This is a genomic window from Janthinobacterium aestuarii (assembly GCF_051380835.1).
Lineage (GTDB): Bacteria > Pseudomonadota > Gammaproteobacteria > Burkholderiales > Burkholderiaceae_D > Janthinobacterium > Janthinobacterium aestuarii.
Genome location: NZ_JBNYXU010000011.1, coordinates 55964 through 167605, shown reverse-complemented (window position 1 = coordinate 167605; position 111642 = coordinate 55964). Strand labels below are relative to the sequence as shown.

Genomic DNA, 111642 nt, shown 5'->3' with positions numbered 1-111642 from the left:
CGCAGGCTGCTGGCGTTCACTGCCGGGTGGCGTTGGCTGCCTGGTGGCGCGCAGGTTGCCGGTTTCGCTATGCCCGCATGATAGCGCAAAATGCCGGCGATTTCCGGTGCTAAACGGCATTTTTCCGTCTTTTTAACGTAAATATCGTGCGAATAAAACCCATTCTCAAGTGGATTCCGTGATTGCGCCGTTTTTTATTTGTTAAGGAAAATGAAGGCCATTCTCATTCGCGTTTCCGGCGCCATTTTGCCGCCGCTGGCGCGCGTGCATGGCCGCGCTGAAAAGGCGGGAAATGTTCGTCCGTTCTTGCTTTTGTGTCTTCTTGGCCGCTGCCAGCGATGCGATAATCGGGCAGCGATATTTACTGAAAAAGGATAGCAAGATGATGCTGCATATACCCGGCGTGCTGAGGCCGGAACAGGTGACGCAGTTTCGCCAGCGTCTGGCGCAGACGGACTGGGTCGATGGACGCGCCAGCGTCGGGGCGCAAGGCGCGCAAGTCAAGCGTAACCGCCAGCTGGCCGAAGGTTCGCCGCTGGCGCTGGAACTGGGCGAGATCGTCAGCCGCGCGCTGATGGCCAATCCGCTGTTCTTTGCCGCCGTGCTGCCGCTGCGCATCCTGCCGCCCTTCTTCAACAGCTATGCGGGCGGCGAGCACTATGGCTTGCATATCGATGGCGCCATCCGCACGCCGAAAAACGGCATGCAGTCGATGCGCGCCGACGTCTCGTCGACCGTATTCCTGAGCGAACCGGACGAGTACGAAGGCGGCGAGCTGGTGGTGGTCGATGCGTATGGCACGCATGAAGTGAAACTGCCGGCCGGCGACGTGATCGTGTATCCGTCGAGCAGCGTGCATCAGGTGCTGCCCGTCACCAGCGGCGAACGTATCTGCTCCTTCCTGTGGACGCAAAGCATGGTGCGCGAAGACTGGAAGCGCAGCATGCTGTTCGAGCTCGATCAGAACATCCAGAGCGTGCGCGCGGAGCATGGCGACTCGCCGGCGACGGTGGGACTGACGGGGCATTATCACAACTTGCTGCGGATGTGGGCGGAGATGTAAGGCTGGGGTCAGACCCCCGGCGACGTTGGCGCTGAACTGGGCGTTGGCGGTGTTGAGGGTCTGACCCCATAGCAGGCAAAAAAAAGTCTGCCTGGCCCGGGGATGTAGGCTGGCAGACTGAAACAAGCAAATCGCTTGACTAAAACGGGCGCCAAAAAGCAAGCAGGGCACAGAGTGCGGTGCTTGCGGGCTGGCAGCGGCGCCGTGGCCGCCCGAAAGCTAGCTCAGTTGGAAGGTCAGGGGCACGAGCACGTACACGGGTACGGGCTTGCCGTTTTCGATCATCGGTTTGAACAGCGCGCGCTGGGCGGCCTGGCGGCCCGCTTCATCGAGGTTGTTGTAGCCGGTCGATTTCTGAATCAGGATTTGCTCGGGCAAGCCTTTTTCATTGATCAGGATGCGCAGCACGACGGTGCCGCTTTCGCCCAGACGGCGCGACAAATTCGGGTAGATCAGTTGCGGCGCCTTGATGTATTCGACGCTGCTGACGGTGCGCGGCGTCGCTGGTGCCGGCGGGGTCGGCGATGGTGCCGCTGGCGCCGTCGGTGCGGCGGTGGCGACAGGCGCCGCTTCGGCGCGCGTCGGCTGCGGCGGCGTGATCGTCGGTTCGCTTGGCGCCACGGCGATCAGCGGCAGCGGCGGGATCACGGCGCGCGGCACGGGCGCGCTCAATTCCACGGTTTTCGGTACGGACGGCGCCGGCGGTTTCGGCGGCGCCGGCGGGGCGATGATGCTGATGGTCGTGATGGTCGGCATGGCCGCCGTGACGACGCGGCTCAAGAGCCCGCTCTGGATGGCGTAAAAGCCGGCGATATGCAGGACGACGATGGCCATCAGCGGCGCGAATTTGTTGCGCTTCTTGTCGAAGTCGGCAAATTGCTGCACGGCCTGCACCGTTACGGGCGGGGGCATCATCGTCATGGCATTCATCGCTTTCTTTAGTTTGTCAGTACAGCTCGCATCAATACGGTTTCTTGCAGCGCCACGGTGGCGATCAGATGATCGTTCAGCACTTCCCGCGCGCAGGTGTGGCATTTGCCGCAGCAGGTGGCCACGCCCAGGTCGCGGCGCAGTTCGGCCATGCTGGACAGGCCAAGATCGACGGCTTGACGGATTTCACGATCAGATATGTTGTTGCAGACACATACAATCATTGATACACCTTCTGGCTGGAGGATGAACAGACACTAGTGCTGGAAAGCATTGTTGCTAGTGTTTTAATGAGAATCATTATCATTACGTTTCATTGTCGCGCAAAGTGCGGGACAATGCAAGCGATTTTGATCAAGTGTGTGGCAGTTGGCGGCCTGGCGCCGTGCATCGATATGCCGTTTTTTCGGATGGCGCAGCCCTTGATGGGGGCGGCTCTCCGGGCTAAATAAAAACTATTCGCATTCATGTTTATAATGCTGGTATTGTCTCGGACGGTCGCCGTCTGGACATATTGAAAGGCCGCTTGTCGGTAATGCGCAACAGTTGCGTTTTACCTCACAACACCCACGTCAAACACGATGCGCCACGCGCAGCAGTCTGTCCCCGGTGTTCTTAATTTGAACGGAATTTGCTCATGACTCTAGTTCCACCCATGATGACGCTCGACGCGCTGGCAGTCGGCCAGAGCGGCACGGTGTTGCATATCACGCCCCACACGGCAGGACAGACGGAGGACGGCGTCGACCTCGTCCGCCGCTTGATGGAGCTGGGATTCGTTCCCGGCGAACGCATCCGCATGCTCAAGCGCGGCATTCCCGGCGGCGATCCGCTGGCCATCAAGGTGGGTAATGCCACGTTCGCGCTGCGCCGCTTCGAAGCGGCGCTGGTTACGATTCAACCGCTGCTTCAACCGGAATGACCATGGGTGCTGTCGAAACGATCGTCGATGCGGGCGTGCACAAGCCGCCGCATCAGCCACAAATTGCCTTGCTGGGCAATCCGAACTGCGGCAAGACCGCCCTGTTCAACCGTTTGACGGGCGCGCGCCAGAAAGTGGCGAACTACGCTGGCGTGACCATCGAGCGCAAGGAAGGCCATTTCACGTCGCCAAACGGCAAGCCCGTGCGCGTGCTCGACCTGCCGGGTGCCTACAGCCTGTCGGCCACCACGCCCGATGAAGCCATCACGCGCGACGTGGTGGGCGGCTTGCGCCGCGGCGACCCGCGCCCGGACGCCATCATCTGCGTCGTCGACGCCACCAATTTGCGCCTGAATTTGCGCCTGGTGCTGGAAGTCAAGCGCCTGGGCCTGCCCATGCTGCTGGCGCTGAACATGACGGACGTGGCGCGCAAGCGCGGCATGGTCATCGACACGGCCAGGCTGTCGCAGGAACTGGGCATGCCCGTGGTGGAAACAATCGCGGTGCAGCACGATGGCGAAAAAGCCCTGCTCGACGCCATCGACGCCATGCTGCCGCTGCCGGCCGTGGAAGCGAAACCGCTGGCGGCCATCGATGCCGTCAGCGTCGAAGAAACCCAGCGCGAAGTGCGCCGCATCCTGGCCGCCGTCAGCAACGACACGCGCGACAGCGGCAACCTGACGGAAAAGATCGACGACGTGGTGCTGCATCCCGTCTTCGGCCCCATCATTCTGGCCGTGCTGATGTTCCTGATCTTCCAGGCCGTGTTTGCGTGGGCCGCCACGCCGATGGAAATGATCACCGATGGCGTGGGTCACCTGGGCGCCGTGCTGACGGCGAACATGCCCGACGGTCACCTGAAAAGCTTGCTGGTGGAAGGCATCATCGGCGGCGTCGGCAGCGTGCTGGTCTTCCTGCCGCAGATCCTGATCCTGTTCTTCTTCATTCTGAGCCTGGAAGACTGCGGCTACCTGCCGCGCGCGGCCTTTTTGCTGGACCGCCTGATGGGCGGCGTGGGCTTGTCCGGCCGCGCCTTCATTCCGCTGCTGTCGAGCTTTGCCTGCGCCATTCCCGGCGTGATGGCGGCGCGCACCATCCAGAATCCGCGCGACCGCCTGGTCACCATCATGATCGCGCCACTGATGACGTGCTCGGCGCGCCTGCCCGTGTATGCGCTGATCATCGCCGCCTTCATTCCGGAACGCCAGGTGTGGGGCTATTTGAGCCTGCAAGGCCTGGTGCTGTTCGTCCTGTACTTTGCCGGCATCATCTCGGCCATGGCCGTGGCCTGGGTCATGAAGCGCGGCATGGGTGTGCGCGGCAACCAGCCGCTGCTGCTGGAACTGCCGGCCTATCACTGGCCGCATTTGCGTAACCTGGCCGTCAGCCTGTGGGAGCGCGCGAAGATTTTCCTCACGCGCGTCGGCACCATCATCCTGAGCCTGATGATTATCCTGTGGTTCCTCAGCACCTTCCCCGGCCCGCCGGACAACGCGATCCATCCGCCGATCTATTACAGCCTGGCCGGCATCCTGGGACGTGGCCTGGAAGTGATCTTCGCGCCGATCGGTTTCAACTGGCAGATCTGCATCGCGCTGGTGCCGGGCATGGCGGCGCGCGAAGTGGCCGTCGGCGCCCTGGGCACCGTGTACGCGCTGTCGCAAACGGGCGACGCGCTGGCCACCACGCTCGAGCCGCTGATCGCCCATTCGTGGTCGATGGCCACGGCGCTGTCCCTGCTGGCCTGGTATGTATTCGCACCGCAGTGCCTCTCGACCCTCTCCGTGGTGAAACGCGAGACGGGCGGTTGGCGCTATCCGCTGCTGATGGCCGGCTACATGTTCGCCCTGGCGTATGCCGCCTCGTTTATCACGTATCGCATCGCCCTGATGCTGGGCGCTTAGGAGAAAAGCATGTGGCAAACCCTCATCGTCGCCCTGATCGTCGCAGCCGCGCTGCTGCATTTTTCGACCAAGTACCTGCCGGCCGGCGTGCGCCGCGCCATCGTGCGTGGCCTCGTGCGCTGCGGCCTCGATGAGGCGAAGATGTCGACCTTCTTCAAGGTGGCGCCCGGTTGCGGCAGCGGCTGCGGTTCCTGCGGCTCCTGCGACAGCCCGCCGCCACCATCAGCCACGCCACCGGCCGACGGCAGCAGCAAGCGCGTGATCCTGATGCAGGTGCAGCGCTAGGGCCAACGCGGGAGTAGCCACGGGCGCCCCCGTGGGCTACACTGAGATTTCCGCATGGCAAGGAGTGGCAATGGCGATACTGTTGATCTTCATGTTTCTGTTTGCCGTCGCCACCTGGCTGCTCGCCAGCCGGCGCGGCCGCCACGGGGGACTCTGGTTCGGCATCGGCCTGTTCCTCGGACCGTTTGCCCTGCTGGCGGTGGCGGCGCTGCCGCCCGTGCCGGCGCGCTGACCCTGTATTGTCAAAACCCGCAGATGCGGGTTTTTTTACGCCTGCGCACCTGTGTGGCGCAGCCGGTACTGGCGCGGCGAGCAGGCCATGACGCGCTTGAAGGCGTGGCTGAAGGCGCTGTCCGAATCGTAGCCGAGCGTCTGCGCGATCGCGGCGATGGACGCGCCACTGTCCTTCAGGCGCCGCGTGGCCAGGCGCATGCGCCAGCGCAGCAGGTAGTCTAGCGGCGTCACGCCCACCCTGGTCTTGAAATGCAGGGCAAAGGCGGAGCGCGACTGGCCCGCGACGGTGGCCAGCTGCGCCAAGGTCCAGCGCTGCGCCGGCTGCGCATGCATCGCTTCGATGGCGGCGCGCAGCCGGGGATCTGCCAGCGCGAACAGCCAGCCTGCCGGGTGCGAGGCCTGCGCCGCCAGATACTGGCGCAGCATTTGCAGCAGCATCATGTGGCCCAGGTGGCGCGTCATCAGCGCCGCGCCTGGCTCCGTCGCCTGCAGCTCCTGCGCCAGCCGTTGCAAGGCCCAGTGCAGCACGCTGGCCTGGTCCGTATTGCCACGCACGTGCAGCAACGGCGGCAGGCAGTCGAGCAGGATGGCCGCCTCGTCGCCAAAGTGGAAGCGTCCGCCGATGAGGAAAAAATCGTGCTGCGGGGCGCCGTGGCGGGCCACGCCGTGCTGCGCATGCCGGTACACGTCCAGCGCCGGCGCGGCCGGCAAGCCGGGTGTGCTGGCCAGGGTAAACGCGCGTCCCGGCGCCAGCAGGAAGCAGTCGCCCGTCTGCAGCTGCACGGGAGCGTCGATGCCCGCGACCGTCAGCCAGCAAGCGCCTTCGATCACGGCATTGAACTTGATGCCGTCCGGCGGCGGAAAGTCGATGGCCCAGTCGCCGCCCGCCTTCAGGCCGGCAAAGTAAGAGCTGCGCGTATCGAACAGCGAGAGTACATCGGAAAGCAAATCCATGCGGTTTCAATTCTGGACGATGGCGATAGTATTGAAGATTTTACGCCATTCACAGTCCAGGCCGCAGCGCGCACAATGGATCTTTATCCATCATGCCAAGGCAGCCATGACACATACCACGACCTTTCAAACTCCCTTGCATTCCGGTTTTTGCGCGCGCACCACGGCCACCGAGGCGCTGGCCGGGCGCGACCTGTCCGGCATGCAGGCCATCGTCACGGGCGGCGCGTCGGGGCTGGGGCTGGAAACGGTGCGCGTGCTGGCCGGCGCCGGCGCCCGCGTGCTGGTGCCGGCGCGCGATCCGCATCAGGCGCAAGCGGCCCTGGCAGGCATGGCCGGCGTGGAGGTCGCCGCGCTCGACCTGCTCAATCCGCAATCGATCGATGCATTCGCGGCCGCCTTTCTTGGCACCGGCCGCGCGCTGCATGTGCTGGTCAACGGCGCCGGCATCATGGCCACGCCCTTGTTGCGCGATGCGCGCGGCTACGAAGCGCAGTTCGCGACGAATCACCTTGGGCATTTCCAGCTGACGGCGCGTTTGTGGCCCGCCTTGCGGCATGCGCGGGGCGCGCGCGTGGTGTGCGTGTCGTCGCTGGGACACCGGCAGGCGGGCGTCGACCTGGACGACCCGCATTTCCTGCGCCAGCCGTACGATAAATGGCGCGCGTATGCGCAGTCGAAAAGCGCCAACGTGCTGTTTGCCGTGGAGCTGGACCAGCGTGGCGCGGCGCACGGCGTGCGCGCCTTCTCGCTGCATCCGGGTGCCATCCTGACGCCGCTGGTGCGCCACCTGGACCTCGACGACTTGCGCCGCGTGGGCGCGCTCGATGATGACGGCCAGGTCAATCCGCCACCGCAATCGGGTTTCAAGAATGTGGCGCAGGGCGCCGCCACGGCCGTCTGGTGCGCCACCAGCACGCAGCTTGATGGAATGGGCGGCGTGTATTGCGAGGATGGCGATATCGCCGCCCTGGTGGCGGACGACAGCACGGGGCCGGGCGTGCGGCGCTGGGCCATCGATCCCGCGCAGGCGTGCCGGCTATGGACGCTCAGCGAGCAGATGACGGGTATGCGCTTCGATGGCGAGGCAGAATAGAAAATGCCGGGCAATGCCCGGCATGTGCAGGAGGGAGGCGTGGCGTTACGCCTTGCCCGCCAGTTTGTCGACCACCGGCACCAGCGCGGCCGGGCGGCAGCCGAAGGCGGCCAGGCGGCCTTGCGCGTCGGGCGCCAGGTCCAGGTCATACGGCAAACGGCCCGCCACCAGCCACAGTCTGTCGTGCGGCAGGGCTTCGACCAGGCGGCGCTGGCCGTCGACGAACATGGCGTTATACGTTTGCAGCACGATCTGCTGCGCGCCTTGCGCAAAGGCGATGGCTTCATTGACTTCGTCGTCCAGCGCCTCGGCCGACAAGGCGTACTCGCGCACGTCCAGGCCCGCTTCGAGCAGTGCCGGCAGCATCGAGCTGCGCGCTTCCTTGTTGCGGCCCAGCGCCACTTCGTCGATTTCGCTGCGCGAGCGCACTTCCACCGTCAGCAGGGTCACGGGCAGGCTGGCGTCGAGCGGGCGGTAGTCGCCCTGCACGCGCAAGGCGGCCTTTTGCAGCAGCTGCGACAGGGCCATGGCGGCCGGCTGCATCAGCGCCGGCGGATTGACGGGGCGTTCGCGCCAGTCGCGCACGGCGCGGTTGCGCTTGAGTTCCGCAACGCGCGCGCAAGCCGCGTCGATGCGGGCGATGGAGATGTCGCCGCGCTCCACGGCGGCGATGACGGCGTCGATGGCCGCCGTCTGCTGCGCTTCGCGGTGCGAAATGAGGACGATGTCGGCGCCAGCCTGCAAGGTGGCGATGGCGCCCTGGGCGATGCCGATGCCGTCCGCAATCGCCGCCATTTCCAGGCAGTCGGTGATGACGACGCCCTGGTATTTCAACTCGCCGCGCAGCAGGTCCGTCAGCACGCCTTTCGACAGGGTGGCCGGCACACTGGTATCGGCCTCGAAAGCGGGGAAGACCACGTGCGCCGTCATGATGGCGTCCACGCCGCCGGCAATGGCCGCGCGGAACGGCGCCAGTTCCACGGCGTGCAGGCGCTCCTTGTCGTGCGGGACCAGGGCCATGGCGTAATGCGTGTCGGTGGCCGTGTCGCCGTGGCCGGGGAAGTGCTTGGCGGTGACGGCCACGCCGCTGGCGCGCTGGCCGCGCATGGCCGCCATGCCGTAGTCGATGACGGTGGCGGCATCTTCGCCGTACGCGCGCACGCCGATGACGGGGTTGTTGCGGTTGTTGTTCACGTCCAGCACGGGGGCGAGCAGCATATTGATGCCCACCTGGCGCATTTCATCGCCGCTGATCTGGTTCATGCGTTCGCAGTCGTCGATGGAGCCGGCCGCTTGGAAAGCCATCGCCGCGGGAATCGGCGTGACGCCCTGTTCGATGCGCATCACCATGCCGCCTTCCTGGTCGATGGAGATCAGCAGCGGCGTGTCGGACACTTCCGCGTTGATCTCCTGCAGTTCGCGGCACAGGGCCGACACTTGCGCGGGCGTGTGCACGTTGCGGCGGAACAGGATCACGCCGCCCACCTTCTTTTCGCGTATCAAGGTCTTGATATGTTCGTCCGCCTGCAGGGCGTCGAAGCCCACCATGAATAGCTGTCCTACTTTCTCGCGCAAACCCTGTTCCATGCTGCCACTCCTCCGGTATTCATTCTGATGACGACAAGTCCGTATTCTGGCCCCTGGTGACGCATCTGGACAATCACCGGAAAAGCTGCCTTTTTTTGGTATTGTATTGGATTCAGATATTTGCGCAAGTGGTTATTAATTGGTATTGCTCCACTTGCGCAAAGGCCGTATCAATCGAGGCGCTGAAACGAAGCCGATTGCGCCTTTGGCCAGTACAGGCCGAACACGGGCGGCAGTTGCGGCAGCTGGCTCGGGTCGAGCAACTGACCCGCTTCCAGGAACGGCAGCAGGGCCGACGCCAGTTTCACCTGGTTCGGCGAGATGCGCCGCACCAGGTGGTGCGGGCGCAGTTCCTGCGGGTGCGCGAGGCCGGCGGCGGCGATCAGTTCGGCCAGCGCCTTCATGGTGTTCTGGTGGAAGTGCGCGACGCGGGCGATCTTGTCGGGCACCACCAGCGCGCGCTGGCGCTGCGGGTCTTGCGTGGCCACGCCCGTGGGGCAGCGGTCCGTGTGGCAGCTTTGCGACTGGATGCAGCCCAGCGCGAACATGAAGCCGCGCGCCGAATTGCACCAGTCGGCACCCAGCGCCAGCAGGCGGGCGATGTCGAAGGCCGTGATGATCTTGCCCGAGCAGCCGATCTTGATCTTCGCGCGCAGATTGGCGCCCACGAGGGTGTTATGCACGAGCACCAGTGCTTCCTGCAGCGGCGTGCCCACGTGGTCCGTGAATTCCAGGGGCGCGGCGCCCGTGCCGCCTTCGCTGCCGTCGACGACGATAAAGTCGGGCGTGATGCCCGTTTCCAGCATGGCTTTCACGATGGCGAAAAACTCCCACGGATGGCCGATGGCCAGCTTGAAGCCTGTCGGCTTGCCGCCGGAGAGCGTGCGCAGGCGGTCGATAAAGTGCAGCATTTCCAGCGGCGTGGAAAAGGCGCTGTGCGCGGCCGGCGAGACGCAATCCTCTCCCACCATCACGCCGCGCGTGGTGGCGATCTCGATCGTCACTTTCGGGCCCGGCAGCACGCCGCCGTGGCCTGGTTTCGCGCCCTGCGACATCTTCAGCTCGATCATTTTCACTTGCTCCGAGCTGGCGTTGGCGATGAAGCGTTCTTCGGAAAACGTGCCGTCCTGGTTGCGGCAGCCGAAGTAGCCGGAGCCGATTTCCCACACCAGGTCGCCGCCGTTTTCGCGGTGGTAGGGACTGATGCTGCCTTCGCCCGTGTCGTGCATGAAGCCGCCGCTGCGCGCGCCGCCGTTCAGGGCCAGGATGGCGTTGGCCGACAGGGCGCCAAAGCTCATCGCCGAGATATTGAAGACGCTGGCCGAATACGGCTTGGCGCGCGGGCAGTCCGGATGGTTGCCGATCTCGATGCGGAAGTCGTGGCCCGTCACCTTGGCGGGGGCGATGGAATGGTTGATCCATTCATAGCCCGCTTCATATACGTCGAGCTGGGTGCCGAACGGACGCTTGTCCGTCTGCTCCTTGGCGCGCTGGTAGACGATGCTGCGCTGGCTGCGCGAGAACGGCGTCGCTTCGCTGTCGCTTTCCAGGAAATACTGGCGGATTTCGGGGCGGATACTTTCGAAGAAAAAGCGGAAATGCGCGAGGATGGGGTAGTTGCGGCGCAGGGCGCGCTTCGTTTGCAGCAGGTCGCTGATGCCGACCAGGGTCAGCGCACCGGCCAGCACGGGCAGCCAGTAATGATCGTAGTAAAACAGGGACAGGACAAAGATGGCTCCCGTCGCAATGAAGGTCAGGTAGCGAAATGGTACTAGGTGCATGGGCACTCCGGTGAAGTCAGACTGATACAGCTGAGTCTACCTTCGATTCACGGAACGTGCTGGAGAGAAAGAACGCGGCGCCCGGTGGACGCTGCGTGAAGACTTAGCGCTGTGTTGCGCGGATTCTGTCGATGCGCTCTGCGCTGGCCGGATGGCTCGACAGGTAGGGCGTGCCGTGATCCAGCTTGCCCAGGGCGACAAACACTTGCGCCAGGTGTTCCAGTGGAATAGCGTTCTGGCGCAGCATGGCGATCGCGTAGTCGTCCGCCTCGCGCTCGACGTCGCGCGAATACTTCAAATCCAGCAGCAGCGGCGGCAAGGTTGCCACCACGGTCGATACGTCGCCGAATAGCAGCGCCGCGCCGGCGCCCACGGCCGACGTCTGGATCAGGCGGCGCGTCAGGTGGCGCTGCTGCAAATGGCCCAGTTCATGCGCCAGCACGCCCATGATGGCATCGTCGTCCGGCATCAGTTCCACCATTTCATCGGTCAGCACGATGTCGCCGGACGGCAGGGCGAACGCGTTCGGACCGATCTTGCTCTTGCGGAAAACGATGCGGTGCTCGGGCGTGCTGTCGCCGGGCGTGGCCAGGCGTGCGAACCGGGCGCGCAAGGCTTGCTGGCGCGCGTCAGCGAGCTTGCTTGCCTCAAACACGTGTTCGTCGAGGAAATCGAGCACGCCCTGGCCCAGCTGGCGCTCGACGGACTGGGGAATCGCATACGCGACGCCCTTCGCCACCACGGGCAGCAGGTACTGATAGCTGAGCCACAGGGCCAGCACCGTGGCGACCGTGGCCAGCAGCGCACCGCGCCAGCTTTGCTGCAGCCGCACCACCCAGCCATCGCGGTGTCCCGTGTTGTGCAGCATGTCGTTGAAGGCCGCCTGGTCGGCGATCTCCAGGTAGGCGCCGTCGGGAAAGCTGACCTTGCGCACGGCGTGGCTGCTGCGTTCGGATACATGCAGCTCGCCCAGCGGGCAGCTGCGCTCGATGTCGCCGGCCAGCACGGCCATGCCATCGCGCACGCTGAGCGTGACGTGGTACAGGCGCGAGGTCTGGCCGTCGAAATAGCGCGCGGGCACGGGAGCCGCGCCCGGCGCTTGATGGTCGAGCGTCATGCTACAGCGACAGGTCGAAGTCCAGCAGGTCGACCATGCCTTCGCCCGTGGCCGATACTTGCTCGCCGGTGGCGGCGACAAAGGCGTCCAGGCTGCCATGCACCAGCATCGAGGTCGCTTCCAGGCGGTACTTCAGCCAGCGCACGTGGGCGAATGGCGAAAACAGGCCCAGGGTGACGACGATGCCCAGCAGGTTGGTCAGCATGATGAAGGTGGTGCGGCCCCAGGTCAGCTGCGACTGGAACTGGTGCTGCTGCAAGCGCGTGTGGTTCCAGATCAGGTTCTGGATCATGGTCAGGAACAGCGGCAGCACGATAAAGGCCCAGGCATACAGGGCGGCCACGGCGCCGAAGATGCTGCCGGCCTTGGTGACATCGTTGGCATCGGTGGCAAACGTGGCGAAGACGCTGGCGAAGACGACAAAGATCAGGACCAGGAAGCCGGCCAGCAGCAGGGCGAAGAACAGCAAATAGGTTTTGTAGAAGCTGCCGACCGAGGCGTCGAAGCTGAAGTTGCTGCTGCCGAAGCGGCTTTGCGTGTGCTGGAAGCGCTTCAGGCGCTGGTGCAGGAACGGCGTCATCAGGCCAGCCGTGAAGGTGTTCAGGATGGGCAGCCACAGGAAGTATTTGTAGGCTTCTTTGGCGCTGCCGTCAAAGCCGAAGCGGATGCCGCGGTAGCTGGTGTTGTACAGCTTGAATTGCAGGCTTTTCCACACCAGCCATGGCAGCACGGCCATCATCAGCACGAGCATGATCAGGCCGATGATGGGCGAGATCTGGAAGGCGATGTTGTAGCCGCCGATCAGCACGACGGCCGCGATGCGGCCCTTCAGGATGGCGACGGCATTGCCGTGGTATTCGAAGCTGCTGCCAGCCAGGTGGGTGCTGGAATAGAAATAGCGGTTGCGGCGCACCTTGGCCCAGGCGGAATAAATGCCCAGGGTGACGATGCTCAGCAGCAGGTTGACGATCCAGATTCGGAAGTATTCGCTGCCGGTGGCACTGAAGGTGATGGCTTCGCGCTTGGGCGTGGTGTTGTTGGTGTCGAAATCCACAGGGGGTTTCCTTACTTATTGGAAACAAAACAAGATAAGGGAAGATTGAAAAGTTATCAATTGAAAATACTGTTTTTCGCATTTTTTTTTGCAGAGTCCCTTGCGCCGCCCCAATCCGGCCGTCCCGGCTATACTGGAACTCAACCATCGCTTAACGGGAAAACCATGATCGTCGTCCACCATCTGAACAATTCGCGCTCGCAGCGCGTGCTCTGGCTGCTCGAGGAACTGGGCCTCGACTACGAGGTCAAGCGCTACCAGCGCGACCCGAAAACCATGCTGGCGCCCGCCTCGCTGAAGGCCGTCCACCCGCTGGGCAAGTCGCCCGTGATTACGGATGGCGCCAACACCATCGCCGAATCGGGCGCCATCATCGAGTATCTGGTCGAGCGCTACGGCAATGGCCGCTTGATCCCGGCGGCGGGCACTCCGGAGAAGCTGCGCTGGACCTATTGGCTGCATTTCGCGGAAGGCTCGGCCATGCCGCCGCTGCTGATGAAGCTGGTATTCGACAAGGTCGAATCGTCGCCGATGCCGTTTTTCGTCAAACCGATCGCGCGCGGCATCGCCAGCAAGGTCAAGAGCAGCTTCATCCTGCCCAATATCAACAGCCAGCTGGCCTACATGGAAGCGGAGCTGGAGAACAGCAAATGGTTTGCCGGCAATGAATTCACGGCGGCCGACATCCAGATGAGCTTTCCGCTGGAAGCGGCCGCCATGCGCGGCGGACTCGACGGGCGCCTGCCGAAGCTGACGGCGTTCCTGCAGCGCATCCATGCGCGGCCCGCCTACCAGCGGGCGCTCGAACGGGGCGGGCCCTACGATTTCGCCAAATGAGAACGCCTAACCAAACCTACTGCGCGTCGCGACTTGCGGCCTGCGATGCTCACCGTACTTGAGTACGGTTGCGCTTCTTAGCCACAATTCACTTCCGCTCGCTACGGTTTTGTTAGGCGTTGTTACGCCGCGTAAAACCTGCCAAGCGGAATTCGCGGGGAATAGTGCTTGCTCCATACGGTAAAATGATCAATTCAATCAGTATCCACTTACCGCATGGCCAGACTCCTCGCTATCGACGGCTTGAATATCGTACGCCGCGTCTACGAAGCCAGTCCTGAACCCGATTCCGACCTGAAGGCGGAGATCGCGCTGCGCCATGCGCTGTCGTCGTTCCGCACGCTCATCAACGACCACGAGCCGACGCATATCCTGCCGGCCTTCGATTTTGGCGGCCCGACCTGGCGCCACGCGCTGTATGCTGGTTACCGCGAGGGGCGCCAGCCCATGCCGCAGGTGCTGCGCGACGCCTTGCCCGGCTTTTACGCCACCCTGGCCAGCTTCGGCATGCACGTGGTCAGCATTCCCGAGGTCGAGGCCGACGACGTGATCGGCACGGCCGTCATGCGCTGGCTGCACGAGGGGCGCGGCGCGGCCGTCATCGCCACCACCGACAAGGATTTGCACGGCCTGATCGCCCACGGCGCCCTGGTGTGGGACCATTTCAAGGGCGTCTGGCACGACCACGCCTGGGTCGAGAAAAAGTTCGGCGTGCCGCCGGAACTGCTGCCCGACCTGCTGGCGCTGATGGGCGACGTCACCGACAGCATCCCCGGCGTGTCGAAGATCGGCCTGAAGACGGGCGCAAAACTGTTGCGCGCCTACGGCAATATCGATGCCGTGATGGCCGGCGCGGGCATTTTACCCGGTGCGCTGGGCGAAAGCCTGCGAAAAGAGCGGGAAATACTGTATCTTTCAAGAAAGTTGGTGGAACTCAAGACCGACGTGACCTTGGGTGTCACCTGGAACAAGCTGGTGTGGGAAAAGTAGAGCGCCCAAAAAAAGCTCATGGCGTTGTTGCCTTGCCTCGTCGTACATTCGTACTGCCTTCGGCAACGCGCCTAGCCCTGAGCATTTTGATGGGCGCTCTCTGAGTGGAACTCGCAATAGAAAATCAAGCAAGGGAAGTAAATCATGATGTTAAAGACAGTCCTGATCGATAGCAGTGCCGTGGCGCGCGGCCTGCTGAACACGGTCCTGACCGATGGCGGCTACGATGTCTGCGGGCAGACGCATACGAGCGCGCTGGGGCTGGCGCTGCTGGTCAAGCACCACCCGCATTTCGTCTGCATCGCGCGCGAGCAGGTGGAAGACGGGACCAATGTGGTGCAAACCATCCGCGCCCAGTATCCGAAGACGCTCATTTTCATGGTCTCGGGCGGCATCGATGCCACCTCACTGCAGGCGGCCCTCGCCATGGGCGTGTCGGGCTTCATCGTGAAACCGTTCATGGCCGACACGGTCCTGAAAACCGTGCGCAATACGGTGATTGCCATGGTGCGCAAGCAGCAGCAGGCGCTTGCCGCCGCCGCGCAAGGCAATAGTTAGACGCCAGCCAGGCCCGTCGCGCTGGCGATGATGCCGCCACCGAGGCATACGTCGCCGTCGTACAGCACGGCCGACTGGCCCGGCGTGACGGCCCATTGCGCATGGTCGAAGGCCAGGCTGAAGTGTTCATTCCCGTCCGGCAGCAGCTGGCAAGCCACGTCGGCCTGGCGGTAGCGCGTCTTGGCGCTCAAGGAGCCCGCCTGCGGCGCCGTGCCTGCGACCCAGCTGGCCTGGTCGGCCGTCAGGGATGGCGACAGCAGCCACGGGTGGTCATGGCCCTGCACCACCCACAGGGTGTTGTTGGCGATGTCCTTGCGCGCCACGTACCAGGCGTCGCTGCTGCCGTCCGCGTTCTGGTACGACTTCACGCCGCCGATGCCGATGCCCTTGCGCTGGCCCAGGGTATAAAAACTCAGTCCCACGTGTTCGCCCACCGTCTTGCCGTCGGCCGTTTTCATCGGACCCGGCTTGTACGACAGGTAGCGGTTCAAAAATTCGCGGAACGGGCGCTCGCCGATAAAGCAGATGCCCGTCGAATCCTTCTTTTGCGCGTTCGGCAAGCCCAGTTTCTCGGCGATCTGGCGTACTTCCGTTTTCGGGATTTCGCCGAGCGGAAACAGGGTTTTCGACAACTGCGCCTGGTTCAAGCGGTGCAGGAAGTAACTTTGGTCCTTGCTGGCGTCGACGGCTTTCAGCAGTTCATAACGGCCCGCGTCGGTCGGTGCCTGGCGCACGCGCGCATAGTGGCCGGTGGCGATCAGGTCGGCGCCCAGGGTCATGGCGTGGTCGAGAAAGGCCTTGAACTTGATTTCGGCGTTGCACAGCACGTCCGGGTTCGGCGTGCGGCCGGCCTGGTATTCGCGCAGGAAATCGGCGAACACGCGGTCCTTGTATTCGGAGGCAAAATTGACGGCTTCGATATCGACGCCGATGACGTCGGCCACGCTGGCCGCGTCGATCCAGTCCTGGCGCGTGGAGCAGTATTCCGAATCGTCGTCATCTTCCCAGTTTTTCATGAACAGGCCGATGACTTCATAGCCTTGTTCCTTCAGCATCCATGCCGCGACAGAGGAATCGACCCCGCCCGACATGCCGATAACGACTTTCTTCTTGCTCATCTTGCTTTCCAGTGTACTTTAATAATATGGCAATGCGTATTGCTATGCGCTATTGAAAACAGACGCATGCGTGTGCAGCAGGGCCAGCGGCGCGCGCCTGCCAGCCAGGTATTCGTCCACGCACTGCAGCACCAGCGGGCTGCGGTGGCGCTCCTGGCACGCGGCCAGCTCGTCGCGCGTCATCCACAAGGTGCGGATGATGCCTTCGTCCAGCGGGCGGTCGTGCTCGGCGCCAGCCGTGCCGCAAAAGGTGAAGCGCAAGTAGGTCACGTCCTCGCCCGTGCGCAACGACTGATAGCGCGACATGTACATGCCGACCAGTGCCGTGGGGATGAAATCGTAAGCCGCTTCTTCCAGCGTTTCGCGGATCACCGCCTGTTCCAGCGACTCGAACGGGTCGAGGTGGCCGGCCGGTTGATTGATCTTGATGCCTTCGCTGGTCTCTTCTTCAATCAGTAAAAACAGGCCGTCGCGTTCGACGATGGCGGCAACGGTGACAGAGGGTTTCCAGATTCTCGGCATGATTCCATCCTTGAAAGAGCCGACATTTTATCTTGTTCTGCGCGCGCGGTTTGAAGCCGGCCTTTTGTTGCGCGGACATATTGATAAATGACAACGTTTTAGCAAATAGCGGTGGGAGGTACTTACGTCTTTCCCGGGGAGCGCACTAGCATGGGGGCATAGTTGGCAAGATGGCAGGAAGCGCCCGCTAATATAGGCTTTCCCTGTGGTCAAAACAAGCGCGCACACGTGCTCGACTGTGGTGAGATTGACACACCTTTCCCACAATATGGTCGCCATACCGCATGGCGGAACAAGGATTGGTATTACGGGTAAATTAGTGTCGTACGACTAAAAGTTGCTGCTTCACAAACGTTTAACGCGCTGCTTTCCGTGTTAGATTCTAGTCAGTTTATCAATTAGCGGAGGCATCATGAGGATAGGCATACCGGCCGAAACACGGCCTGGTGAAACGCGGGTGGCAGCAACGCCCGAGACAGTCAAGAAGCTGGCAGCCAAGCATCAGATCGTCGTGCAGTCGGGAGCGGGCTTGCAAGCCTCGATTCCCGACGACGCGTATGCCGCCGCCGGCGCGCAGATCGGCAGCGCCCAGGAAGCCTATGGCTGCGCCATCGTGCTCAAGGTGCGCGCGCCCGATGCCGGTGAGCGTGCCCTGATGGCCAGCGGCACGGTGCTGATCGGCATGTTGAATCCGTTTGATGCGGACAATATCGCCGCCATGGCCACGGCCGGCCTGTCCGCCTTCGCCCTGGAAGCCGTGCCGCGCATCACGCGCGCGCAGTCGATGGACGTGCTGTCCTCGCAGGCGAACATCGCCGGCTACAAGGCCGTGCTGGTGGCCGCGAATACCTACCAGCGCTTCATGCCGATGCTGATGACGGCGGCCGGCACCGTCAAAGCCGCGCGCGTGCTGATCATGGGTGTGGGCGTGGCAGGGCTGCAGGCGATCGCCACGGCCAAGCGCCTGGGCGCCGTCATCGAAGCGTCCGACGTGCGCCCGCCCGTGAAGGAACAAGTGGAGTCCCTGGGGGCCAAGTTCCTCGACGTGCCTTTCCTCACCGAGGAAGAAAAAGAGATCGCCAAGGGTTCGGGCGGCTATGCGCGCGCCATGCCGGCCGACTGGATGCGCCGCCAGGCCGAACTCGTGCACGAACGGGCGAAACTGGCCGACATCATCATCACCACCGCGCTGATTCCCGGCCGCGCCGCGCCCGTGCTCATTTCCGAAGAAACGGTGAAAGCCATGAAACCCGGTTCCGTCATCGTCGACCTGGCCGTCGAGCAGGGCGGCAACTGCCCGCTGTCGGAACTGGGCAAGACGGTGGTGAAACACGGCGTCTACATCGTGGGCGAGCCGAACCTGGCGACCCTGGTGGCGGCCGACGCCTCGGCCCTGTATGCGCGCAACGTGCTGGACTTTTTAAAGCTCATCATCGACAAGGACGATCAATTGCTGATCGACCGCGAGGATGAAATCATCAAGGCCAGCCTGGTTTGCGCAGGCAATGACATCCTCAGAAAATAACGCGGCGCCGGAGAGAACAACATCATGGAAATCAGTCACACCATCACCAACCTGATCATCTTCGTGCTGGCCATTTATGTCGGCTACCACGTCGTCTGGACCGTCACGCCGGCGCTGCATACGCCGCTGATGGCCGTCACCAATGCCATTTCCGCCATCATCATCGTCGGCGCCATGCTGGCGGCCGGCCTGACCGATGGCCCGCTGGCGCAAGTGGCCGGCACCCTGGCCGTGGCGCTGGCCGCCGTCAACGTGTTCGGCGGCTTCCTCGTCACGCAGCGCATGCTCGAGATGTTCCGTAAAAAAGAACCGAAGGCCAAGCAAGGAGCAAAAGAATGAGTCACGCCATGAGCTTCGTCACCATGAACCTGGTGACGATGATGTACCTGATCGCCTCGGTGTGCTTCATCCAGGCCTTGAAAGGCCTGTCGTCGCCATCGACGGCGCGCCGCGGCAATGCCTTCGGCATGAGCGGCATGGCCATTGCCGCCGTCACCACCGTGGCGCTGATCCTGAAACTGAAGGAGCAGCAAACGGGCGGCATGGGCCTGACCCTCGTCATCATCGGCATCGTCACGGGCGGCGCCATCGGCGCCTACCTGGCGAAAACCGTGGAAATGACGAAGATGCCGGAACTGGTGGCGGCCATGCACTCGCTGATCGGCCTGGCCGCAGTGTGTATCGCCGTGGCGGCCGTGTCGGAACCGTGGGCTTTCAATATCGCCAAGCATGGCGAGGCGCTGCCCATCGGTAACCGCTTCGAACTGTTCATCGGCACCTTTGTCGGCGCCATCACGTTCTCCGGTTCCGTGATCGCCTTCGGCAAGCTGTCGGGCAAATACAAGTTCCGTCTGTTCCAGGGCGCGCCCGTCAGCTTCAAGGGCCAGCACATGCTCAACCTCGTGCTGGCGCTGGTGATGGTGGGCCTGGGCCTGGCGTTCTGCTTCGCCGATGGCGTCGAACCCGCGTGGACGCCGTTCATCGTGATGACCCTGATCGCCTTTGCGCTGGGCGTGCTGATCATCATCCCCATCGGCGGCGCCGACATGCCGGTGGTGGTGTCGATGCTCAACAGTTACTCGGGCTGGGCCGCGGCCGGCATCGGCTTTTCGCTGAATAACTCCATGCTGATCATCGCGGGCTCGCTCGTGGGATCCTCTGGCGCGATCCTGTCTTACATCATGTGCAAGGCCATGAACCGTTCGTTCTTCAACGTCATCCTTGGCGGCTTCGGCGGCGATGCGCCAGCGGCCGGTGTGGCCGGTGCACAGGAGCAGCGTCCCGTGAAATCGGGTTCGGCCGACGATGCCGCCTTCATCATGAGCAATGCGGAAACCGTCATCATCGTGCCCGGCTACGGCCTGGCCGTGGCGCGTGCGCAGCACTCGTTGAAAGAACTGGTGGAAAAGCTCACGCACAAGGGCATCACCGTCAAGTATGCGATCCACCCGGTGGCGGGGCGCATGCCGGGCCACATGAACGTGCTGCTGGCCGAGGCGGAAGTGCCGTACGACCAGGTCTTCGAGATGGAAGACATCAACGGCGAATTCGGCCAGACGGACGTGGTGCTGGTGCTGGGCGCGAACGACGTTGTCAACCCGGCGGCGAAGGACCCGACATCGCCGATCGCCGGCATGCCGATCCTGGAAGCGTATAAAGCCAAGAGCATCATCGTCAACAAGCGCTCGATGGCGTCCGGCTATGCGGGCCTGGACAACGACCTGTTCTACCAGCCGAACACGATGATGGTGTTTGGCGATGCGAAAAAGGTGATCGAGGATATGCTCAAGGCCGTCGAATAAACGCCGTTTGCTGCGACCGGACGGCCCGCCTTGCGCGGGCCGTTTTTTATGGCTCTGTCCTCGGCAAGTAGGGGAATTCCAGGAATCTTTCCGTGTCCCTGCTGTCTGACTGTGCATGCCAGACAAACGGGAGCCCTCCATGCTACTAGCCCAGTGGGAAAACTTCATCGCCCAGTTCGCCGCTTTGAGCCGCCGCCAGCGCCTGGCGGGCATCACCCTGCTGCGCGGGGCCGCATCGCAAGACGTCACCGTGGCACTGGTCGAAAGTGTTGCCAAGCAACGCTTGTACTGTCCCGCATGCAACAGCAGCCATGTTCACCGGCACGGCCATGCGCACGGCTTGCAGCGCTACCGCTGCGTGCCCTGCGGCCGCACCTTCGACGCCTTGACGGGCACGCCGCTGGCGCACCTGCGCCACAAGACCTTGTGGCTCGATTACGCCGATTGTCTGCTGGCATCGGATTCCGTGCGCAAGGCGGCGAGCCAACTGGGCGTGCACCGCAATACCACGTTTCGCTGGCGCCACCGTTTTTTGTCGTTGGCAAAGACGGATCGGCCGCATGGCCTGCACGGCATCGCCGAGGCAGACGAGTTATATCTGCTGGAATCGGAAAAGGGATCCAGAAACATGACACGTCCGGCGCGCCGCCGTGGCAGCCATGCCCACAAGCGCGGCATTTCCAATGAACAGGTCTGCATCCTGGTGGCGCGCGACCGCACGGGCCAGACCCTCGATTTCGTCACGGGCAAAGGGGCGCTAACCAAGGCGCAGTTACGCCATTGTTTGTTGTCCATGATCGACAAGGATGTGCTGCTGGTCACCGACGGCCATGCCGCCTATCGGGCTTTTGCTCGGGAAGCGGGCATCAGCCACCAGGCCGTCAACTTGCGCGCCGGCATCCGCGTGCAGGGCGCCGCCCACGTGCAGAACGTCAACGCCTATCACAGCCGTTTGCGACAATGGATGGGTCCGTTTCACGGGGTGGCAACGCGCTACCTGCCGAACTATCTGGGATGGCGCTGGATACTTGACGCCAGGCGCATCCGCTCCCCTGAAACGTTATTGAAGGCAACGCTGGGCGCCTTCCCACATCTGACGGTGACATAGCCTTTTTTATTCGGCCGCCACTACCTTGTTGCGTCCCTGGTGCTTGGCCGCATACAGGGCCTTGTCCGCATCGGACATGGCTGCATCCAGGGTGGCGCCGGCTGTCAGGGACGCCACGCCGATGCTGATGGTCACCTGCAGTTCGCCGCCATCGGGCAAAGGCGTGATGGCGGCGGCCACGGCGGCGCGGATGCGTTCGGCCACCATGTGCGCCTGGCGCAGGCTGGCGTCGGGGAACAGCAGGCCGAATTCTTCGCCGCCCAGGCGCGCCGCCACGTCGGTGATGCGTCCCGTGTCGCGCAGCGCCTGCGCCACCGTGCGCAGCACGGCGTCGCCCACGGCATGGCCGTAGCGGTCGTTGATCTTCTTGAAATGGTCGAGGTCGGCCACGCCCACGGTCAGGGCGGCGCCGCTGCGCGCTGCGCGCGCCATCGCCTGCTCGGCTTGCGCTTCATACGCGCGCCGGTTCGGCAGTGACGTCAGCGCATCGTGCAGCGCCTGCTGTTCCAGCTGCGCCAGCAGGCTGGCGTTTTTGGCAGCCAGCTCGCGCCGTTCGCGCACGTCGAGCAAGAAGGCACCGAAATAGCGGATGCCGTCGACCACGCCCAGGTCCATCGCCTTCATTTCGATGGGGATCATCTGCGTGTCGCGGTGGCGGATGGCGAATTCGCGTATCTTGCCCAGCACGCTGGACGTGCGCGAGCTGCGGATGTAATTGATCACGTGGTTGTCGTGCTGCGCGCCGACGGCGTCGGGCAGCAGGCCGTTCAAAGTCTGGCCCAGCAATTCCCCGCTCGCATAGCCGGACAGCGCCTGCATGGCGCCATTGATATAGCGGATGCGGCAATGCTCATCGATGATGATGACGGCGTCGAGGGCGTCTTCCAGCAGGCGGGAAAAGAGCACTTCGGGAAGAGTGGCAGGCGGTGCTGCGGGCAATGCATCTGTCATGGAACGGTCGCCAAAAGCCAGGTGACAGCCATTGTCGCATCCGCGGGCCGTTTACTCCATGCCGGATATGTTCCCTGTTTCTTTTTCGCCCCAGCCATTTCCTTATTCTTAAGACTCAGCGGCGGCCGTACATCATCAGCCCAGCCAATGCCTTGCGTGCAGGAGGAAATGCGTCCAGCAAGCCCAGCGACAGGCCCAGCAAGCCTTGCGTGGGGGCGCTGCCAGTGAAGATGCGCGCCATGGTGTCGGTGACGCGCACGGTCAGCCCCCGGTCGGCCTGGCGCAGGCTGGCGTAGCGTTCCAGCCCGGCGGGGCTGCTGTCCTGTGCCAGCACGCGGGCCAGCACGGCGGCGTCGCGCAAGCCCAGGTTCAAGCCCTGTCCCGCCACCGGATGCAGGGTTTGCGCCGCATTGCCGATGGCGACCGTGCGCGCCGTGCCGTTCGCCTGCGCGTTCAAGCCCAGCGGATAGGCCAGGCGTGGCGTCGTATGCGTAAAGCGTCCCAGGCGGCTGCCGAAGGCGGCGCCCAGGCGGACCAGGAAGGCAGCGTCGTCCAGCGCCAGCAATTGCTCGGCGCGCGTGGGCGGCACGCACCACACCAGCGCGTAGCCGTCGTCCTGCGGCAGCAGGGCCAGCGGACCTTCGTCGGTGAAGCGCTCATATGCGCGGTGGACGATGGGGCTACTTGTGCGCACATGGGCGATGATGGCGCTTTGGCCATAGTCGCGGCTGACGGCCCGTTCCTGCTGCTGGCCGAACAGGCCGCCCTCGGCTTGCACCAGCAGGCTGGCGCGCAAGCTCGACGCGGCACCGGCCTGGTCGATCTGCACGCTGACGCCATCGGCGTCTTCCACGCTGCCCGTCACCAAGGCCGGGCGCAGGCTGGCCACGCCCAGGCGCTCGCACACGTCGGCCAGCGCGCTGACGACGGCGCCGTAACGGGCCACATAACCGAGCGCTTCGACGCCATGCTCGCTGCGGTCCATCAGGCTGCGCCCGAACTGGCCGCGGCGCGAGACGTGAATTTGATGGATAGGCGTCGCTTCTACGGGCCAGGCGCCCGCTTCCTCGAGAATCTGGCGGCTGCCGTGCGACAGGGCGATGGTGCGCGGGTCGCGCCTCGCTTGTTCGATGGATTTGGCGTCGAGCAGGACGATGCCGGCGGCGCGGCTGCCGCGCTGCACCAGCAGGGCGGCCAGCGCCATGCCGACGGGGCCGGCGCCGCAGATGGCGAGATCGAAAGTGGACGGTGTATGCATGCGGCGGCGTTAATCCTGTGACATCAGTTGTTCGATTTCAGCGACGCTTTTGGGCGCCGTGCTGAAGACTTCATGGCCTTGCGGCGTGACCAGCACATCGTCTTCGATGCGGATGCCGGTATGCCAGAACTGCTCCGGCACACCCGCGCCGGGGCGCACGTAGATGCCCGGTTCCACCGTCAGCACCATGTCCGGTGCCAAAGCGCGCCACGGTTTGCCGGGGGTATCCGTGTCGCGGTAGGCGCCCACGTCGTGCACGTCCATGCCCAGCCAGTGGCTGGTGCCGTGCATGTAGAAGGGCATATAGGCCTTGTCGGCGATGACGTCCTGCACGCTGCCGCTTTTATGCCGGTCCAGCAAACCGAGGTCCAGCATGCCCTGCGCCAGTACCTGCACGGCCGCTTCGTGGATGGCGCTGTGCGGCAAGCCGGGGCGCACCATGTCCAGCGACGCTTGCTGCGCCGCCAGCACCAGTTCATACAGCGCCCGCTGCGGGCCGCTGAAACGGCCGTTGACGGGCCAAGTGCGCGTGATGTCCGAGGCGTAGCCATCGAGTTCGCAGCCGGCGTCGATCAGCACTAACTGGCCGTCTAGCAGGACCGCGTTATTGGCGCTGTAGTGCAGGATGCAGGCGTTGCCGCCGCCGGCCACGATGGAGGAGTACGCGGGGAACTGCGCGCCGCTGCGCCGGAATTCGTACAGCAGCTCCGCTTCGAGCGCATATTCGTGCATGCCGGGCCGCGTGGCGCGCATGGCGCGCACGTGGGCGGCGCTGGAAATGGCGGCCGCGCGGCGCATCAGCTGCTGTTCTTCCGTGTCTTTCAGCAGGCGCATGGCGTCGAGCATGCCATTGATGTCATGCGCGATGGCGGGCGCCGTGACGCCGCTGCGGGCCTTTTGCCGCACGTTGTGCCGCCAGAGCTTCACTTGTGCATCGAGGCTGCCGCCCAGTGCATAGTAGATGGCGGGGGCGTCGGCCAGCAGGCGCGTCATTTCCACGTCGAGTTCCTCGATGGGGAAGGCGCTGTCAAAACCGAAGCTGGCGCGGGCCGCCTCGGGGCCGTGGCGGAAACCGTCCCAGATTTCGCGCTCCGTGTTCTTGGCGCGGCAAAACAGGATGGCGCGCGCGGGTGCCGTGGCGCTGGCGGCCACCAGTGCCAGTGCGCTGTCGGGTTCCGTGAAACCGCTCAGGTAATAGAAATAGCTGTCGTGGCGATACGGATAATCGCAATCGCTGTTGCGCGGCACTTCGGACGCCGTGGCGAGAATGGCCACGCTGCCCGGCAGCATCTGCGTCAGCAGCGCCGCGCGCCGTGCCGCGTAGTTGGCCATCATGCCGCAGGCGCCTTCGCCGCCACGCCATTGAGCGCGTCGAGCTGTGTCGGCGTGCCCACATTGGTCCACTCGCCAGGATAGACTTCACCGCCCACGCGGCCCTGGTCCGCATACCGGCGCAGCAAATCGCCGAGTTTGGCGTGGCTGCCGGGCGTGATGCCGTCGAACATTTCGGGACGGTACACGCCGATATTGGCAAAGGTCCACTTGGTGTCGTCCGTATTGTTGATCGCGAACAAGGTCAGGCCGAAATCGCCCTTCGGGTGGAAGTCGGGATTGGGCACCAGATAGGCCCAGGCGATATCGCGCTGGTCGGCCGGGTACGGCGTGCCCAGCACGTCCTTGTCGGCCAGCACGTCGAGTACCTGCTTGAAATCGAAATACGGGCAATAGATGTCGCCGGAAATGGCGAGGAACGGTTCCTCGCCCAGAAGGTAGCGCGCCTGGGCGATGCCGCCCGCTGTTTCCAGTGGCGTGGTCTCGGGCGAATACGCGATGCGCGCGCCGTACGCGCTGCCGTCGCCCAGAGCTTCCTCGATCAAATGGCCCAGGTGCGAGTGGTTGATGACGATGTCCGTGATGCCGGCGCGCACCAGGTTCAGCACATGCCAGACGATCAGCGGACGGCCGCGCACTTTCAGCAGCGGTTTGGGACAGGTATCGGTAAGCGGACGCATCCGTTCACCGCGGCCTGCGGCAAAGATCATGGCTTTCATGGTGAGATTCGTTTTCTGTTTCGTTCGGTAAAGGTTGCGTGGCGTGAGCCGTACAATAAGTTAATTCTGCAGTAGCGACACCTGGCAAAACCGTAGCGAGCGGCAGTCGTTTGTGGCCGAGAAGCGCAACCGTACTCTAGTACGGTGAGCATCGCCGGCCGCAAAGCGCGACGCGCAGTAGGTTTTGGGCGGTGTCCTCAGAATGTGTAGCCGACTTGGGGTGTTTTATTCTCCAGTGCATCGAGCAAACGCACCAGCGGCTTGAGTTCCGTGTAGCGGTTGGCTGTCTTGCGCACGTAGTCGAGCACGGTTGGCAGGTCGCCCATGTACAGATCCTTGCCGTCGCGGTAATTCAGGCGTGCGAACAGGCCGAGGATTTTCAGGTGGCGTTGCAGGGCCGTGAATTCGAAATCGCGGTAGAAGGCGTCGATGTCGGGATTGACTGGCAAGCCCAGCTGTTTGGCGCGCTGCCAGTAGCGGATCACCCAGTCGAGCACCAGTTCTTCATCCCACTGGATATACGCGTCGCGCAGCAGCGAGGCGATGTCGTAGGTGACGGGGCCGAAAACGGCGTCCTGGAAATCGAGGATGCCGGGATTCGGGATGGAGCCATCGTTGATGTGCATCAAATTGCGCGAATGGTAGTCGCGGTGCATGAATACTTGCTGCTGCGACAAGATATTCGCCGTGATGGCTTCGAAGACCTTGTCCAGCTGGGTTTGTTGTACATCCGTCAAGGTGGCGCCCAGATGCTTGCCGATAAACCATTCCGGAAACAGATTCATTTCGCGCAGGATGAAGGCGCGGTCGAATTCGGGCAAGACGTCCGGTTGGCTGGCCAGCTGGATTTTCATCAACGATTCCAGCGCTTCGGCGTACAGCACGCTGGCGTTGTCGTGGTTCAGGGCATCGAGATACGTGGTCGTGCCCAGGTCGGAAAGCAGCAGGAAGCCCTGCTCCAGGTCTTGCGCGATGATTTCGGGCACGGACACGCCGGCGCCCTTCAGCAAGCCGGCCACCTTGACAAAGGCGGGCGCGTTTTCGCGCTCGGGCGGCGCATCCATGGCGATCAGTGTACTTCCTGGTAATGTTGCGTTGCCTGGCAGCACATCGAGACGGTAGTAGCGGCGGAAGCTGGCATCGCTGGAAGCGGGGCGGGCGGATTCGGGCGCAACGAGGTTAAGCGAGGTCAACCAGGCTTTCAACAGGGTCAGGCGAGCGTCGGCGGAGGCCGGCGCGGTGGAGGAATTGGGGGAGAATGACATTAAGCGGCCTGTGGAATCGGGTTGATGGTGCAGATTCCCATATAATAAGGGATTCAAATCAAAAAATCGCCTGTCAATGGTGCTTGCCCCTTCCAATTCATGAGCTGGTTTTCGGCCTCCCCCCCCTCGCAGCGCTGGGCTTTCGCCATCAGCGCGCTCGTTGCCGCCACGACGGTGCCTGTCCACGCCCAGAAAGCACCGCGTCCCGTGCATGTGGAAGATCCCGACGCGCCCACCGTCATGACGGCAAACAGCATGAACGGTCGCCCCGAAAGGGAGATCAATCTCGACCAGAATGTCGTGATTGAGCGCGGAAAAACCACAAAAATGACGGCCGATACAGCTTGTTACAAACAAGTTGAAGATCAGTTCGATGCCGAGGGCCACATCAAAATGTGGCGTTTCGGCGATTATTACACGGGTGACGTCCTGAAGCTGAACATGGAGACCGGCAAGGGTTTCCTGCTCAACCCGACGTATCGCTTCGCAGTGGGCGGCGGCCAGGGCAAGGCCGAGCGCGTCGACTTCATCAATCCCGACGAAGCGAATGTTATCGACGGCACGTACAGTACCTGCGAAGGGCCGAATCCGGACTGGTACCTGAAATCGAGCACCTTGAACCTCGATACGGGCCGCGACGTCGGCACCGGCAGCAAGACCATCATCTATTTCAAGGACGTGCCGATCCTGGGCACGCCGGGCATTTCGTTTTCGTTGTCGGGTGCGCGCCGCTCGGGCTGGCTGGCGCCCACGCCAGGCTTTGCTTCGAAGAACGGTTTCGAGCTGCTGATGCCGTATTACGTGAACATCGCGCCGAACCGCGACCTGACCCTGTTTCCGCGTTACATCCAGCGGCGCGGCATCCAGCTCGGTGCGACGGGCCGCTACATGGGCGAGACGGATGCCGGCTTGTACGGCGGTGAAACGTCGTTCGAGTTTTTGCCTAACGACAAGCAAACCAAGACCAACCGCTACATGATCAAGTCCAAGCATGAGCAGGAGCTGGCCAAGGGCTGGACTTACAGCTGGGATTTGCGCGAGGCGTCCGACAATAATTACCCGAACGATTTTTCGAAAACCGTCGCCACCGCCACCGAGCGCCAGTTGCTGCGCGAATTGCGCACCGATTACCGCACCGAGGACTGGAGCCTGACGGCGCGCGTGCAGAATTACCAGGTGCTGCAGGATCCCGATCCCAACGTGGTCGTGCCGCGCCCGTATGACCGCTTGCCGGCGGTAAACTTTCATGCAGGCAAATACGACGTCTGGGGCGGTTTCGACTGGACCTTCGACGCGGAGGCGACGCGCTTCGCACATCCGACACAGGTGCAAGGCTCGCGCCTTGTGGCCGTGCCGCAGGTGAGTTTCCCCATCATGCGCCCTGGCTACTTCATCACGCCCAAGCTGATGCTCAATGCCAGCGCGTACCAGCTCGACAATGACGCGCGGACCAAGGCGCTGTTTAAGGACACCTCGTTTACGCGCGCCGTGCCGACTTTCTCGGTCGACAGCGGCCTGGTGTTTGAGCGCGACTCGAATCTGTTTGGCACCAAGGGCGGCACGCAAACCCTGGAGCCGCGCTTGTTCTATGTCTACACGCCGTACCGCGACCAGTCGCAGTTTCCGAACTTCGATACGGCCGATGGCACGTTCAACCTGACGCAGATTTTCACGGAAAACCGTTTTGTCGGCAGCGACCGCATCGGCGACGCCAACCAGGTCACGGCTGCCGTCGTCTCGCGCTTCTTGCAGTCGGACGGCACGGAGCGCATGCGCCTGACTTTCGGCCAGCGTTTCTATTTTGCCGACCAGCGCGTGCAACTCAACTCGACGACGCCCGTCAACCAGTCGCGTTCGGATATCCTGCTGGCCGCGACGGGCCGCGTGTCCGAGACTTGGACCGCCGACAGCCTGGTGCAGTACAATCCCAGCGATCGCCGCCTGATGAGCTACAACTACACCTTGCAATATCAGCCAGGGCCGAAGAAGGTATTGAATTTCAGTAACCGTTTTCAGCGTGACGTCCTGCGCAATGCGGAAGTGTCGACCCAATGGCCGTTGACGGACCGCCTGTATGGCGTCGGCCGCATCAGTTACTCCATCAAGGATCGCAGCATGCTGGAAAGCCTGGTCGGCCTCGAATACAAGGGCGACTGCTGGGTGTTCCGCATGGGCGCGCAGCGTTTCGTGACGACGACCAAGACTGTCTCGACGCCGATCTTCTTCCAGCTGGAATTGACGGGCTTGTCGAATGGCCTGGGCTTGGGCGCGAATGGCCTGGAAACTTTTACAAAAACCATCCCCGGTTACCAGACATTGAGCCAGCCACTCCGTTAAGATAGGCACCGTTGCCGCCGCCGGTGTTCCCGGCGCTGGCACAAACCGGTTTTTTTATTCACCTGAACTCATGAGCGCTCTACACATTATGCGTAATGCCAGTATGCACCAACTCAAAATTGCAACGGTTTTGTTGTGCGCCATTTCCGGCGCCACGACCAGTAGTGTCTGGGCGCAACAGGCTGCGCCAGCTCCTGCGGCCAAGCCCGCTGCCGCCGCCCCGGCGCCGGTCAAGGGCTTCACGCCGCCCGCGTCGAGCAATGGCCAGACCATCGACTCCATCGCCGTCGTCGTCAATGACGATGTGATCACGCGCAATGAAGTGGCGGCCCGTATCAAGAGCGTGGAGCAGCGCATGAAGGCGCAGAACGTGCCCTTGCCCGATCCGGCCGACCTGCGTCGTCAATTGCTCGAGCGCATGATCGTCGAGCGTGCGCAAATGCAGCTGGCCAAGGAAATGGGCGTCCGCGTGGATGACCTGACCCTGGACCGTGCGATTGGCCGTATTGCTGAGCAGCAAAAAATGACGGTGCAAGAGTTGCGCAACCAGATGGAAAAGGAAGGCACGCCGTTTGCGGCCTTCCGCGAAGAAATCCGCGATGAAATCATCATGCAGCGCCTGCGCGAGCATGAAGTCGACGCCAAGATCCAGATTTCCGATTCTGAAGTGGATAACTTCCTGGCAGCGGAAAAAGCGGCAGCCAGCGAACAGGTGGAGCTGAACCTGGCGCAGATTCTCGTGCGCATTCCGGAAAACTCGAGCCCCGAACAGATCGCCGCGCGCCGCGCGCGCGCCGAAGAAGTCAGCCGCCAGCTGCGCACGGGCGCCGATTTCGCCAAGATGGCCGCCACCTATTCCGACGCCAGCGATGCGCTGAGCGGCGGCGATATCGGCTGGCGCAATAGCGACCGCTTGCCGCCCCTGTTCACGGAGCAATTGCTGAAATTGAAGCCGGGCCAGATCACGCCTATCATCAAGAGCAACACGGGTTTCCATATCCTGAAACTGGTGGACCGCCGCAGCGCTGCCGAGGCGCAAGCCGTCGCCGCCGTGCAGCAGACGCATGCCCGCCACATCCTGCTGAAAGTGACGCCAACCCTGTCGGCGGCCGAAGCCAAGCGTAAATTGCTGGAACTGAAAGAGCGTCTCGATAACAAGGCCGCCAAGTTCGAAGACCTGGCCCGTTTGTTCTCGAACGACGGTTCCGCGGCCAAGGGCGGCGACCTGGGCTGGCTGTATCCAGGCGACACCGTGCCGGAATTTGAAACGGCGATGAATGCGCTGAAACCGGGCGAAGTGAGCGAGCCGATCGAATCGAGCTTTGGCTTCCACCTGATCGAAGTGCTGGAACGCAAGAGCGATGACGTCTCGAAAGAGAAGCAGCGCGCTGCCGCACGCAACGCCTTGCGCGAACGCAAGCTGGAAGAAGCGACGGAAAACTGGGCGCGCGAAGTGCGCGACCGTGCTTACGTCGAATTCCGCGCGGACGACCAGTAATGCCGCTGACTGATTGCGCATGAGTAACTTGCCTGTTGCCCGCCGCCCGACCATCGCCATTACCTGTGGCGAACCGGCCGGTGTCGGCCCGGAAATCTCAATCCGCGCCGCCTGGGCCATGCGGCATGAGGTCAACTGCATCCTGCTGGGCGACGCCGCCTTCCTGGCGCTGACGGCCAGCCTGATCGACCCGGACATCCGTCTGGCGGCGCTGTCGCTGCAAGCCGTGCGCAACAGTGGCTTGCCCCAGTTCGGACCCGGCCGCCTGGCCGTGATCGATATTCCCACTGTGAACAATGTGATTCCTGGCGTGCTGGACAAGGAAAACGGGCGCGCCGTGCTCGCCACCTTGGACGCGGCCGTGGAAGGCATCGAAGCCGGCTGGTTTGGCGCCATGGTTACGGCGCCCTTGCAAAAGAGCACGATCAACGACGCCGGCGTGGCCTTTTCCGGCCATACGGAATACCTGGCAGAAAAAACCGGCACGCCGCAAGTGGTGATGATGCTGGCCGGCGAACCCGGCCATGGCGAACCCACCCTGCGCGTGGCGCTGGCCACCACGCACCTGCCGTTGAAGGACGTGTCCGCTGCCATCACCATGGACAGCCTTGCCGTCACCCTCGATATCCTCCAGGCGGACCTGCAACGGAAATTCGGCATCGCCGCGCCGCGCATCCTCGTCACCGGCCTGAACCCGCACGCGGGCGAGGGGGGGTATCTGGGACGCGAGGAAATCGATGTCATCGCTCCGGCGATTGCCGCGGCGCAAGCGCGCGGCATTGATGCGCGCGGACCTTACCCGGCAGACACCCTGTTCCAGCACAAATACCTGGCGGACGCCGACTGCGTACTGGCCATGTACCACGACCAGGGCTTGCCCGTGCTGAAATACGCGACCTTCGGGCGCGGCATCAATATCACTCTGGGCTTGCCGTTGATCCGCACCTCGGTCGACCATGGCACGGCGCTGGACCTGGCCGCGCAAGGGCTGGGGCTGGCCGACGGCCACAGCATGGAGCAAGCGCTGCAAACGGCGCTCGGCATGTTGCGCGCCAGCACCCCGACCAGAGCATAGAGCGTAGGTCGGGTTAGCCGGCACGGCGTAACCCGACGCTGCCTGCTCAACCGATTCCGCCGGCCTGTGCCGGCTTTACCGCATTAATAGAAAACACATTATGAAACACGTTGCCCGCAAACGCTTTGGCCAGAACTTCCTGCATGACCGCTTCGTCCTCGACGACATCACGGCCGCCATCGGGCCGCAGCCGGACGATGCCATGGTCGAGATCGGTCCCGGCCTGGGCGCCATGACGGAGCAGCTGCTGCGCCATCTGAAGCAGATGCACGTGGTGGAGCTGGACCGCGACCTGATCGTGCGCCTGGAAAAGACGTTCAATCCGGCCAAGCTGACGATTCACTCGGGCGACGCGCTGAAATTCGATTTCGCGCAAATCCCCGTGCCGGCCGGCCAGAAGCTGCGCATCGTGGGTAACTTGCCGTACAACATTTCCAGCCCGCTGCTGTTCCACCTGGCGGACTTCGCGCCGCTGGTGCAGGACCAGCATTTCATGCTGCAAAAGGAAGTGGTCGAGCGCATGGTGGCCGAGCCGGGCAGCAAGGCGTATGGCCGCCTGTCCGTGATGCTGCAATGGCGCTATGACATGTCGCTGCTGTTCATCGTGCCGCCGACGGCCTTCGACCCGCCGCCAAAAGTGGAATCGGCCATCGTGCGCATGATCCCCGTGGCCGAGCGTCTGGCCTGCGACCAGGCAACGCTGGAAGCCGTCGTCATGAAGGCCTTCTCGCAGCGCCGCAAGGTGATCCGCAACTGCCTGGCCGGCATGTTTACGGAAGAGCAGATCAAGGCGGCCGGCATCGACCCGACCCTGCGTCCGGAAACGGTGGGGCTGGAGCAATACGTGGCTTTAGCGAACTTGCTGAAGGTACCTGCTTAAGTATTAATTTAAAACCACTGGTCGACCTGCTGCAAATCCTGCCGCAGCGCTGAAAAACAGTCATCCACATGGTGGTTGCGGCTGATTTCATTGCGCCGCATCAGGGCGATCTTGCGCTTGCACGTGGGCTGGCGCAGCGGCGCCACGTGCAGGTCCTCGTCGTTGAGGAAAGTCGTGTACAGGCTGGGCATGATGCCCACGGCGATGCCGGCGCGTACCACGCCGTACAGCGATTCGCTGTGGATCATCTGGTACAGGCTCGACGGGCTCAAGCCATGCTGGCGCAGGGCGCTCGAGGCAAACTCCCAGATGCTGCCCTTGGTGAACACGACGATTTCCTGGCCCGCCAGCTGGTCCCAGCGCACTTCCTTGAGCGGCGCCAGCGCATGGCGCCCCGCCGTCACCAGCACCAGCTCATCTTCGAACAGGCCCACGCTTTCCAGCGACACGGAGCCGGGTACTTCGATGCCCACGCAAAAGTCCAGCTGGCCCGAATGCAGCGCGTGCAGCAAGCCGTCGTTGGGCATGTCGGACAGGACGATTTCCACTTCATCGCCATGCTGCTCGCAATAGCGTGCCACCACGACGGCCGTCATCGCCATGGCCGAGGGAATCGCGCCGATGCGGATGCGGTGCCGGCCGCTGCCGATGGCGCGCTGGATATCGGCAAAGGTATTGCTTGCCGTATTCAATAAATGCGTGGCGTAGTCGAGCGCCAGTTTTCCCTCGCGCGTCAATTCCAGCTGGTGGGTTGTGCGGTTAAACAACTTTTTTCCCAGTTGATTTTCCAGCAGCTTGATCGACGCGCTGAGGGCTGGCTGGGTCACGCACAATTCCTGTGCGGCCTTGCTGAAGCTGTTTACCCGGGCTAGGGTGGAAAACGCTTGCAAATGTCGTAAGGAAATCTTCTTGCTCAGTTCATGCATGGGTTTGCTTATTAGAAAAAGTAATGGATTTATAAAAATAAACAAATTTTCTTATCCTGCAATTTACCATATTCTGGACTGGTCTTTACTTGTCTTGAAGGCAACAATCTTCAGAGAAGCGCTTGCCAGGCGGCGCCGGTACTCGCGGCAGCACACCATGCAAGGGATGCATCAATAAAATAATTCCAAAAAACTCAGGGTTTATTCTTTTTAGGGTGGCGGCGATGAACAAATGGATGACTGGAACGATGGTGGTGGGGGGCTTGCTGGCGGCGCACGGCGTGGCGCAGGCACAAAGCAGCGTGCAAGTGTATGGACTGCTGTCGGCCGGTATCGGCTATGTATCGGATGAAGGCAAGGGCAGCCGCACGCATGCGCTGAGCGGTACGAATCAGAATCCCCGTATCGGTTTCCGCGGCCAGGAAGACCTGGGCAACGGCACCAAGGCACTCTTCGTGCTGGAAAACGGTTTTAACGTCATGACGGGCACAGCCTCGCAAAGCGGCCGTCTGTTCGGCCGCCAGTCGTATGTGGGGCTGTCGAGCAATGACAAGGGCACCTTGACACTGGGCCGCCAGTACGAAGCCGTCAAGGACCTGCTGGGCCCCGTGGTCATCGCCAGTAACGGCGTGCACATCGGCGACAACGACAATGGCTACAACAACCTGCGCGTGCAAAATGCCGTCAAGTATGTGAGCCCGAACATCAGCAACCTGTCGTTCACGGGTTTGTACGGCTTCAGCGAAAACCCGGAAGACTCCAACCGCAACCGCGTCTACAGCATGGGCGCCGGCTACAAGGTCGACGCCTTCAGCTGGGCCGTCGCGTATACCAAGATGGACCGTCCGAACAGCCCCGACGCGCCGAATGGCGCCATCGGCAATGACTATGGCAGCTCGTTGTTGATCTTCAACAAGAGCGCCGTCAAGGGCGCCGGCGTGGACAGCCAGGCCATCGCCGGCACGGGAGGCTTTTATAATGTGGGCAAGACCAAGTTTGGCGCGCTGTACACCAACGTGCGCTACCACTACCTGGATCAAAGCAATCTGACTTTGCAAAACGTGGACCTGAACGTGAACCACAAGCTGACGGAAGCGTTGAACCTGGGCGCCTCGTATTTCTTTACCACCGGTAAATATGACGTGATCAACAAGACGCCGAAATGGCATCAGGTCAACTTCCAGGCCGATTACTTCCTGTCCAAGCGCACCGATATCGCCATCACCTGGAGCTACCAGAAAGCGGCCGGCGATGCGACATTCGCCCGCGTGTTCGGCTTCGGCGCCTCGGGTGGCAAAACGCAAAGCGTCCTGATCGCCGGCATGCGGCATTATTTCTGACTCTGATTCATCTTTACAGGCGCTGTCCCGCAGCGCCGTCCCCTGAAAGGAAGCATCTTGAAAAAGCACCTCATGTTGGCGTTGAGCCTAGGCTTGCTGGCCAACGCCGCCCACGCGGAAAAACGCGAGCTGGTCATTTCGGCCTATCCGATTGCCCAGCCCTTGTTCATGAAGTATGTGTACGAGCCGTTCAAGGCCAAATGCGGTTGCGATATCAAGGTGGAAACGGGGAATAATGCGGACCGCATCGCCAAGCTGGTGGTGCACAGCAAGAATCCGGTGATCGACCTGGTGCTGCTGTCCGATTCCGGCATGCTGGAAGCGGCGCAAAAGGGCGTCATCCAGCCCATGGATTACTCCAAGCTGAGCAATTACAAAGCCCTGTACGACGTGGCGAAAAACCCCATCGGCGGCAACTACGCCGTCGGCTACACCCTGTATTCCGTGGGCCTGGTGTACCGCAGCGACAAGATTGCCCCGCTGACGTCGTGGAAGGACCTGTGGCGCCCCGAACTGAAAGGCCGCGTGGCCTTCCCCGACGTGAGCACCACGCAGGGCCCTCTGATGCTGCGCATGGCCGATGCGGCCTGGGGCGGCAAGACGGACGATTACGCGACCGGCTTTGCGAAGATCGTCGGCATGAAGGGCAACGTCGTCACGTTCTCGAAAAACAGCGCGCAGCTGGCGGCATTGTTCGCACAGGATGAAATCTGGGCCGCGCCCGTGGCGCGTTTTACGTGGTCGCAAATGCTCAAGACGGGCCTGCCCCTGAAGTGGAGCATCCCGGCTGAAGGCCAGGCGGCCGGCATGAACGTGATGGGCATCGTCGCCGGTTCGAAGAACGCGGACCTGGCCTACCAGCTGATGGATTTCTGGCTGTCCAAGGAAGTGCAGACGCAGCTGGCGACCAACCTGGTCGATTCGCCCGTCAACAAGGACGTGCGCCTGTCCGTGGCGGCCGCGCAATTCAATACCTATGGCGCCGACCAGATCAGTTCGCTGAAATTCGTCAAGCCGGAAACCATCATCAAACAGCGCAGCAACTGGATGACGCAGTGGAACAAGGCCATGAGCAAATAGTGGTGGCGAGGAGAGAACACCATGTTTGCTGATCCAAAAAAGCGCCTGGGACTGCTGCTGGTCCTGCCGGCGCTGATCTTTATCGTCGTCTGCTTCCTGCTGCCCGTGCTGGCCTTGCTGGTCGATGCCTTCCGCGTCGGCGACGGCATGCAGTGGGGCGTCGACCGTTTCGTCGACTTCTTCTCGCAGGAGTTCAACCGCACCATCTTCTGGCGCACCCTGCGCATCGCCGCGCTGGTGACCCTGGCGGCCATCATCCTCGGCTACCCGGCCGCGCAAGCCGTGGCGCGCGTGTCGCCGAAGTGGCGCGGGCTGGTGGTGGGCATGATGATCCTGCCGCTGATGGTCTCGCCGATCGCGCGCACCTACGCCTGGATCGTGTTGCTGGGCCGTAACGGCGCCCTCAACGCGGCGCTCGTCAACATGGGTTTCACGGAAGAGCCGCTGCGTCTGCTGTTCAGCGAATTTGCCGTCTTTGTCGGCCTGCTGCAACTGCTGCTGCCGCTGATGCTGATGTCCTTGGCGGGCGCGCTGGAAAACCTGCCGCGCGACGTGGAACCGGCTGCCGCCACCCTGGGCGCCAATCCATGGCAAGTCTTCTGCAAGGTCACCCTGCCGTTGACGCAGGAAGGCCTGGTTGTCGGCGGCACCCTCGTATTTACGGGCTGCGTGACGGCCTATGTGACGCCGGCCCTGCTGGGCGGCACCAAGGTGCTGATGCTGGAAACGCTGCTGTACCAGAAGGTCAGCGTGGAGAGCGATTTTGGCGCGGCGAATGTGATCGCCGTCATCCTCGTCTGCATGACCCTGCTGGTCAACGCCGGCCTTAAACGTATTTCCTCGAGCCGGAGTTCCGTATGAAAGAAAGCTTATTCTCGCGCGCCGTCCTGTGGCTGGTGTTCCTGTTCCTGCTCGGGCCTTTCGCCATCGTCGTACTGGCGGGCTTTTCCGGCGGTGAGACGCTGGCCTTCCCGCCCGAGTCGTATTCGCTGCGCTGGATCATCGAAGTATGGTCGGCGCCCGAATTCCGCCGCGCCTTCCAGACCAGCCTGGAAATCGGCCTGATCGCGACAGTCATCGCGCTGCTGCTGGGCATACCCGTCGCGTATGCGTTTTCGCGCATGCCGCCACCGGGCATCGGCGCCATCCGCCAGGTGCTGACGTCGCCGCTGATCATTCCCGCCATCCTCGTGGGCCTGGGCTTGCTGCACCACCTGGTGCTGACGATTAACGCGCCCGTCTACGTGGGCCTGCTGATCGGCCATATCGCGCTGTTGATTCCGTATTCGGTGCGCGTCGTGTACGCCAGCCTGGTCAACCTGCGCGTGGATATCGAGGATGCCGCCATCACCCTGGGCGCGTCGCGCCTGCGTGCGTTTTTCATGATCGTGCTGCCGAATATCCGCAACGCCGTGATCGCCGCCTTCTTCCTCGCCTTCGTCACCTCGTTCAACCAGGTGCCCGTCTCGCTGTTCCTCACGGGACCCGGCATCAGCACCTTGCCGATCGAGATGCTGGGCCATATGGAAAACAGCTTCGATCCGTCGATCGCTGCCCTGTCGACCTTGCTGGTCTTGTTCACCATGGCCTTCGTGATGGTGACCGAGAAGGTGCTGGGCATTTCTAAATACATGTAAGAGGCAATACACGATGAGTTATCTGGAACTGCACAAGCTGAACCTCGGCTACGCCAAGAACACGACGTCCGTGAAAGACCTGGACCTGCACGTCGAGCAGGGCGAACTGATTTCCCTGCTGGGCCCCAGCGGCTGCGGCAAGACCACCACCATGCGCGCGATTGCCGGCCTGATGCCGCTGCAGTCGGGCCGCATTGTTCTGGACGGCCGCGAGATCGGCAAGCTGGCGCCGAATAAACGCAATATCGGCATGGTGTTCCAGTCGTATGCGCTGTTCCCGCACCTGAACGTGTACGACAACATCGCCTTTGGGCTGCGCCTGCGCAAGGTCGCGCCAGCCCTGCTGAAAACGAAAGTGGAAGCCGTGATCGCCGCTGTGGGCCTGACCGGTTTCGAAACCCGCTTGCCGGCGCAGATGTCCGGCGGCCAGCAGCAGCGCGTGGCGCTGGCGCGCGCCATCGTCGTCGAACCGGCCCTGCTGCTGCTCGATGAACCGCTGTCGAACCTGGACGCCAAGCTGCGCGTGCAGATGCGCGCCGAGCTGCGCCGCATCCAGCGCGAACTGGGCATCACCATGCTGTACGTGACGCATGACCAGGAAGAAGCGCTGGCCCTGTCCGACCGCATCGTCGTCATGAACGGCGGGCGCATCGAGCAATTGGCCGCGCCGGAAGCCGTGTTCAATACGCCATCGACGCGCTTCGTCGCCAATTTCATGGGTTTTGAAAACCTGTTCGACTACCGCGACGGCGCGCTGCACCACGCGGGCGCCAGCCTGCCGTACACGTCTCCCGTCGCCGCCGGCACCACGGTGCTGGGCTGGCGTCCGGACAAGGTGCGCGTCTGCACCGCCGACGACGTTGCAGGCCAATACCCGGGCACCGTGCTGGCGCGGGGCTTCCTGGGCGACACCGTCGAATACCTGCTGCAAACGCCGCTGGGCCAGGTCAAGGGCATTTGCGCGGCCGGCGGCGCCGCCTGGCGCGAAGGCACGGCAGTGTCCTTCGTGCTGCCGGCCGATAGCGCCCTGTGGCTGGCTGCCTAACTTCGACTGGAAACCATCATGGACAAACCCTTGAAAAAGATCTGGCTCGATACCGATCCCGGTTTCGACGACTGGCTGACGATGCTGCTGTTGGGCAGCAATCCCGACATCGAGTGGCTGGGCGTGAGCGTGGTGGCGGGCAATGCGCCCGTCGACATCACCTACGACAACGCCTTGCGCATCAAGACCCATGACGGTTTGACGGTGCCGATTTACCGCGGCTGCGAAGAGCCGCTGGCCGGCGTCATCGAGACGGCGCAGCGCATCCTCGGCGACAGCGGCATGCCCACGACAGGAGATATTCTGCCGCCCGGCGCCGCCGTTGATGCCGCCGGCCACGCCGTCGACGCGCTGATCGCCGCCGTGCGCGCCCACCCCGGCCAGATCACCATCATGGCGATTGCGCCGATGACGAACCTGGCGACCGCCTTGACGCGCGCACCCGACATCGCCGAAAAAATCGTCGAGATCATTTTGATGGGCGGCTCCACCGACCAGGGCAACCACACGGCGGCGGCCGAGTTCAATATCTATGCGGACCCGGAAGCGGCCGCCCAGGTCTTCCAGGCCGGCATCCCGCTGCGCATGTTCGGCTTGAACCTGTGCCGCCAGCTGCTGGTGACGAATGGGGAAGTGCGGCAGTTGCGCGCCATCGGCACGCCGCGCGCGCAGCGTCTGGCCGGCTACCTGGAAGCGTACGTGCGCATCCGCAGCAGCGACGGTTCCGTGCCCATGCCCATGTACGACCCCGTGGTGGCGCTGTATCTGGAAGCGCCGCAGCTGTTCCAGTTCCAGAGCGCCCACGTGGCCATCGAATTGACGGGCGAACTGACGCGCGGCATGACGGTGTGCGAGTTCCGCGTGCCGCGCCGCGCGCCCATCAACACGCAAGTGGCGATGCTGGCCGACGGCCCGGCCGCCATCGCACTGCTGATGCGGCGCCTCGCCGGCGTTCTCGCCTGATCCACTCCATTACGAAACGAGCTTCATGTCTAATTCCCCCCTGAGCATCGAACAGTTTTTACGCGCCATGCCGAAAGTGGAGCTGCATTGCCATTTGTTCGGTACGGTGCGCCAGGCTACTTTCCGCGCGCTGGCCGCCAAGACGCGCAATGTCGTCACGCCCGAGGAAATCGACGCGTTCTACACGCGCGGCGACAAGCCCGTCGGCGTGCTGCGCGTGCTGCGCGCGCTTGACGCGCATCTGATCGTCTCGCCGACGGACCTGTATTGCCTCGCCTACGAATACCTGGAAGACGCGCATGGCCACGGCGTGCGCTATGCGGAGTTCTTCTGGAACCCCACCGGCACCGTGCGCGTGTCGGGCATCCGTTACGAGTCGGCGCAAGACGCCATCGTGGCCGCCATCCGCGACGCGCAGCGTGACTTCGGCGTGATCGGCCGTTTGATCCCCAGCATCGACCGCGAAGCGGCTCCTGCGGAAGCCGTCCAGATGGTGGAATGGATGAAGGCTTACCGCGCGCCGGAAGTCATCGGCATCGGTATCGACTACCGCGAAAACGACCGCCCGCCGGAACTCTTCATCGAAGCCTACCGTGCCGCGCGCGCAGCCGGTTTCAAATGCACGGCGCATGCGGGCGAATTCGGCATGCCGTGGATGAACGTGGAGACGGCCATCGAACAGTTGCAGGTGGACCGGGTCGACCATGGCTACACGATCGTCGACAATCCGCAACTGGCGCAGCGTTGCGTGGAGCGCGGCCTCGTGTTTACCGTGGTGCCGACCAATTCGTATTATTTGCGCACCCTGGCGCCCGAGCGCTGGGCGCTCGATCACCCGATCCGCGCCATGGCCAAGCTGGGATTGAAACTGCATCCGAACACGGACGATCCGACCCTGCACCACGTGACGCCGACGGGCGCCTGGATGATGATGCGCGAATTCGGCTTCGGCCTCGACGACATGCGCGGTTTCATGCTCAATGGTCTCGACGCGGCCTGGATCGACGAGAGCACGCGGCGCGACTGGCGCGCGCAATTTACGCGCGAATTCGACGCGCTGCGCGCCCGGGTCGCCGAATAAATCAGGCTGATGCTGGCGGCGGTGCCAGCAGCGACGGAAACGCCCGCTGCGGGCAGCTTTGGCGCTCGCACACCTTGCAGCCCGTGCCGATCGGCGTGGCGCTGGAAGGGTCGTGCAAATCGAGTCCCTTCGAATAGATCAAGCGGTGCGCCTGCGAGATGTCGCAGCCCAGCGCCACGGCAAAGGTCTTGCCGGGCGCGCGAAAGCCCGGCGACGCCGTGCTGACCTGGCGCGCGATCCACAGATACGTGCAGCCGTCTGGCATGCTGGCTACTTGCGTGAGCACCTGTCCCGGATGGCTGAAGGCGTCGTAGACGATCCACAGCGGGCACGTGCCGCCCACCCTTGAAAAGTGAAAATCCGTGGCCGACTGGCGCTTTGAGACATTGCCGGCGCGGTCGACGCGCACGAAGAAAAACGGCAGCCCGGCCGAATCGGGGCGCTGCATGGTGCTCAGGCGGTGGCACACGGCTTCGAAACCTACGCCGAACTGGTGCGCCAGACGCTCGATATCGTAGGCGCGCGTTTCCGCCGCCTGCAGGAAGCGCTGGTAGGGCATCAGCAGGGCGCCCGCGAAATAATTGGAAAACGCCAGGCGCGCGCCCGTTTGCGCGGCCGCACCGGACAATCCCGCCGCCAGCACGAGAGCGTCGATCAAGTCGCTGTGTTCGAGCAAGCTGATTTGCGCCGCCATCTGGAAGGCGCGCTGGCCGCCCGTCAGGGTGTCGGGCAGCCACAGGATCTGTTGCTGGGCGTCGTAGCGGTGCTTGCGCACCATGCCCGCGTCGCCATCGGACAAGCGCACTCCGATGCCGTGACGTTCCAGCAGCCGGCCTTGCAGCGCGTCGAGCGTGCGCAGGGCGGGATCGAATTCGCCGGCCACCAGTTCCGCCGCCCGGTCCAGTTCATCGATGTAGTTTTGCCGCCGGTTCAGGTATTCGCGCACTTCCTCGTCCGTGGACGGGGCCGCCGAACTGGCGCCGCGGCTGCCGTCGTCGAGGCGCGCGGCCAAAGTGTCAGCCCGCTCCGCCATCACGCGGTAGCGCCGCTGCAGCAGCAAGATCGAGCGGGCCAGCTCCGGCATGTTTTCCACCAGCATCTTGAGTTCCGCCATCGACGTGGGCGGCGCGTCGGGCAATTCGCCGAACACGTCTCGCACGTCGGCCACGAGGCTGGCGCTGTCGTGCTCGGAAAAGATTTGCGGATCGACACCCAGCACCGTGCCGATGCGCAGCAAAATCGGCACCGTCAGCGGACGCTGGTTGCGTTCCATCTGGTTCAGGTAGCTGGGCGAAATACCCAGGGACTTGGCCAGCGCCACCTGCGTCATGCGCCTTTCCTCGCGCAGCCGCTGCAGGCGCACGCCCATGAAAACCTTCGCCATCGCGTTTCCTCTTCCCCGGTTTGTGGAATCTGCAAATTTACAATCTTTGCAGATTAACAGATTCAGCTTTGCATTATCTCGCATTTTCACGCCTTGTTCGCGGCGGCGATTGTGCGAATAATGCAAACAGACTGATACCCACACAAGGAGACACCGAGTGACCACGCAAAACGCTATTCCGACCGTTCCCCTCTTGATCAACGGCGAGTGGGTTGAATCCCGAACCACCGTCTGGCGCGACGTCGTCAACCCGGCCACGCAGGAAGTCCTGGCCAAGGTGCCGTTCGCGACCCCGGACGAAGTCAACGCGGCCATCGCCTCGGCCCAGCGCGCCTTCAAAATCTGGCGCAAGACGCCGATCGGCGCGCGCGCACGTATCTTTTTGAAGCTGCAACAGCTGATCCGTGAAAACATGGCCGACCTGGCCGCCACCTTGACGATGGAACAGGGCAAGACTTTGCTGGACGCGGAAGGCGACGTCTTCCGTGGCCTGGAAGTGGTGGAACACGCGGCCAATATCGGCACCCTGCAAATGGGTGAATACGCGCAAAACGTGGCCGGCGGCGTCGATACCTACAGCGTGATGCAGCCGCTGGGCGTGTGCGCCGGCATTACCCCGTTCAATTTCCCAGCCATGATCCCCTTGTGGATGTTCCCGATGGCAATTGCCTGCGGCAATACTTTCGTGCTGAAACCATCGGAACAGGATCCGCTCGTGACGGAAAAACTCGTGCGCCTGGCCTTGCAGGCGGGTATTCCTGCTGGCGTGCTGAACGTGATCCACGGTGGCGAAGACGTGGTCAATGCCCTGTGCGACCACCGGGACATCAAGGCGATTTCGTTCGTTGGCTCCAGCAAGGTGGGCACGCATGTGTACCAGCGCGCCAGCCTGAACGGCAAGCGCGCGCAATGCATGATGGGCGCCAAGAATCACGCCGTCGTCTTGCCGGATGCTAATAAAGAACAAACCTTGAACCAGTTGCTGGGTGCGGGTTTCGGCGCGGCCGGCCAGCGCTGCATGGCCGCCTCCGTTGCCGTGCTGGTGGGCGAGGCGCGCGAGTGGCTGCCGGAACTGGCCGCCAAGGCGCAAGGCTTGAGCGTGGGCGCGGGCAAGGACAATCCGGACCTGGGTCCCGTCATTTCCTGCGCAGCCAAGGAACGCGTGCACAGTCTGGTCGCCAAGGGCATCGAGCAGGGCGCCGTGCTGACCCTCGATGGCCGTGACGTCAAGGTCGATGGCTATCCGAACGGCAACTTCGTGGGACCGACGATTCTGTCGGGCGTGAAACCCGGCATGGTCGTGTATGACCAGGAAATCTTTGGCCCCGTCCTGATCGTCGTCGAAGTCGACACGCTCGACGAAGCGATCGCCCTGGTGAACGCGAATCCGAACGGCAACGGCACGGCGCTGTTTACGCAAAGCGGCGCGGCCGCGCGTTACTTCCAGGAAGAAATCGACGTGGGCCAGGTCGGCATCAACGTGCCGATTCCCGTGCCCGTTCCCCTGTTCAGCTTTACGGGATCGCGCGGCTCCAAGCTGGGCGACCTGGGCCCGTTCGGCAAGCAGGTTGTGCTGTTCTACACGCAGACCCAAACGATTACCCAGCGCTGGTTTACGGACGCGGCCTCGGTGGGCAAGGTCAACACGACCATCAGCCTCAAGTAAGGAGCTGGACCATGGACTTTGAACTGAGCGACGAGCAGCGCGAGTTCCAGCAGGCGGCGCGCGCGTTTGCCGAAGGGGAACTGGCACCGCATGCGGCCCATTGGGATGCGGAATCGATCTTTCCCGTGGAAACCATCGCCAAGGCGGGCGAGATGGGCTTTTGCGGCCTGTACACGCCGCAGCGCTGGGGCGGCCTGGGTCTGAGCCGCCAGGACGCGGCCATCGTCTTCGAGGAGCTGGCCGGTGGCTGCACCTCGACCACGGCCTACATCACGATTCACAATATGGCGACGTGGATGCTGTCGCGCTGGGGGCAGGAAGCCCTGTGCGACGAGTGGGTGCCGGCCCTGGCCGCCGGCCAGAAGCTGGCCAGCTATTGCCTGACGGAACCGCAGTCGGGTTCCGACGCGGCATCCTTGCGCACGAAAGCCGTCAGGGATGGCGACTTTTATGTGCTCGACGGCACGAAAGCCTTCATTTCCGGCGCGGGCCAGACGGACATGCTGATCGTCATGGCGAGAACCGGCGGCGAGGGCGCGGCTGGTATTTCCGCGTTTGCCGTGCCGGCGAATTTGCCCGGCATCGTGTATGGCAAGAAGGAAGAAAAGATGGGTTGGAACAGCCAGCCCACGCGCATCATCAGCTTTGACCAGGTGAAAGTTCCTGTCGGTAATTTGCTGGGCGCGGAAGGCGAAGGCTTTGCCATCGCCATGAAGGGCATCGACGGCGGGCGCATCAATATCGCCGTGTGCTCGGTGGGCACGGCGCAGGCGGCCTTGACGCGCGCGCAAGCGTACATGAAGGAGCGCACGCAGTTTGGCCGCGAGCTGGCGCAATTCCAGGCTTTGCAATTCAAGCTGGCCGACATGCTGACGGAACTGGTGGCGGCGCGCCAGATGGTGCGCCTGGCTGCCTGGAAACTGGACCAGGAAAGCCCGGACGCCACGGCGTATTGCGCCATGGCAAAGCGTTTTGCCACGGACGCGGGTTTCAATGTGGCCAACGACGCGCTGCAATTGCATGGCGGCTACGGCTACATCCGCGAGTATCCGCTCGAGCGCCACGTGCGCGACACGCGGGTGCACCAGATACTGGAAGGAACGAATGAAATCATGCGCCTGATCGTCGCGCGAGCGATTTTGAAAGACGGCGCCACGGAGACCTTACGATGAGCAAAGTGTATACGAATTTACTGCTGGAACGCCGTGGCCACACGGCCCTGGTAACCCTCGACAATCCGCCCGCCCACACGTGGACCTTGGCCAGCCTGAACGGGCTGACGCAGCTGGTGGCCGACCTGAATGCCGACCCGGACGTGTACGCGCTCGTGATCACGGGCGGGGGCGCCAAGTTCTTCTCGGCTGGCGCCGACCTGAACGTGTTTGCCGACGGTAACAAGGACACGGCGTTTGCCATGGCCGCCGCGTTTGGCGAGGCGTTCGAGGCGCTGTCCGCGTTTCGCGGCGTCAGCATCGCCGCCATCAATGGCTATGCCATGGGCGGCGGGCTCGAATGCGCGCTGGCGTGCGACATCCGCATTGCGGAAGAACACGCGCAGATGGCCTTGCCGGAAGCGTCCGTCGGCTTGCTGCCGTGCGCGGGTGGCACGCAGCACTTGCCATGGCTGGTGGGCGAAGGCTGGGCCAAGCGCATGATTTTATGCGGCGAGCGCGTCGATGCGGCCAAGGCACTGGCCATCGGCCTCGTCGAGGAAGTCGTGCCAACCGGCAAGGCTGCCGCCACGGCGCTGGCCCTGGCCGCCAAGGTGGCGCGCCAAAGCCCCAGCAGCGTGACGGCGTGCAAGACCCTGATCCAGGGCGCGCGCAGCCATCCGCTCGTCAATTCTCTGCCCGATGAACGCACCCTGTTCCTGGGCCTGTTCGATACGCAAGACCAGAAAGAGGGCGTGCAAGCGTTCCTGGAAAAACGTCCGGCGGAGTGGAAGAATGGCTGAAAGTACCCTGATTGATACGGTGAAGATCGAAGAGCGCGACTGTCCCGGCGGCATGAAGCTGGGCATCATCACCCTCGATGCGCCGAAGTCGCTGCATGCCTTGAACCTGGAGATGATACGCGCCATCGACGGCGCTCTCGTGCGCTGGGCCAGTGATGCGGCCATCGCCTGCGTGGTGCTGCACTCGTCGACCGACAAGGCCTTTTGCGCGGGCGGCGACGTGCGCAGCCTGCGCTCGGCAGTTGCCGAGCAGCCAGGTGTCGTGCCGAACCCGCAGGCGCTGGCTTTCTTTGCCGAGGAATACCGGCTCGACCACCGCATCCATACGTATGTGAAACCGCTGCTGGTGTGGGGCGGCGGCATCGTCATGGGCGGCGGCCTGGGTCTGATGGCGGGCGCCAGCCACCGCGTCGTGACGGAAAGCACGCGCATCGCCATGCCGGAAATCACCATCGGCCTGTTCCCCGACGTGGGGGGCAGCTGGTTCCTGGGCCGCATGCCGGGGCGCAGCGGCCTGTTCCTGGGCTTGACGGGTGCGCCGATGAACGCGGCCGACGCCCTGTTCACAGGTCTCGGCGACTATTTCCTGCGCCAGGAAGAGCGCGCCATGGTGCTCGACTCTCTGGCGCTGGCGCAATGGCAAGCCAGCCCGCAGGCGAACGGCGAGCAGCTGGACCGCTTGCTGCGCGGCTTTTCGGCGCCCGCATCCATGCTGCCCGTCTCCGAAGTCCGCGCCAACTTCGACGCCATCGGCACGCTGACGCAAGCGCCCACCTTGCCCGAAGTGGTGGCCGCCATTGCCGCGTATGACGGCGATTCGGCCTGGCTGCAAAAGGCGGCCCAATCGCTGGCCAAGGGTGCGCCCAGCTCGGCCGCTTTGGTCTGGGCCATGCGTGAACGCACGCGCCACATGAGTTTGGCGCAAGTGTTCCAGCTGGAACTGATCGTTGCCGTGCAATGCTGCGCCCATGCGGACTTCAGCGAAGGCGTGCGCGCCTTGCTGATCGACAAGGACAACGCGCCGCAGTGGCAGCCGGCCAGCCTGGCCGACGTCAGCGCAACGCATCTGGAAGAATATTTTGCCGCACCGTGGACACAGCATCCATTGGCCGATTTACATTAAAAGAATTGGGAGACAAGAACATGCAACATATTGCATTTATCGGCCTGGGCAACATGGGCGCGCCGATGGCCCGCAACCTGGTGGCCGCCGGCTTCCACGTGTCCGTCTTCGACCTGGCGCCGGCAGCCGTCGCATCCCTCGTTGAAGCGGGCGCCACGGCGGCTGCTTCCGCCAGCGCGGCCGTGCAGACGGCCGACGCCGTCATCACCATGCTGCCAGCCAACAAGCATGTGCAGGAGCTGTACCTGGCGGCCGGCGGCGTGCTCGATTCGGCCAAGCCCGGTGCGCTGTTCATCGATTGCAGCACCATCGCCGCCGATGTGGCGCGCCAAGTGGCGCAGGCGGCCAGCGAACGCGGCTTTGCCATGATCGATGCGCCCGTTTCGGGCGGCACGGCGGGCGCGGCGGCAGGCACCCTGACCTTCATCGTCGGCGGCAGCGAAGCGGCCTTGCAGCAGGCGCGTCCATTACTGGAAAAGATGGGCAAGAACATCTTTCATGCGGGCGAGGCGGGTGCGGGCCAGGTAGCGAAGATTTGCAACAACATGCTGCTGGGTATCTTGATGGCCGGTACGGCCGAGGCGCTGAACCTCGGTGTGGCGCATGGCCTGGACCCGAAAGTGTTGTCCGACATCATGGCAAAGAGTTCGGGCCGCAACTGGACCCTGGAAGTGTACAACCCGTGGCCCGGCGTCATGGATGGCACGCCCGCGTCGCGCAATTACACGGGCGGCTTCGGCACGGCGCTGATGCTGAAAGACCTGGGCCTGGCGCAGCAGTCGGCCCTGTCGGCAAACGCACCCACGCCTTTAGGCGGGCTGGTGCGCCAGTTGTACCAGATGCATGCGCAAGCCGGTTATGCGCAGCAGGATTTTTCCAGCATCGTGCAAATGCTGCAGCCGGGCTTGAATAAACCCGTTTGAGGAATTTTGGGCAAAAAAAAGCCCGCTGGTAAAAGCGGGCTAAATCCAATTCTTGGAAGAGTTGGAGGAGACAGATGCATTATGCTGCATCGCCACATATAACTCCAATTTATATTTTGAATATCAACTATATATTTCAGTGATATCTCTTCCTGGCAGCCGCGTGGCGGCTGCCAGCGTCACACCGTTAGCCCGGATTGCAGGCGATCTGCACGGTGGTCACGTTCGCTTCGCCCATGGTGCCCACGCCGGTGCCCGGTGCTACGGCGCATACCAGGCCAGTCGGCTGGGTGAATACGCTGATGCCGTACTTGTCGCCATCGGCGACAGGCGCCGCCAGGGTAAAGGTCGTGCTGCCTTTGGCCACCGTGGTTTGCGCATTGCCGTTGATCAAGACCAATCCATCCGCCGTCAGGCCGCTAACCGTGCCGCCCACCGTATACATGTTTTGCGAACAGGAAACCGATGCCTGGATACTGACGTAGTGGCCAGCCGAACCGGTGCCGCCACTGATGGTGCAATTCATGTGGGCAGGGTTTTGCTTGACCGTGATGTTGTAGTCGGTGCCATAGTCGATGCGTTTGCCAAAGGTGAACGTGGTGGTGCCGGCGGCAGGTGAGACGCTGTCGCCGCCGTTGACCAGGATCAGGCCGTTGGTGTTCAAATTGCTGATGGTGCCGCTGACATCATACGAGGCCTTGCCGCCGCAAGCGGCCAGTCCCAGGGTCAGCAGCAGAGCGGCGAGTGGGCGCAGGCAGGATAACTTCATGTATTTCTCCAATCCAATATAGTGGTGACGAATCGCGTGGCTTACAGCGCCGTGCAGTTCAGTGTGGCGCCGGTCGTGGCGGCGGAACCCATGGTGCCGACGACATCGCGGCCGTCGGCACTGGCCGAACCCACGAACTTGCAGGTCTGGCCCGCTGGGTAGGTCGTTATCACCATGCCGTACTTAATACCGTCATCGACCGTCGCAAACGTATAGGTGGTGCTGCCTGCCAGCGGGCTGGTGCTGTTGTTGCCAATGGACAGGGTCAGGCCGTTCGCGGTCAGGCCCGTGATCGTGCCGCTCAGCGGGTAGCTGTTGGTCAGGCAGCTAACCACGGCCGGCGATGCGGAGTAGCTCGACGCCTTGCCGCTGCCGTTGACCACTTTGCAGACGGCGCCCTTCGGCTGCTGCTTGATGGTAATGTCATAGCGGTCATCATTGTTGAGCAGCTTGGTGAACGTAAAGAAGGTCGCGCCGGCTGCAACAGGCAAGCTTTCGTCGCCATTCTGGAGGATCAGGCCATCTTTTGCCAGGTTGGACACTTGGCCTTGCAGATACAGATTGCCGCCGCTGCCGCCGCAGGCCGCCAATGTGACGGCGCAAGCCGCCGCCAGCATCGAGCGCAGGTACAAATTTTTCATACATTCTCCAAAACGAATTAGGTTGGGTAGCGCAACGCGGACGCTGGCGCCGCATTGGAATGGCGCCTATTTTAGTCTATCTGGCAAGCTGAATGATCTTGCCTTGTATCACCCTGTAACAATTTTTCGCCGGGAAGCGCTGGCCCGGCCCCATTTCATGGGGGCGCAGCCATGCCGGAGGCGGCGATCGGTGCGACAATAGATGCAGGCTGCGCACTGTGGCGCGGCATCCACCGTGAATCCCATGTCCCTTGCTACTGTAAAACCTGCCGTGCCGCCCAAGGCGATCCTGTTCGACCTTGACGATACCTTGTGGCCCATCGCGCCCGTGATTGCCGCCGCCGAAACCCTGCTGCACGACTGGCTGGCCACGCATGCGCCCAAGGTGGCGCAGCAGTTTTCCATCGAGGTGCTGCGCCAGCACCGCCTGGCCATGCTCAATGAACAACCGCATTTTCACGGCAACCTGATCGAGTTGCGCCGCGCGGGCCTGCTGGCCGCCTTCGAAGCTGCCGGCGAGGATCCCGCCCTGATCGATGGTGCCATCGCGCAGTTCCTGGCGGCGCGCCATCGCGTCCGGCCGTATGACGATGTCTTGCCTGGCCTGGCCTGGATGGGCCAGCGCATGCTGGTCGGCTCCATCTCGAATGGCAATGCGGACCTTGACATTATCGGCTTGGCGCAACATTTTAAAGTGTCGATTGCCGCCAGCGACTTTGGCGTGGCCAAGCCCGACGCCAGCATCTTCCTGGCCGCTTGCGCCGCGCTGGGCGTGGCGCCGCATGAAGCCGTGTATGTCGGCGACGATCTGTATTTCGATGTGACGGGAGCGCAAGGGGCGGGCATGCGTGCCGTGTGGATGAACCGCAAGGGTAGCGACGCCCACCTGGCCGCCGGCGTGCACCCCGACGCCATCTGCGCCAACTTTGATGAATTGCTGCTGTGGCTGCAGGGGCAACTGGAAGATTGATCGCCGCCGGACGGGCGAACGTGCATAATAGGCGCTGTTGATGCATGTTCGGCCGCTTTCGTTGCCGCTTGCTTAACAAAACACTTGCTTAAATAAAACACCATGCAACTCGATACACGTGCCCAAACACTGCTGAAAGCCCTGGTCGAGCGATATATCGCCGACGGCTTGCCGGTCGGTTCGCGCGCCTTGTCGAAAATTTCCGGCCTCGACCTGTCGCCGGCCACGATCCGCAACATCATGGCCGATCTGGAAGAGCTCGGTTATGTGTCCAGTCCGCATACCTCGGCCGGACGCATCCCCACGCCGCGCGGCTACCGCATCTTTGTCGACACCTTGCTGACCGTCCGGCATCTGGACGAGCATCTGGTGGAGTCGCGCATGCGCCTGCAGACGCCGCAGCCGCAAAAAACCATCGCCAACGCTGCGCAGATGCTGTCGTCGCTGTCGCAGTTTGCCGGCGTCGTGCTCAGCCCGCGCCGCGAATCCGTGTTCCAGCAAATCGAATTCCTGCGCCTGTCCGAAAAACGCATCCTGCTCGTCATCGTCGCCCCAGGCGGCGACGTGCAGAACCGTTTATTGCTGACGGAGGCCGACTATACGCCGGCGCAACTGGTGCAATCGGCCAATTACATCAACCAGAATTATGGCGGCCTGTCATTCGACGCCGTGCGCGTGCGCCTGCAGGGCGAGCTGCGCCAGTTGCGCGACGATATGGGCAGCCTGATGCAGGCGGCCGTGGAAGCGGGCAGCGAAGCGATGGCCGACCATAGCGACGACATGGTGATTTCCGGCGAGCGCAACTTGCTCAGCGTGAGCGATCTGTCATCGAATATGCATTCGCTGCGCCAGATGTTCGACATGTTCGAGCAAAAAACGGGCTTGATGCAGCTGCTCGACGTGTCGAGCAAGGCGACGGGCGTGCAGATTTTCATCGGCGGCGAATCGAACCTGGTGCCGATGGATGAAATGAGTGTGGTGACGGCGCCGTATGAAGTCAACGGCAAGATCGTGGGAACGTTGGGAGTGATCGGACCGACGCGCATGGCTTACGAGCGCGTCATCCCGATTGTCGATATCACGGCCAAGTTGCTGTCCAGCGCGCTCAGCCATCATTGATCGTACTGCCTGACGCGCCAGCCGCTCCCGTGGGAGCGGCAAGGCTGGATCAGGCGGTTTTGTGCGGGCAAGCCGTCTTGGTGCAGTTGCCGTAGATGGCCAGCGCGTGTTCGGCGATCTTGAAGCCGCGCTCTTCAGCCACTTTTTGCTGGCGGATTTCGATTTCTTCGTCGAAGAATTCTTCGACCCGGCCACAGTCGAGGCACACCAAGTGGTCGTGGTGGGAGCCTTCGTTGAGTTCGAAAATCGCCTTGCCGGTTTCAAAATGGTTGCGGTTGAGCAAGCCTGCCTGTTCGAATTGGGTCAGGACGCGGTAGACAGTTGCCAAACCGACATCCATATTGTCGGCCAGCAGAATCTTGTAGACGTCTTCCGCAGTCAGGTGGCGTACCGGGCTACTCTGGAAGATATCGAGTATCTTCAGCCGTGGCAGGGTGGCTTTCAGGCCGCTTGCCTTGAGATCACTAGGATTGTTACTCATGTTTGTTGCTCGTATGTGGGTCAGGTGCTTTATCATATAGCGTTTTAGCGGGGAGTGCCAAAATATGCATTTTTTGGCAGGCCGGCCACTCCTGGCGTTTTGTTCATCAAATTGAGGTCATTTATGCGCGTAACACCGGCTGTATTGCCATCTCTCTGGCACCGTATTTCATTCCGAGCACCAGTCGTGGCAGGCATGGTCTGTGTCGCGCTGGCCATGTCCGGCTGCGCCAGCCGTGGCATCCTTGGCGAAAAGCCGGCAGCTGCTCAAAAAGAAGGCAAGGAACTGGTCCCAGAACAGGGTGCACAAACGACCACCATTACGCCGCTGCAAAAATTCATGTGGTTTTTCTCGCCCTACCGTCCTGACATTCAACAAGGCAACTTTGTCTCCGAAGAGATGCTGGCCCAGTTGAAAGTGGGCATGACGCGCGACCAGGTGCGCTTCGTCCTCGGCACCTCGCTGCTGACCGATATCTTCCATGCCGACCGCTGGGATTACCCATTCCGCCTCGCCCGGGGCAGTGGCGAAACCACCAGCAGCCGCGTGGTCGTGTACTTCGGCAAGGATGGCAAAGTGGAACGTTTCGAAGGCGGCAACTTGCCGACGGAGAAAGAATACATCGACCGCATCGCCGGTCCGTCGCCATTCGCCAAGGTCGCCAAGGCCGACGTGCCTGCCGCCGTCGTGCCATCGCCCGTGGCGCCAAGCGCCGTGCCGGTGCCGGCCGATGCCGCTCCCGCCATTCCTGTGAGCAAGCCTGAAGTTGCACCTGCAACGGCGCCTGCCGCCGAGCCTGCACCTGCTGCCGAACCCACCAAATAAGCTGTTGCAAGAGAATAAATAAAATGACCGAACTGAAAATCGCCATCGCTGGCGCCAGCGGCCGCATGGGCCATATCCTGATCGAAGCGGTCAGCAGCGCACCCGACGCCGTGCTGGCCGGCGCGCTCGACCGTGCCGGCTCGCCGTCCGTCGGCCAGGATGCCGCCGCTTTCCTCGGCAAGCCTGCCGGCGTGCTGATCGAGTCCGACCTGGCCACAGGCCTGGCCGGCGCCGATTACCTGATCGACTTCACGCGCCCCGAAGGCACTTTGCAGCATCTGGCGTATTGCGCCGAGCACGGCATCAAGATGATCATCGGCACCACCGGATTCGATGACGCTGGCAAGGCTGCCATTGCCGCCGCCGCCGAAAAGACGGCCATCATGTTCGCACCGAACATGAGTGTGGGCGTAAACGTCACCATGAAGCTGCTGGAACTGGCCGCGAAAAGCCTGTCCGAAGGCTACGATATCGAGATCATCGAAGCGCATCACCGCCACAAGGTCGATGCGCCGTCGGGCACCGCCCTGCAAATGGGTGAAGTGGTGGCCGGCGCCCTGGGCCGCGACTTGAAGGAATGCGCCGTGTACGGCCGCGAAGGCGTGACGGGCGAACGCGACCCGTCGACCATCGGCTTTGCCACCATCCGCGGCGGCGATATCGTCGGCGACCATACGGTGCTGTTTGCCGGCATCGGCGAGCGCATCGAGATCAGCCACAAGTCGAGCAGCCGCGTCACCTACGCCCACGGCGCCCTGCGCGCCGCGCGTTTCCTGGCCGACAAGCCGACCGGCCTGTTCGACATGCAGGATGTGCTGTCGCTGAAGAACTGAGGAAGACCATGGCCACTGCCATCCTGAATGGAAAAGACATCATCGACGAAGCGAGCTTTCACGCGCAATGCGTGCAAGCCTTCGGTTTCCCCGAGTTCTACGGCAACAGCATGGATGCCTGGGTCGATTGCCTCAGCTATTTGCGCGACGACGAAAACATGACGCAGTTCCGTTTGAAACCGAACGAAGTGCTCGAGATCGTCGTGCAGGATGCGGCAAGCATGAAGGCGCAAGTGCCGGACTTGCTGGAAGAAATCACCTTCTGTATCGCCGGCATCAATGAGCGCTATGACGATTATGGCGAAAAGCCGGCGTTGAAGCTGGTACTCAAGTAAATAGCATCGTAGGTCGGATTAGCGGCAGCGCCGCGTAATCCGACACATTGTTGGCTGTGCAAGTCGGATTACGCGCAAGCGCTAATCCGACCTGCCCAACATTTATACCACCTTGCGCTCGCGCAAGCCGTCAATCGCCGCACTGTCCAACCCCAGCCACTGCTGCAGCACTTCCTGCGTATGCTGCCCCAGCAACGGCGGCGGCAAGCGATATTGCACCGGAGACTGAGACAGGCGCACCGGATTGGCCACCAGCGCCACCGTGCCCGCCGTCGGATGCGGCATCTCCACTTTCAAGCCACGCGCCACCACTTGCGGGTCGGCAAAGACCTGGTCGATGCGGTTGACGGGGCCGCAGGGCACGGCTTGCGCCTCGAACGCGCTGATCCACTCGGCCGTCGTGCGCATGACCGTGGTCTGGCGCATCAAGGGGATCAGGATCGCCCGGTGCGCCACGCGCTGCGGATTGGTGGCGAAGCGTTCATCCTGCGCCCATTCCGGGTGGCCGGCGACGGCGCAAAAGCGCGAAAACTGTCCATCGTTGCCGATCGCCAGAATCATGTCGCCATCGGCCGTGGGAAAGTCCTGGTAAGGCACGATGTTCGGATGGGCATTGCCCATGCGCTGCGGCACCTTGCCGCCGCACAGGTAGTTGGCTGCCTGGTTGCCCAGCGCCGCCACTTGCACGTCCAGCAAGGCCAGGTCGATATGCTGGCCCAGACCCGAGCGTTCCCGTTCGGCCAGCGCCGCTTGCACGGCGATGGTGGCGTACAGGCCCGTCAGGATGTCCGTCTGCGCCACGCCCACTTTTTGCGGCCCGGCGCCCGGCTGGCCATCGGGCACGCCCGTGATGCTCATCAAGCCGCCCATGCCCTGGATCAGGAAGTCATAGCCGGCGCGCGCCGCGTACGGCCCATCCTGGCCAAAGCCCGTGATGGAGCAGTAGACGAGGCGCGGGTTGAGTGCCAGCAAGCTGGCCGCATCGAGGCCGTATTGCTTCAAGCCGTCCAGCTTGAAGTTTTCCAGCAGCACGTCCGATTCGGCAGCCAGCTTGCGCACCAGCGCTTGCCCTTCGGGTGCGGCCAGGTCGATGCACAAGGAACGCTTGTTGCGGTTGGCACACTGGAAATAGGCGGCCTCGGCGGTGTCACTGCCATCCTCGTCTTTCAGATACGGCGGGCCCCACGAGCGCGTGTCGTCGCCGCGGCCCGGCTGTTCAACCTTGACGACGTCGGCGCCCAGGTCGGCCAGCATTTGCCCCGCCCACGGGCCGGCCAGCACACGCGACAGGTCGAGCACGCGCAAGCCGGTCAGCGGCGCGGGCCGCAGGGTGGAAGCCAAGGCGTCCATTAGTTGAACGCGGCGATGCCGGTGATGGCGCGGCCGATGATCAGCGCGTGCACATCGTGCGTGCCTTCGTAGGTGTTGACCACTTCCAGGTTGACCAGGTGGCGGATAACGCCGAACTCGTCGGAAATGCCGTTGCCGCCCATCATGTCGCGCGCCATGCGGGCAATATCGAGCGCCTTGCCGCAGCTGTTGCGTTTCATGATGGACGTGATTTCCACGGCGGGCGAGCCTTCATCCTTCATGCGTCCCAGGCGCAAGCAGCCTTGCAAGCCCATGGTGATTTCCGTCAGCATGTCGGCCAGTTTCTTTTGCACCAGCTGGTTCGCAGCCAATGGGCGGCCGAATTGCTGGCGGTCCATCGTGTATTGGCGTGCCTTCAGGTAGCAGTCTTCGGCCGCGCCCAGCGCGCCCCAGGCGATGCCGTAGCGGGCGCTGTTCAGGCAAGTGAACGGGCCTTTCAAGCCGCGCACGTCGGGGAAGGCGTTTTCTTCCGGGCAAAATACTTCATCCATGACGATTTCACCGGTGATGCTGGTGCGCAAGCCGACCTTGCCGTGGATTTCCGGCGCCGACAGGCCTTTCCAGCCTTTTTCCAGCACGAAGCCGCGGATCGCGCCTTCATCGTCCTTGGCCCAGACGACGAATACGTCGGCAATCGGGCTGTTGGTGATCCACATCTTCGCGCCAGACAGGCTGTAGCCGCCCGGCACTTTACGCGCGCGCGTGACCATGCTGCCAGGGTCGGAGCCGTGGTTTGGTTCCGTCAGGCCGAAGCAACCGATGTATTCGCCCGTCGCCAGTTTCGGCAGGTATTTCTGTTTGGTTTCTTCGTTGCCGAAGGCATTGATCGGCACCATCACCAGCGACGATTGCACGCTCATCATCGAGCGGTAGCCCGAATCGACGCGCTCGACTTCGCGCGCGGCCAGGCCGTAGCACACGTAGTTCAGGCCGGCGCCGCCGTATTCTTCGGGAATGGTGGTGCCCAGCAAGCCCAGTTCGCCCATTTCGCGGAAGATGGCCGCGTCCGTGCGTCCATGGCGGAACGATTCCAGGACCCTGGGCACCAGGCTGCCCTGGCAATAGTCGCGGGCCGCTTCCAGCACGGCGCGTTCGTCGCCCGTCAGTTGTTCTTCCAGCAGCAGGGGGGAATTCCAGTCGAATACGGTTTTGCTCATCACAGGCCTCGCAGGTGAGCGCCGGTGATCGGCGCAAGATTGAATATGGCTCATGGTAGGTTTTTGCCTGGCCTTGCGCAAACGATTTTTTCGCACCCAGACATGCGTGTGGCGCATATCTTGCGGCATACTAGGAGCCTTTCACCGGCCGGATAATCCCCATGTCACGCAAAATTCCCATGCTGCAAGCCCTGAACTGCTTCGAGGCGGCGGCGCGGCACCAGAGCTACACGCATGCGGCGCGCGAACTGTCGCTGACGCAAAGTGCCGTCTCGCGCCAGATTTCATCGTTGGAAAGCTTTCTTGGCGTGCAACTGTTCCAGCGCACGCGCCATGGCGTGCTGCTGACCAGCGCCGGCGCCGCGTATGCGCGGCAGATCGCGGCCCGACTCGATGGCCTCGAGCGCGACACGCTCGACACCATGGCGCGCCAGGGCGGTGGCGGCGCCTTGCAGCTGGCCTCGGTCCCCACGTTTGCCACGCGCTGGCTGATGCCGCGGCTGTCGTCACTGGCGGGCTTGCACCAGGACATCGTCGTGCATATCGACGCGTATACAAAACCGTTCATGTTTGCCGATACGGAATACGACGGCGCCCTGTATGCGGGCACGCCCGAGCAGCTGGCGCGCTGGCCCGGCACGCGCGCCACCTTGCTCATGCATGAAGAAATCGTGCCCGTCGCCAGCCCGCGCCTGCTGGCGGCACGCAGCGACTGGCAGGCGCAGGATTTATTGGAACTGACCTTGTTGCAGCAAAGTACGCGCCCGGGCGCCTGGCGCCAGTGGTTTGACGCCATGCAGGTCGATGGGGAACTGGCGCGCTACGGCGCCCGCTATGAACTGTTTTCCATGCTGGCCATGGCGGCCGTGCAGGGGCAGGGCGTGGTCTTGCTGCCACGCATGCTGGTCGAAGCGGAACTGGCGCGCGGCGAGCTGCGCATCGCATGCGAGCGCCCACTGCGCGGCCAGCGCGCGTATTACCTGATCACGCCCGAGGCGGCGCATGAAAAACTGGCCTTGCAGCAGTTCCGGCAATGGCTGCAGGACGAGGCGGCCTAGACGACCTTGGCCGTATCGAAGTGGGGATTGTCGATCAGGCCGATCTGGTTGCCGAACGGGTCGAGCAATTCCACCGTGCGGATGCCGTCGCCCACATCCGTGATCGGATGGTGCAGGCTGCCGCCCAGCGCAACGATGCGCTCGACTTCCTGCTCGATGCCGTCCACGCCCCAGTACGTCACACTGCCCTGCGTGCCCGGCTGGCCGTCCGGCAGCAAGCCCAGCTCGAAGCCGCCGATGGCAAAGCCGACGTAGAACGGCTGGTCGAAATACGGCGCCGTGCCGAATACCTGGCTGTACCAGGCCTTGGCCTTGTCCAGGTCGGGGACGGGATAGGTGACGGTGCGTAAACCCTTGATCATGTTCTGCTCCTGATGAATGAAGAATAAGGTCATCATGCCACCGGCGCGCGGCGCGTGATTGTAAAAATGGAAGGTGCTTACAAGCGCCGGCCCGCCAGCCACGCCTCGGGCGAACTGCGGGCGAAATCCTGGAAGTCGTGGATCAGGTGCGACTGGTCGAAATAACCATATTGCAAGGCCACTTGCGCCCAGTCCAGCTGTCCCGCCAGGCTTTGCATGCCCTGGCTGGCCGCGCGAAAGCGGCAGATGCGGGCAAACAGCTTCGGGCTGATGCCCACTTGCTGGCGAAATTGCAGCGCCAGGTGCTGGCGCGACACGCCCAGTTGCTGCGCCAGCCCATCCACGCGCACCTGGCCGGCTGCCGCCTCGATGGCCGCGATCGCATGTTCGGCCGCGCCAGCCTGGCGCCGTGGCGGCGCGGTGCGCAGGCGCAGCAGCAGATATTCTTGCAAAATGGAAACTCGTTGCGCATTCGTCAAGGGTTCGCTCCACAGGGCGTCACCGAGGCGCGCCGCCAGCTCGCGGCCCCACAGCTGCTGCAATCCCGTGCGGCCATCGTTGAGTTCGCACAAGGGCAGCTGGAAGAAGCGTGCCGCCGCGCCAGGCTTGAAGCGGGCCGCCACCGTTTGCACGAGGCCCTGGCTGACGACGGCAATCGGCGCCGTCATCATGCCGACGGCAAAGCTGGCGTCCTGCTGGTCCTGGCACAGGATGTCGATGCAATTGTCGGGCAAGACCTGGTGCGTGAAGGGCGTGGCGCCCGTCTGCACGCGGCACGTCCAGACGCACTCCAGCCAGGGCCGCAGGGCGGGGATGGGCGGATATTCCTGGTAGACGATCATGGCCGGCTTTGATGCAAAGAATAAGATTGCGTATATCTTACACAGCATAATTGTGCGCCGGCCAAAATATGCGCGCCCGGGCCGCCAGCGCGCCGCGCTATCGGGCGGCGACAACCAGTATAATGCTCGGTTCATATCCACTATTGGCCGGGCCACGCTGGTCGCACATCCATTATGCAAGACAAATATAGTCCCGCCGACGTCGAACAAGCCGCCCAATCGCACTGGAAGGCGATCGACGCCTATAAAGCCGTCGAACACGACCCGCGTTTCCCAAAAGGCAAGTATTTTGCCTGCTCGATGTTGCCTTACCCTTCGGGCAAGCTGCACATGGGTCACGTGCGCAACTATACGATCAATGACGTGATGTACCGCTACCTGCGCATGAACGGCTACAACGTGCTCATGCCGATGGGTTGGGATGCGTTCGGCATGCCGGCGGAAAACGCGGCCATGGCCAACAACGTGCCGCCCGCGCAATGGACGTATTCGAACATCGCCCACATGAAGCAGCAGATGGAATCGATGGGTCTTGCCATCGACTGGTCGCGCGAAATGACCGCCTGCAAGCCCGAATACTACAAATGGAACCAGTGGATGTTCCTCAAGATGCTGGAAAAAGGCATTATCTACAAAAAGACCGGTACCGTGAACTGGGACCCGATCGACCAGACCGTGCTGGCCAACGAGCAAGTGGTCGATGGCAAGGGCTGGCGTTCGGGCGCGCTGATCGAAAAGCGCGAAATCCCGATGTATTACGCGCGCATCACCGATTACGCGGAAGAATTGCTGGCCTATGTGGACGACAAGCTGCCGGGCTGGCCCGAGCGCGTGCGCACCATGCAGACCAACTGGATCGGCAAGTCGACGGGCGTGCGCTTCGCCTTCCCGCACACAATCGCGGATGCCGAAGGTAGCCTGATCGGCGACGGCAAGCTGTATGTGTTTACCACGCGTCCGGACACCGTCATGGGCGTGACCTTCTGCGCCGTGGCCGCCGAGCACCCGCTGGCCATCCACGCCGCGCAAAGCAATCCTGCGCTGGCCGCGTTCAACGCCGAATGCAAGCTCGGTTCCGTGATCGAAGCGGACATGGCAACGATGGAGAAGAAGGGCATGCCGACCGGCCTGTTCGTCACCCATCCGTTGACGGGCGCGCAAGTGGAAGTCTGGGTCGGCAACTACGTGCTGATCACCTATGGCGATGGCGCCGTGATGGGCGTGCCGGCGCACGACGAACGCGATTTCGGCTTTGCCAAGAAATACAATCTGCCGATCAAGCAAGTGATCGAAGTCAAGGGACAGGAATTTTCGACGGACGCCTGGCAGGAATCGTATGGCAGCAAGGATGGCGTCTGCGTTGCCTCCGGCAAATACGACGGCCTGCATTTCGCGTCCGCCGTCGATGCGGTGGCCGCCGACCTGGCGGAACTGGGCCTGGGCGAGAAGAAAACCACGTTCCGCTTGCGCGACTGGGGCATTTCGCGCCAGCGCTACTGGGGCACGCCGATCCCGATGATCCATTGCGCCGATTGCGGCGTGGTGCCGGTGCCGGAAAAAGATCTGCCGGTGGTGCTGCCGGAAGACTGCGTGCCGGACGGCACGGGCAACCCGCTGAACAAATATGAAGCCTTTTTGCAGTGCGACTGCCCGCAGTGCGGCAAGCCGGCGCGCCGCGAGACGGACACCATGGATACCTTCGTCGATTCGTCGTGGTACTACATGCGCTATACCTCGCCAGGCTCGAACGACGCCATGGTCGACGCGCGCAACGATTACTGGATGCCGATGGACCAGTACATCGGCGGTATCGAACACGCCGTCATGCACTTGCTGTACGCGCGCTTCTGGACCAAGATCATGCGCGACTTCGGCCTGGTCAAGTTCGACGAGCCGTTCGTCAACCTGCTGACGCAAGGCATGGTGCTCAACGAAACCTACTTCCGCAAGGACGCGGCGGGCAAGACCACCTGGTTCAACCCGGACGACGTGCGCCTGTCCCTGGATGACAAGGGCCGTCCGCAAAGCGCCGTCCTGGTGGCCGACGGCCAGCCGGTGGAAATCGGCGGCACGGAAAAAATGTCGAAGTCGAAGAACAACGGCATCGACCCGCAAGCGCAGATCGAGCAGTATGGCGCCGATACGGCCCGCCTGTTCACCATGTTCGCCTCGCCGCCGGAACAGACGCTGGAATGGTCGGGCAGCGGCGTCGAAGGCGCGAACCGTTTCCTGCGCCGCGTGTGGAACTTCGGTTACGCGCAGTCGGCCACGATTCAATCCGCACTGGCTGGCGGCGCGGCTCCCGCCACGGGCGACGCGCAGAAAAACCTGCGCCGCGAATTGCACAAGCTGCTGCAGCAAGCCGATTACGACTTGAAGCGCATCCAGTACAACACCGTCGTGTCGGCCTGCATGAAGATGCTCAATACCCTGGAGTCGGCCAAGCTCGATGACAGCGCGCAGTCGAAGGCGCTGATCGCCGAAGGCTTCTCCATCTTCCTGCGCCTGCTCAACCCTGTCGCGCCGCACATCACCCACGTGCTGTGGCAGGAACTGGGCTACGCTGGCGTGCACGGCGATCTGTTGAACGTGGCATGGCCGCAGGTCGACCCGGCCGCATTGGAACAGTCCGAGATCGAGATGATGATCCAGGTGAACGGCAAGCTGCGCGGCTCGATCACGGTGGCCAAGGATGCGGACAAGGCCAGTATCGAAGCGGCTGCGCTGGCGTGCGAAAGTGTGCAGAAGTACGTCGAGACCACGCCGAAGAAGATCATCGTCGTGCCAGGCAAGTTAATCAGCATCGTGGTGTAATCATGACGACTTCCTCTCAAGTATCGCTGTTGGGCCGCCGCGCCGTGCTGGCGTTGGGCCTGACCGTCCTGCTGTCGGCCTGCGGCTTTCATTTGCGCGGTTCGAACGGCAGTTTCATGCTGCCGTTCGCCACGATGTACATCGGCTTGCCCGACTCGTCGCCGCTGGCGATCGGTCTGAAACGCTATATCCGCGCCATTGGCAGCACGGAGGTGGTCAATACCAAGGATGGCGCCGACGCCGTCCTTGAGGTGCTCACCGATCCGGAGAGGAATCGTACCAAGACCATTTTGTCCCTGAACACCAGCGGCCGTGTACAAGAGTACCAACTTGGCTATGCGATCAATTTCCGCGTATTGGACAAGGCCGGCAACCAGTTGCTGGCGCCGACGACCATCAGTCTGGTGCGTCCTATCACCTTCGACGACAGGCAGGTGCTGGCCAAGGAAACCGAGGAAGCGGCGCTGTACCGCGACATGCGCAACGATCTGGTGCAGCAGATCATGCGCCGCCTGGCCGCCATCAAGCCGGTGCTGCCGGCCATGTCGGTGGCGCCAGTAGCGCCCGTGACGCCGGTCGCGCCGGCAGCCCCGCAGCAGTAACGGGGACGCCATGCAATTGCGGATAGACGCGCTCGATGGACATGTGGCCAAGCCGCTGGCGCAGCTGTATGTGATCACCAGCGACGAACACTTGCTGGCGCTGGAAGCGGCCGACAAGATCCGCCGCGCGGCGCGCGCGCAAGGGTATTCCGAGCGCGACGTGCTGACGGTGGAGCGCAGCTTCAAGTGGGGCGAACTGCTGGCGGCGAACCAGGAGCTGTCGCTGTTCGGCGATAAAAAACTGATCGAGCTGCGCATCCCCACCGGCAAGCCGGGCAAGGATGGCGGCGCGGCGCTGCAAAGCTACGCCAAAAACCTCAGTCCCGACAATCTGACCCTGATCACCTTGCCCAAGCTGGACTGGGCCACGCAGAAGGCGGCCTGGGTCGCCAGCCTGCAGCAGGCGGCCGTGTATATCGACATTCCGAATGTGGAACGGGCGCAGTTGCCGGCCTGGATATCCCAGCGCCTGGCTGCGCAGGGACAAAGCGCCGAACGGGCCAGCATCGACTTCATCGCCGAACGGGTGGAAGGCAATTTGCTGGCGGCGCACCAGGAAATCCAGAAACTGGGCTTGTTGCATGCCGCGGGCAAGCTGACGTACGAACAAGTGCAGGACGCGGTGCTGAACGTGGCCCGCTACGATGTCTTCAAGCTGTCCGAAGCCATGCTGGCCGGCGACCCGGCGCGCCTGGTGCGCATGCTCGAAGGCTTGAAAGGCGAGGGCGAGGCGCTGCCGCTGGTCTTGTGGGCCGTCTCCGAAGAAATCCGTACGCTGTTAAAATTGAAGGCCGGCATGGCGCAAGGGCGTCCATTGGGCGCGTTGCTGAAGGAATACCGTATCTGGGGTCCGCGCGAGCGGATGATGGAACCGGCCCTGCGGCGCATTTCGCTGCCCGTGCTGGAAGCGGCGCTGCAGCAGGCGGCGCAGGTGGACAAGATGATCAAGGGCTTGCGCGCCAAGGGCTACGCGGGCGATGCCTGGGACGCCATGCTGCAGCTGGGTCTGAAGATCGCCCGAGGTTAACTTTTATGGATACGAGCATGGACATCACAGAATATATGCAGGACGTGGGCACGCGCGCGCGCGCCGCTTCGCGCGCCATGGCGCGTGCCGACAGCGCCACGCGCAACCGCGCCTTGAGCCTGATCGCCGCCGCCATCGTGCGCGATGCCGATCTGCTGCGCGCGGCCAACCAGCGCGACCTCGATGCGGCCGCTGCCGCCGGCCTGGCGCCGGCCATGCTCGACCGCCTGACCCTGTCCGACGCCGCCATCGCCACCATGGTCGAAGGCTTGACGCAGATAGTCTCGCTGGCCGACCCGATCGGCGAAATCTCGAACATGAAATTCCGCCCGACGGGCATCCAGGTGGGCCAGATGCGCGTGCCGCTGGGCGTCATCGGCATCATCTATGAAGCGCGTCCGAACGTGACGGTGGACGCGGCCGGCTTGTGCATCAAGAGCGGCAACGCAACGATCTTGCGCGGCGGCTCGGAAGCGATCCACTGCAACCGCGCGCTGGCCAAGCTGGTGGCCGAAGGCTTGCAAGGAGCCGGTCTGCCGGCCGATGCCGTGCAAGTCATCGACACCACCGACCGCGCCGCCGTCGGCGCCTTGATCACCATGCCGCAGTACGTGGACGTCATCGTGCCGCGCGGCGGCAAGGGCCTGATCGCGCGCCTGATGGAAGAGGCCACCGTGCCGATGATCAAGCACCTCGACGGCATCTGCCACGTCTACATCGACGCCAAGGCCGACATCAGGAAGGCGATCGATATCGGCTTCAACGCGAAGTGCCACCGCTACGGCACCTGCAACACCATGGAAACCCTGCTGGTGTCGCGCGCCATCGCCGCCACCGTGCTGCCGCAGCTGGCCGAGCTGTACCTGACCAAGCAGGTGGAACTGCGCGCCGATCCGGAAAGCCATGCGATCCTGGCCGCTGCTGCGTATCCGCACCTGGTACACGCCACCGAGGAAGACTGGTCCACCGAGTACCTGGCGGCCATCCTGTCGGTGAAGGTCGTCGACGGCATCGATGAGGCGATGGACCACATCAACCAGTATTCATCGAAGCACACGGAATCGATCATCACGGAAGACTACAGCGATGCGCTGCGCTTCCTGCGCGAAGTCGATTCCGCCTCGGTGATGGTGAACGCGTCGACGCGTTTCGCCGACGGTTTTGAGTATGGCCTGGGCGCCGAAATCGGCATCTCGAACGACAAGCTGCACGCGCGCGGTCCGGTGGGCCTGGAAGGCCTGACCTCGCTCAAGTACGTGGTATTCGGCCACGGCGAAATCCGCAAATAGTCTCCTCGCGGGCGGCCCACAAGGCGGCCCGCGCTCTGTTTTTCTCCACCTCCGACACTGGGAACCCCATGCTCTTTCTCTGGACCAAAGCCTTCCACATCATCTTCGTCATGTCCTGGTTCGCCGGCCTGTTTTACCTGCCGCGCATCTTCGTGAACCTGGCGATGGAGACGGAAACGGTGGCCACCGAGCGCTTGCTGCTGATGGCGCGCAAGCTGTACCGCTTCATGTCGTTGCTGGCGCTGCCGGCGATGGTGCTGGGGCTGGCCCTGATGTGGATGCTGTACGGCGGGGGCGAAGGCCGCATGAAGATGCCGGGCTGGATGCACGCCAAGCTGACGTTCGTGGTGCTGCTGCTCGGCTATCACCACGCCTGCGGTTCCATCCTGCGCAAGTTTGAAAAAGGTCTCAACAAGCGCAGCCACACCTGGTTCCGCTGGTTTAATGAAGTGCCGGTGGTGATGCTGCTGGCCGTCGTCGTGCTGGTCGTGGTCAAGCCTTTCTAAGGGAGTCGAGATGAGTGCAAGTCAGAACAAAGTCGTGCAGTATTTCTTCGCCCCCCACTCGCCATGGACCTACCTGGGCCACGCGCGCCTGATGGCCATCGCCGCGAAGACGGGCGCACAGATCGACGTGCGTCCCTTCGACCTGGGCAAGGTCTTCAGCGTCTCGGGCGGCCTGCCGCTGGCCAAGCGCGCGCCGCAGCGCCAGGCCTACCGCCTGGCTGAACTGGCGCGCTGGTCGGCCTTTTTGCAAGTGCCATTGACCTTGCAGCCGAAGTTCTTCCCCGTGTCGCCGGAAGCGTCGGCCAAGCTGATCATCGCCACGCGCCTGGCGCACGGCGTGGAAGCATCGCTGAACCTGGCGCACGCCATCATGCGCGGCCTGTGGGCCGAAGAGCGCAACATCGGCGACGAGGAAACCCTGGTGCAGATCGCCGTTGATGCCGGTTTCGATGGCCGCCAGTTGCTGAAAACGTCGGGGACGGCCAGCGTGCAGGCCGAATACGACGCCAACACGGAGGCAGCTACCGCCGCTTCCGTCTTCGGCTCGCCGTGGTACATCGTCGATGGCGAAGGGTACTGGGGCCAGGACCGCCTCGATTTCGTCGAGCGCGCGCTGGACGCAAAATAAATAAAGGATGTAGGTCGGATTAGCGCCCCGCGCGTAATCCGACAGGCTCAGTCGGCAGCGCACGTCGGCTTACGCCCTGGCGGGCTAAGCCGACCTACGGGACAGGCGCGGTTTTGCCGCGTGGTATGAGAATGTAGGTCGGATTAGCGGGGCAAGGCCGCGCGTAATCCGACAAGCACAGTCAGCGCCACATGTCGGCTGGCGAGGTAGCAAGTTAAAAGCAGTGTTAACAAAGTGGTTTTTTTAATGCAGTAAAAGTAACAATACCCGCAGGCACCGTCGCGAGCGGATCGCCGCTTGTCCGAGAAGCGCAGCCGTACGAAGGTACGGCGAGCATCGCCGGGCGAGCGCCGTACCGCGCAGCAGGTGCCTGCGGGTGTTCACTACAACGGATAAAAGGTACACCATGGCTTCATATTTTTGCCCATGCCCGCGCGGCATGGAAGCGGCGCTGGCCGAGGAACTGGGCGAGATCGCCCAGGATAGTGCGACCATGAAGGTCCACAACCAGGTGCCGGGCGGCGTACACTGCTCGGGCGACCTGCTCGACTCCTACCGCATCAACCTGCATTCGCGCATCGCTTCGCGCGTGCTGATGCGCATGGCCCATTCCGGCTACAAGACGGAAAACGACATCTATGACCTGACTCTGGCGCAATCCTGGGAAGACTGGTTCGGCGTGCACCACACGATCCGCGTCGACGTCACGGCCGTCAAATCGCCGCTGCGCAGCCTGGAATTCACGACACTGAAAATCAAGGATGCGATCTGCGACCGCTTCCGCGACCAGTTCAACGAGCGTCCATCGGTCAACACCAAGACGCCGGACATGCGCATCGTCGGCTTCCTCGACGCACACACGTTTACTGTCTACCTCGACACCTCGGGCGAAGCCCTGTTCAAGCGCGGCTGGCGCGAAGAGACGGGCGACGCGCCGCTGCGCGAAAACCTGGCCGCCGGCCTGCTGCGCGTGTCGGGCTGGAAGCCTGGCATGGTGCTGTTCGACCCGATGTGCGGTTCCGGCACCATCCTGGCCGAAGCGGCGCAGGTGCTGCAGGGGATTCCGCCGGGCGCGTCGCGCCAGTTCGCGTTTGAAAACTTCCACGACTTCGATCCGGCGCCGTGGAATGCCATGAAAAACGCCATCAAGGTCAATCCGCTGCCGGCCGAACCGACGATTTTCGGCAGCGACATCTCGGGCGACATGGTCGCCATGACGCGCCATAACCTGCGTTGCGCCGGTGTGCGCTTCGACGTACCCTTGAAACAGATCGAGGCGCAGGAAGTCAAGCCGCCAAGCGACGTTCCGGGCATCATGCTGACCAACCCGCCATACGGCGAGCGTATCGGCGTGCGCGGCGACAGCACCATTCCGGAAGATGAATTGTCGACGTCCTTCTACTCGGCCATGGGCACGACCCTGAAGCAGCGTTTCGCCGGCTGGACCGTGTTCCTGTTTACGGCCGACCTGGGCTTGCCCAAGCTGCTGCGTTTGAAAGAAGCGCGCAAGACGCCATTCTTCAACGGCGCGCTGGAATGCCGTCTGTTCCGCTTTGACATGGTCGCCGGTTACAACCGCCGCGAAGAAGCCAAACCCAAAAATATCTGATTAAACCTACTGCGCGTCGTGACTTGCGGCCTGCGGTGCTCACCGTACTAAAGTACGGTTGCGCTCTCGGCCACAATTCACTTCCGCTCGCTACGGTTTTCTCAGATATTTTGGCAGCTGAGAAAGCCGAACGTGTCACCCTGGATCCGCCATGTTTCCCACCCCACCGGCCGATGTGCCGCCCGACCCGGTTACCCCCGTTCCGCCCCCCACGCCGAGCCACATGGCGCCGCTGAGCCGCGGTGCGCTGGCGATGATGCTGGCCGGGCTGTCGATGTTGGGTCCCCTCTCGATCGATACGTATCTGCCCGCGTTTGGCGCGATCCAGGGTTCGCTGCAGGCGTCGCCGCTGGAAGTGCAGCAGTCGCTGACGTTCTACATGCTGGCCTTTGCCGGCATGGTGCTGTGGCATGGCGCGATTTCGGATACCTTCGGCCGGCGCAACGTCATTCTCGTGTCCCTGCTGATGTTTGCCATTGGCTCGCTCGGTTGCGCTTCGGCGCACACGGTGCACTATCTGTGGTTCTTCCGCATCATGCAGGGCGTCTCGGCCGGCGCCGGCGTGGTGATCAGTCGCGCCATCATCCGCGACCTGTATGCCGATGCGGCGGCGGCGCGGCTGCTGTCGCTGGTGACGATGATCTTTTCCATCGCTCCGGCCGTGGCGCCGATTCTCGGCGGCTGGATCGTCATCTGGTTCGACTGGCGCTCGATCTTCCTGTTCCTCGCCTTTTACACGGTGGTGCTGCTGGCGTTCTGCTACTGGCGCCTGCCCGAAACCCTGCCGATGGAAAAGCGCCAGCCGTTCAATCCCCGTTTTCTCGCGTCGAGCTATGGCCAGATCCTGCGCTCGCCCCTGTTCCACATCAAGGCGGGCATCGTCGCCCTCAATTTCGCGGGCCTGTTCCTGTTCATCACGGCCGCGCCGGAAATGCTGCCCAAGCAGCTGGGCCTGGGGCCATCGCAATTCGCCTGGCTGTTCATTCCCTGCGTGAGCGGCATCTTCATGGGCGCCGCGGCAGCCAACCGCATCGCCGGCAAGGTCACGTTCGCGCGCCAGATCGGCATCGGCTTTGCCTTCCTGCTGTGCGCCGCCAGCGTCAATGTCGTGTATCACCTGTTCCTGCCGCCATCGTTGCCCTGGTCGGTGCTGCCCCTGTTCTTCTACACCTTCGGCATGTCGCTGGTGGGGCCGGGCGCGACCCTGCTGGCGCTCGATTTGTTCCCGCATATCCGCGGCACGGTGGCTTCGTGCCAGTCGTTTGCCAGTACCTTGCTGGGCGCCGTGGTGGCTGGCGTGATCTCGCCGCTGCTGTCCGGTTCCGTGCTGTGGCTGGCCTCGGGCCAGCTGGCGTTTACTGGCCTGGGGCTGGCGCTGTGGCTGATATCGCGGCGCTTCCGCCACCGTTTGCTGGGTTCCTCCAGGGCATAAGTTTCCATGGCAGAACGCTGGATTTATTTCAACTTAATTTTCTATATTGCAAGTAATATCCGGCGCTTATGATAAGATGACTGCTTTCCCGGCATCCTCTCAGGCAACACATTTTTTGCTTACAGGAGTGGAGGATTCCTCTGAACGTGGCCGCGCTTCGCTGCTGAGCGCTCATCCTTTTCGAACCGGCAATGCCTGATACGATGCATCAATCTGATCAAGATATACGCAATCGCCTGCTGATTGCCCGCTTGCCGGCCATGCCGCAGATCCTCCTCAAGCTGATCGCCCACCTGCAGGCCGACGATGCCGGCATGCCGGAGCTGGCCGCCCTGATCGCCAAGGATGCGGGCATGACCAGCAAGATCCTCGGTGTAGCCAACAGCTCGGCCTACCACCGCCAGAGCAAGGTCGTCAGCCTGGAGCAATCGCTCGTGTCGCTCGGCACGGACATGATCAAGACCCTGGTCATCAGCGAATCCGTGTTCCAGACCTTCAACAGCTTTCCCCATTCCGGCAGCACGGATTTGCGCGCCTTCTGGAAGAGCTCGCTGTCGGCCGCCGTCATGGCGCGCGCGCTGGCCAAGGCCATGGCCTATCCGCATGCCGAGGAAGCGTATCTGGCGGGATTGCTGCACAACGTGGGCCGCCTGGCCCTGCTGGCCACGGCGCCGAAGGAATACGCGTTCAATTTCACGGCGCGCGACGATGCCGCCCTGTGCGCGGTGGAGCAGCGCACCTTGCAGATCACGCATGCGGAAGCGGGCGCCTGGCTGATCGAGCGCTGGCATCTCGATTCCTTCCTGGCCGACAGCGTGCTGTATCACCATGAACCGCTGGCGCGCCTGGAAGCGAGCCATCCCCTGATCCGCATCGTGCGCCTGGCGCACCTGCTGTGCTGCCATGCCGACGATGCCGACGAGGCCGAGTCCATCACGCAGGCGGCAAGCCTGTGCGGGCTGGACGTCGAGACACTGGAAGACCTGGCCGGCAGCGTCGCGCGCCAGGTGGAGCAGGCCGCGCAGCACCTGGGCATCGACCTGGCCGGCGCGGACGATATTGCCACGCCGCCCGCGTATGCGCCGCCATCCGTCGATCCGGTGCAGCGGCGCCTGTCCGACGAAGTGCGCAATATGGTGCTGGTGTCCGAAGTGGGACAGACCTTCGCCCGGCAGCAGGGCGAGAGCAGCCTGCTCGAAGCCATCACGCGCTCGGCGCGCATCCTGTTCGATTTCGACACCGCCGTCATCCTGCTGCAAAACGCCACCGGCCATGCGCTCGTCGGCGTGGCAGCGGGTGAACATCAGCAGCGCCTGGCTGGCTTCTCGATCCCGCTGGCCAAGGGTGGACCTTTGGCTGCTTCGGCGCTCGAGTGCCAGCCGGCGTTCCTGAAACGCGACATGCCGGCGCTGGGCATCGTCGAGGAGCAGCTGTTCCGCATTCTCGGTACCGACAGCCTGGTCTGCGTGCCTTTGGCGTCGGGCCAGCGCAGCCTGGGCGTGCTTATTGGCGGCGTGGCGGCGTGGCAGATTCCCGCTTGCCAGAAGCGCGAAGGTTTCCTGCGCGCGTATACCAACCAGGCCGCCACGGCGCTGGAAACGGCCATCAGCGCGCGCGGCCTGGCGCGGCGCCAGCTCGATCACGTGGCCGAGGAATACCGCGCCGCGTCGCGCCGCGTCGTACATGAAGTGAACAACCCGCTATCCATCATCAAGAATTACCTGAGCGTGCTCGATCACAAGCTGGAGAAGCAGGAGCCGGTGTCGGGCGAAATGGCGATCCTCAATGAGGAAATCGACCGGGTCGGCCAGTTGATCGGCGGCCTGGCCGATCTGCAGCCGGCAGCGGCCAGCGGCGTGACCGATTGCGCGCGCGTCGTCGACGATGTGCTGCGCCTGTTCCGCGCCACCGACTTCCTGCCGCCGAAGATCGAGGTGGTCACGCGCATGCAGGACGCGCCATGCGAGGTAGAGGCCGATGCCGACATGCTCAAGCAAATCCTGCTCAACCTGCTGAAAAACGCCGTCGAAGCCTTGCCCGATGGCGGGCGCATCGAAGTGGCGAACCGTGGCCACGTCAACCGCGACCGCCGCCTGTATCTGGAACTGTGCGTCAGCGACAATGGCGCCGGCCTGGCGCCGGAAGTGCTGGCCAATCTGTTTTCCCCTGTGCGCAGCAGCAAGGAAGGGGCGCATCATGGCCTGGGCTTATCCATCGTGCATGACCTGGTCACGCGCCTGCATGGCGTGATCGGCTGCCGCAGCAGCAAGTCCGGCACCTCGTTTGAAATTTTACTGCCCATTCCCTTGCCGGCGAGCGCTGCAGCCGCGCTGCCCGCGCCCGGCAATACCGCCTTGTCTTCGTAACGTCCATGAACTCCTCCGCCATTCCCTTTGACCTGGAAAACAGCCCGCGCATCCTGCTGGTCGACGACGAGCCCCGTTTGCTCGCCTCCCTCCACGAATTGCTGAAAGACCGCGGCTACCAGCTGCACACGGCCACCTGCGGCAGCGAAGCGCTGGCGCAGTTGTCGAAACTGCGCTTCGACCTGATCCTGCTCGACTTGCGCCTGCCCGACATGAGCGGCCATGAAATCATGGACCACATCAACCGGCGCGGCATCGAGGGCGACGTGATCGTCATGAGCGGAGACGTCGGTATCGAGGCGGCCATCGGCGCCCTGAAGCGCGGCGCCTACGATTATCTGCGCAAGCCCTACAGCCGCGAGGAGCTGCTCAAGACGGTGGAGAACGCGCTGCAAAAGCGCAAGCTGGCGCTGGAAAACGAGCGCATCGCGCTGCAGCTGGAAAACTCGGAAAAGATGTACCGCTACCTGGTCGACAGTTCGCCCGACATCATCTATACGCTGAACCACGAAGGCCGCATCACCTTCATCAATGACAGGGTGCACCAGTTGCTGGGCTTTAGTCGCGAAGAGCTGATCGGCAGCCATTATTCCATCCTCGTGCACGATGAAGACCAGGAGCGGGCGCGCTATGCCTTCAATGAGCGCCGCCTCGACGAGCGCGCCTCGCGCAATGTGGAACTGCGCCTGAAGTGCCATAGCGGCACTGGCAGCGACCGCACCTTCAACAACACCTTGATGACGATTCCGCTCAATTCGATCGGCATGCACAGCCACGATCAGGAAGCGAAAAAGCAGGAATACTTCGGCACCTACGGCGTGGCGCGCGACATCACCGACCGCAAGCGCGCCGAGGAAGTCATTTCCTACCAGGCTTACCACGACATCCTGACGGACCTGCCGAACCGCATGCTGTTCAAGGACCGCCTGGGGCTGGCCGTGATCCAGGCGCGGCGCAAGCTGACGGAACTGGCCGTGATGTTCATCGACCTCGATCGTTTCAAGCTGGTCAACGATACCCTGGGCCACGTGAAGGGCGACGAATTGCTGCAGCAGGTGGCGCTGCGCCTGAAGGATTGTCTGCGCCGCGGCGATACCCTGGCGCGCCAGGGCGGCGATGAATTTACCATCGTGCTGCCGGAACTGCGCGACCGCCAGGATGCGCGCCTGATCGCCGACAAATTCCTCGAATGCCTGCACCAGCCGTTCGACCTCGATGGTAACCAGGTGCATATCTCGGCATCGATCGGCATCGCCATCTATCCGGGCGACGGCGAAACCATCGACGAGCTGCTGCGCCATGCGGACATCGCCATGTACCAGGTCAAGGCGCTGGGCAAGAACGGCCACAGTTTTTATCACGAGTCCATGCTCGATGTGTCGCATCAGAAGATCGCGCTCGAGCAAAGCTTGCGCAAGGCGCTGGAGCTGAACCAGCTGGAGATGTATTACCAGCCGCAGGTGGACGTGATGACGGGCCGCATCGTCGGCGCCGAAGGCCTGATGCGCTGGAATCACCCGCAGCGGGGCTTGCTGACGGCCGGCGAATTCTTGCCGTTTGCCGAGGAAAACGGCTTGATGCTGCCGATCTCGGACTGGATGCTGGGCGCGCTGTGCCGCGACCTGCTGCAATGGGATGCGGCTGGCGGCGAAGCTGTGCGCCTGTCGCTCAATTTGTCGCCGCAATATCTGGACCGGGGCGACTTTTTCGAGAAGATGCGCGGCGCGCTGACGCGCTACGGCATCGCGCCGGAAAAGATCGAAGTGGAGATCACGGAAAACATCTGCATCCGCAATCCGCAGTATGCGATCGAGCAGTTGAACACGCTGTGTCAGCTGGGCGTCTCGGTGGCTATCGACGATTTCGGCACCGGCTATTCCTCGCTGTCGTACCTGCACCGCTTTCCCATCCACACCATCAAGATCGACCAGTCGTTTGTGAAGGAAATCCACGACGAGCACGGACACTATCCCGTCATCCTGGCCATCATCTCGATCGCGCGCGGCCTGGGCCTGCATCTGATCGCCGAAGGCGTGGAGACGGAAGGGCAGGCGCGCTACCTGCAGGACAAGGGCTGCACCACGATGCAGGGCTATCTGTACCACCGGCCCATTTCGCTGGGCAGTTTCATCGGCGTGCTGCAGGAGCAGAACCGCCTGATCGCCGAAGCCGCGCCCGCGCCGTCCCGGACGCTGACCATCGAGGCTTGACCGTGTCGCTTGCCGATCCCCGCAACACGGCCGCTCATTGCACGGCTGCTCATTACACTGCTGATTACCTGCGCCTGAAAGGACTGGCCGAGAAGGGCAATGCGAACGCCCAGCACAGCCTGGGCTTCATGTATTTCAATGGCCAGGGCATCGAGCAAAGCTATGCGCAGGCGCTGCACTGGTATGGCCTGGCTGCCGCGCAGGGAATCGAGCACGCGCAATACAACCTGGGCGTGATGTGCCAGAAGGGCCAAGGCGTGCCGCAGGATTTTGCGCAGGCGGCGCACTGGTACCAGCAGGCGGCCGAGCAGGGCTACGCGGCGGCGCAGTACAACCTGGGCTGGCTGTATGCCAAGGGCCAGGGACTCGCGCAAGACAGCGGGCAAGCCATGCTGTGGTTCAGCCGCGCGGCCGAGCAGGGCGACGCGGGCGCGCAAAACAACCTGGGCATGATGTATGACAATGGCAAGGGCGTGCCGCAGGACTTCGTGCAAGCGATCGCCTGGTACCGCAAGGCGGCCGAACAGGGCTATGCGCGCGCGCAGTTCAACCTGGGCCTGCGCTACGACAATGGACAGGGCGTGCGCCAGGACCGCCAGCAGGCGACGGCCTGGATGCGCAAGGCGGCCGAGCAAGGCTATGCGCCGGCCCAGTTCAACCTGGCGCTGCGCTATGAAAATGGCGACGTGCTGCCGCAGGACAGCCGGCAGGCGATCGCCTGGTACCGGCGCGCGGCCGAGCAGGACCACGCCAGTTCGCAGTTCAACCTGGGCCTGATCTACGACAATGGACAGGGCGTACCCTGCGATAAACAGACGGCGCTGGAATGGTATGTCAAGGCGGCGGGACTGGGCCATGCGGCGGCCCAGCACAACCTGGGCCTGCACCATGAACATGGCGCCCACGATTACGCGCAGGCGCAAGCGTTCTACCGCCAGGCCGCCGAGCAGGGCTTCCCCGCCGCCCAGTATCAGCTGGGGCTGTTGCATGAGCATGGTCAGGGCATGCCCGCCGATGCGCAGGAAGCCATCTTCTGGTACCGCAAGGCGGCCGACCAGGGACATGTGCGGGCGCAGTTCGACCTGGGCCTGCGTTACGAACATGGCCAGGGCGTGCCGCAGGATCTGTCGCTGGCGCTGGAGTGGTACCGCCGCGCGGCCGAGCAGGATTACGCGCCCGCGCAATACATGCAGGGCGTCTTGCACGACCGCGACGATGGCCCGGCGCCCGACAGCCAGCAGGCCTGCGCCTGTTACTGCCGCGCCGCCGCCCAGGGCCACAGCCTGGCCCAGTTTGCGCTGGGCCTGCGCCATGACAATGGCCAGGACGTGCCGCAGGATTATGCCGCCGCCTGGGACTGGTATGCGCTGGCCGCGCGCCAGGGCCATGCGCGGGCGCAGATGAATCTGGGCTTGATGGCGGCCAGCGGCCAAGGCAGCCCGCTCGATTTGCAGCAGGCGTATATCTGGCTGTCGATGGCCGTGGCGGCCGGCGTGGCGGGCGCGGAAAAATCCTTGCGCCAGACGGCGGCGCGCATGCGCGAGACGGATCTGAACCAGGTGCGCCAGCGTCTGGCGGCGCTGGCCGACTGATTGAGGGGCACTTTCAACTGCATCGCGGCGACAGTGTCTGCCGTGCCGCGCTGCCCGCGCCGGCATGCACGGGTGTTCCTGTTGCGCATAAAAAATGCGGGCATCGCTGCGATTTTGCTATGCTGAGGCTTCAAGAACCATTGGCTTTCAAACAAAGGATGAATATGCGCCTGACCTCTTTCCCCATCCGCCCCGCCGCCATGTTGTGTGCGCTGGCGCTGTGCTCGTCCACGGCAGGCGCCGCCAGTCCGCTGGCCGCTCTCAGCAATCAGGACGCCAGCAATGGCTTGAAAGCGGCGCTGGAAGCCGGCTCCGCTGCCGCCGTATCGAAACTGGGTGTCGAGAATGGCTTCCTGAACAACGACAAGGTCAAAATCAAGCTGCCCGGCATCCTCGAGCAGGCCAAGCCCCTGTTGAAAATGACGGGCCGGGGCCAGCAGCTGGACGACCTGGTGGTGTCGATGAACCGTGCCGCCGAGTCGGCCGTGCCCATGGCCAAGCCCTTGCTGCTCGATGCGGTCAAGTCGATGAGCGTGACGGACGCGAAAAACATCCTGTCCGGTGGCGACACGTCGGTGACGGATTTCTTTCGCCAGAAGACCTCGGCCCCGCTGGCCGTCAAATTCCTGCCCATCGTGAAATCCGTCACCGACCGTTCCGGCCTGGCCAGCAAATACAACAGCACTATGAGCCAGATCGGCAAGACTGGCCTGGTGCCGCAGCAGCAATCGACGGTGGAAGGCTACGTCACGGATCGCGCCCTCGACGGCCTGTACCTGATGATCGGCGAAGAAGAAAAAGCCATCCGCAGCAACCCGCTCGAATATGGCAGCAAGATCATCGGCAAGGTCTTCGGCAGCCTGAAGTAAGCACCACCACCGCGAAGATTTGCTTGCCGCATTCCATTCGGCGTAAAATGCAGGCTTCGCGGGTGTAGCTCAATGGTAGAGCAGAAGCTTCCCAAGCCCCTCCACCTCGTCAAGAGTCACTGTTCATGCGGCTCTGAAGCGCATGAATATGCGATCACACCAAAACTCCACCGTAATCAACAAGTTACTTGCCATCACATTTTCGACCCCACGTTTAGTCGAAAAAGCTGCTGATACGCTGTGATGGCAGACCGAAAAATTTGACTGTGGGCCGTGCTGTCGCTCAGTGCGAACGGGGATTCCTGCCGAACCCACACTTGCAGGGAAAATTCTGGCCGCCCCGAGGCCTCAGTCTTAGAAATTCTTGCGTCAACGGCTGGATTCGTCATGAGTGTATGTGAGACTCATGACCGCATCTTCGGTTCCTCCCAGAGGTACAACGAGCGTTTAAAGTGTGCTTCTCTGTGTCACTGAAACGACTACGCCATTCTGGAACGTCACTTGCGTGTAAGGGCAGTTGGGAACTGGTGATGTGTCGCACGCATAAACTAGCGTCCTACTGATCCGCTTGCCTGATGCATCTACAGCGCCTTCCACCTTCGCCACGCTGACAAAGTACGCAGCGTTGACTGCACATTCTGACATGCCCGGAATAACAGTGTGAGCATCGATATTTGCCCAATCTTTAGCGGTGAAAACTCCGCGCTTCATCAATTCCCCTCGGGCCTCGCCTGAACGGTTGGCACGGTACCCATATACAGAACAAAGATTCTCGTTTGAGGCGGTGGAAAAGTCCGCGCTGTTGACGTTGAACGTAGTGGGTTGTGTAGGGGGCGAGGAACAGGCAGCCAACGCGACGGCGATAGCTGCAACAAGATAGGTTTTCATATGCATATTTAGGAGAACGAGGGATTTCGTACCCCTACTAACGACAAAATTACTTTATTCTTTAGCAATTACTTCAAGTGTAGGGAACAGCTGCCGCTGAGCTGTGTGCTGGCTGCTCAAAATTTCTGTTTTTGAGACGATCCGGCATCTGATGTTAATAGCGATTCTGTCCCTTAAGCATGTTCATCAAAGCGCAGGGTCGCTCGAGTATGGCGGGGTGTGGGGGCGGCTAGGCTAAGTTGATAGTTATTGGATTTATTCGGCGATCCGCAACGTTCTGGAACTGCCAGCCATGGTTTTTTTCATGCAATCATGTCATCTATCAATTCTGCATGGAGAACTTCATGGGGAAGAAGCGCTGCGTTGCATGTGGCGCGCTTTTTCAGGCGCGTCCTCAGGTTCCAAATCAATCGTATTGTTCAGCATCTACATGCCAACGCGAGCGTAAGCGCGAATGGCAGCGCCGTAAGCTGCATACCGATCCAGATCATCGTGAAAATAAGGCAAGGGCGCAGCAGGCATGGCGTGAAAGAAACCCGGACTATTGGCAGGAATATCGTGATTCTCACCCGGACTATACAGCTCGTAATCGGACAATGCAGCATGCACGAAATGCCGTCAGCAAGTCACGGATGATTGCAAAGATGAACGTGTCAACCTTGAAAAATCCACTGCAATCAGGGTTGTATCAAATGAAATTGCTTCAGCCGGGAGCGATTGTAAAGAAGGACGTGTGGACTGTCGAAATCACAGAGCATGTGTGCTCAGACAACGTGAATCCACAAAATTGTAAAGATAGGACGTGAGCAGTACGTATAGCAGCAATGTTACCGTACTGTAAAGACTCAGGCTAGTTGTAGCTTAGTGCTCTGCGTCCGATGGCGCCATCTTGTTCATCTTTACGCGAATTGATCGCGTGGGTGAAGCGATGCGGAATTCATTGAAGAATCCATTGCTACTTAGGGCCGGTGGAAAATCATGCATGACGGAGAGCGACTCGATTTTGCCGAGGGTAAGACCATGTCGCTAAGGGCGGTGCAATACGTTCGCATGTCTACTGAGCACCAGCAATACTCCACTGAAAATCAGGCTGAAAAAATTAGGGAGTATGCCAAGCGACGGAACATCGAAATTGTGCATACATACACGGATGCCGGAAAAAGTGGTCTGAGCATCGAAGGGCGTGCATCACTTCAGCGTCTCATCCATGACGTTGAAAGCGGAACCCCAGATTTTCAAATAATTCTAGTGTATGACGTCAGTCGTTGGGGGCGATTTCAGGATGCAGACGAAAGTGCCTACTACGAGTATCGTTGCCGTCGCGCCGGAATTCAGGTCGTTTATTGCGCAGAACAGTTTGAGAATGACGGCTCACCAGTTTCGACAATTGTGAAGGGCGTGAAGCGTGCCATGGCCGGTGAGTACAGTCGTGAGCTATCTGCAAAGGTCTTCGCCGGGCAGTGTCGCTTGATTGAACTTGGCTTTCGACAGGGTGGCCCTGCTGGGTATGGTTTGCGTCGTGTTCTCGTCGATCAAACCGGTGCATTCAAATCGCAGCTGACTCGAGGTGAACACAAATGCTTGCAAACTGATCGAGTCATTCTTGTTCCTGGTCCTGACGATGAGGTTCGTACGGTTCAGCTGATGTATCAGTTGTTCATTGATGAAGGGCTGATGGAGTCCGAGATCGCTGCACGTTTGAATAGCATGTCGATTCGAACCGATCTGGATCGCGCGTGGACACGCGCCACAGTGCATGAGGTATTGACGAACGAGAAGTACATCGGCAACAACGTGTACAACAGGATGTCCTTCAAACTGAAGAAGTTGAGGGTGGAAAATAGCCCTGACATGTGGATCAAAAAAGTTGGTGCCTTCGAACCAATTGTAGCGTCAGATATTTTCTACACAGCACAGGGCATCGCTCGCGCACGTGCTTATAGGTACACGAATAGCGAATTAATCGAGCGCCTGAGATCCTTGTACCTGCAGCGTGGACTGCTGTCTGGTTTGATCATTGATGAGGCAGAGGGCATGCCGTCTTCATCGATCTACACCCATCGTTTTGGGAGCCTGCTTAGAGCCTATGAAATTGTCGGATTCACCCCAGATCGTGACTACAGGTACTTGGAAACGAACAAGTTTCTAAGACGTTTGCACCCTGAAGTTATAAGTAGCACGGAGAAAAAAATCGTCAGCCTTGGCGGCGAAGTGCTTCGTGATCCAGCTACGGACCTTCTGAGGATCAATGATGAATTTAGCATTTCATTGGTACTTGCACGTTGTCAGGCTCCAGCCGAAGGAAGGCTCCACTGGAAGGTCCGATTTGATACTGGTCTGGCACCTGACATAACGGTTGCCGTGCGCCTTGATTCCACTAACCAAGCAGCCCTCGATTACTACTTGTTGCCGCGTTTAGATTTCGGGCAAACGCGCATTAGTCTTGGGGAGCGGAATCCGGCAGAATTTGAAAGCTATCGATTTGACAGCCTTGACTATCTCTATGGCATGGCTGAGCGTACGCGAATAAGGAGGGCTGCATGAGTGCAAAATTAGACCCGGGTGAGCTGATGATGATCCCCATCGACAAGATCGATGTACTTAATCCACGGGAGCGAAACAAAGCCGCATTTGAAGAAATCGTTGGCAACATTCAGGCCATTGGTCTAAAAAAACCAATCACGGTTGCGCGACGTGCGGGCGAGAGTGGCAGCGAGCGCTATCTACTGATTTGTGGTGAGGGCCGCATGAAGGCATTCTGTTCGCTCGGTGAAAAAACCATTCCGGCGCTTGTCGTAGATGTCAGCGACGAGGATGCTTTTATTATGAGTTTGGTCGAAAATATTGCACGCCGCAAGTATCGAGCGCTTGAACTACTGGCCGGCATTGAGCAGCTTCGGGATCGCGGCTACGACAAGAAAGCCATTGCCAAAAAAATTGGGCTCACCGTTGAATACGTCCAGGGGATTTTAATATTGCTAAACAGCGGTGAGGAGCGATTGCTTGTCGCAGTAGAGAAAGGAAAGATTCCATTGAATGCAGCGTTGACAATCGTTGGTGCAGGTGACGATGACAAAGCGGTGCAGGCCGCGCTTCAAGATGCATATGAATCTGGCAAGCTCCGTGGAAAGCAGTTGCTTCAAGCTCGTCGCGTCATCGAGCGTCGGCTAAGTTTGGGACGGTCCGTGGCACGGGGTACTCCCCGAAAAATTCAGGATGTCACAAGTTCTAGTCTAGTCAGGACTTATCAAAAAGAGGTTGAGCGACAGAAACAAATGGTAAGGAAGGCTGAGATCGCTCAGCAGCGACTCTTGCTTGTCGTTGGGGCCTTGCGACAACTTCTAGCGGATGAGAATTTTACGACTTTGTTGCGTGCGGAAGGACTGGACTCATTGCCCAAGTACCTAGCCGAGCGCGTCTGGCCAGTGGGGCGTGCAGCATGAGTAAAATATCTATAGGATTTGATCTTGTTCCGCTGAAGGTGCCGATTGAAAGAATCTTGCCGTCACGAAAACCGCCGGTCGGCGTCGTAACTTCGCGCAAATACTCACAGATTCGATCGTCAATCAATGAGATCGGCCTAATTGAGCCATTGTCCGTGGCAGCGTCGTCGCCAAAGACAGATCAACATGTCCTGCTTGATGGCCATATTCGTTTGTTGATCCTTGCTGAATTAGGCTACACAGAAGTTCCCTGCTTGGTTGCTTCGGATGATGAGAGCTATACCTACAACAACCGTCTCAACCGCGTAACATCAATTCAGGCGTCTCACATGCTACGGCGGGCCATTGAAAATGGCGTTACTCCTGAGAGATTAGCTAGAGCATTTGATGTAGACCCGCGTACGATAACGACGAAAGCTACATTGCTAGATGGGATCTGTGCGGAGGCCGCCGATTTGCTGAAAGACCACCAATTCGCTACAGACTTAGCTCGTGTTTTGCGCAAGATGAAGCCAACTCGACAGGTAGAGTGCGTAGAGCTGATGATTTCCGCCAACACCGTTACGATAGCCTACGCTAAAGCCATGTTGCTCGCGACGCCACCGGAGATGTTAGTGAAGGGGAAAAAAACGGCAAAACTTACGGGGATAACTCAAGAGCAAATGGGGCGGATGGAGCGCGAGATGAGCAACCTGCAGGGACAGTACAAAGCTGTCGAGCAGACCTATGGTGAGGACATTTTAAACTTAGTGATTGCTAAAAGCTATCTTGCAAAGCTGCTGGCAAATAAAGCTGTTGCTCGCTTCCTTAAGCAGAGGCAATCTGAAATGCTTGCCGAATTCGAGATGATCATAAAGACGGTATCACTCGATGCATAAATTACCCTAACTCCGTTGTCCCTTAGCCGTTTCTCATGGATGGTTCCCGTATCGTAAATAACGTGGAATCGGCATGGATCTCTACCATCAAAACTACATCAAGCTGTTACAACTTCTCCCAGCTCTGCAGGATATGACCGGGCCTGCAAAGCTCACAGCAGTGGGCCATACCGATGTGCATGTAGACGTGATCGAGCGCCACAAGCATCGTCTGGTACTTCGCATGAGCCACTACTTCCAGCGACTGCATGGCGCAGCGATACCGGACCCTGATATGACCATAGAGGTGTTTCCGCTGGCAGAGACCGTTGGCGCGCTGACGTACATTGATTGCTTCGGCTCCCGCAAAGTGTTTTGCGCAGAATTGATGGCCTTTAGCCCAATGGCAAAAGCAGAGCTGAACAATTTCCTTGATCAGTGGCTGACGAAGATGATTGCTGAAGGGCGAAGCCCGTCGAAGGCTAAGCTTGCACAATGATGGAGCATCGCTCGCTGCGCGAGCGATGTTCGTAGGTAGTCGGAAATGAGCAATATGTAGCAACCTCGTTCGTTGGATGCTTGAATTACAATAGGTTTAGCGCTTTCGCCGTAATCAACAAGGAAAGAAACATGAATGCCACAGAGCCGCAGGTCGTAATTTTCCTGCGCCAAGTTCGCAACCGCTCCCATGAGCATCGACAGGCTATGAATTTGCTTACAAGCGCTCGACTGGCGGGCCAGATGACCGCGATTCTCCGGCAGGAATTGGACTCGATGGTACGTGTCATTTATCTACTCACCCAGACGGTTGAGCGTCGCACGCTACTGATCAATACGTCAGTCCAGGGGAAAAAATGGCCTAAGGTCACTGATAAAGAAATGGTGGATATTGCTCAAAAATTGCAAGGCTGGACCCAGTCCGTCTATAAATTCGGCTGCGCTTTCATCCACTTATCTGGGCTGCACGACTACAAACACCGCGATCCGCTACACCTTCTTTCACCAGAGGAGCGATCTGCCATTCTTCAACATTGCCGCCACTATCATGGTGGGCCGATGCAAGATGATGCTACCTTTGACGACCTCATCTCATTTTTTCCTCGCGTTTTTGAGAAGATTTCCAGCAACCTTGGTTGTTATCTTGAGGCACTCGAGCGCGGTGAGGCACTTGACGATCATGAGACCTAAACCAACGTGAGCTTGTTGATCAATTGCAGTTATCGCTAGTACTACTGACGGAATGCCGGGCACCTCCGTAAGATGGCGGCCCACCAGCAATTAGCGTTGGTGGGAGAGGGGTGTCAGCTGCAATACTCCCTGTCGACAAAGCCGCTGTATGCAGGCTGGCGTCCCGTCCAACATCCCTCTAACCTAACTTCGCCTTGATCAGTTGGTAGTACGTGCTGGCACCCGCTGCGCTCAACTTCGCTTCGGCCACGAACTGTTCAACGATCTGCTTGCGAGTCATATCTTTTTGCTTAGACATGCGCGCGTAGATTGCGGAAGCAATTTCCATCTTCGTCGGCACCTTCGGTTTCTTTTCGGCCTTCGCCGAAGTTGACGCGCCTGTATCGGGTTTTCCTTCGCTCCCCGTCGTATCCGCAGTCGGCGTCGATGAAATCGGCGTAGCGGCGTTTTTAATCGGTCCAGTCACGCTGGGCGACGCACTAGCCATTGTTGTTTGCACCGTAGTGGCAGCGTTCGATGGCATTGCCGGTTGCTGGCTGTTCGTTGTCTTCGGCAGCTCGGTTGAAGTAATCTTTGCATTCATGATGTAGGTTCTCACATGTTTAAGGAGCCTTTACCATCAACAATTTTCACCGGCTAGGCAACGACCAGCTTCCAGGCCAAAACCTGTTCACCTCGTCACGATCCACTGATGTCAACATCCGCTGTGACAGCAATTTTCGGTGGGCAGCCACCTCATTTCCCATCACACCCGCTGGGTTATCCGCTTAAGACCCGCATGAATACAGGGCTGCGAGAGCTACGTCAGAAGCTTTGCTGGCTCTTAACGTATGGGAGTATCCTGATCCGCGACAACCTGCCTACACGTAGACGCGCATAAAGCTGGCTTACAGCGGATGGGCTATTCGTCACGCCATATTGGCGACTTGTTGTGGAGGTTGGGGGCGTGGCCGCCGCAACGATGTTAACGATTATTCGTGGTGGTGGGTAAATATCATCTAATCAATCATTGCCGATTTTTCACTAGTTTTTAAAAATAGGATAAATCGTTTATATCATTTATGATTTTTTGATTGATGTTCGATCTGGATTGTGGCTGCTGGGTATGACTCGCCATCAAGGGGGCTTGACATCATGGGGAGATATGTAGATAATTCCTACCGTACGACAAGGGAAGAATGTGATGAGGTCGACGGCAAGGTCGGTCATTCGTATGTGTGCATATCTCCATGGTTGGCTGATGCTAATCATGAGGACTGAACAACTACGATCATTTATGCCGGGTAGCGTCTTTGATCACTGAGGCGCGGGACGAAAGTCAGATCTGAAAATACAGATCACCACGGCAGGTATAACCCTGAACGTAAGTGAGCTACATCCGTAGCCCAATTACGTCCAGGTTATACCTTGCTAAAAATCTCTTGTGGATACTTGGTAGGTATAACGGCTTGACAATAAATTTGCTACATCTGTAGCTTTTTATTACTAACAACCGCGTTATACCTGCCAACAATTCTTGCCAATGGTTAGGTTGAGCGCGTCTTTTTTCTTTAACAGGACGCTAACATGACCAATTGCATTAAAAAATCTGCAGTAAATCCCCTCGATACCGTCGGCACTCCAACAGACGTTGTACAACGCTCTGTATCTGCGCCCGTAATTTTCCCGCCATTACGCTTAACCACGGCCGCTGTAGATAGCTTGGCTGTAGTTGTGCCGAGCTTAGCCTTGACCTCCTCCAAAGCCATGTCTGCCAGCAGCCAGCAGGCTCGTTTGTCAGCAATGAGTTCGCGCGTGCGTAAAAAATCCAAAAAAATCATTGAAGATGCATTGTTACGTGTATTTAACTTTCCTTCCGGCATTTTAAGCTTTGACTTTCCTAGCGATGCGACCTCCGGAGAAAGCATCGGAGCATGGCTGACTGAGGGAGATCTTGTCAGTTTTGCCTCCCCAGCTGAGGAATTTTTTATTTCAGTCGATGAGCCCGGCAATATTCCAGTTATCGAATCTACGGTGTTAGCGAAGTTTCGTGTAAATGCAACACGAAAAATTCATAATGTTTTTGCAATTGAAGATCCTATTTTTGCTAAAAAAGTATCCACAGCTGAAGCTGTATTGACACTTATTTTGCAAAATATTGATTTTTCTGTACATCGCGAAGTTGAACCGATGAAAAAAACCTTGACCGTTGATGAGGCTTACGCTGCCTTTAAAACGGCGAGCGTTGAGTTGTCGAATCCAATCACACACCAAGTGATCGCCGATATTATCAAACGCGATGCGGTTTCTTAAATAAGAAAACAGAGCAATTTCCGGAGTAGCAAGGAGGATTCCTCCTTGTTCTAATAATACTATTTCCTCAATGCTGTCTATATGACGGCAGGGGAACTTATCGCCAAAAATATTTATGAATACACCGAAAAGTAATACCGTAGAGCACCACGCTTCCAATGAATTTGATGTTAAAAATGACATGTATGCAGTCGCTGTTAGCTATACCATTACCTATAAATGGCCGGTATTTCCCTTGATCGCAGGTGCTAAAAAACCAGCAACCCGTAACGGATTCAAAGATGCGTCGCTTGACGAGACACAGGTGCGTGATTGGTTTCCATCCGGCAGTGCCTACAACATCGGTATCCCCACCGGTAGCAAATCTGGCATCGTGGTGCTCGATTCGGACGAAAAACCTACAGTGTCTGGAGCCGCTTCGCTCGCGTTGCTGGAAGCGCAACACGGGCCGTTACCTTCGACACTTCGCAGTAACACCGGCGGCGGCGGGGAGCATATTTTCTTTCGTTTTCCCGAAGGAGCTAATGTTCGCAATCGCACTGCGGTACTTCCCGGCCTCGATGTTCGTGGTGAAGGTGGTTATATTGTAGCGCCTGGGTCCCGGGTGAATGGAGGGATGTATATTTGGCAAGATGAAACAATGCCAATTGCTGAGTTGCCAGACTGGCTGTACACATTGATAACTGAGAATAAAGTCAGTGAGAAAACCACTACTGCAACGCCGGGTATTATCAAATCTGGAAGCCGCAACGACTCACTCCTTCGTTTCGCTGCGGCACAAATGCACTCTGGCCATCCTCGCGAGAAAGTAACGGATGTAACGCTTAATGCCAATCTGTTGATGTGTGAAACGCCCTTGCCTGAGGACGAGGTTTTGCAAATTGTCGAGAACGTGTATCGGCTCTATCAGTCTACGCCGGCACGGGATCTCACAGATATCGGTAATGGTAAAAAGATGGCCGAACTCCATGGTGCGCGTTTGCGTTACCTCCTGGAGACGAAAGATAGCTGGCTGCAGTGGACCGGTGTGTTCTGGAACCGGGTGTCTCAAACAGTCATCAAAGGCTTGTCGAAAGATGTTCCTGCATCGTTTTTGCAAGAAGCCACCTTGTTGCCCCTGGGGCCTGAAAAGTCATTCCTCAAGCGGCATGCCGCCAAATCCTCGTCGAACGGCAAGCTGGACGCTGCTATTGAACTGTTCAAGTCTGAGCCGGGGATCGGGATCTCCATTTCTGACCTCGATAATCAAGACTACTTGTTCGCGGTGCAGAACGGCATTGTCGATTTGAAGACAGGCAATTTCTTGCCCCCAGACCCAGCCCTGCTCATCACTCAGGTGGCTGGTACAGTCTTCGATAAAAATGCTAATTGTCCGCGTTGGGAAAAATTCCTTGATCAAGTAATGGGGGGAGATCCTTCGCTCTCGATCTACTTGCAGCGCGCTATTGGCTATGCAATGACTGGCTCTATCAAAGAACAATGTTTGTTTTTTGCCTACGGCTTTGGCGCTAATGGCAAGTCGACATTTCTGAACGTCGTCCGCGCCTTGTTCGGTGACTTGGGCATGCAATCTTCTTCCGAAACATTGATGGAAACCAAGCGTTCAAGTAGCGGTACCTCCCCCGATATTGCACGGCTGCGCGGAAAACGCTTTGTTTCGATGAGCGAGACTGACGATGGGCGTCACCTTAACGAAGGCATGCTGAAGTCCCTCACCGGTGGGGATCCTATCATTGCACGCGATCTGTATGAAAGCATCTTCGAGTTCAACCCTACGCACAAGTTTTTTCTTGCATCGAACCATAAGCCAACGATCAAGGGTACGGATCATGGCGTATGGCGCCGTATCCGTCTGATCCCGTTCAACGTCACTATCAGCCCAGAACAACGCAATCCGAATCTGGAAGCTGAGTTGCGTGAAGAGTTGCCAGGTATTTTGAACTGGGCCATTAAGGGCTGCTTGGCGTGGCAACAGGACGGCATGACGACACCTAAGGCCATCGAACAGGCCACTAAGGAGTATCGCGACGACATGGATATCGTTGGTTCGTGGATCAGTGAATTCTGCGAAGTTGGTGTCTTTGAGGAGATGAAATTTGACGCTGCATATAAGTCATTTGATCCTTGGTGCAAGGAAAATTACAACTTTTCTTTCTCCAAGAAGCGTCTGGGACAAATGTTGACCGAACGTGGCTTCGAGGCAATTAATCGTGGAGGGCGCATCTATAAAGGTATTTCTATCTCTAAAAAGCTGAACGATGCATTCCGGTCCGATCTGGGTGATGAAGGGCAGACTACTTGGTGACGGAGAGAGGTGCTGAAAATTATAGCATGCTGTGGCTGTTGAACTAGGCACCTTCCTTCAATTGGTTCTGTTGCACCTTCCACCACATATGGCGGAAGGTGCTTGTCATTCAAGCAAAAAATTGAGATCACGATGGCCCTTCACAAACGGCAAAATAGTAGTAACTGGTACTACGCGTTCCAGGTTAAAAACAAAAAATATGTAGGCAGCACCGGCACGGCAAATAAAACCAAGGCCTTGCAGGTGGAGCGTGAAATGCGCAATAAAATCCATAGCGAAACCTACCTCGGCGAATCAGAGGAAATCTCGCTGCGTGATGCAGTGTTGAAATATCTGGAACCACGCAAGCAGTATTCGTACTATCGCGGCATGGAATCGATCTCGCGCAAGATGTTCGGAAGCAAGCGCGATCCGAAAACCAAGAAAGAAAATCCCTGCTACGGCCTGCCAGCGACCCTCTTCTTGCATGAGATCCAGACCAAGCACATCGAGCGCTTGGTGGCCAAGCGGAAGGCCGAGGGTGATAAGCCTGCGACGATCAAGCATGAGATCGGGTTGATCAGTTCCACGCTGCGGGAGATGCAACGGCTGGGCTACAAAACAAATCGTGACGTCGTTTTTCCACAGCTAAAAACGTCGTATCGCCTGCGCTATCTGGATTCCAACGATGAGGCAGCATTGTTGCGTGAACTCGATCCGAACACGGTGAGAAGCGGCGTTAAAACGCTGGAAGCGCGCACACCAGAGATGCAGCGCAACATTCAAGATAACTACGATCTTGTGATCATGCTTCTTGATACCGGCTGCCGATACTCCGAAGCTGCGAACCTGCCGTGGACGGCTGTTAATTTAGAGGCCGGAACGTTGAATATCTACCGTAGCAAGGTCAATAATGAAGACGTGCTGTACATGACAGACCGGCTGCGCGAAGTGGTGCTGCGTCGTCATGCAGATCGCCGGTTAGATGCACGCTACCTCTTTGAAAACAAGTTAGGCACAGCACGCGGCTATGCTGCGCAGGCGATCAAGAAGGCAATGGACCGCGCAGGAATGAACGATCCTGATGTAGTGAAGGAGAAGGGCGGGAAGGTCACGATGCATACACTGCGGCACTCCTACGCCAGCAAGCTGGTCAAAAACGGCGTCAGTCTGTTTGAGGTCTCAGTCCTGCTTGGTCACAGCGATCCGAAAATGACACAACGCTATGCCCACCTTGCGCCGAACGACGCCAGCAGGAAGGCCGTGGGCATCATCAATGCGCTGCAAGGCTAGATGACGCTGCGCGGGCGGAATCATCAATTTCTGCCGCGTTGCCTTTTCGCATATGCACCGCATATTTGCAGGCGTACACGCCGAAAACACGACCGTCGATTTTTCACAATTTATCAGCGAATCTGCAGGCAGTGACTGCACGGGGGTAAAACGTTCGTTGCCCCGTGACGATGCCTTGCCCGTCAGTTTTTTCCCTGATAAATACCTCACCAACTTACGCAGGAGCGGCCTATGCCACAATTTTTACAGAACATCGACCAGATCGGTCGTGCCAAGCAACGTGATGTGCTTGGCTTAGAATTTTCCGGATTTCAAGGTCACTACGCAGCAAACCCCATGCGTGAAAAGATCCTTGCATGGCTTGAGCACAAAGGCATCGCATACATGGAATGCGGAGGTTACACCAGTGAGATGCGGATGGAGTCGTATCGAGGGCAGCTATACATCGACTTGCCATACGAGGTTGCGAACCCGGCTTACCTTGAACTAGAGGCGTACCTGGAAGATGCGGATGGCACGATGCGTTGGGAAGGGGTGAGGTTCACACTTTACACACTGGGCTATTGCATGAAAAATGCTCATCATGATGAGCCTGGCTTTTGGGAACGTTGGGCAGAAGGGTTTTAATGCAGTATGACGTTATCATTTCTTGGTAATGACAACGTCTCTGCCGGTCATACATAGTGCTACCTATTTTTGTAGAGGAGCTAACTAAAATTTATGGAACCGGCAGCTTGTTGCGATAAATTAAGGCGATAACTGCGGAGGTAATAAAACCTAGCCATCCTACAAGATCGGACAGATCCCTAAAAACAACTCCAACGAAGATCAAGAATGGAATGTATAGCATGAATGTTTGGAAAACCCACTGAACCATAAAATTCATAATTGGCTTCATTTCCGATATGTCTGCACCATGATCGGAATAATATTCGCTAAGATCTGATCGGCAATTTGGGCATATTTCAGCGATCATTGAAATTTCGCTGCGGCAGTGCGGACACTTCATAGTATTTATTCCTTAAACTATTAATACGAAAATTTTAAGAAAAGGTACTATCGAGCTATAACGGGTTTTCGGTCTTTCGTGACGACCACGTTTGAGCAATCGAGTACTTGTATACGTGCGCCAGCATGCAAAGGTCCTGCTGTCCAGTTTTCGTATAGATCACCATCGCAGCGATACTTGAACTTGGTCCCGGTAAATCGCAGGTCAGGCAGTGGGCCGCAGCGGTCACAGGGAACCTCCACGTATTGAGGATTGACTTCGATCACTTCTACGAACCGAAGACGCGGCTGCTGGGCCGCGCTGGTGGACATCGTCAGTGACAACGCGAGTAACGCAAATCTGACGCGCATGTGCAGGTATCCTTTTTGGTCAAGATGGCAGGTCCTCACCTGTCTGCACAATGCTCGTCGTGACGAGCTGGCAAACAATGCGGTGATGAGTAGGATTTACTTTCCGCCTAGCGCTGCATTGCAGTTCGGGCACTCGTATGTCTTCACTGAGCCAGTCGTGAAGATGGCGACGCCTAGGCCGACGATTGCGTGGAGCCACAATGGCAGAATTGATGAACCCTTCATCGACAGAACGATGTCGATAAATACTAAGATGGCGAGAGCAATAACGAGGTAGGTCAGCGACTTCTTTGACGAGACACGATTTGTTTTCTGCGCCACGCCCATCATGCCTACATAGCCGCATTCCAAGCACGTCAATTGCTCATGCTCACTGTACTTGGCTAAGTTCGCCCGGACATGCTCCGGCAGCACTGTCATTCCCTGATTATTCTGATTCATGTGGTCTCACTTCCGCCGTGAAGATAGGCATTGAATTGCTGGAATTGGACGGCAGCGATGCCGATGAGATCATTTTATAGTAACTATACGTTATTGCACAACGTCAATATTTCTACATAGTTACTATGGTAGTCGGTAGCGTGCTATCACATGCAAAACACCAACGAAAACCTTCGCTTAGAGTTCAGCGAACGGCTGCAAAAAGAGTTCACACGTGCTGGCTTACCTATCTCCAGCCCTACAGAAATTGCCAGGCAATTTAGTGAGCTTTATCCCGAGAACAAGATTGCCGCGCAAACGGTGCGCAAGTGGCTGCTGGCCGATGCGATACCTACACAGGCGAAGTTGATGAGTCTTGCCGAATGGCTTGAGGTGTCAGCTGAGTGGCTGCGTTTTGGCACAGGCAAGCGCCGAGCTGCGAAGGCCAGCGGCAAACCTGCGGAAAGTGAAGTGGGCGTTGTGGTGGTCGGCAAAAATCAAGCGGCCATCGTGCCTGTGGTCGAGCTTCTTGCGAAACTGTCGCCGAAGAACATCCGCATGGTAGAGAGCATTGTTCGTTGCGTTCTTGCCAGCCAAGAAAATGGCTCGTAGTTGGCGATGATGGAGCTGGCCTTTACATGTCGTCGCACAATTAGCAACGGGTTGCGTTGAGGTTCTCGGCGTTCGCATTGACGGTATCAGCACCATCAATGACCGAAAGCCCAGCATGACCAACAAAAAGCCCATCATTCGCAAAACTGCTTCAGCGCATCAATCCACGAAACTGGACGTGGCCACGCTCCGCAATATGGCTCATCAGCCTGAACCCTCAGGCGTACATAGTGATGCTTCCCTTCAAGCGATCATCGAACTGCTCACGAAGCTATCCCCCTCCAACGTGGATCTGGTCACAAACATAATTCGCGCCATTGTTGATCAACAGAGGCCTGAAAACTAAGGTCTTATAGGTGAATTTACGAGGCTAGCAGTGCTAGCCCAATATGCCTTGTTTAATTGAGCATAGGGGAATTCTGCCGCAGCCTTAGCCGCGGCAGCGAGTGGCCCTAGGTGAGATTACGGCGAAATGTTATGTTCGGCAGCGGCGATCATATTTTTGATATACACCGGAATTTCTGGCACGCACTCTAGCAAAAGACCTTCCAGTGCGGAGTAGAGTTGATCGGTGGTCACCTCTTGCGTGACATCGTCAGTGCACAACTCCGAGCGATACAACTCTTCATACATATCCCCGAGAGATTTTGTTGTGTTGTAGATAATATTTGCGATATCTGATAGTGTTTCCTCAAAGCATTCAGCAGACCGGGCTACGCCAAATTTGCTGCCGGAAGAAACATCCTCTGCCATGTCAATGACGAGCCACCCCTTCATGTTGCGCAAATAGGTTCCATCGTCAACGATATAGTCGACACACCACTCCGGGAACCATGCCACTTGAATCTCGCTTAAGAAGACCCGAATGCTCATTGTCGAGTTTAAGACCGGATAATAATAGACGCGGCATGTGCCTCCGAGTTTTTTGAATTTTTCCTGGAGGCTATCTTCGAGTGCTGTCTTAATAGCGTAACGCAAAGCCGTACAGATTTTCAGCAAATCATGGTGGTCGTATGTCGCCCCATCGAAATAATTGGCAGCGGGTGCCGCTAAGACCTCCTGTTGAATATTGAGATATTCCTGTGGCCAATGAGTGATTTCGCCAGAGGAATTGGAAGAAACCGATGAAGTTGGTTGCGTCTGCTCTGCGTACATATTTTAGTACCTTCAATGTAAATTTATATGGTGCTCAGTGCATAGGCGTACAGAGGCCGCTCCGTGTTGCCACAGTTGTATAACTGAAGAGCCGTAACTGTACCGCCTAAGACAAGGGCAAATAGTGAAATTATTACGTGGTAAGTCGAATGGACGTGGTCCATATGTCGATCATCACGGATTGCCATCATTGAGGTTGGATCGTGCGAGATTAACTCGGCCTAGCAGGCATTGCGCCGTGCTTCGATGCCCTTGGGAGGGTTTAGAAATTTGCTAGGGATCTACCTCACCATATAGACACAGTGGAAGTTCGATAGGTCTACTATAGCAATTGTGAGTTTACATTTGCAAGGGGGAATTGAATTTTTTTGAAAATTTGTCTGTCAAGGTTTTCTCAAAAAAAACACATGGGGTGTCGTAATTTCACAACGCCTTGCCATGCCTTTGTGTAGTGCACGACTTCTGCCATACGCCTTATCTGATTTGCAGTATGGTATTCGTGAACGTTTCGTTCCACGTCTTAAAAACGACTAGAAACGGTTCTACGGCGTGGAGCGATATAGATATGCATCGATGCGCCGAATCGAATTGAAATCGATTCTAGGTGTCATAAAATCGTTTTTAAACGTGTTCGAAATTCTTCGGATGCATCAAACAGGTTCGCGCAGCACAAGCTGCGCGCTCTCTGAATTACTTGATCAAATACTGATCTTTATCCTTACCTTCCAGCCACCTTGGCGGACGGCCACGACCTGTCCAGGTCTCGCCAGTGGCATCATCGCGATACTTCACTGCGACTGTACTTGGAGCCTTGACCGCCTTCGTTTTGGTCTCCTTGAGGTCGTCAATGCTGAGGCCATATTGCTTCATGATGCTAGCGATTTGTGCTTTCGCACCTGCGAGTTCGTTCTTACGTGCTGCTTCCGCGAGTTCTTGCAGTTCTGCGATCTTGGCAGTGTATTCTTGATACGTGGTCATGTATTTTCCTTGTAGTTGGGTTGCAAATGACACTTTACGCGATTTCGCCAATACTATTCAAATGTAACGAAAAATATCTTAGAGCTGAAGTGAGTATGGATCAATCCCACAGCAAACCACAGCCTAAAATCGATTAGAAACGCTGCTATCGCGAAATCGGTGATATCCATGCATCGCCTGCTGGATTGAAACGAAAATGATTCTATGAATCTTAAAATCAATTTCAAAAATGACTGAAGACTTTCAGCTTCTTTAATTGAGAAAAATCAAGAAATGTCGATGCTTGGTCTAGCCTCCTGGCAGGCAACCCTCCATTCCTCCTTAATTTTTAAGGAGGAATTTTTGTCAATTAATCCGATGCAAATTGCAATGCAAGTCTTTATCGCGGTACGACCAGAACCTGATGCATTTACAAAAATCTGTGAAGAAAAATCCAAATTTTCCGCTTTAGATAATATATCAGCGAAATACCGCTCGCTGAAATCCTTCTTCTTTAATGCGGATCCGGCTAAGTCTCTGAAAATGTCAAATAGCGCTTGAATTCCAACGGTCTTGGTGATATATGATCCTTCCTTCGCATTTTTCCAAAAGATAGTATTCGCTGCTCGGAAAAAGTTCATTGTAGATAAATAAATAACTTTGTCATTCCCGTCTAGATAGAGATCACGCAAAGGAGAAGAATCTTTTAAATTTCTCAAAATTTCTCTGGTTCTTCTACTTTCTGTTAGTTCATCCGCTAATTGATTGCGATCGCGTTTTGCATTACTCGAAAATAACTTCACAATACCCTCAACCACGGTAGCCATAGATATCATCCAATAGCCCTGGGATTTTGCTTCAGCTTTCGATATCGAAAATCCATTTTTTGCTGCAATCAAAATTCTATTTTTAAATGGCGAATCTTCCTCGACATTCAGCTTTCGCGCTAAAGAAACAGCCAATTTATCCGGACTCCACGCCTCTGGCAGTTCATTTTCAATATTGTAGCCAAAATGCTCATAGGTCAAACTTTTTGTTACCGGTTTTTGATTTGAATTTATTGTTGCAAACAAATAGGCTTGAAAGGGTTTTGGAAGATCCATAAAAACAGAGCATAATAATGGCATTCTCAGTTTTTCGGATCGAGAAAAATTAAAAGAGAACAATCTATGTTGGCCGTCTATAATAGGGGCTAACTTTTTCGCCGAAGGAATAACTAAACTGTATTGCAAATTTCCATCTGAATCAGTCAATGTTTCTATACGCCATCTTAGGTCGTCGTCTTCTTCAAGTGCCCCATCAATTTCAGCATAATTAGCCGCCAGAATAATGGAATTCGGAAAGGCTGCTTCTTCTGAATCTACGTAGTTTGCAATTTGTTTTAACCGAGGAATCAATAATTCTCTCTGCACCCCTTTCAAGGAGTACGTTATACCATCGTCATCTAACGATGCGCTCAGACGCTCGCTATAACACACTTGAAGAAGAACTTCAGCTGATAGAGCTACAGCAAAGAACGTTCCAATCGGTTGTTCGATAGCGATTGCGGGTACACGAATTGGGTAGTTTATCATTTTTTAAGCCTTATACGGCAAAGCCATTAGAACTTCCTGCTGGAGGCTTGTGGGGGTTATCGCCCAGTGAGTCAGCAGGGTTTATATTATCATGCAAATTTTCATCGCCGCCGTTAGCCACCCACCACAGGAACGTTGCAATCAGAATGCCAATAACGCCCCAGACATAGGGATATTCACCTGTGAGTTCTAATCCTTGCAATACTGCAATAAGAATTAGAGCACTACCTATTAATGAAGCGAACGAGCGAACGTGACGTTTTTCGTCTTCTTTGATTATTAATTGCATTGATGAGCCAACGGCAACTGCGGGAAAGTACGTATAGATAGCGGTTAAGATCCCCTCCGAATTACCGGCTCCGCGAGCATGCTTTATTAGCTCCACCCAGATTCCTAGACCGCCAATTCCCCAAACTGCAATCAACAAATACGTCCAAAAACTAAACTGACCAAGAGGAGTCGCTAACTGTGTCCTAAGATAGGTTGCCAAAGGGCGGAAGGAATTGTTTTTCATATGTGGGATTTGCCTACGTAGTCTTCATGGCGCGAAGTGATCAGGCATTCTAAGGGGATTTTGCGACTTTGCCCAAACGAAATGTTGCTCGAGAGCAGATAGTAAAATTGTTGATTTGTGTTGCTTATTTTGCATGCCTCGGTGGGCCTGGGGACGTAGGCGCAGTTATTTTGGTGTGCAGAAACGTCAGATACCTCTCCATAGTTAACTCTGAGCTATCGTCTGCATCAAATAATCCCGATACGTTCCTCTCCCGTAAGTGGAAAATTGCCTTTATTGCACTTTTTCATGTGAGCGCCAGTGCGGGTCTTACAGAGGACGTAAATTCATGTCAAAATACGCGGTTAAGAAAATTAAGGCGAAACACCTATCCGTAGGTGCTGGTAATCCATGAAAGATGACGTTGCAAGCGAGCCCAATAGTGCCGATGAGTTGTCGGCTGAGCAATTATTGTCCGATCACTTGACGGAGTCGACAGAGGACCGATGGGCTCTTGTGGTTAAGAACATTCGGGAAGACTACCTTGATGAAAGCCAACGCTTTCCCTGGATAATAGGTTTTTCCGGTGGGAAAGATAGTACACTAGTGGTTCATGCAACAATCGATGCGTTGATGTCAATTCCACCGTCGCGTCGAACTAGACCGATACATGTAGTATCCAATGATACTTTAGTTGAAAGCCCGGTGGTAATTGCGCATCTAGACAAGGTAACGAAAGCAATTCGAAAAACAGCGGAGAATCTTGAACTACCAATTATTGTTGCTCGAACTACGCCCAACATTGAAAAATCTTTTTGGGTTTTGCTAATTGGTAAGGGCTATCCAAGTCCCAATCAGACTATGAGATGGTGTACAGATAGATTGAAGATTCAACCAACTAGCGATTATATAAAAAAATATATTTCGGAGTCGGGAGCAGCAATTGTCGTTCTAGGCGTTCGAAGAGATGAAAGTATTTCGCGTCAACGATCAGTTGACAAACACCGCAATGCTAGGGATAGCCGGCTGTCCCCTCATAGTGAACTTTTGGGCGCGCTCATCTATCGTCCAATTGTTGACTTGTCCACTGATGACGTTTGGGAACTTCTTGGTACACATCCCGCGCCTTGGGGGGGAGCCCACACAGACTTGTTTCAGTTATATCGTGATGCTGATGGTGGTGAATGCCCTGTGGTACTCAGTAAGGAGGAAGCTCCCGGGTGTGGAACCCCCAATAGCCGCTTTGGCTGCTGGACTTGTACGGTGGTCGAAAAAGATAAGAGTTTGCAAGGCTTTATAGATATTGGCAATCACCAGTATAGGCCTTTAGTGGAATTTAGGGATTGGTTGAAACAAATACGAAACAAATCGGAGCATCGACAGGCCTACCGCAGGAATGGTCGTTTAACCTTTGATGGGGCAGGAAAGCACATTCCAGGGCCATTTACTATTCAAACTAGGAAGCTAATTCTTGAACGTTTGATTGCAGTTCAGGATGAATTTGGTGATGTTTTGATAAGTGATAAAGAGTTGGATCTTATTTATCAAAATTGGACAACTGAGCTTCAACAGCAAAAAGGATCAGCAGATGGATGATTTTGTAGAAAATAATTATTTGAATGATCTTCCGCTTTGGGCTGACGACGATGCGAAAGAAATTCTTTTGGCTGTATGTAAAAAAAATAATATTTCACTCGATGTTGTAACAGAGCTTGTTATTGTTCAGCGCGAACGCCAACACCAAGAGCGCGCTCGCGGAATAAATAAAAGATTCGAAGAAATTCTTGGATTAATAGAATAAGATTGGATAAGGAAGTTATAGAATGTGGATCTCAAAGCTCGAACTAACTTGCTTTAAAAGTTATCAACACCAGGTATTTGAATTTCCTGAGCCAGAAAATGGGAAAAACATTGTACTGATTGGTGGTATGAATGGATTTGGGAAAACCACAATTCTGGAAGCTCTTTATTTATGTCTGTATGGAAAAGATGCAATTATTCACCTAGCCCGTGCCGGATTGAAGAGTGACGATAAAAAAGGCTATCCTACTTTTTTGGAAGGGGCACTTAACGGCCAGGCCAAGCGAGACGGTTCAGATGTCATGATGGTTCGGGTTACCATAAATCGGACGAAAACTAAAGCAATTGACATTTGTAGAAAATGGTTTTTTAAGTCAAATGGTAGTGGAACTTGGACTGGTGATGAAGAAGCTGTCGTTCGTGACGTGATTCGAGGGATTCCAGAAAGTCCCCGGGTCGACGGTCGAAATGGTTTTCATTTCTCAGAAATGCTGGATGAGATATTCGTCCCGGCCCATATCGCACCGTTCTTCTTTTTTGATGGTGAAGAAGTTAAAAAGCTTGCTGATCAGTCACGTATTGAACAAGTAAAACAAGGCCTCGAAGGTCTCTTAGGTGTCGAATTATTACGCCATCTCGCAGATCGTTTGAAAAGCTTTGAAGGTGTAAAACGGAGTGAAGTTATATCTGTTGATGAAGACAGACTGGCAGGGCTTAGCGAGCAGCTGGATCAGTGCGAAGGGCAACTGAAGAAATTACTGCAAGGCGCTGAAGCCGCTGAGTCTCAAAAGAACCGTTTACGTGCTGAACAGCAGTCGTTGGTGGAGCGCATAACTTCCGCCGGCGGTGGTGGTGGGGACATCGCGATGGTGAAAGAGCTCGTAGAAGAGCGAGAACAAATAAGAAATAAGTTACGTGAATCACATCGTGAGCTCGAAGATATTCTGTCAGGAAGATTGCCTTTTCACTTGATACCTAATGAACTAACTGAAGAGTATAAAGGTCAAGTTGGAGCCGAAATTAACTGGTTTGCTTGGGAGTCAGAAAAACGGTCGCTCGAGCCTAGAAAAGTTGAATTCCAATCCGCATTTGGTTCACAATTAGTCCCCGTCATATATCCTGCACTTTCTGAAGATCAAAATTCTGCAATAGAAAAGCGTCTAGATGCTGCCTGGGAAGCTTTATTCTATCCACCGCCGGATGATTGTGCAGACGAAATAATTCACTCTTATTTGCACGATGGACAACGTGAAAAATCTTTAGATTTTTTGAACTCTATGGCTTTGGGGCGTAAAGAAATTCAAGAAGTTTTGAGTAGTCAATATGCTTTCCAACAAAGAGCTGATGAGTTGGGAAGAAAAATTGCGCGTTTAGAGGGTATCGATCGAGATGGCACTCTGACGGCCCTAAAGGCGGAACTAGAAAAGATTCAATTTGATATAGATGCCTTATCGGAAAAAACAAGAAGTGATGATCGACTAATTTCCTCTCTTGAATATCAAGTTAATACTATCCGTGCAGATTTTATGCGTGAGCAGGGCAGGCTTGATGACTCTAGTCCCGTTCGTTCCTTGATTGAAAAGTCTGAAAGAGTTCGAAAAGTATTAGATGAAGTAATACCAGCTTTGTTTCCCCTCAAGGTTAAAGCACTGGGTAGGGCAATGACAGAAGTTTATAAAAAATTGGCTCATAAACAGCAGGTCGAGAAAATAGAAATTACGCAGGATGGGAATGCAAAAATATTGAGCAAAACTGGGCGAGAAATTATATTTGATCGTTCTGCCGGTGAAAATCAAATATTTGCTACTGCGTTGATTGCGGGGTTAGCTAAGGTTTCCGGTGTGAAGGCACCAATGGTTGTGGATACTCCGTTGGGGCGGCTAGATAGTGAACACCGCAATAATATCGTTAATTTTTGGGTAAGCGATAAAAGCCGTCAAGTTATATTACTTTCTCAGGATGAGGAAATCGACTATCGATTCCATAAGGAAATCGCAGAATATGTGTCCGTTACATATTTACTCGAACACGTTGACGTTGGTGATGGTATTGGACGGACCACGGCTAAACAAGGAAAATATTTCACGAAGGGGCGGCGATGAGCACTTTAGTTCTACAGCAAATAATGGGCTCGAGATTCCGTACTAGTTCTGATGCCGATCGTGCGACTAATGTCTTGCGTGAAAATTTAGGATTGTCGACCAAAGCAAATGTCGCTCGGTTGGCCATAGGAAGGTCTCTAGCATTGGGGGCTCTGTCTCCGGATGCTATTGATTCCAAAGGAATGGAAATACCAGCTACGGTGTTGTTTACCAGCGAGGATATCACTGTTTGGGTAGGTCTGCTTGTTACCCATGCTAAGGCTTTTAATAGTGAGCCGGTAAATTCGATGGAAGCATTTCGTGTAGTAGTCAGGAAACATTGGCATCGCGGCGTTCACCTATTAATGGAAGATTGGGATGATGCGGGTGGTAATTTTGATCGATTCTTAGAAACGTTGATTGTACGACGTGCTGAACTTCCGGATTCTGCTGTAGGTACGTCTTCTACGGCGAAATCTTTGATGAGCAACGAAACCGCACAAGATTTGTCCAAAATTTTAATTAAAGGACTTTCTGATATTGGTATTTCTGCTGAAATTAAAGGGCTGATTCACGGGCCGCGAGTTACTCGATATAAGGTTTTTCTTGCGGATATAAATCAGCTCGATAAGTTACGTCGTGGCTTAGAGCGACTTGGACTGGCCTTAAATCTTCAAAAGGCTCAACCAACTTTAACTCATGGGGACGAAGCAAAAACGGTGAGCCTTGATGTACCACGAACTGCCGCTACATGGACAAAAATTGGAATTCTTGAGTTTAAGTCTTGGATTTCTAATGTGGCTCCTAGCAAGGATAAGCTGATGGTTTATCCCGGAGTGGACGTATTAGGTAAGCCTTATACGTTCGATCTGGCTGCAGCGCCGCATCTTCTGGTGGGGGGGACTACAGGAAGTGGGAAAAGCGTTTGTCTTCATGCATTGATACTTTCTTTGGTTACTGGACATTCTGCGCATGAACTTAAATTGGCATTGATTGATCCCAAGCAGGTTGAATTTTCAGTTTATGCTGGTAGCCCCTATTTGTATAACGCAGAGCTTGCAGTGAATTCTAGTCAAGCGCGAGCAATGCTTGTAGAGATTGTCGCTGAAATGGAAGCTCGATACGCTATTTTTGCGAACTCGAGCGTTAACAATATTGCAGAGGCCCGTAGAAAGAAAATCGATTTACCTTTTATTGTCGTGTTTATCGAGGAATTAGCTGATTTGTTATTTGTTGATAAGTCAATTGAGGATTTAATAGTACGTATTGCTCAAAAAGCTAGAGCTGCGGGTATTCACTTAGTTTTGGCAACGCAGCGACCAGATGCAAAAACTTTCTCGGGCCTTATCAGAAGCAACATTCCAGCTCGCATTGCTCTTATGGTTCAAAAAAGTACTGAGTCGAAGATCATACTTGATGATTCCGGTGCGGAACTCTTACTCGGTTCTGGCGACATGCTTATTAAAGCTAAACCTGGTGGATCAGGAGAAAGAGCGCACGGAGTTTACTTTGAACGTAAAGATGTGGAAGTGCTCTTAAAAGAGGCACAGCAGCGTTAGTAGATACTTATCATGTTGAATAGGCAGTCAAAAATACTTATTGAAGATGATATATATTTCTCAAACTGTTATTTTCCTGCGCTGGGGTAATTGATATATGGTGAGATGGTCTATGGCTTTGGGCCATCACACCTCGGTGAAATCGGCCATCGCATTTTCGATCACAGCAACCATGCCGCAACGTTGCCAACAGCGGTGAAAGCCGCGTAAAATGCAGGCTTCGCGGGTGTAGCTCAATGGTAGAGCAGAAGCTTCCCAAGCTTACGACGAGGGTTCGATTCCCTTCACCCGCTCCAATGAGAAACGGCGTAAAACCGTTTTCGCCGCTCCACAAAGCAAAAATTGCTCCACAAAAGGCGCTCAGGCGAGCTTTTCAGGGCCATGGTTAGATTGCCATTTGCGCAATAAATTTCACCCATTTCAATTGTTCTATCAGCAAATTTTTCCGGAAAAAGCACCCCCGCTTTCGTCTGTCCGCTCATGAAAAACTTGCACGAAAAGCTACTATCCTCCCCTAAAAATTTAGATGTCTTGACTTGTGATTTTGGATTATTACACATGTAATAATTTGAGAATGTGCGTAAGTATATGATTTTTAGGTGTATTATCTTGAAAATTCAACTTAATTCTTGTCGCCATTTAAGAAAAGCAGGATCGCTATGCCAGACTTCCACCACTTTGACCTGAAACTTTTAAATCCTTCGTTCGACTCGCCGCTTGTCGATGTTCTAACGGAACTGGAACACTTGCGGCGATTGCAACTTGGGGGCACAACGCCCGCGTCAACCTTCTTCCAGCTCAAGCATATTTTCCACATGCTGGAAAGCCTCGGATCTGCGCGAATCGAGGGCAACCATACGACTCTTGCAGACTACGTCGAGACTTCGGTGGAAGGGGGCACGAACGATAGCGACCAGGTGCGCGAGATCTCCAACATCGAAAAGGCGATGCAATATATCGAGGATGTGGTGACGCCGAATTCCGCGGTCTCGGAACACTTCATCCGGGAGCTGCACGCGCTGGCAGTGCATGACCTGGAGAGAGAGGGCGACCGCACGCCTGGCGCATATCGAACGGGAGCGGTTCGCATTGCGAAGTCAGACCACCTTCCGCCAGATCCTGTCCTTGTACCTGGTTACATGGAAGAGCTGATGGGGTTCATCAATCGAGATGATCCTCCCAAGTATGCCTTGATCAAGGTTGCGTTGGCACATCATCGTTTTGGCTGGATTCACCCCTTTAGTAACGGCAATGGGCGCGTCGTGCGTTTGATGACCTATGCCCTTTTGATCAAGTATGGTTTCAATGTCAAAACAGGCGGACGGGTGTTGAATCCGACCGCTGTTTTTTGCAATGACCGCGAGCGCTACTATGCGATGCTTTCATGCGCGGACAAGGGGACGGATGAAAGCCTGGATCGCTGGTGTACCTACGTTTTGCAAGGCATCCTGGATGAACTGCAAAAAGTGGACCGGCTGACCGACTACACTTTCTTGAAGGAAAAAATCCTGATCCCCGCGCTTGCTTACTCGGTCCAGCGGCAATTGATCACGCATGAGGAACAGGCGATTTTGCTTGAGGTGGTAAAGCTGGGCACCGCGAAATCCGGGGATCTGGCCAAGGTGATGCCTGGGCTAAATCCAGCTCAGCGCACCTACCAGATCAAGCGCCTGGTGGAAGGCAAGATGCTGCAGCCCATTAAGCCTGGCGCACGCCAGTACACGATGTGCTTTACCAACAACTACCTGCTTCGCGGGGCCATCAACGCGCTATCGAACGAGGGCTTCATCTCGGCGTCCTTGCTTGGCCCTGTGTAAGCAGGCATGCAACGCGGCTTACCGCGTCGGCTCGACGATCTTCCCGCGTCGTAGGTAATGCCGTTGCGTGGTCCTCACGCTATCGTGCCCTAAAAGATCGCTGGCCGCCTGGTCTCCGTGTTGGTCCGAGGTGTCGTCGGCGGCTTTTGCGCGGAGATCATAGAACCAGAATTTTTTGATCTCCGGTAGCAATTCGGGATTCTTTTCGGCAGCCAGCTTTTTCGCCGCATCGAATTGAGAGCGCAGCGCCGGACCCGTCAGGCGCTTGCCGTGGGCATTCACCAGCAACGCGGCAGTGACGATGCTGCGTGTCGCCTTGCGTGCCTTGATGCGCTCAATCAAGGCGGCGAGTTCGCCGACAACCTTGATGCGCAAGGGCTGTTTGGTTTTTTCTTGTGTTACGACCAGGTAGCCACCGATGATGTCGTTTTCGGTCATCTTCAACGCGTCGGCAGGCCGCTGGCCAGTCAAGTAGGCAAGATCCATTGCATCGCGCAAGGGAGCACTGGCATGCGCCCACACCGCGTCGAATACAGCATCCGTGATGTAGACCGTGCGCTTGGGCAAGGAATGGCCCTGTATACCCTCGCATGGGTTTGGCAAGTCGGTATAGCCCCAGCCGCGCGCATGGTTCCACATGGTCGAAAACACGCGCTTGCAGCGATTCGCCGTGGTTGGTTTGTCCGCACGATCGTCCAGGAACTGGCGTATGTGCATCGGCTTGATCTGCGCAAGCGGCGCCTCGGAAAATGCCGCCAGCAAGTGCTTGATGTCGGAGCGGTACATGCGGGCTGAGCTGGCGGCAAGCTTGGGCACCGCCTCGACCAGATAGCGCTTCTCGACATCGGAGAACGTCGCGTTGGCGATGACCTCCACCACGATGTTCAGTTCAGCATATTTTTTCAGCGCCAGGATGAAGTCGGGCCCAAGCGGAATTTCCTTGCGCGGCTTGTCCTTCGTGTACATGTAGTAGTACACCTTGCCGCTGCGCTGCGTGCGCGGGTGCATGCATGGCGGCATGTTCAAATTACGTGTGTTTCGTCGGCCCATTTTTATTAATCCTTGGCATTACCCATGTTTTTTCCCGTGGCGCTTCCTTGCGCCCCTCAACTGCAGCGACCGCGACAACCGGCCGCCCGATGGCATTGACCCAAAAGGGGAGACCCATCTTCCGCAGCGCCTCAATTTGCTTCGTTTTCATCTTGCGGCCGGTCAGGGCGCAGATTTCGTCCATGGACAGGAACGTGCTCATATGGATTTCCTCATGCATGCACCGCACAGCGTCGAGCCAGGGCTACCAGCCAGTGCGCCAGTTCGGCCGGCGTGTGCTCGCGTTCTGCCTTGCCGCATTCCGGCCGCCAGCCCGGATCGCCTTTTCGGCGCCGCTCGCCGGCGCGGTTGCGGCCGGATGGCGCGATCACATGCGATGCGTCGCCCAGGACGATGGGCATGGCCGGTATTTGCACCGGCGAACAGCCGACGATGTACAGCAAGGTGGCCTTTTCGGCGCGGTGGCCAAAGGAGCTTTGGAAAATCGGCAGCGTCCAGCCACCAAATTTGTCCCGCTCGCCGATCGCTGGCAGCTCGCAGTGTGGCCAAAGGGTCGAGCGCTTCGGGTGCTCGAGCACGCCGCCGAACTTGCGCACCTGGGCGACGGCCCACACTGCAAGTTCCTTTTCACCTGGGCGGGGTTTGGCCAGGGCGCGCAATGTGCCCCAGGAGCGGCACGGCGGATGCGCTACCACGGGCATGCCGCCTGGCCAGGCGAGTGCATCACGCTGCGCATCCCAGGCATCGACCTCCGGCATGGTTTTGTAGATGGAATTGGCGCGCACGAACAGGACCGCCACATTGGGCTGCGGCAGTTTCCCTGTCGAAGCGTTTATTTGAATTTTCATGATCTTCTAATCCGTGCATCCACAATCGGTTAAGGCATCGTCGAAGGGGAACAGCTCCCCGTGATTCATCGCCATGTCATACATCGCCTGGTAACTGGGCCTGTCCTTGCGGAACCAGCCGCCAGCACCCGATCCGGCCGTTTGGGCATTCTTTTCCTGCTGTATCCACCACAGGGCACGGCTGGGCTTTTCCCGGATCAGGGATAACACCTGGTTGCCGCCTTTCAGGAAGCACAGATCGCAGTTGCCGTGCATCGTCTTGCCGCTCATATTCGGCAAGCCCAGGTCAAAATCTTGTGCTGCCCAAAACGCGCTGACGTCAGCCACGCTCAGGCCGGCCGCCGCCAGGGGCGCTTCTTTCACTTCGTGCTTGCCGTAGTCCTGCGTCGACAGCCGCGCCACGCGCACGGGCTCGTCTGCGCGCATGCCGATAAACGTGGTCCATTCGACCAGGCCTATCGACTTCAAATAGCGCTGCATTGGGCGTACCTTGAGTTCCGCCGTGCAAAAGCGCGCGACAGGGTTCGGGAGGAATTTCTTTTCGTCGTGCAGATCGGCGAACGGCTCGCCGCGGCGGCTGGCCGTAGCAAAGTCCACGATGGCAAATTCCTTGCCGCGCGCTTCATTGCGAGGGCGGTTTTCTATCCAGACGATGGGAACGCCCCAGCGGTCGCCGCAGTCGCGCACGAATTCAAGGGTCGCTTCCTCTTCCTTGCCGGTGTTGGCGAAGCACACCACCACGTCAGCCGGCAACGTGCCGCCATAGGCTTGAATCGTCATCCACAGCATCATGCCGCTGGTGCGGCCGCCGCTGAACGAAATGACGCCCGGGCCGTCGAATAGGAATGTCCTGTCCAAGCGGGAGGCTGTCATGCTTGGCACCCGACAGGAGCGACAGCCTTCTTGACCGCCTCGATGGCGCGCAGCGGCACCGCATGGAACATGCCCGGCCACTGGTGATCCAGCTCGACCCACGCATGCAGCTCGCCATTGCCCACGTCGCGGCGCAAGTCGTTGACGGTACCGGCCTGGTAGCCTTCGTCGGTATCGAATGTCACGCGGTCGCCCAGGGCTATTTGCCGCGGTGAATCGGTCAGGGTGGTCAGCATTGCGGTGCTCCTTTCAGTTTGGCGGTAACGCCGCACACGCCGTAGCGGTCGATGGCGGCGTCGATCACGTCACCGCTGGACGCGGCAACTTCAAAAAATTCAAAGCGTTCGGTTTGCGTGCGAACGGTCACGGCAAAGGTGCTCATGTGCCATCTCCTTCATGGGGTGGGTTGTCGGGGACGATCAGCCGGGGATACGGGCAGGCGTTGACGGCCGCCCAGGCGGCAATCAGCGAAGTTTTTGCCTCGTCGGGCAGATCGGGCACGGGCGCCGCCGGCGGCGTGGCCGGGGCAGGGCGGTCGGGGTGCGTACAGTTATTTACACGAGTCCGAGGAACGGCAACCCCAACAGCCACCGCGCGAGCGCCTGTGGCCTGTACCGGCGTCCACGTGTGGCGCACGGACTTGAAGACCACGCCAATCAGATCGCTGCAGCGCACGCCGTAGGGCGTGATACGTTGCGTTTCGCCGTAGCGGCCGATGACGGTTTTTTCGTCCTTGGCCAGCGTGACGACCAGCTCCTTGCGCGGCACCAGGGCGCCGCCTTGGGCGCGCAGGTATTCGGCCCAGCAGGCGCGTTTTTCGCCGTCGATCTTTTGCACGGCGTCCCAGGCGCGGCGCATGGCGGCCGGCGCTTCATTGAGCATGCTTTCCTCGATGCGGCGAAGTTCGCGCCACACGGTGACGGGCGCGCCGCCCCATTGCTGGAATTGGCGGATGCCCCAGCACGCGGCCCAGGACTCGACGCGCGCCGATGGCGTCAGCTCGACATCGCCTTCGGTGTCGGCCGTGACGACGTAGCCTTCTTTGGTCTTGTGGTCAGCCACGCCATCGATGTTCTTGGCCACGTACTTGGCGATGTAGCCGGCAGCGCTGCCCTTGGCCCAGTCGATGCGTTTGACGTCCACGCGGCGCGCGAAGGCGCCCGGTTCGCCACGGTCCACGCGCCAGGCGTAGCGCTTCATGATGCGGATGGCACGGCCTGCCACGTCCTGCAGGTGGGCCGTCTTGTATTTCGCGGTGGGGCGGACGAACAGCAGCAAATGCCAATGCGGACAGCCATCATGATGCGGTTCGGCGATGCGAAAGCCGTACAGGCCGATGCCACGGCGCGCCAGAGCGGAGCGGCACAGCGACGTCATCTTGCCCAGGTAGGCATTCGCTTCGCGCGGCGTGGACCCGTCGAACTTGTCATTTGGCTTGCCGCTGTACTGCATGGCGTGGAAGCGCGATGGGCACGTCCAGGTGACAAAAATACCCTGGTCGCCGCACTCGCGGGCGATCTGCTCGAAGCCGTTGATGCGCAACATCAATTCGCCGCGCCGTATGGCCTTGTTGGCGGTCGTTTTCTCGGCCAGCTCGGCGATACTGAATTGCTGGCCGTTCTCGTTCTGCACCAGGGTGGCGGCCAGCGCTGCCGCGTTGCGGCGGTTTTGAGCCAGGCGCGACAGCACGGCATCGTTGCTGGCGTAGGGTTCGCCGCGATAGTTCACATAGCCCAGGCGGATATTGCCGGCTTCAAAGGCGCGCTTGACGCGCTTGCGCAGTTGGCGGCGCCACCAGCGGGCGTCCACCAGGCGGGCGATGGTGTCCGTCAGCGCATCGAACTCAGGCAGTTCTATGCCATACGAGGCGCATTCGTCTTCCATGATCTGCAGGGCGTGCGTGTCGGACACGGCCATCCACAGCATCTTAGTGACGCCATCGGCCGCGCGCTCGGCGGTGGCCACGATATCGGCGTCGCTTTGCGACAGGTCAACGCCGGCCGGCACGTACAGGTCGGCGAACTCGCGCACGAAGCTGGTGGCGATGGATTCATAGACTCTGTACCAGGACGACCAGGCCATCTTGGCCATGGCGGCCGTGATGACGCGGTTGCGCCATTTGTAGGGGATGCGGGCCAGTTCGGGCGCGAAGTACGGGGAGCGCAAAAACGCCTCGTGGCGTTGGGCTGGCTTGAGAATTTCTTTAGATGGCATTCAACAGTCTTTCGTACACACGGATAGCGGCAGAGGTGGCGGCGCGCAGCTCGATGCGCTCTTCCTCGGTAAATGAGTGGATGGGCGACTCCCAGCGGTCGGCGTCCATGCCAGCGGCAATCAACACGGAACGTCGCGCGCCACGCGGCGACAATCCCCAGGCCTGGGCGATAAAGCGCGCCTCGCTGGCACGCCGCTGCTCGATGGCGCGCAAGCTGGCCCGCTCGGCCAGACTGGCTTTCGCCGCTGCGATGGCGGCCAGCGCCTCCGGCGCCCCTGGGGGCGTCGGTACGTCCCTGTCACGGGCGGCGAGGATGGTCGACGCTGGCAGGAACGACAGGTGATTGTCGATAAGAGACGCCGGCATCGCTCAGCCCTTGACGGCGCCGATGGCCTGCAGTACGGCAGGGGCGATGACGATCAGGAGCGACAGCAGCCAGATGCCGCAGGTTTTGGCCAGGCGCAGCATCAGCGTGCCCCTTCCTTGGTCAAATACCTGGCCCAGTACGTCAGCGTGCGCGACGAGCTGGTGCATTGCACGACGCCTGATTCGCTGGCTAACAGGTAGTGCAGCTCGATGGGCAGGCCATCGACCAGGCCGCGCTGGCTATCTGGCAGGAAGAAGCCGCCAAGCTGCAGCGCATGCAGGTCGCTGATGATAAAAGTGATATTGGCCGCGCCGTAGGCGTGGTAGGTCTTGGCAATCTCGCGGATGTACGCGGACAGCGCCCCGATGTCGGCGCCAGCGCTGGCATGCAGCAGGAAGCAGGTCGGGGCCACCGGCACGACGCATTTTTGCAGGGCCGGGAGGGCGGCGCCCGGCGCCGGGGAGTTGTCGGCATGACTGGTGGCGTACAGCGTGGTTTTCATCGGTTTCCTTATTTTTGGTTGAACGAATCCCGCACGCTCAAAAGGGAGCGCTGCAGGGCACAGCAAAAGAGGGGAGTTACGGCGGCCGGGCTACGGCGGTGCGAGGATCGGGATAGTCATCAGCAGCCTGCCGTCAGGTCCAGGGCCAGCTGGCTGGTGGCTGCCGTGCGCGCATGCTGGGACATCGGGATGCGGATATCCGGCTTGGGCATGGCGGACAACGAGAGGGTGCGTAGCACTTCCAGGCCTGCCACGAAGGAGTGCCCGCATTCGGGGTTCTGGCACATGTAGGTGATTTCCTTGAACATGGCGGACATCGTGCGGCTTTTGACGGCGCGGACGGTGTATTCGCAATGCGGGCAGGGCAGGCCGATGACTCTCATTTCAGCTTTCTTTCCACTTGGTACAGGGCGCGACCGCGACCCGTCATGTTTTTTGACTGCTTGCGTAAGCGCGACTTGACGAGCCATTCAGCCGCCTGCTCGATACTTTCCAGTCCCTGGCGTTGGCGCACGATTTCTAGCAACGCGCGCTCGTCGTCATTGAGATTAATTTGGTGATCTGGCATGTGGGTAGCTTTGCAGTTGCTTAAAAGTTACTATTCAGTGTCTCGGATTAAGCACTGCGAAGCTGTACGCTGTCGATGTTGGCTTCGTCACCGGCAATAACTGCCAAGGCTTCACGCATGACGATCTGGCGCACTAGTACCGCAAGTGCTTCGCCTTGGTAGTCGGCGAGCGAGGAAACAAGCTGGTGTTCGTAATCGTCCAGGCGCAGCATGACGCGGTGGTTGCGGATACGTTTTGCGTCGGGATACATGACGTTGTCCTTAGTGGGTGAATTGGGAAGCGATTTCGCGCTTGTAGTCAGCCAGACCGCGCAAAATCAGGAAGCGCAAGAACCAGGCCCTGGATCGTTGTTGCGCAGCGGCAAGGGCTTCAACTTCCAGCACCTCATCAGGTGCCAGACGGACGCCCAAAGGCTGCGAAGTGGCGCCTTTGGGAGTACGCCCGATTTTGGATACGTTTTTCATAATGTTATGATGTGTAATCGCTACAGGATGGCGTAACTATAGTGTACGAACGTACACCTGTCAATGAGATTTAGTGAAAATATGAGCACCATCGGCGAAGCATTGAAGGCGGAGCGCCTCCGCTTGGGTATGAATCAAGAAGATTTTGGCGCTGCAGGTGGCGTGAAAAAACGTACTCAAATATCGTATGAACAGGACGAGCGATCCCCAGACGCAGTTTATTTACGGGCCATATCCGCTATTGGTGTGGATGTTCAATTCATCCTTACTGGCGATCAGGCGGCGGCCTCGTTGACAGACGACGAGAAGGAATTGTTATCGGGATATCGTGGTTTGGATATTCGCGGCAAGGCGGGAGTATTAGGGATGATTGACGGTATGACCGCAGCTCCTGCGACCAAGCCCGCGCCACAAAAGTCGGATACTGCTACCCCCACTGTAATTTTCCATGGCAAAGTCGGCCAGCAGGTAACTGGCGATGTAACGGGGAAGCAGACATTCAACGTTGGTACAAAGAAAAAATGAAGGCCATTTTAATATCGCTGCTCTTTGCCGCATTGCCAATTTCATCTTCTTACGCAAACGGGTCTATCTCCGACGCAAAAAAAATCAAAATGGCCTTAGCCCGCATTCCGGTGACGGATAAAGACCTTGGCTATAAAGACCTTAACGCGCGCCTCCCGAAAGTTGGCATGTCCGTGGAGTTCGTTAAGATAACGAAGGTCGCTAAAGGCGAGGACGAACCACCGTACATCTTTGCTGGGGATGAGATTATAGATATTTTTCTAAGTGAGCCGAACCAGACTGTGAAAGCCATTTGCCCAATCAGCGGCGGCCAGGCCTCGTATGTCATACGCGGCAAGAAAATCATTCCGCAGACGCGCACTGCCCACTGGCTGATGACCAACAAGTGCGATTACAAAGGCTAGACCGACTGAGGATCCTTTAGTCGATGACTGCAGATTAGTTTTGGTTGTGGAAAGTAAAGTTATCAAATGTCTGAAAAAATTGAATTCAAGCGTGAAGTAGGGCAAGCGGTTATTGGAAACGTGAATGAGGCGCCGCGCTTGAGCAACGTAGTCACGCTACATGTTGGCGACAAGGAAAAGGAGGTTGAGCTGATTACCTCCTATCAGCGTTCAAACATCAAATTGCTGGTGGACAAGCTTGCCAGCCTAATTGGCGATGAGGATGTAAAAATATATCGAGGACTTATTACCGATTATGGCCTTCAAAGATTCAAGGAGTTACCTAGAAGTAAGTATCAAGAGGTAAAAACTACCCTAGAGGAAAGGATTGACGAGGCAGGAAAGTCCCTTGATACCCCAACCTGTGCCGTTAAATCCCCTCAAGTTACAGCTCACCATGTGCACACTGCGCTACCCTGCATCGCGTGTGCTGAAAAAACGATCAGCTTTATACGTCTGCAACGCACCGCTCGCTTGCAACTCGCCGCCTTGATTTCATGCCTGATTGCTTGTGGCTGGCTACTTTACAAAGTTCAAGCACCTGCTGATCATGATGTTAATCCGGCAAAAGACGGGAAATGCTTCATTGCCGGAAAGGCTTATACTGCCGGGCATATTGAGCGATCACGCGGCAAAGCGATGGAATGTGTCGGCGCGGTAGGTGATATGCCAGCTATGTGGCTGGATGCAAATCGAGGGCAATAAGCCAGCGCGGAACCAGCTACTATTGAGTGCTGGCCACGTCCTCCTTGTTTTCACGAATTATTTCTCGTACTTCCTCGATATGCCTCCACGCATGCAGGGCCGCCCGCTTCGCGGCCTGCTTGCTCTTATAAATATGCTCCAGCGTCTTGAGCTTGCCCGTGGTGCCGGTCTGCTCCTGCCCCGCCTTTTTCTTCTTCGCCGCCACATCCTTCCACTTGGCCAGCACGCCCGTGATGCCTTCGTCCGGGTCTTTCTCATCCTCGCGCTCGGCCTCGACCGCTTCCGTCTTCGTTTCAAACTCCACCCGCGTGGTAAAGCCGCTGCCGCCCAGGCTGTGCGTGACCTTGACCGATAGCCATTCGATGGCGTCGATCTCGGGCTTGAAGCCTGTCACGGTGACGGGCGATTGCGGGAACACAGCCGGGTTACCCAGGGCTAGGCTCATTTCAAAGGTGGCCAGGCCGCGCAGGATGCGCTGCCATTCGGCCACGGCCGCCGCGCGCGCGTCCGTTTCGTTGGCAAAGGTGGTGCGCAGGCGCTTGCTGTTGCCGGGCACGCCAGCCACGACGCTGCGGCGGCGCGCGTAGCGCTCGTCGTGCCAGAAGGCGCGCACGCCCGTGTAGGCGTCGCTTTCGGCGCTGTGGTAGCGGTGGCCATCGCCCAAGGCGCGCGTGATGGGGATGACGGGCAGCGCCTTGCCGCTGGCCGTGCGGCTCTGGTTGATGGGGATGAAGAGCAGGGTGTCGTTCTTGACGGTGGCCACCGCGTCGTATTTCCTGCCCAGCCGGCGCAGGAAGGCCGCGTCGCTTTCGTGGGTCTGGTCGATGTGCTCGACGGCGGTATCGCGCAGGCGCGCCGACACGCCCGACGCCAGCTCATTGCGGAAGGCAATCGCCTCGATGATGGCGCCCAAGGTGGTCTTGTGAAAGCTGTGTTCCTGCTGCTGCTTGAAGGTGTCTATCAGGTTGGCTGACCTGGCGCGCAGGGTGATGGTGTCGGGCGCACCGCTGTGCTCCACCTCGTCGACGGTGAATTTGCCCATGTCCACCAGGCCGGACGATTGCCAGCCCAGCGCCAGGGCGATCTGCGCGCCGCGCGGTGGCAGGGCCAGCTTGCCGTCGCTGTCATCCAGGGAAATGTCGAGCTGGTCGCTCTCGTCGCCACGGCACAGGGTCAGGCTCAGATTGATTAGCCGCGGTGAAACGATGGCCGTCAAATCCTTGTCCTCGATGCTGACCTTGAAGGCGGGGATATGCTCGCTCATTTGAACTTGTCCGCCGCGCTGCCGATGGCGCCGCTGATGCTGCCGCCGATCTTGTCTTTCATGTCGCTGACAACGCCGCCGTATTTCGAGGTGATGCCGCCGACCACATTGCCCACCACGCTGCCCACGGCATTCCTGGCCGCGCCGGCTATGCTGCTGGTCATGCCGTCGATGCTGAGCATGTTTTTCAGGTCGCCGATGTCGCCCAGGCCGA

The 111642-nt window shown here is 59.1% G+C and carries 113 protein-coding genes and 1 tRNA gene (1 of these 114 running past the window's edge); 68 read left to right on the top strand and 46 right to left on the bottom strand.

Features of this window, described 5'->3' with window-relative positions:
• The first annotated feature begins 382 nt into the window (after positions 1-382).
• Positions 383-1063: a Fe2+-dependent dioxygenase gene (locus ACQ4WO_RS24795; RefSeq protein ID WP_436483654.1), complete on the top strand. Its 681-nt coding sequence runs from the start codon at positions 383-385 to the stop codon at positions 1061-1063.
• A gap of 219 nt (positions 1064-1282) precedes the next feature.
• Here ACQ4WO_RS24795 and ACQ4WO_RS24790 read toward each other — a convergent pair whose 3' ends face one another.
• Complete coding sequence (locus ACQ4WO_RS24790; RefSeq protein ID WP_128141676.1) at positions 1283-1984, bottom strand: energy transducer TonB; 702 nt, start codon at positions 1982-1984, stop codon at positions 1283-1285.
• A 17-nt stretch (positions 1985-2001) separates the two neighbouring features.
• Complete coding sequence (locus tag ACQ4WO_RS24785; protein WP_436483653.1) at positions 2002-2217, bottom strand: (2Fe-2S)-binding protein; 216 nt, start codon at positions 2215-2217, stop codon at positions 2002-2004.
• A 413-nt stretch (positions 2218-2630) separates the two neighbouring features.
• On the opposite strand from ACQ4WO_RS24785, the gene ACQ4WO_RS24780 reads away from it, so the two are divergent.
• The 4 genes from ACQ4WO_RS24780 to ACQ4WO_RS24765 all read left to right on the top strand — a co-directional run bounded on the left by ACQ4WO_RS24780 (position 2631) and on the right by ACQ4WO_RS24765 (position 5336).
• Complete coding sequence (locus ACQ4WO_RS24780) at positions 2631-2915, top strand: FeoA family protein (protein ID WP_181877997.1); 285 nt, start codon at positions 2631-2633, stop codon at positions 2913-2915.
• Between the two features lie 2 nt (positions 2916-2917).
• On the top strand, positions 2918-4819 hold the full coding sequence (feoB, locus tag ACQ4WO_RS24775; RefSeq protein WP_436483652.1) for a ferrous iron transporter B: 1902 nt from the start codon (positions 2918-2920) through the stop codon (positions 4817-4819).
• Between the two features lie 9 nt (positions 4820-4828).
• On the top strand, positions 4829-5104 hold the full coding sequence (locus ACQ4WO_RS24770; protein ID WP_070302856.1) for a hypothetical protein: 276 nt from the start codon (positions 4829-4831) through the stop codon (positions 5102-5104).
• A 70-nt stretch (positions 5105-5174) separates the two neighbouring features.
• On the top strand, positions 5175-5336 hold the full coding sequence (locus ACQ4WO_RS24765; protein WP_161784184.1) for a hypothetical protein: 162 nt from the start codon (positions 5175-5177) through the stop codon (positions 5334-5336).
• 35 nt (positions 5337-5371) lie between these two features.
• On the opposite strand, the gene ACQ4WO_RS24760 is transcribed toward ACQ4WO_RS24765, so the two are convergent.
• Positions 5372-6292: an AraC family transcriptional regulator gene (locus ACQ4WO_RS24760; protein WP_436483651.1), complete on the bottom strand. Its 921-nt coding sequence runs from the start codon at positions 6290-6292 to the stop codon at positions 5372-5374.
• Positions 6293-6398: 106 nt separating this feature from the next.
• Here ACQ4WO_RS24760 and ACQ4WO_RS24755 point away from each other — a divergent pair, with 106 nt between their 5' ends.
• On the top strand, positions 6399-7388 hold the full coding sequence (locus ACQ4WO_RS24755; RefSeq protein WP_436483650.1) for an oxidoreductase: 990 nt from the start codon (positions 6399-6401) through the stop codon (positions 7386-7388).
• 45 nt (positions 7389-7433) lie between these two features.
• On the opposite strand, the gene nagZ is transcribed toward ACQ4WO_RS24755, so the two are convergent.
• From nagZ to ACQ4WO_RS24735, 4 genes are all read right to left on the bottom strand, one after another.
• On the bottom strand, positions 7434-8975 hold the full coding sequence (nagZ, locus tag ACQ4WO_RS24750; protein WP_436483648.1) for a beta-N-acetylhexosaminidase: 1542 nt from the start codon (positions 8973-8975) through the stop codon (positions 7434-7436).
• 170 nt (positions 8976-9145) lie between these two features.
• On the bottom strand, positions 9146-10756 hold the full coding sequence (locus tag ACQ4WO_RS24745) for an FMN-binding glutamate synthase family protein (RefSeq protein ID WP_436483647.1): 1611 nt from the start codon (positions 10754-10756) through the stop codon (positions 9146-9148).
• 103 nt (positions 10757-10859) lie between these two features.
• Positions 10860-11873, bottom strand: coding sequence for a M48 family metallopeptidase (locus ACQ4WO_RS24740; RefSeq protein WP_436483645.1), 1014 nt, complete (start codon positions 11871-11873; stop codon positions 10860-10862).
• Position 11874: 1 nt separating this feature from the next.
• A complete protein-coding gene (locus tag ACQ4WO_RS24735; protein WP_319990492.1) occupies positions 11875-12927 on the bottom strand; it encodes a YjgN family protein in 1053 nt (350 codons plus the stop codon).
• Between the two features lie 165 nt (positions 12928-13092).
• Here ACQ4WO_RS24735 and ACQ4WO_RS24730 point away from each other — a divergent pair, with 165 nt between their 5' ends.
• From ACQ4WO_RS24730 to ACQ4WO_RS24720, 3 genes are all read left to right on the top strand, one after another.
• Positions 13093-13764, top strand: coding sequence for a glutathione S-transferase (locus ACQ4WO_RS24730; protein ID WP_436483644.1), 672 nt, complete (start codon positions 13093-13095; stop codon positions 13762-13764).
• Positions 13765-13980: 216 nt separating this feature from the next.
• Entirely contained in the window at positions 13981-14754 is a 774-nt protein-coding gene (locus tag ACQ4WO_RS24725) for a 5'-3' exonuclease (RefSeq protein WP_034745632.1), read from the top strand.
• 147 nt (positions 14755-14901) lie between these two features.
• On the top strand, positions 14902-15312 hold the full coding sequence (locus ACQ4WO_RS24720) for a response regulator (protein ID WP_128143204.1): 411 nt from the start codon (positions 14902-14904) through the stop codon (positions 15310-15312).
• Here the strand turns inward: ACQ4WO_RS24720 and mnmA are convergent.
• Positions 15309-16430, bottom strand: coding sequence for a tRNA 2-thiouridine(34) synthase MnmA (gene mnmA / locus ACQ4WO_RS24715; RefSeq protein WP_436483643.1), 1122 nt, complete (start codon positions 16428-16430; stop codon positions 15309-15311). The two genes, ACQ4WO_RS24720 and mnmA, sit on opposite strands and share 4 nt — an antisense overlap.
• Before the next feature lie 42 nt (positions 16431-16472).
• A complete protein-coding gene (locus ACQ4WO_RS24710) occupies positions 16473-16952 on the bottom strand; it encodes an NUDIX hydrolase (protein ID WP_034745637.1) in 480 nt (159 codons plus the stop codon).
• A gap of 412 nt (positions 16953-17364) precedes the next feature.
• On the opposite strand from ACQ4WO_RS24710, the gene ACQ4WO_RS24705 reads away from it, so the two are divergent.
• From ACQ4WO_RS24705 to ACQ4WO_RS24690, 4 genes are all read left to right on the top strand, one after another.
• Complete coding sequence (locus ACQ4WO_RS24705; RefSeq protein ID WP_436483642.1) at positions 17365-18477, top strand: Re/Si-specific NAD(P)(+) transhydrogenase subunit alpha; 1113 nt, start codon at positions 17365-17367, stop codon at positions 18475-18477.
• 24 nt (positions 18478-18501) lie between these two features.
• Positions 18502-18816, top strand: coding sequence for an NAD(P) transhydrogenase subunit alpha part 2 (locus ACQ4WO_RS24700; protein WP_034745644.1), 315 nt, complete (start codon positions 18502-18504; stop codon positions 18814-18816).
• A gap of 8 nt (positions 18817-18824) precedes the next feature.
• Entirely contained in the window at positions 18825-20279 is a 1455-nt protein-coding gene (locus ACQ4WO_RS24695; RefSeq protein ID WP_436483724.1) for an NAD(P)(+) transhydrogenase (Re/Si-specific) subunit beta, read from the top strand.
• 139 nt (positions 20280-20418) lie between these two features.
• On the top strand, positions 20419-21387 hold the full coding sequence (locus ACQ4WO_RS24690) for an IS1595 family transposase (RefSeq protein ID WP_436483641.1): 969 nt from the start codon (positions 20419-20421) through the stop codon (positions 21385-21387).
• Positions 21388-21393: 6 nt separating this feature from the next.
• On the opposite strand, the gene ACQ4WO_RS24685 is transcribed toward ACQ4WO_RS24690, so the two are convergent.
• The 5 genes from ACQ4WO_RS24685 to ACQ4WO_RS24665 form a co-directional block, all read right to left on the bottom strand.
• The gene (locus ACQ4WO_RS24685; RefSeq protein WP_436483640.1) at positions 21394-22338 is read right to left on the bottom strand and encodes a GGDEF domain-containing protein; all 945 of its coding nucleotides are present in this window, start codon (positions 22336-22338) and stop codon (positions 21394-21396) included.
• Between the two features lie 115 nt (positions 22339-22453).
• Positions 22454-23596: a UbiH/UbiF/VisC/COQ6 family ubiquinone biosynthesis hydroxylase gene (locus tag ACQ4WO_RS24680; RefSeq protein WP_436483638.1), complete on the bottom strand. Its 1143-nt coding sequence runs from the start codon at positions 23594-23596 to the stop codon at positions 22454-22456.
• 9 nt (positions 23597-23605) lie between these two features.
• The gene (locus ACQ4WO_RS24675) at positions 23606-24928 is read right to left on the bottom strand and encodes an aminopeptidase P N-terminal domain-containing protein (RefSeq protein ID WP_436483723.1); all 1323 of its coding nucleotides are present in this window, start codon (positions 24926-24928) and stop codon (positions 23606-23608) included.
• Positions 24928-25647, bottom strand: a complete 720-nt coding sequence (gene murU, locus ACQ4WO_RS24670) for an N-acetylmuramate alpha-1-phosphate uridylyltransferase MurU (RefSeq protein WP_436483637.1) — start codon at positions 25645-25647, stop codon at positions 24928-24930. The genes ACQ4WO_RS24675 and murU overlap by 1 nt, the downstream gene beginning before the upstream one ends.
• 197 nt (positions 25648-25844) lie before the next feature.
• The gene (locus ACQ4WO_RS24665) at positions 25845-26912 is read right to left on the bottom strand and encodes an aminoglycoside phosphotransferase family protein (protein WP_436483636.1); all 1068 of its coding nucleotides are present in this window, start codon (positions 26910-26912) and stop codon (positions 25845-25847) included.
• Positions 26913-27011: 99 nt separating this feature from the next.
• On the opposite strand from ACQ4WO_RS24665, the gene ACQ4WO_RS24660 reads away from it, so the two are divergent.
• From ACQ4WO_RS24660 to rsmA, 4 genes are all read left to right on the top strand, one after another.
• A complete protein-coding gene (locus tag ACQ4WO_RS24660) occupies positions 27012-29249 on the top strand; it encodes an LPS-assembly protein LptD (protein ID WP_436483634.1) in 2238 nt (745 codons plus the stop codon).
• 103 nt (positions 29250-29352) lie between these two features.
• Entirely contained in the window at positions 29353-30747 is a 1395-nt protein-coding gene (locus ACQ4WO_RS24655; protein WP_436483633.1) for a peptidylprolyl isomerase, read from the top strand.
• A gap of 19 nt (positions 30748-30766) precedes the next feature.
• Positions 30767-31822 carry a 4-hydroxythreonine-4-phosphate dehydrogenase PdxA gene (gene pdxA, locus ACQ4WO_RS24650; RefSeq protein WP_436483631.1) on the top strand — a complete coding sequence of 352 codons (1056 nt, stop codon included), beginning with the start codon at positions 30767-30769 and terminating at the stop codon, positions 31820-31822.
• Between the two features lie 100 nt (positions 31823-31922).
• Entirely contained in the window at positions 31923-32702 is a 780-nt protein-coding gene (gene rsmA / locus ACQ4WO_RS24645) for a 16S rRNA (adenine(1518)-N(6)/adenine(1519)-N(6))-dimethyltransferase RsmA (protein WP_436483629.1), read from the top strand.
• An 8-nt stretch (positions 32703-32710) separates the two neighbouring features.
• Here the strand turns inward: rsmA and ACQ4WO_RS24640 are convergent, their stop codons facing one another.
• Entirely contained in the window at positions 32711-33628 is a 918-nt protein-coding gene (locus tag ACQ4WO_RS24640; protein ID WP_436483627.1) for a LysR family transcriptional regulator, read from the bottom strand.
• A 236-nt stretch (positions 33629-33864) separates the two neighbouring features.
• Between ACQ4WO_RS24640 and ACQ4WO_RS24635 the strand changes: the two genes are divergently transcribed.
• The 7 genes from ACQ4WO_RS24635 to ACQ4WO_RS24605 are packed head-to-tail and all read left to right on the top strand — an operon-like array spanning position 33865 to position 40774.
• The gene (locus ACQ4WO_RS24635) at positions 33865-34968 is read left to right on the top strand and encodes a porin (RefSeq protein ID WP_128141693.1); all 1104 of its coding nucleotides are present in this window, start codon (positions 33865-33867) and stop codon (positions 34966-34968) included.
• Between the two features lie 57 nt (positions 34969-35025).
• Complete coding sequence (locus tag ACQ4WO_RS24630) at positions 35026-36048, top strand: ABC transporter substrate-binding protein (protein WP_436483626.1); 1023 nt, start codon at positions 35026-35028, stop codon at positions 36046-36048.
• 21 nt (positions 36049-36069) lie between these two features.
• Positions 36070-36909, top strand: a complete 840-nt coding sequence (locus tag ACQ4WO_RS24625; RefSeq protein WP_436483624.1) for an ABC transporter permease — start codon at positions 36070-36072, stop codon at positions 36907-36909.
• On the top strand, positions 36906-37685 hold the full coding sequence (locus tag ACQ4WO_RS24620) for an ABC transporter permease (protein WP_034745682.1): 780 nt from the start codon (positions 36906-36908) through the stop codon (positions 37683-37685). The genes ACQ4WO_RS24625 and ACQ4WO_RS24620 overlap by 4 nt, the downstream gene beginning before the upstream one ends.
• Positions 37686-37698: 13 nt before the next feature.
• On the top strand, positions 37699-38730 hold the full coding sequence (locus ACQ4WO_RS24615) for an ABC transporter ATP-binding protein (protein WP_436483623.1): 1032 nt from the start codon (positions 37699-37701) through the stop codon (positions 38728-38730).
• An 18-nt stretch (positions 38731-38748) separates the two neighbouring features.
• Entirely contained in the window at positions 38749-39693 is a 945-nt protein-coding gene (locus ACQ4WO_RS24610) for a nucleoside hydrolase (RefSeq protein WP_436483622.1), read from the top strand.
• Positions 39694-39718: 25 nt separating this feature from the next.
• Positions 39719-40774, top strand: a complete 1056-nt coding sequence (locus ACQ4WO_RS24605; RefSeq protein ID WP_436483621.1) for an adenosine deaminase family protein — start codon at positions 39719-39721, stop codon at positions 40772-40774.
• A gap of 1 nt (position 40775) precedes the next feature.
• On the opposite strand, the gene ACQ4WO_RS24600 is transcribed toward ACQ4WO_RS24605, so the two are convergent.
• The gene (locus tag ACQ4WO_RS24600) at positions 40776-42158 is read right to left on the bottom strand and encodes a short-chain fatty acyl-CoA regulator family protein (protein ID WP_436483620.1); all 1383 of its coding nucleotides are present in this window, start codon (positions 42156-42158) and stop codon (positions 40776-40778) included.
• Positions 42159-42315: 157 nt separating this feature from the next.
• Here ACQ4WO_RS24600 and ACQ4WO_RS24595 point away from each other — a divergent pair, with 157 nt between their 5' ends.
• From ACQ4WO_RS24595 to mmsB, 5 genes are read left to right on the top strand one after another with little or no spacing between them, the layout of a single operon-like run.
• Positions 42316-43824: a CoA-acylating methylmalonate-semialdehyde dehydrogenase gene (locus ACQ4WO_RS24595; RefSeq protein ID WP_436483618.1), complete on the top strand. Its 1509-nt coding sequence runs from the start codon at positions 42316-42318 to the stop codon at positions 43822-43824.
• A gap of 11 nt (positions 43825-43835) precedes the next feature.
• Positions 43836-44996, top strand: coding sequence for an acyl-CoA dehydrogenase family protein (locus ACQ4WO_RS24590; RefSeq protein ID WP_282408249.1), 1161 nt, complete (start codon positions 43836-43838; stop codon positions 44994-44996).
• Positions 44993-45778: an enoyl-CoA hydratase gene (locus ACQ4WO_RS24585; protein ID WP_046684480.1), complete on the top strand. Its 786-nt coding sequence runs from the start codon at positions 44993-44995 to the stop codon at positions 45776-45778. The genes ACQ4WO_RS24590 and ACQ4WO_RS24585 overlap by 4 nt, the downstream gene beginning before the upstream one ends.
• Positions 45771-46901: an enoyl-CoA hydratase/isomerase family protein gene (locus ACQ4WO_RS24580; RefSeq protein ID WP_436483617.1), complete on the top strand. Its 1131-nt coding sequence runs from the start codon at positions 45771-45773 to the stop codon at positions 46899-46901. The genes ACQ4WO_RS24585 and ACQ4WO_RS24580 overlap by 8 nt, the downstream gene beginning before the upstream one ends.
• Positions 46902-46921: 20 nt before the next feature.
• Positions 46922-47824, top strand: coding sequence for a 3-hydroxyisobutyrate dehydrogenase (gene mmsB / locus ACQ4WO_RS24575; RefSeq protein WP_230539170.1), 903 nt, complete (start codon positions 46922-46924; stop codon positions 47822-47824).
• 187 nt (positions 47825-48011) lie between these two features.
• Here mmsB and ACQ4WO_RS24570 read toward each other — a convergent pair whose 3' ends face one another.
• Both ACQ4WO_RS24570 and ACQ4WO_RS24565 read right to left on the bottom strand, forming a co-directional pair.
• Positions 48012-48593, bottom strand: a complete 582-nt coding sequence (locus ACQ4WO_RS24570; protein ID WP_436483616.1) for a hypothetical protein — start codon at positions 48591-48593, stop codon at positions 48012-48014.
• A 41-nt stretch (positions 48594-48634) separates the two neighbouring features.
• On the bottom strand, positions 48635-49234 hold the full coding sequence (locus ACQ4WO_RS24565; protein WP_128141703.1) for a hypothetical protein: 600 nt from the start codon (positions 49232-49234) through the stop codon (positions 48635-48637).
• A 244-nt stretch (positions 49235-49478) separates the two neighbouring features.
• Here ACQ4WO_RS24565 and ACQ4WO_RS24560 point away from each other — a divergent pair, with 244 nt between their 5' ends.
• On the top strand, positions 49479-50204 hold the full coding sequence (locus tag ACQ4WO_RS24560) for an HAD family hydrolase (protein WP_436483615.1): 726 nt from the start codon (positions 49479-49481) through the stop codon (positions 50202-50204).
• Between the two features lie 102 nt (positions 50205-50306).
• Entirely contained in the window at positions 50307-51323 is a 1017-nt protein-coding gene (gene hrcA / locus ACQ4WO_RS24555; protein WP_034745713.1) for a heat-inducible transcriptional repressor HrcA, read from the top strand.
• A 49-nt stretch (positions 51324-51372) separates the two neighbouring features.
• On the opposite strand, the gene fur is transcribed toward hrcA, so the two are convergent.
• The gene (gene fur / locus ACQ4WO_RS24550; RefSeq protein WP_034745717.1) at positions 51373-51804 is read right to left on the bottom strand and encodes a ferric iron uptake transcriptional regulator; all 432 of its coding nucleotides are present in this window, start codon (positions 51802-51804) and stop codon (positions 51373-51375) included.
• Between the two features lie 195 nt (positions 51805-51999).
• Here fur and ACQ4WO_RS24545 point away from each other — a divergent pair, with 195 nt between their 5' ends.
• The 3 genes from ACQ4WO_RS24545 to ACQ4WO_RS24535 are packed head-to-tail and all read left to right on the top strand — an operon-like array spanning position 52000 to position 53797.
• Complete coding sequence (locus ACQ4WO_RS24545) at positions 52000-52629, top strand: outer membrane protein assembly factor BamE (RefSeq protein ID WP_436483722.1); 630 nt, start codon at positions 52000-52002, stop codon at positions 52627-52629.
• 23 nt (positions 52630-52652) lie between these two features.
• Positions 52653-53462: a 4-hydroxy-tetrahydrodipicolinate reductase gene (dapB, locus tag ACQ4WO_RS24540; RefSeq protein WP_436483614.1), complete on the top strand. Its 810-nt coding sequence runs from the start codon at positions 52653-52655 to the stop codon at positions 53460-53462.
• 8 nt (positions 53463-53470) lie between these two features.
• Positions 53471-53797, top strand: a complete 327-nt coding sequence (locus ACQ4WO_RS24535) for a barstar family protein (RefSeq protein ID WP_436483613.1) — start codon at positions 53471-53473, stop codon at positions 53795-53797.
• A gap of 102 nt (positions 53798-53899) precedes the next feature.
• Here ACQ4WO_RS24535 and ACQ4WO_RS24530 read toward each other — a convergent pair whose 3' ends face one another.
• Both ACQ4WO_RS24530 and ACQ4WO_RS24525 read right to left on the bottom strand, forming a co-directional pair.
• Positions 53900-55147 (bottom strand): CaiB/BaiF CoA transferase family protein, encoded by a 1248-nt coding sequence (locus tag ACQ4WO_RS24530; RefSeq protein WP_436483612.1) that lies wholly within the window; start codon positions 55145-55147, stop codon positions 53900-53902.
• Positions 55147-56325 (bottom strand): acyl-CoA dehydrogenase, encoded by a 1179-nt coding sequence (locus tag ACQ4WO_RS24525; protein WP_152250700.1) that lies wholly within the window; start codon positions 56323-56325, stop codon positions 55147-55149. The genes ACQ4WO_RS24530 and ACQ4WO_RS24525 overlap by 1 nt, the downstream gene beginning before the upstream one ends.
• Positions 56326-56486: 161 nt before the next feature.
• Between ACQ4WO_RS24525 and ACQ4WO_RS24520 the strand changes: the two genes are divergently transcribed.
• Complete coding sequence (locus ACQ4WO_RS24520) at positions 56487-57383, top strand: LysR substrate-binding domain-containing protein (protein WP_436483611.1); 897 nt, start codon at positions 56487-56489, stop codon at positions 57381-57383.
• On the opposite strand, the gene ACQ4WO_RS24515 is transcribed toward ACQ4WO_RS24520, so the two are convergent.
• Entirely contained in the window at positions 57380-57745 is a 366-nt protein-coding gene (locus tag ACQ4WO_RS24515; RefSeq protein ID WP_070220761.1) for a VOC family protein, read from the bottom strand. The genes ACQ4WO_RS24520 and ACQ4WO_RS24515 overlap by 4 nt on opposite strands.
• 77 nt (positions 57746-57822) lie before the next feature.
• Positions 57823-58587, bottom strand: a complete 765-nt coding sequence (locus ACQ4WO_RS24510; RefSeq protein WP_436483610.1) for a DUF6597 domain-containing transcriptional factor — start codon at positions 58585-58587, stop codon at positions 57823-57825.
• A gap of 174 nt (positions 58588-58761) precedes the next feature.
• Between ACQ4WO_RS24510 and leuS the strand changes: the two genes are divergently transcribed.
• The 12 genes from leuS (at position 58762) to ACQ4WO_RS24450 (ending at position 75531) form a co-directional block, all read left to right on the top strand.
• Positions 58762-61401: a leucine--tRNA ligase gene (leuS, locus tag ACQ4WO_RS24505; RefSeq protein ID WP_436483609.1), complete on the top strand. Its 2640-nt coding sequence runs from the start codon at positions 58762-58764 to the stop codon at positions 61399-61401.
• Between the two features lie 2 nt (positions 61402-61403).
• Positions 61404-62003 (top strand): LPS-assembly lipoprotein LptE, encoded by a 600-nt coding sequence (locus ACQ4WO_RS24500; RefSeq protein WP_046684470.1) that lies wholly within the window; start codon positions 61404-61406, stop codon positions 62001-62003.
• A gap of 10 nt (positions 62004-62013) precedes the next feature.
• The gene (gene holA / locus ACQ4WO_RS24495; RefSeq protein ID WP_058048018.1) at positions 62014-63030 is read left to right on the top strand and encodes a DNA polymerase III subunit delta; all 1017 of its coding nucleotides are present in this window, start codon (positions 62014-62016) and stop codon (positions 63028-63030) included.
• 17 nt (positions 63031-63047) lie between these two features.
• On the top strand, positions 63048-64319 hold the full coding sequence (locus ACQ4WO_RS24490) for a glutamate-5-semialdehyde dehydrogenase (protein ID WP_139090574.1): 1272 nt from the start codon (positions 63048-63050) through the stop codon (positions 64317-64319).
• 68 nt (positions 64320-64387) lie between these two features.
• Positions 64388-64825, top strand: a complete 438-nt coding sequence (locus tag ACQ4WO_RS24485) for a CopD family protein (protein ID WP_034745744.1) — start codon at positions 64388-64390, stop codon at positions 64823-64825.
• A gap of 10 nt (positions 64826-64835) precedes the next feature.
• On the top strand, positions 64836-65453 hold the full coding sequence (locus tag ACQ4WO_RS24480) for a 2-hydroxychromene-2-carboxylate isomerase (RefSeq protein ID WP_436483608.1): 618 nt from the start codon (positions 64836-64838) through the stop codon (positions 65451-65453).
• Positions 65454-65859: 406 nt separating this feature from the next.
• The gene (locus tag ACQ4WO_RS24475) at positions 65860-67062 is read left to right on the top strand and encodes a THUMP domain-containing class I SAM-dependent RNA methyltransferase (protein ID WP_436483607.1); all 1203 of its coding nucleotides are present in this window, start codon (positions 65860-65862) and stop codon (positions 67060-67062) included.
• A gap of 151 nt (positions 67063-67213) precedes the next feature.
• Positions 67214-68494, top strand: a complete 1281-nt coding sequence (locus ACQ4WO_RS24470; RefSeq protein ID WP_436483606.1) for a multidrug effflux MFS transporter — start codon at positions 67214-67216, stop codon at positions 68492-68494.
• Positions 68495-68697: 203 nt separating this feature from the next.
• Entirely contained in the window at positions 68698-70860 is a 2163-nt protein-coding gene (locus ACQ4WO_RS24465; protein ID WP_436483605.1) for an HDOD domain-containing protein, read from the top strand.
• A 5-nt stretch (positions 70861-70865) separates the two neighbouring features.
• Positions 70866-73070, top strand: coding sequence for an EAL domain-containing response regulator (locus tag ACQ4WO_RS24460; protein WP_139090577.1), 2205 nt, complete (start codon positions 70866-70868; stop codon positions 73068-73070).
• Positions 73071-73072: 2 nt separating this feature from the next.
• Entirely contained in the window at positions 73073-74662 is a 1590-nt protein-coding gene (locus tag ACQ4WO_RS24455; protein ID WP_436483604.1) for an SEL1-like repeat protein, read from the top strand.
• Positions 74663-74826: 164 nt separating this feature from the next.
• A complete protein-coding gene (locus tag ACQ4WO_RS24450; RefSeq protein WP_436483603.1) occupies positions 74827-75531 on the top strand; it encodes a DUF4197 domain-containing protein in 705 nt (234 codons plus the stop codon).
• A gap of 447 nt (positions 75532-75978) precedes the next feature.
• On the opposite strand, the gene ACQ4WO_RS24445 is transcribed toward ACQ4WO_RS24450, so the two are convergent.
• A complete protein-coding gene (locus ACQ4WO_RS24445; RefSeq protein ID WP_436483602.1) occupies positions 75979-76419 on the bottom strand; it encodes a hypothetical protein in 441 nt (146 codons plus the stop codon).
• A 344-nt stretch (positions 76420-76763) separates the two neighbouring features.
• Here ACQ4WO_RS24445 and ACQ4WO_RS24440 point away from each other — a divergent pair, with 344 nt between their 5' ends.
• The 6 genes from ACQ4WO_RS24440 (at position 76764) to ACQ4WO_RS24415 (ending at position 81907) form a co-directional block, all read left to right on the top strand.
• Positions 76764-77225: a hypothetical protein gene (locus ACQ4WO_RS24440; RefSeq protein ID WP_436483601.1), complete on the top strand. Its 462-nt coding sequence runs from the start codon at positions 76764-76766 to the stop codon at positions 77223-77225.
• 172 nt (positions 77226-77397) lie between these two features.
• Positions 77398-78963, top strand: a complete 1566-nt coding sequence (locus ACQ4WO_RS24435) for a recombinase family protein (RefSeq protein WP_436483600.1) — start codon at positions 77398-77400, stop codon at positions 78961-78963.
• On the top strand, positions 78960-79862 hold the full coding sequence (locus ACQ4WO_RS24430) for a ParB/RepB/Spo0J family partition protein (protein ID WP_436483599.1): 903 nt from the start codon (positions 78960-78962) through the stop codon (positions 79860-79862). Before ACQ4WO_RS24435 ends, ACQ4WO_RS24430 begins: the two co-directional genes overlap by 4 nt.
• Positions 79859-80740, top strand: a complete 882-nt coding sequence (locus ACQ4WO_RS24425) for a plasmid partitioning protein RepB C-terminal domain-containing protein (protein ID WP_436483598.1) — start codon at positions 79859-79861, stop codon at positions 80738-80740. The genes ACQ4WO_RS24430 and ACQ4WO_RS24425 overlap by 4 nt, the downstream gene beginning before the upstream one ends.
• 73 nt (positions 80741-80813) lie before the next feature.
• The gene (locus tag ACQ4WO_RS24420; RefSeq protein WP_436483597.1) at positions 80814-81218 is read left to right on the top strand and encodes a DUF1249 domain-containing protein; all 405 of its coding nucleotides are present in this window, start codon (positions 80814-80816) and stop codon (positions 81216-81218) included.
• A 131-nt stretch (positions 81219-81349) separates the two neighbouring features.
• Entirely contained in the window at positions 81350-81907 is a 558-nt protein-coding gene (locus tag ACQ4WO_RS24415) for a hypothetical protein (protein ID WP_436483596.1), read from the top strand.
• Between the two features lie 178 nt (positions 81908-82085).
• Here the strand turns inward: ACQ4WO_RS24415 and ACQ4WO_RS24410 are convergent, their stop codons facing one another.
• Positions 82086-82490, bottom strand: coding sequence for a hypothetical protein (locus ACQ4WO_RS24410; protein WP_436483595.1), 405 nt, complete (start codon positions 82488-82490; stop codon positions 82086-82088).
• A gap of 983 nt (positions 82491-83473) precedes the next feature.
• Here ACQ4WO_RS24410 and ACQ4WO_RS24405 point away from each other — a divergent pair.
• The 4 genes from ACQ4WO_RS24405 (at position 83474) to ACQ4WO_RS24390 (ending at position 88403) form a co-directional block, all read left to right on the top strand.
• Positions 83474-84199 carry a hypothetical protein gene (locus ACQ4WO_RS24405; protein ID WP_436483594.1) on the top strand — a complete coding sequence of 242 codons (726 nt, stop codon included), beginning with the start codon at positions 83474-83476 and terminating at the stop codon, positions 84197-84199.
• Between the two features lie 115 nt (positions 84200-84314).
• Complete coding sequence (locus ACQ4WO_RS24400) at positions 84315-86504, top strand: phage/plasmid primase, P4 family (RefSeq protein ID WP_436483593.1); 2190 nt, start codon at positions 84315-84317, stop codon at positions 86502-86504.
• A gap of 102 nt (positions 86505-86606) precedes the next feature.
• Positions 86607-87776: a tyrosine-type recombinase/integrase gene (locus ACQ4WO_RS24395; RefSeq protein ID WP_436483592.1), complete on the top strand. Its 1170-nt coding sequence runs from the start codon at positions 86607-86609 to the stop codon at positions 87774-87776.
• Positions 87777-88007: 231 nt separating this feature from the next.
• Positions 88008-88403: a hypothetical protein gene (locus tag ACQ4WO_RS24390; protein WP_436483591.1), complete on the top strand. Its 396-nt coding sequence runs from the start codon at positions 88008-88010 to the stop codon at positions 88401-88403.
• A gap of 828 nt (positions 88404-89231) precedes the next feature.
• Here ACQ4WO_RS24390 and ACQ4WO_RS24385 read toward each other — a convergent pair.
• Positions 89232-89576, bottom strand: a complete 345-nt coding sequence (locus tag ACQ4WO_RS24385; RefSeq protein WP_436483590.1) for a hypothetical protein — start codon at positions 89574-89576, stop codon at positions 89232-89234.
• Positions 89577-89726: 150 nt separating this feature from the next.
• Here ACQ4WO_RS24385 and ACQ4WO_RS24380 point away from each other — a divergent pair, with 150 nt between their 5' ends.
• Both ACQ4WO_RS24380 and ACQ4WO_RS24375 read left to right on the top strand, forming a co-directional pair.
• Positions 89727-90167 (top strand): hypothetical protein, encoded by a 441-nt coding sequence (locus ACQ4WO_RS24380; RefSeq protein WP_436483589.1) that lies wholly within the window; start codon positions 89727-89729, stop codon positions 90165-90167.
• Positions 90168-90282: 115 nt separating this feature from the next.
• Entirely contained in the window at positions 90283-90513 is a 231-nt protein-coding gene (locus ACQ4WO_RS24375) for a hypothetical protein (protein ID WP_436483588.1), read from the top strand.
• A gap of 116 nt (positions 90514-90629) precedes the next feature.
• Here the strand turns inward: ACQ4WO_RS24375 and ACQ4WO_RS24370 are convergent, their stop codons facing one another.
• From ACQ4WO_RS24370 to ACQ4WO_RS24355, 4 genes are all read right to left on the bottom strand, one after another.
• Positions 90630-91322: a hypothetical protein gene (locus ACQ4WO_RS24370; RefSeq protein WP_436483587.1), complete on the bottom strand. Its 693-nt coding sequence runs from the start codon at positions 91320-91322 to the stop codon at positions 90630-90632.
• Positions 91323-92012: 690 nt separating this feature from the next.
• Entirely contained in the window at positions 92013-92300 is a 288-nt protein-coding gene (locus ACQ4WO_RS24365) for an H-NS histone family protein (protein ID WP_436483586.1), read from the bottom strand.
• A 266-nt stretch (positions 92301-92566) separates the two neighbouring features.
• On the bottom strand, positions 92567-93853 hold the full coding sequence (locus tag ACQ4WO_RS24360) for a DNA phosphorothioation-associated DGQHR protein 1 (RefSeq protein ID WP_436483585.1): 1287 nt from the start codon (positions 93851-93853) through the stop codon (positions 92567-92569).
• A gap of 10 nt (positions 93854-93863) precedes the next feature.
• Positions 93864-94367: a hypothetical protein gene (locus tag ACQ4WO_RS24355; RefSeq protein WP_436483584.1), complete on the bottom strand. Its 504-nt coding sequence runs from the start codon at positions 94365-94367 to the stop codon at positions 93864-93866.
• A 390-nt stretch (positions 94368-94757) separates the two neighbouring features.
• On the opposite strand from ACQ4WO_RS24355, the gene dndC reads away from it, so the two are divergent.
• From dndC to ACQ4WO_RS24330, 5 genes are all read left to right on the top strand, one after another.
• Positions 94758-95942, top strand: coding sequence for a DNA phosphorothioation system sulfurtransferase DndC (gene dndC, locus ACQ4WO_RS24350; RefSeq protein ID WP_436483583.1), 1185 nt, complete (start codon positions 94758-94760; stop codon positions 95940-95942).
• Positions 95935-96147 carry a DNA modification system-associated small protein gene (locus ACQ4WO_RS24345; RefSeq protein WP_436483582.1) on the top strand — a complete coding sequence of 71 codons (213 nt, stop codon included), beginning with the start codon at positions 95935-95937 and terminating at the stop codon, positions 96145-96147. The genes dndC and ACQ4WO_RS24345 overlap by 8 nt, the downstream gene beginning before the upstream one ends.
• Before the next feature lie 22 nt (positions 96148-96169).
• The gene (gene dndD / locus ACQ4WO_RS24340; protein ID WP_436483581.1) at positions 96170-98248 is read left to right on the top strand and encodes a DNA sulfur modification protein DndD; all 2079 of its coding nucleotides are present in this window, start codon (positions 96170-96172) and stop codon (positions 98246-98248) included.
• A complete protein-coding gene (locus ACQ4WO_RS24335; protein ID WP_436483580.1) occupies positions 98245-99786 on the top strand; it encodes a DNA translocase FtsK in 1542 nt (513 codons plus the stop codon). Before dndD ends, ACQ4WO_RS24335 begins: the two co-directional genes overlap by 4 nt.
• A 222-nt stretch (positions 99787-100008) precedes the next feature.
• A tRNA-Gly gene (locus tag ACQ4WO_RS24330) sits at positions 100009-100082 on the top strand.
• On the opposite strand, the gene ACQ4WO_RS24325 is transcribed toward ACQ4WO_RS24330, so the two are convergent.
• Entirely contained in the window at positions 100071-100268 is a 198-nt protein-coding gene (locus ACQ4WO_RS24325) for a hypothetical protein (protein WP_436483579.1), read from the bottom strand. The genes ACQ4WO_RS24330 and ACQ4WO_RS24325 overlap by 12 nt on opposite strands.
• 177 nt (positions 100269-100445) lie before the next feature.
• On the opposite strand from ACQ4WO_RS24325, the gene ACQ4WO_RS24320 reads away from it, so the two are divergent.
• Positions 100446-101603 (top strand): Fic family protein, encoded by a 1158-nt coding sequence (locus ACQ4WO_RS24320; RefSeq protein ID WP_436483578.1) that lies wholly within the window; start codon positions 100446-100448, stop codon positions 101601-101603.
• An 18-nt stretch (positions 101604-101621) separates the two neighbouring features.
• Here the strand turns inward: ACQ4WO_RS24320 and ACQ4WO_RS24315 are convergent, their stop codons facing one another.
• The 13 genes from ACQ4WO_RS24315 to ACQ4WO_RS24255 form a co-directional block, all read right to left on the bottom strand.
• A complete protein-coding gene (locus tag ACQ4WO_RS24315; RefSeq protein WP_436483577.1) occupies positions 101622-102611 on the bottom strand; it encodes a tyrosine-type recombinase/integrase in 990 nt (329 codons plus the stop codon).
• Between the two features lie 19 nt (positions 102612-102630).
• Positions 102631-102855 (bottom strand): DUF4224 domain-containing protein, encoded by a 225-nt coding sequence (locus ACQ4WO_RS24310; RefSeq protein ID WP_298402779.1) that lies wholly within the window; start codon positions 102853-102855, stop codon positions 102631-102633.
• A gap of 10 nt (positions 102856-102865) precedes the next feature.
• On the bottom strand, positions 102866-103501 hold the full coding sequence (locus tag ACQ4WO_RS24305; protein ID WP_436483576.1) for a hypothetical protein: 636 nt from the start codon (positions 103499-103501) through the stop codon (positions 102866-102868).
• A 6-nt stretch (positions 103502-103507) separates the two neighbouring features.
• Positions 103508-104374, bottom strand: coding sequence for a phosphoadenosine phosphosulfate reductase domain-containing protein (locus ACQ4WO_RS24300; RefSeq protein ID WP_436483575.1), 867 nt, complete (start codon positions 104372-104374; stop codon positions 103508-103510).
• The gene (locus ACQ4WO_RS24295) at positions 104371-104610 is read right to left on the bottom strand and encodes a hypothetical protein (RefSeq protein ID WP_436483574.1); all 240 of its coding nucleotides are present in this window, start codon (positions 104608-104610) and stop codon (positions 104371-104373) included. Before ACQ4WO_RS24295 ends, ACQ4WO_RS24300 begins: the two co-directional genes overlap by 4 nt.
• Positions 104604-104756, bottom strand: coding sequence for a hypothetical protein (locus tag ACQ4WO_RS24290; RefSeq protein ID WP_230538535.1), 153 nt, complete (start codon positions 104754-104756; stop codon positions 104604-104606). The genes ACQ4WO_RS24295 and ACQ4WO_RS24290 overlap by 7 nt, the downstream gene beginning before the upstream one ends.
• On the bottom strand, positions 104753-106588 hold the full coding sequence (locus ACQ4WO_RS24285) for a replication endonuclease (protein WP_436483573.1): 1836 nt from the start codon (positions 106586-106588) through the stop codon (positions 104753-104755). Before ACQ4WO_RS24285 ends, ACQ4WO_RS24290 begins: the two co-directional genes overlap by 4 nt.
• Positions 106578-106955 carry a hypothetical protein gene (locus tag ACQ4WO_RS24280; protein WP_436483572.1) on the bottom strand — a complete coding sequence of 126 codons (378 nt, stop codon included), beginning with the start codon at positions 106953-106955 and terminating at the stop codon, positions 106578-106580. The genes ACQ4WO_RS24285 and ACQ4WO_RS24280 overlap by 11 nt, the downstream gene beginning before the upstream one ends.
• Positions 106956-107056: 101 nt before the next feature.
• The gene (locus ACQ4WO_RS24275) at positions 107057-107458 is read right to left on the bottom strand and encodes a hypothetical protein (RefSeq protein ID WP_436483571.1); all 402 of its coding nucleotides are present in this window, start codon (positions 107456-107458) and stop codon (positions 107057-107059) included.
• Positions 107459-107577: 119 nt separating this feature from the next.
• Positions 107578-107841: an Ogr/Delta-like zinc finger protein gene (locus ACQ4WO_RS24270; RefSeq protein WP_070300963.1), complete on the bottom strand. Its 264-nt coding sequence runs from the start codon at positions 107839-107841 to the stop codon at positions 107578-107580.
• Positions 107838-108026, bottom strand: a complete 189-nt coding sequence (locus tag ACQ4WO_RS24265) for a hypothetical protein (RefSeq protein ID WP_436483570.1) — start codon at positions 108024-108026, stop codon at positions 107838-107840. Before ACQ4WO_RS24265 ends, ACQ4WO_RS24270 begins: the two co-directional genes overlap by 4 nt.
• Before the next feature lie 47 nt (positions 108027-108073).
• Entirely contained in the window at positions 108074-108277 is a 204-nt protein-coding gene (locus ACQ4WO_RS24260) for a hypothetical protein (protein ID WP_070292043.1), read from the bottom strand.
• A gap of 10 nt (positions 108278-108287) precedes the next feature.
• Positions 108288-108491: a YlcI/YnfO family protein gene (locus ACQ4WO_RS24255; RefSeq protein ID WP_436483569.1), complete on the bottom strand. Its 204-nt coding sequence runs from the start codon at positions 108489-108491 to the stop codon at positions 108288-108290.
• An 81-nt stretch (positions 108492-108572) separates the two neighbouring features.
• On the opposite strand from ACQ4WO_RS24255, the gene ACQ4WO_RS24250 reads away from it, so the two are divergent.
• The 3 genes from ACQ4WO_RS24250 to ACQ4WO_RS24240 all read left to right on the top strand — a co-directional run bounded on the left by ACQ4WO_RS24250 (position 108573) and on the right by ACQ4WO_RS24240 (position 110164).
• Positions 108573-109016: a helix-turn-helix domain-containing protein gene (locus ACQ4WO_RS24250; RefSeq protein ID WP_436483568.1), complete on the top strand. Its 444-nt coding sequence runs from the start codon at positions 108573-108575 to the stop codon at positions 109014-109016.
• Positions 109013-109420, top strand: coding sequence for a hypothetical protein (locus tag ACQ4WO_RS24245; protein WP_436483567.1), 408 nt, complete (start codon positions 109013-109015; stop codon positions 109418-109420). Before ACQ4WO_RS24250 ends, ACQ4WO_RS24245 begins: the two co-directional genes overlap by 4 nt.
• A 66-nt stretch (positions 109421-109486) precedes the next feature.
• Complete coding sequence (locus ACQ4WO_RS24240) at positions 109487-110164, top strand: hypothetical protein (protein ID WP_436483566.1); 678 nt, start codon at positions 109487-109489, stop codon at positions 110162-110164.
• Positions 110165-110183: 19 nt separating this feature from the next.
• Here ACQ4WO_RS24240 and ACQ4WO_RS24235 read toward each other — a convergent pair whose 3' ends face one another.
• Positions 110184-111428 carry a phage late control D family tail protein gene (locus tag ACQ4WO_RS24235; protein ID WP_436483565.1) on the bottom strand — a complete coding sequence of 415 codons (1245 nt, stop codon included), beginning with the start codon at positions 111426-111428 and terminating at the stop codon, positions 110184-110186.
• Positions 111425-111642: the 3' portion of a phage tail protein gene (locus tag ACQ4WO_RS24230; protein ID WP_436483564.1), read on the bottom strand. The gene runs 391 nt beyond the window's last position; 218 of the gene's 609 nt are visible here — the last part of the coding sequence; its start codon lies beyond the right edge, outside the window; the stop codon is at positions 111425-111427. Before ACQ4WO_RS24230 ends, ACQ4WO_RS24235 begins: the two co-directional genes overlap by 4 nt.

Bases quoted from the DNA above. Each gene is read 5' to 3' on its own strand.
- ACQ4WO_RS24335 (WP_436483580.1), top strand. From the start codon at position 98,245: ATGAGCACTTTAGTTCTACAGCAAATAATGGGCTCGAGATTCCGTACT.
- ACQ4WO_RS24620 (WP_034745682.1), top strand. From the start codon at position 36,906: ATGAAAGAAAGCTTATTCTCGCGCGCCGTCCTGTGGCTGGTGTTCCTG.
- ACQ4WO_RS24640 (WP_436483627.1), bottom strand. From the start codon at position 33,628: ATGCATGAACTGAGCAAGAAGATTTCCTTACGACATTTGCAAGCGTTT.
- ACQ4WO_RS24790 (WP_128141676.1), bottom strand. From the start codon at position 1,984: ATGACGATGATGCCCCCGCCCGTAACGGTGCAGGCCGTGCAGCAATTT.
- rsmA (WP_436483629.1), top strand. From the start codon at position 31,923: ATGAAACACGTTGCCCGCAAACGCTTTGGCCAGAACTTCCTGCATGAC.
- ACQ4WO_RS24545 (WP_436483722.1), top strand. From the start codon at position 52,000: ATGGTCTGTGTCGCGCTGGCCATGTCCGGCTGCGCCAGCCGTGGCATC.
- holA (WP_058048018.1), top strand. From the start codon at position 62,014: ATGCAATTGCGGATAGACGCGCTCGATGGACATGTGGCCAAGCCGCTG.
- ACQ4WO_RS24310 (WP_298402779.1), bottom strand. From the start codon at position 102,855: ATGAGCACGTTCCTGTCCATGGACGAAATCTGCGCCCTGACCGGCCGC.
- ACQ4WO_RS24590 (WP_282408249.1), top strand. From the start codon at position 43,836: ATGGACTTTGAACTGAGCGACGAGCAGCGCGAGTTCCAGCAGGCGGCG.
- ACQ4WO_RS24520 (WP_436483611.1), top strand. From the start codon at position 56,487: ATGTCACGCAAAATTCCCATGCTGCAAGCCCTGAACTGCTTCGAGGCG.
- ACQ4WO_RS24770 (WP_070302856.1), top strand. From the start codon at position 4,829: ATGTGGCAAACCCTCATCGTCGCCCTGATCGTCGCAGCCGCGCTGCTG.
- ACQ4WO_RS24435 (WP_436483600.1), top strand. From the start codon at position 77,398: ATGCATGACGGAGAGCGACTCGATTTTGCCGAGGGTAAGACCATGTCG.
- ACQ4WO_RS24445 (WP_436483602.1), bottom strand. From the start codon at position 76,419: ATGAAAACCTATCTTGTTGCAGCTATCGCCGTCGCGTTGGCTGCCTGT.
- ACQ4WO_RS24515 (WP_070220761.1), bottom strand. From the start codon at position 57,745: ATGATCAAGGGTTTACGCACCGTCACCTATCCCGTCCCCGACCTGGAC.
- dapB (WP_436483614.1), top strand. From the start codon at position 52,653: ATGACCGAACTGAAAATCGCCATCGCTGGCGCCAGCGGCCGCATGGGC.
- ACQ4WO_RS24400 (WP_436483593.1), top strand. From the start codon at position 84,315: ATGAATACACCGAAAAGTAATACCGTAGAGCACCACGCTTCCAATGAA.
- ACQ4WO_RS24355 (WP_436483584.1), bottom strand. From the start codon at position 94,367: ATGAAAAACAATTCCTTCCGCCCTTTGGCAACCTATCTTAGGACACAG.
- ACQ4WO_RS24290 (WP_230538535.1), bottom strand. From the start codon at position 104,756: ATGAGCACCTTTGCCGTGACCGTTCGCACGCAAACCGAACGCTTTGAA.
- ACQ4WO_RS24300 (WP_436483575.1), bottom strand. From the start codon at position 104,374: ATGACAGCCTCCCGCTTGGACAGGACATTCCTATTCGACGGCCCGGGC.
- ACQ4WO_RS24525 (WP_152250700.1), bottom strand. From the start codon at position 56,325: ATGAGCAAAACCGTATTCGACTGGAATTCCCCCCTGCTGCTGGAAGAA.
- ACQ4WO_RS24705 (WP_436483642.1), top strand. From the start codon at position 17,365: ATGAGGATAGGCATACCGGCCGAAACACGGCCTGGTGAAACGCGGGTG.
- ACQ4WO_RS24585 (WP_046684480.1), top strand. From the start codon at position 44,993: ATGAGCAAAGTGTATACGAATTTACTGCTGGAACGCCGTGGCCACACG.
- ACQ4WO_RS24760 (WP_436483651.1), bottom strand. From the start codon at position 6,292: ATGGATTTGCTTTCCGATGTACTCTCGCTGTTCGATACGCGCAGCTCT.
- ACQ4WO_RS24465 (WP_436483605.1), top strand. From the start codon at position 68,698: ATGCATCAATCTGATCAAGATATACGCAATCGCCTGCTGATTGCCCGC.
- ACQ4WO_RS24270 (WP_070300963.1), bottom strand. From the start codon at position 107,841: ATGAGAGTCATCGGCCTGCCCTGCCCGCATTGCGAATACACCGTCCGC.
- ACQ4WO_RS24430 (WP_436483599.1), top strand. From the start codon at position 78,960: ATGAGTGCAAAATTAGACCCGGGTGAGCTGATGATGATCCCCATCGAC.
- ACQ4WO_RS24660 (WP_436483634.1), top strand. From the start codon at position 27,012: ATGAGCTGGTTTTCGGCCTCCCCCCCCTCGCAGCGCTGGGCTTTCGCC.
- ACQ4WO_RS24740 (WP_436483645.1), bottom strand. From the start codon at position 11,873: ATGACGCTCGACCATCAAGCGCCGGGCGCGGCTCCCGTGCCCGCGCGC.
- ACQ4WO_RS24420 (WP_436483597.1), top strand. From the start codon at position 80,814: ATGGATCTCTACCATCAAAACTACATCAAGCTGTTACAACTTCTCCCA.
- ACQ4WO_RS24615 (WP_436483623.1), top strand. From the start codon at position 37,699: ATGAGTTATCTGGAACTGCACAAGCTGAACCTCGGCTACGCCAAGAAC.
- ACQ4WO_RS24685 (WP_436483640.1), bottom strand. From the start codon at position 22,338: ATGACAGATGCATTGCCCGCAGCACCGCCTGCCACTCTTCCCGAAGTG.
- ACQ4WO_RS24305 (WP_436483576.1), bottom strand. From the start codon at position 103,501: ATGAAAATTCAAATAAACGCTTCGACAGGGAAACTGCCGCAGCCCAAT.
- ACQ4WO_RS24530 (WP_436483612.1), bottom strand. From the start codon at position 55,147: ATGGACGCCTTGGCTTCCACCCTGCGGCCCGCGCCGCTGACCGGCTTG.
- ACQ4WO_RS24410 (WP_436483595.1), bottom strand. From the start codon at position 82,490: ATGAATGCAAAGATTACTTCAACCGAGCTGCCGAAGACAACGAACAGC.
- ACQ4WO_RS24500 (WP_046684470.1), top strand. From the start codon at position 61,404: ATGACGACTTCCTCTCAAGTATCGCTGTTGGGCCGCCGCGCCGTGCTG.
- ACQ4WO_RS24240 (WP_436483566.1), top strand. From the start codon at position 109,487: ATGTCTGAAAAAATTGAATTCAAGCGTGAAGTAGGGCAAGCGGTTATT.
- ACQ4WO_RS24450 (WP_436483603.1), top strand. From the start codon at position 74,827: ATGCGCCTGACCTCTTTCCCCATCCGCCCCGCCGCCATGTTGTGTGCG.
- fur (WP_034745717.1), bottom strand. From the start codon at position 51,804: ATGAGTAACAATCCTAGTGATCTCAAGGCAAGCGGCCTGAAAGCCACC.
- ACQ4WO_RS24285 (WP_436483573.1), bottom strand. From the start codon at position 106,588: ATGCCATCTAAAGAAATTCTCAAGCCAGCCCAACGCCACGAGGCGTTT.
- ACQ4WO_RS24385 (WP_436483590.1), bottom strand. From the start codon at position 89,576: ATGAATCAGAATAATCAGGGAATGACAGTGCTGCCGGAGCATGTCCGG.
- ACQ4WO_RS24510 (WP_436483610.1), bottom strand. From the start codon at position 58,587: ATGATCGTCTACCAGGAATATCCGCCCATCCCCGCCCTGCGGCCCTGG.
- ACQ4WO_RS24700 (WP_034745644.1), top strand. From the start codon at position 18,502: ATGGAAATCAGTCACACCATCACCAACCTGATCATCTTCGTGCTGGCC.
- ACQ4WO_RS24605 (WP_436483621.1), top strand. From the start codon at position 39,719: ATGTCTAATTCCCCCCTGAGCATCGAACAGTTTTTACGCGCCATGCCG.
- ACQ4WO_RS24405 (WP_436483594.1), top strand. From the start codon at position 83,474: ATGACCAATTGCATTAAAAAATCTGCAGTAAATCCCCTCGATACCGTC.
- ACQ4WO_RS24535 (WP_436483613.1), top strand. From the start codon at position 53,471: ATGGCCACTGCCATCCTGAATGGAAAAGACATCATCGACGAAGCGAGC.
- mnmA (WP_436483643.1), bottom strand. From the start codon at position 16,430: ATGAGCAAGAAGAAAGTCGTTATCGGCATGTCGGGCGGGGTCGATTCC.
- ACQ4WO_RS24570 (WP_436483616.1), bottom strand. From the start codon at position 48,593: ATGAAGTTATCCTGCCTGCGCCCACTCGCCGCTCTGCTGCTGACCCTG.
- ACQ4WO_RS24490 (WP_139090574.1), top strand. From the start codon at position 63,048: ATGGACATCACAGAATATATGCAGGACGTGGGCACGCGCGCGCGCGCC.
- ACQ4WO_RS24380 (WP_436483589.1), top strand. From the start codon at position 89,727: ATGCAAAACACCAACGAAAACCTTCGCTTAGAGTTCAGCGAACGGCTG.
- murU (WP_436483637.1), bottom strand. From the start codon at position 25,647: ATGAAAGCCATGATCTTTGCCGCAGGCCGCGGTGAACGGATGCGTCCG.
- dndD (WP_436483581.1), top strand. From the start codon at position 96,170: ATGTGGATCTCAAAGCTCGAACTAACTTGCTTTAAAAGTTATCAACAC.
- ACQ4WO_RS24360 (WP_436483585.1), bottom strand. From the start codon at position 93,853: ATGATAAACTACCCAATTCGTGTACCCGCAATCGCTATCGAACAACCG.
- ACQ4WO_RS24265 (WP_436483570.1), bottom strand. From the start codon at position 108,026: ATGCCAGATCACCAAATTAATCTCAATGACGACGAGCGCGCGTTGCTA.
- feoB (WP_436483652.1), top strand. From the start codon at position 2,918: ATGGGTGCTGTCGAAACGATCGTCGATGCGGGCGTGCACAAGCCGCCG.
- dndC (WP_436483583.1), top strand. From the start codon at position 94,758: ATGAAAGATGACGTTGCAAGCGAGCCCAATAGTGCCGATGAGTTGTCG.
- leuS (WP_436483609.1), top strand. From the start codon at position 58,762: ATGCAAGACAAATATAGTCCCGCCGACGTCGAACAAGCCGCCCAATCG.
- ACQ4WO_RS24370 (WP_436483587.1), bottom strand. From the start codon at position 91,322: ATGTACGCAGAGCAGACGCAACCAACTTCATCGGTTTCTTCCAATTCC.
- ACQ4WO_RS24485 (WP_034745744.1), top strand. From the start codon at position 64,388: ATGCTCTTTCTCTGGACCAAAGCCTTCCACATCATCTTCGTCATGTCC.
- ACQ4WO_RS24625 (WP_436483624.1), top strand. From the start codon at position 36,070: ATGTTTGCTGATCCAAAAAAGCGCCTGGGACTGCTGCTGGTCCTGCCG.
- pdxA (WP_436483631.1), top strand. From the start codon at position 30,767: ATGAGTAACTTGCCTGTTGCCCGCCGCCCGACCATCGCCATTACCTGT.
- ACQ4WO_RS24260 (WP_070292043.1), bottom strand. From the start codon at position 108,277: ATGTATCCCGACGCAAAACGTATCCGCAACCACCGCGTCATGCTGCGC.
- ACQ4WO_RS24280 (WP_436483572.1), bottom strand. From the start codon at position 106,955: ATGCCGGCGTCTCTTATCGACAATCACCTGTCGTTCCTGCCAGCGTCG.
- ACQ4WO_RS24765 (WP_161784184.1), top strand. From the start codon at position 5,175: ATGGCGATACTGTTGATCTTCATGTTTCTGTTTGCCGTCGCCACCTGG.
- ACQ4WO_RS24755 (WP_436483650.1), top strand. From the start codon at position 6,399: ATGACACATACCACGACCTTTCAAACTCCCTTGCATTCCGGTTTTTGC.
- ACQ4WO_RS24320 (WP_436483578.1), top strand. From the start codon at position 100,446: ATGCCAGACTTCCACCACTTTGACCTGAAACTTTTAAATCCTTCGTTC.
- ACQ4WO_RS24345 (WP_436483582.1), top strand. From the start codon at position 95,935: ATGGATGATTTTGTAGAAAATAATTATTTGAATGATCTTCCGCTTTGG.
- ACQ4WO_RS24470 (WP_436483606.1), top strand. From the start codon at position 67,214: ATGTTTCCCACCCCACCGGCCGATGTGCCGCCCGACCCGGTTACCCCC.
- ACQ4WO_RS24710 (WP_034745637.1), bottom strand. From the start codon at position 16,952: ATGCCGAGAATCTGGAAACCCTCTGTCACCGTTGCCGCCATCGTCGAA.
- mmsB (WP_230539170.1), top strand. From the start codon at position 46,922: ATGCAACATATTGCATTTATCGGCCTGGGCAACATGGGCGCGCCGATG.
- ACQ4WO_RS24745 (WP_436483647.1), bottom strand. From the start codon at position 10,756: ATGCACCTAGTACCATTTCGCTACCTGACCTTCATTGCGACGGGAGCC.
- ACQ4WO_RS24275 (WP_436483571.1), bottom strand. From the start codon at position 107,458: ATGAAAACCACGCTGTACGCCACCAGTCATGCCGACAACTCCCCGGCG.
- ACQ4WO_RS24785 (WP_436483653.1), bottom strand. From the start codon at position 2,217: ATGATTGTATGTGTCTGCAACAACATATCTGATCGTGAAATCCGTCAA.
- ACQ4WO_RS24680 (WP_436483638.1), bottom strand. From the start codon at position 23,596: ATGCATACACCGTCCACTTTCGATCTCGCCATCTGCGGCGCCGGCCCC.
- ACQ4WO_RS24665 (WP_436483636.1), bottom strand. From the start codon at position 26,912: ATGTCATTCTCCCCCAATTCCTCCACCGCGCCGGCCTCCGCCGACGCT.
- ACQ4WO_RS24655 (WP_436483633.1), top strand. From the start codon at position 29,353: ATGCACCAACTCAAAATTGCAACGGTTTTGTTGTGCGCCATTTCCGGC.
- ACQ4WO_RS24610 (WP_436483622.1), top strand. From the start codon at position 38,749: ATGGACAAACCCTTGAAAAAGATCTGGCTCGATACCGATCCCGGTTTC.
- ACQ4WO_RS24480 (WP_436483608.1), top strand. From the start codon at position 64,836: ATGAGTGCAAGTCAGAACAAAGTCGTGCAGTATTTCTTCGCCCCCCAC.
- ACQ4WO_RS24295 (WP_436483574.1), bottom strand. From the start codon at position 104,610: ATGCTGACCACCCTGACCGATTCACCGCGGCAAATAGCCCTGGGCGAC.
- ACQ4WO_RS24440 (WP_436483601.1), top strand. From the start codon at position 76,764: ATGGGGAAGAAGCGCTGCGTTGCATGTGGCGCGCTTTTTCAGGCGCGT.
- ACQ4WO_RS24720 (WP_128143204.1), top strand. From the start codon at position 14,902: ATGTTAAAGACAGTCCTGATCGATAGCAGTGCCGTGGCGCGCGGCCTG.
- ACQ4WO_RS24635 (WP_128141693.1), top strand. From the start codon at position 33,865: ATGACTGGAACGATGGTGGTGGGGGGCTTGCTGGCGGCGCACGGCGTG.
- ACQ4WO_RS24780 (WP_181877997.1), top strand. From the start codon at position 2,631: ATGACTCTAGTTCCACCCATGATGACGCTCGACGCGCTGGCAGTCGGC.
- ACQ4WO_RS24250 (WP_436483568.1), top strand. From the start codon at position 108,573: ATGAGCACCATCGGCGAAGCATTGAAGGCGGAGCGCCTCCGCTTGGGT.
- ACQ4WO_RS24460 (WP_139090577.1), top strand. From the start codon at position 70,866: ATGAACTCCTCCGCCATTCCCTTTGACCTGGAAAACAGCCCGCGCATC.
- ACQ4WO_RS24375 (WP_436483588.1), top strand. From the start codon at position 90,283: ATGACCAACAAAAAGCCCATCATTCGCAAAACTGCTTCAGCGCATCAA.
- ACQ4WO_RS24725 (WP_034745632.1), top strand. From the start codon at position 13,981: ATGGCCAGACTCCTCGCTATCGACGGCTTGAATATCGTACGCCGCGTC.
- ACQ4WO_RS24425 (WP_436483598.1), top strand. From the start codon at position 79,859: ATGAGTAAAATATCTATAGGATTTGATCTTGTTCCGCTGAAGGTGCCG.
- ACQ4WO_RS24730 (WP_436483644.1), top strand. From the start codon at position 13,093: ATGATCGTCGTCCACCATCTGAACAATTCGCGCTCGCAGCGCGTGCTC.
- ACQ4WO_RS24325 (WP_436483579.1), bottom strand. From the start codon at position 100,268: ATGAGCGGACAGACGAAAGCGGGGGTGCTTTTTCCGGAAAAATTTGCT.
- ACQ4WO_RS24390 (WP_436483591.1), top strand. From the start codon at position 88,008: ATGCCACAATTTTTACAGAACATCGACCAGATCGGTCGTGCCAAGCAA.
- ACQ4WO_RS24690 (WP_436483641.1), top strand. From the start codon at position 20,419: ATGCTACTAGCCCAGTGGGAAAACTTCATCGCCCAGTTCGCCGCTTTG.
- ACQ4WO_RS24235 (WP_436483565.1), bottom strand. From the start codon at position 111,428: ATGAGCGAGCATATCCCCGCCTTCAAGGTCAGCATCGAGGACAAGGAT.
- ACQ4WO_RS24475 (WP_436483607.1), top strand. From the start codon at position 65,860: ATGGCTTCATATTTTTGCCCATGCCCGCGCGGCATGGAAGCGGCGCTG.
- ACQ4WO_RS24255 (WP_436483569.1), bottom strand. From the start codon at position 108,491: ATGAAAAACGTATCCAAAATCGGGCGTACTCCCAAAGGCGCCACTTCG.
- nagZ (WP_436483648.1), bottom strand. From the start codon at position 8,975: ATGGAACAGGGTTTGCGCGAGAAAGTAGGACAGCTATTCATGGTGGGC.
- ACQ4WO_RS24365 (WP_436483586.1), bottom strand. From the start codon at position 92,300: ATGACCACGTATCAAGAATACACTGCCAAGATCGCAGAACTGCAAGAA.
- ACQ4WO_RS24580 (WP_436483617.1), top strand. From the start codon at position 45,771: ATGGCTGAAAGTACCCTGATTGATACGGTGAAGATCGAAGAGCGCGAC.
- ACQ4WO_RS24245 (WP_436483567.1), top strand. From the start codon at position 109,013: ATGAAGGCCATTTTAATATCGCTGCTCTTTGCCGCATTGCCAATTTCA.
- ACQ4WO_RS24560 (WP_436483615.1), top strand. From the start codon at position 49,479: ATGTCCCTTGCTACTGTAAAACCTGCCGTGCCGCCCAAGGCGATCCTG.
- ACQ4WO_RS24415 (WP_436483596.1), top strand. From the start codon at position 81,350: ATGAATGCCACAGAGCCGCAGGTCGTAATTTTCCTGCGCCAAGTTCGC.
- hrcA (WP_034745713.1), top strand. From the start codon at position 50,307: ATGCAACTCGATACACGTGCCCAAACACTGCTGAAAGCCCTGGTCGAG.
- ACQ4WO_RS24565 (WP_128141703.1), bottom strand. From the start codon at position 49,234: ATGAAAAATTTGTACCTGCGCTCGATGCTGGCGGCGGCTTGCGCCGTC.
- ACQ4WO_RS24675 (WP_436483723.1), bottom strand. From the start codon at position 24,928: ATGGCCAACTACGCGGCACGGCGCGCGGCGCTGCTGACGCAGATGCTG.
- ACQ4WO_RS24695 (WP_436483724.1), top strand. From the start codon at position 18,825: ATGAGCTTCGTCACCATGAACCTGGTGACGATGATGTACCTGATCGCC.
- ACQ4WO_RS24315 (WP_436483577.1), bottom strand. From the start codon at position 102,611: ATGCACCCGCGCACGCAGCGCAGCGGCAAGGTGTACTACTACATGTAC.
- ACQ4WO_RS24600 (WP_436483620.1), bottom strand. From the start codon at position 42,158: ATGGCGAAGGTTTTCATGGGCGTGCGCCTGCAGCGGCTGCGCGAGGAA.
- ACQ4WO_RS24795 (WP_436483654.1), top strand. From the start codon at position 383: ATGATGCTGCATATACCCGGCGTGCTGAGGCCGGAACAGGTGACGCAG.